The following is a 115,343-nucleotide window of genomic DNA, read 5'->3' on the forward strand; positions in this document are numbered from 1 at the left end:
CTGTGCTTTGGGGTCACGAGCAGGCATCGGCATGCCGGCCTCGCGCGCCAAAATCTCAACGGCTTCGATGAACGAGACATTCTCGGTCTCTTTCACAAAGCTGATCGCATCCCCTTTGGCGTGGCATCCGAAGCAGTAATAAAAGCCCTTTTGATCATCAACATGGAACGACGCGGTCTTTTCGTGGTGGAACGGGCAAGGCGCCCACATGTCACCTTTGCCCTGGTTCGATTTCCGCGCATCCCACATGACTTTGCGCCCAACGACCTGAGACAGGCTGAGCCGGGTGCGCAATTCATCCAGAAATCCAGGGGGCAGTGACATGGGTCAAACCTGACAGAAACGGAAACGCGCGCCAAGGGGATGACGCGCGGTTGTCCACAAAGAATTGACGTCGCTGTGGATTACTGCTGCAAACACAACTCCAACCAGGCCGCACCCAGATCTTTTTTGCGCACATCGCGCATCTTTTGTTCGTAGACCCAGGGCGTGATCAACGGAACAGCGGCATTGTAGCTCTCGGGCCATGTCGGCTCCGTATCAGAAACCGCCTGTGGCACGTCGCGTTCTTTGACTCTGTCCAGCCGTGCTTGCTGAACTGCGGCGACCACGTCAGCCTGATACTGGCAGCTTTGTTCCTTAGTCTCGGCGGCAGCCAGAGGGGTGGCCAGCACGGCGACAGCGATGGCAATACGCAACATTGGGATCTCCCGGAATCGTTTCTTGGCACAGCTTACCCGGGCAAGGCGTGGCCTTCCATCGTCCTTTTTACGAGACGGCAAAGGTTGGGCAATCCAGCATAGCGGGAATGCCCAACCTAAAGCTCAAAGCCCTTTGGCGCGGTAGCTGCTTGAGACCCGATCAATCGCCACGATATACGCTGCAGTTCGCAGATCCTCAACGTCGTCACGGCTATGCCAAACCTCGCGCATCGACTGGTATGCAATGCGCATGGTGTCATCCAGGCCAGAGCGGACCAGCTCAAGCTCATCAGCACCTTTTAGGTACTTCGACTTGAAGTTTGGTGACATTGTCCAGGCGTCGCCAAGGTAACGGTCCAACCGCTCCAATTCACTGACGATCAGTTCATGCCGGGCTTCTTCCTGACGGCGCTGCATGCGGCCAAACCGGATATGGCTAAGATTTTTGACCCATTCAAAGTACGACACGGTCACACCGCCGGCATTGGCATACATATCCGGAATGATAACCGTGCCTTTTTTCCGAAGCACTTCATCAGCACCCGCCGTCACCGGGCCGTTCGCTGCCTCAATGATCAGAGGTGCCTTTATGCGATCCGCGTTATCCAGGTTGATCACGCCCTCCAAAGCAGCCGGGATCAAGATGTCGCACTCTTCCTCCAACACCGCCGCTCCCTCGGCGGAATGCGTCGCATCCGGGTAGTCACTGACGCCACCATGTTTGACGATCCACTGCCGCACCGCTTCGACATCAATTCCTTCGGGATTATACAGCGCGCCATCCCATTCGATGATGCCAACGATGATCGCGCCGTCTTCTTCACTCAGGAATTTGGCGGCGTGATACCCCACGTTGCCAAGACCCTGAACAACAATGCGCTTGCCATCCAGCTTACCGGACAGGCCAGCCTTGGCGATATCTTCCGGGTGACGGAAGAACTCGCGCAGCGCATATTGGACTCCACGCCCGGTTGCCTCGACCCGCCCTGCGATGCCACCTGCATTCAATGGCTTGCCCGTTACGCAAGCACGCGCATTGATATCGGTCGTGTTCATCCGTGCGTATTGGTCTGCCATCCAGGCCATTTCACGCTCACCCGTACCCATGTCCGGGGCTGGGACGTTTTGCGACGGGTTGATCAGGTCACGCTTCGCGAGTTCATAGGCAAAGCGCCGGGTGATCTGCTCCAACTCGTGTTCTTCGTATTGACGGGGGTCAATGCAGAGCCCACCTTTCGACCCCCCGAACGGAGTTTCAACCAAAGCGCATTTATAAGTCATCAACGCAGCAAGCGCTTCAACTTCGTCCTGGTTCACGGCCATTGCATAGCGAATACCGCCCTTGACTGGCTCCATATGTTCAGAGTGGACAGATCGATAACCAGTGAACGTGTGGATCTCACCGCGCAGGCGGACACCAAAACGAACAGTGTAAGTGGCGTTGCAGACTCGGATTTTTTGTTCCAGCCCAGGCGGCAAATCCATCAGGGACGCCGCCCTGTTGAACATCAGATCAACACTTTCACGAAAGCTAGGTTCTTTAGTGCCGGTCATAAAATCCTCCGTGCCGGTAACTGACAAATGTCATGACGTTTTGTCGCACCACTGAACAAATGCTGCAATCTTCAAATGTACATTTTTTAATCATTTTATGAACGAGGTCTTACCAAAATCATCCCTGAGTCGTTTTTTACTCGCCGGACGGGCATTGTTCGCGGAGGCGAAACAAACCCAATACTCCACCAAGAACTACGGCCAATTTTCATTCAATAATAGCACCATAGTGGCGACACTGCCCAAATCTTGCCACGATCAAAGTCTAAATAGTTAAACTTGCCAAGAACTGGGATCAGTGCGCCTGACCGGTAGAGGGACAAGTTATGAAAAATTTCGTTTGTAAGTTAAAATTGACAAAAATAAAGCAAGCGGACAGGTGTCGGCACACTTCGGAATCCTTTGTGAAATCCGAAGAAGGTCTTATGACTATTCTGGTTCTAACCCTCATATTGATCATCTTTACCGTTGGCGGTTTTGCTGTCGATATTATGCGCTTCGACCACGAGCGCGCCAGACTTCAGTATTCTCTCGACCGTGCCGTTCTGGCAGCCGCCGACCTTGAGCAGGATCTTTGCCCCGCAGTTGTGATAAAAGATTATCTCGAGAAGGAGGGGCTGGCTGAGTATCTGGTTGGAGAGCCGATCGTTACTCCGGACCTCTGCGGCTCGCAGGCAGTGACCGTCCAAGGCTACCGTCGTGTTGAAGCAAGCGCCAAAATGGACGTGAAGATGCACTTCATGCAGTGGTGGGAAGTTGACTCGATCGCAACCTCGGTGGTCAGCGTCGCGGAAGAAGCTATTGGTAACGTTGAGATTTCAATGGTTCTCGACGTGTCCGGATCGATGAACAGCAACAACCGCCTGACCACACTCAAATTGGCAGCTCAGAATTTCGTGCAAGAGATGGTCGACAAAACCGAAGACGGCAAGCTGTCTATCTCGATCGTCCCCTACGCCACGCAAGTGTCTTTGCCAGACACGCTGATGGCCGAATTGCCCACGACAGGCACAAACCCTCATGCAAACTGCATAAACTTCGAGGACACTGAGTTTTCGACAAGCAGTTTTGATCGGAACTTGATCCGCGAACGGACGTTGCATTTCACCCATTGGGGCGACTATGACCGGCGCCCCGACAACACTCTTGTTTATAGTGAAATTTGTGAGAGTGATACGAACCGTGAGGTCATGGTTCACCAAAAAGACGCCAACATTCTAAAGCAGAAGATTGCTGATTTCCAAGCTGGCGGAAACACTTCTATCGACTTGGGTGTCAAGTGGGGGCTTACTCTGCTGGACGAAAGCTTTAGACCCGTCGTCGCCTCACTCGCTGCAAAAGGCGATGTACCTGCCGAGTTCGCGACACGTCCTTCCAACGTTGCAAGCGGCGACACCATGAAAGTCATGGTTCTTATGACAGATGGCGCCAACACCTCGCAGTATTGGGTAAATGATCCTCACCGTGCCGGTAAGTCCGGTATCTGGTGGAACGACGACGAAGGCGTGGATGGCGAGTATGTTTCATACGCCCAACTTGTAGATGGTGAAATCTACACTGGAAATAGTGCCCGGTACTACTGGCCCAATGTCGATATTTGGGAGTGGGATAGCGATCTCAACTTCTACTGGGCGCGCGAACAGCTTCAACCCGCCGGGTATGGCAGCACTTTTGTTGATGCAAGCACAATGACTGTTATCGAAGAGGCAGATGCTGAAGTATCGACCGACGGTTATGATCGAGGTTTCATTCAGTACCGCTGTCTTTCTTTTTCCGGCGGGATTTGCAGCGCATTCGACTATAGTACGTCCCGGCTTGTTAAATATGCTGACATGACGCCACCGGTTACGCCATCCGAGCACCTCACGTGGCCGAGCCTTTGGGAAAGCACCACGCGATACCAAATCTACGAAGATTTCCGCGACTATTATGGTTCGACCTTCGCATACAACTGGTACTACGATGCCGTATCCTCAAGCGGGCGCTCGACCAAAGACCCGCGCGTTACCGCCATGTGCGCCTACGCGAGGGACGTGAAGAAGGTCGTGATCTTTACGATTGCTCTGGAAGCACCGAGCGCTGGCAAGGCAATCCTTAAGACGTGCAAAAGTGATGATGGCGCCTACTATGAAGCGACCGTGGGCAACCTTCCGGATGTCTTTGCGTCGATCGGTTCAAGCATCCGCAACCTGAGGCTGACCCAATGATGAAGCGCTTGACCAAAAAGTTACGCCTGTTTCGTCGCGACGAAGAAGGCATGGCAACCATTGAATTCATAATGTGGTTCCCGATTTTCATGATGACCACCTACTCGGGCGTAGAGTTGGGCATTGTCGCCTATAACCATGCGAACCTGGAGCGCGCGCTTGATGAAACGATCCAGGATGTTCGGATGAACCACATCGCGAAGTATGACGCGAGTGACGGCGCGATTTGGACGCACACGCTCCTCAAGCAGATCATCTGCGACAAAGCTGGGGCGCTTCCGGATTGCAACGACAGTCTTGCCCTGGAAATGAAGTCGATCGACCCGCGGTCCAACAATCCTGTGCTGGACGCCAATCCATTTTGTGTCGACACCCCAGAAGACGTGCGGGGCAAAGACGACCAGGTGTTCACTCCTGGAAGCTCTAATGAGCTGATGATCATCCGAGCGTGCATTGAGATCTATCCGCTTTTCAATGGCACTACGCTTGGAAAACTGGCGGCCCGGGATCCCGATGGCCAGTACGAACTGCATGCAACAACGGTGTTTGTCCATGAACCGGCTTAAGCGCATACCTTTCACATCTTCTTCAGGGTTTTTCGGTCGATTTTTCCGAAAGCAAGACGGCGTTGTGAGCATTGAGGCCATTATGGTCTTTCCGTTGCTCTTCTGGTCCATGTGGACGTCGTACACGTATTTTGACGGCTATCGTCAGAGTGCGCGAAACCTGAAAGCGGCCTATGCCATCGCGGATATCCTTTCCCGCGAGAAAAACGAAGTGAATGCCCAGTACATAACCACGATGTATGATCTGCAAAAGTTCATGATTGCAGATCGGTCGGCGGTTTCAATGCGCGTTTCGTTTGTAAGGTGGGATCAGCCCGATGAACGTCACTATGTCTTGTGGTCGTGTGAGCGCGGAGAAAACTACGAAGAACTAACCGATGCGACCGTTCTGGACTACAAAGATCGTATTCCGGTTATGGCTGACAACGCGACCATGATCTTGGTGGAAACCACAGACCACTACACGCGTCCGTTCAAAATTGGTTTTGGCGACAACGAGTTTTCGATTGAAAAATTCATCTTCACCCAGCCGCGCGGATATCACCAAATCGCTGAGGCACCTGCGGGCTGCTAGCCCCCTGCCCGCTCGACCAGCATCGCAGTCAGCATTTCTGACATGAACTTGGCTTCTGAGGCGGCTGTAACACCGCCCACGCCAATGCGATGACCCATCCGCCACCACAAGCCCGGAGCCCACCTGTTTGGGCCCTTGGTTCGAGTGCGAACCAGAAATCCGTTTGACGGTTTGAAGGCAAAAACACCACGATCCACGGATTCAATATCCGCAACCTCGGCAATTACACACCCGGTGGCGGTGCGCAATTCCGAACGCGTCAGTTCGATGCGATCAAGCGTCGACTGCCACATACGATGCGCCAACCACAGCGTGGCGGCACCAACGCCTAAAAGAAAGACCTGCCAAACCAGTTCGGGCGGTGAGGCAAGTGCGACGTAAATCACCAAGGCACCAACAGTGGTCAGCATTCCGACCCCAGCCCATCGTCTGGGCGATGACGCCTGGACCGTCGCCAGCACTTCGTCTTGCATTGATGCCTCCTGTTTGCCTGGACTTCACCTAACTGCTTTTTTTCGTGAACAACAGGCCCCATAAACCCTGACAATTTTGCACAGGCATGGTGTGTCTCCGCAAATTGACCGTGATGACAAAAAGAATAAGTGCAGGTCAAACAAATAGGAGGCCGACATGTCCTTGCGACCCACATTGGAAACCCGACACGCTGTACCCACGATGGAGGGAGCTGGCGTAAAATTACATCGCGCATTTGGGTTTCAGGATCCGTCGGAACTTGATCCATTTCTGCTATTTGACGACTTCCGCAATGAACGGCCACAAGACTACCAAGCTGGTTTTCCCTGGCATCCACACCGGGGTATCGAGACGATTACCTATGTATTGTCCGGCACGGTCGAGCATTCAGATTCGCTGGGCAACAGCGGCACGCTGGGCGCAGGAGATGTGCAATGGATGACAGCCGGGTCGGGCATTCTGCATCAGGAAATGCCCCACGGAAACACCTCCGGCCAGATGCATGGTTTTCAGCTATGGGGCAACCTGCCCTCGGATCAGAAAATGACGGCGCCACGGTATCAGGATGTGCAAGGCAAGGACATCCCCGAGATCACGGACGACGATGGAACAACCGTGCGGGTGATAGTGGGAGAGTTCTGGGGGAAAACCGGGCCGGTCGATGGTATCGCCGCGGATCCTCAATACCTGGACATTCACATCCCGTCAGGCGTCAAAAGAACCTTTCGCGTCGATACCTATCGCCGCGCCTTCGCATATGTGTTCCAGGGTCAGGCCGCCTTTGCCGATGCCTCACAGCCCTCTGGGGTTTTGTTGGAAAAAGAAGTTGCCGGGCAAGAGGTCAACATCCGCGACATGTCAGGAGACAGAACGCTAGTCCGCTTTGGCACCGGGGATGAGATTACCGTTCAGGCCGGCCCGGAGGGTGCGCGCTTTTTGTTGATCTCTGGCGCTCCGATTGATGAGCCGGTCGCCTGGCACGGCCCAATCGTCATGAATACCCAAGCGGAACTGGAACAAGCGTTTCGGGAACTGCGCAATGGATCTTTCATTCGGCCAGCACACTGACCAAACAACGGCCTGATCCAAAATGAATCAGGCCGTCACCGACCGACGCACCATATCCCAATAGGCTTGCTCGACCTCGTCCAGCGACAATCGTCCACCGGATCGGTACCAGGTCATCACGCCGTTAAGCATGGCGATCACCGCCAAAGTGGCGATCTTGGTATCTGCAATCGAAAACAGCCCGGATTGCTGCCCTTGGTGCAGAATGCCTTCAAGCTCGTTTTCGTACTTCCGGCGCAAATCCTCGATCTCGGCAAAATTGTCCGGAGTTAGATTGCGAAGCTCCATGTAGGCGATAAAAACTTCGTCTGGGCGTTCAAGATGAAAACGTATGTGAAACCCGACAAAACGGCGCAACGCATCCTGTGCATCACCGCCCTGCCCCAATGCATCATAGGCCGTCAGCAACTCCCGCATGTGGTCCCGCATCAACCGATACAACAGGCTCTGTTTGTCGGGTGTATAATTGTACAGGGCACCTGCCTGCACACCGACGTCCTTCGCGATCTGGCGCATTGAGACCGCAGCATAGCCGTGACGCGCAAAAAGCCTGATAGCGGCTTCGCGAATTCGTGGGCCTGTTATGTCGGAATGTGAACCTTGGGTGCGTGCCATTCGGTGACCGTATCTGAACAGATGTTCAAATAGAACCCCGCTTGAACCAACCCTACAAAACGTGCATCACAGTTGGACGATGGACTTTGAAAGGGTTCACCATGAAATCCCTGCCTCTTCTCGCCTTACTGCTGGTCTGCGCCGGATGCGCCGACATACCCGAGCTTGACGGCAGCGAACCGAAATCTTTGAAATCTGCCGCCTATCCGCGCCTTATTCCGTTGCAGGAGATTATTGAAACCCCCGCTGACCCGGTCAGCGAAGCCGCTGAGGTTGAACAGGATTTGACAGCCCGCAGCGAAGCGTTGGCGAAAAAGGCCCAAGCGCTGCAAAATGCACAAATCAATTAAAGATCAGGGTTTAGAAGCCTCAACCGACCGGTGACGGATTGAACCCTTGCGCCGAACCCGCTAAGGCAGCGCTGAACGGACAACGCGTCCGAATTCAGAGAAATTCGAGCGGAAAGGAACCCACGGAATGACACAGGCGCTGCGGCTAGGAATTGCGGGCTTGGGAACGGTCGGCGTGGGTGTCGTCCGGATCGTCCGACGCCAAGCAGCGCTGCTGCACGCCCGCACGGGCCGCCCGATTGAGATTGTGGCCGTTTCCGCGCGGGACGCGAACAAAGATCGCGGTGTCAGCTTGTCCGAATATGCATGGGAAACCGACCCAGTTACTTTGGCAAACCGCGATGATATCGACGTGTTCGTCGAATTGATGGGGGGCGAAAACGGCCCCGCCAAAGCATCGGTCGAAGCAGCGTTGTCAAGCGGCAAGGATGTGGTAACCGCAAACAAGGCTTTGCTGGCGATCCACGGTCAGGATCTGGCGGAAAAGGCCGAAGCTTCAGGTCGCGTTATCCGGTTCGAAGCGGCGGTGGCCGGTGGTATCCCCGTGATCAAGGCGCTGACCGAAGGGTTGGCCGGAAACGACATCACCCGCGTCATGGGCGTTATGAACGGCACGTGCAATTACATTCTGACCCGGATGCAATCGCAGGAACTGGGCTATAACGCGCTGTTCGACGAATGCGCGCAGCTGGGGTATCTCGAAGCGGATCCCAACCTTGATGTGGGCGGTATTGACGCTGCGCATAAGCTGGCGCTTTTGTCGTCGATCGCCTTTGGCACAAAACCCAATTTTGACGGGATAGAGATCGAAGGCATCCAGCAGATCAGCTTGGATGATATCCATCAGGCGGCTGATATGGGTTATCGGATCAAGCTGTTGGGGGTTGCGCAGCGCACAGCGCGTGGCCTGGAACAACGGATGCAACCGTGTCTGGTGCCCAGCGACTCGCCCCTTGGGCAGCTTGAAGGCGGTACGAACATGGTCGTGATCGAAGGCGACGCGGTCGAGCAGGTGGTTCTGCGCGGCCCTGGCGCCGGCGAAGGCCCGACCGCAAGCGCTGTGATGGGTGATGTGTGTGATCTGGCACGTGGCTTGCAGATTCCAACATTCGGACGCCCTGCTGCGTCACTTGAAGAGGCCACCCCAGCACGTACCGGCCTACCGGCCCCTTACTACCTGCGCCTCGCGTTGCTGGACAAGCCCGGGGCGCTGGCCAAGGTTGCCGCGATTCTGGGCGATGCGGGCGTGTCGATTGACCGAATGCGCCAATACGCACATTCCGAAAGTACCGCCCCGGTATTGATTGTGACACACAAGACCACCCGGACCACGCTGGATCACGCGCTTGAAGGCCTGCACGCGACCGATGTGGTGTCGGGCGAACCCGTTGCACTTCGGATCGAACAGGTCTGACCCCTTGCAGCCTGCGCCATCTGCAGGCTATGCCAGACATAACGTCTTTGCTGACCAAAGGATTACATCGCATGACCGCTGCCAAAATTGATTTCAACGACCGCTTGCTGTCTCTGGGCCTTGCGCGGGTCGCAGAGCAGGCAGCGCTTGCCTCAGCCTCTCTGGTCGGGCGCGGTGACGAAAAAGCTGCGGATCAGGCCGCCGTGAACGCGATGCGTGAGCAGTTGAACCTGCTGGATATTGCGGGTGTCGTCGTCATCGGTGAAGGCGAACGGGACGAAGCGCCGATGCTGTATATTGGCGAAGAGGTTGGAACCGGAAACGGTCCTGGCGTCGATATCGCGTTGGATCCGCTTGAAGGCACCACTCTCACCGCAAAGGATATGCCCAACGCGCTCACCGTGATTGCCATGGGGCCGCGCGGTTCCATGCTGCACGCGCCCGATGTTTACATGGACAAACTGGCCGTCGGTCCGGGCTATCCGGACGGCGTTGTCAATCTGGACATGAGCCCGCGCGAGCGGGTCGAAGCACTGGCCAAAGCCAAAAACTGCGCGCCTGCAGACATCACGGTCTGCATTCTGGAACGCCCGCGCCACGAAGCGATGATCGCCGAAGTGCGCGAGACAGGCGCTGCTATCCGGTTGATCACGGACGGCGACGTTGCCGGTGTGATGCATTGCGCCGAAAGCGAAGAAACCGGAATCGATATGTATATGGGCCAGGGTGGCGCGCCCGAAGGCGTGTTGGCCGCGGCGGCTCTGAAATGTATGGGCGGGCAGATTTTTGGCCGTCTGCTGTTTCGCAACGATGACGAACGTGGCCGTGCAGCCAAGGCTGGCATCACCGATCTAAACCGCGTGTATACGCGGGATGAAATGGTGACCGCTGACGTGATCTTTGCCGCGACCGGCGTCACCGGTGGGTCACTGTTGCCACGTATCAAGCGCGAGCCCGGCTGGGTTGAAACCACAACGCTGCTTATGCGTTCTAAGACCGGATCGGTGCGCCGCATGTCTTACCGCACGCCAATGTGGTCACACACTGACGCATAGTGGCTTGCGCCACTGCCTTCGGCGAGAGTATTTGTAAAAAGATGAAAAGGCCGGGCCCGCAAGGTTCCGGCCTTATCGTATAAGGGGGTAGCGATGGGCTTTCTTGGAGTTGAACAGTCACTATCCGGTCGGCGCTGGATTGGGCCCACGCCCGAGGTTGAGCGGGCGACGGACATGCTGGCGCAACAGGCCGACCTTCCGCGTGCGGTCTGTCAGGTGCTTGCCCAGCGCGGGGTGCCGCCAATGGAAGCACAGAGCTTTCTGGAGCCCAAGCTGAAAGAACTCCTGCCTGACCCGCGCAATCTGAAAGACATGGAGATTGCGGCAGCCCGGTTTCTGCATGCTGCTCACCAAAAGCAAAGCATCGCAGTTTTTGCGGATTACGACGTGGACGGTGGCAGTTCCGCCGCCTTGTTATTGGTTTGGTTGCGCCAGATGGGCATGCAGGCGACCCTTTATGTGCCCGACCGGATCGACGAAGGCTATGGTCCGAATGTACCGGCTATGCAAGCGCTGGCAAAGTCGCATGACCTGATCATTTGCGTGGACTGCGGCACGCTAAGTCACGAGCCGATCGCCGCGGCCAAAGGCGCCGATGTCATCGTTCTGGATCACCATCTTGGGGGAGAAACCCTGCCCGACTGCGTGGCGGTAGTGAACCCTAACCGTCAGGATGAAAGCGGCGATCTGGGATATCTTTGCGCGGCAGGCGTGGTCTTCTTAATGCTTGTCGAAGCTGGCCGTCAGATGCGTGCGGCCGGGACCAAAGGCCCAGATTTGATCTCTCTGCTTGATCTTGTGGCGCTTGCGACTGTCGCGGATGTCGCGCCTTTGATCGATGCCAATCGAGCACTGGTGCGGCAGGGGCTGAAGGTGATGGCCGCGCGCAAACGACCGGGGCTGATGGCTCTGTCAGATTTGGCAAGAATGGATTCCGCCCCAAACAGTTATCACTTAGGCTTTCTTCTGGGGCCGAGGGTGAACGCCGGCGGACGAATTGGTCAGGCCGACCTTGGCGCACGGCTGCTAAGCACCGAGTCCATGAGCGAGGCTGAAGCCCTGGCCGAGCGTTTGGACGAATTGAACTCTGAACGCCGGGATATCGAAAACGCGGTGCGAGCCGCCGCGCTGGAACAAGCCGAAGATCGTGGGCTGGATGCGCCGCTTGTCTGGGCCGCCGGTGAAGGCTGGCATCCCGGCGTCGTTGGGATCGTTGCCTCACGCCTGAAAGAAACCGCAAACCGCCCCGCCATCGTCATCGGACTTGATGGGGATGAGGGCAAAGGCTCGGGTCGATCCGTCTCGGGTGTCGATCTCGGCGCGTCGATCCAAAGGTTGGCCGCCGAAGGGTTACTGGTGAAAGGCGGTGGCCACAAAATGGCGGCGGGTCTGACGGTAAAGCGTGACCAGTTGGAACCGGCCATGGAACGACTGAGCGTGCTGTTGGCCAAGCAAGGCGCCGGACAAGCGGGACCTGCGGATTTGAAGCTGGACGGTACCCTGACGCCCAATGCAGCGACGGTTGATTTGATCGGACAGATTGAAAAGGCTGGCCCTTTCGGAGCCAGCGCCCCGGCGCCCCGCTACGTTTTGCCTGATCTTCAGGTGCGATTTGCCAAGCGCGTGGGCGAGTCTCATTTGAAACTGTCCTTGTCTGACGGCATGAGCAGTGGGCTTGATGCGATAGCCTTTGGTGCGTTTGATGGGCCGATCGGACAACGGCTGTCAAATCACGGCGGTGCGCGGTTCCATTTTGCAGGTCGGCTCGAGATCAATTCATGGGGCGGTCGGCAAAATGTACAGCTCCGCCTCGAGGACGCGGCAGAGGCCAGTTAACCCTTGTTTCAGGCCTCGTGCCGCATGCCAAAAAACTTTCACATCCCTGCACTTTTCGGCTTGCGGGGGTCCGAGTGAAACCGTAAAAGGCCCTCCACAAGCCAGCGTGGCCCGTTCGTCTATCGGTTAGGACGCCAGGTTTTCAACCTGGAAAGAGGGGTTCGATTCCCCTACGGGCTACCAGCTTGTATTTTTATATATTTTCCAGCGTCTTATTGATGGTTGATCAACCGTCTTGCTGGTTTGCCAATGTGGCCCGTTCGTCTATCGGTTAGGACGCCAGGTTTTCAACCTGGAAAGAGGGGTTCGATTCCCCTACGGGCTACCATTCCACCCTAAATCCGAAGAACTCTTTAAATCAAACCGCTTACCAAACGTGTAACGCGCCTTGTTCAGGGATGCCCAGACACCCAAACCTGACGGGAAATGACGTTGAATTTGGCCAGCGAAAACCAGTGACATTTCATTTACTAAATTTTTAGTTTGACACGCAGGCAGAAAATCGCTGATGTTGTTCGTCATCCGGTCTGCGCCGGGTAACCATAATTTTTTGGGAGGAAACAGATGCGGAGACATCTACTTTCCGCAGTGGCGGCGGCTGCCGTCATTGCGGGGCATGGTCCTGTTTGGGCCGACGAAGCCGCAGCACAGCGCTGGATCGACGACGAATTCCAGCCATCGACACTGTCGAAAGACGAACAGATGGCGGAAATGCAATGGTTCATCGAAGCTGCTCAGCCTTACAATGGCATGGAAATCAACGTTCTGTCCGAAGGCATTCCAACCCATTCCTACGAATCCGAGGTTCTGACCAAAGCGTTCGAGGAAATCACGGGTATCAAGGTCAATCACCAGATCCTCGGTGAGGGCGAAGTGGTTCAAGCTGTTCAGACTCAGCTTCAGACAGGTCGGAACCTGTATGATGGCTATGTCAATGACAGCGACCTGATCGGCACGCACTCGCGTCTTCAACTGGCCTATCCGCTGACCGACATGATGGGCGGTGATTGGGCGGCGTCGACTTCGCCGACGCTGGATCTGGATGACTTCATGGGCATTCAGTTCACCACCGGTCCGGACGGCAAGCTGTATCAGCTGCCCGACCAGCAGTTCGCCAACCTCTACTGGTTCCGCAAGGACTGGTTCGATGATGAGGCCAACAAAGCCGCCTTCAAGGAAAAGTACGGCTATGATCTGGGTGTTCCAGTCAACTGGTCTGCTTACGAAGACATCGCCGATTTCTTCACCAACGACGTGAAAGAAGTCGACGGCACCACGATCTATGGCCACATGGATTACGGCAAGCGCGCGCCTGACCTGGGCTGGCGTATGACCGACGCCTGGCTGTCGATGGCTGGTGCTGGCGATGTGGGCGAACCCAATGGTATCCCGGTCGACGAATGGGGCATCCGTATGGAAGCTGGCACCTGTAACCCGGTCGGTGCTTCGGTGTCGCGCGGTGGTGCTGCTAACGGCCCGGCTGCGGTCTATGCGATCCGTAAGTGGGACGAATGGCTGCGGAACTACGCTCCTCCGGGTGCGGCGTCTTATGACTTCTACCAGTCTCTGCCTGCGCTGAGCCAGGGCAACGTAGCCCAGCAGATCTTCTGGTACACCGCCTTTACCGCCGACATGGTGAAGCCGAAGTCCGAAGGCAACAACACCGTGGATGACGAAGGCACGCCGCTGTGGCGGATGGCGCCCAGCCCGCACGGCCCTTATTGGGAAGAAGGCCAGAAGGTTGGCTATCAGGACGTGGGTTCCTGGACCTTCCTGAAATCGACCCCTGCGGATCGTGCTCAGGCGGCTTGGCTCTACGCTCAGTTCGTGACGTCCAAAACTGTCGATGTGAAGAAGTCCCATGTGGGTCTGACCTTCATCCGCGACAGCTCGGTCAATCACGAGTCGTTCACCGAGCGCGCACCCAAACTGGGTGGTCTGGTCGAGTTCTATCGCTCGCCTGACCGTGTTGCCTGGTCGCCGACCGGCATCAACGTGCCGGACTATCCGAAGCTGGCCCAGATCTGGTGGCAGCAGATCGGTGACGTGAACTCGGGCGCCTTCACCCCGCAAGAGGCGATGGACCGTCTGGCCGAAGAGATGGACATCACCATGGCCCGGATGCAGGCCGCGGATGAAAGTGCCGGTGTCTACGGTGGCTGCGGCCCCCGCCTGAACGAGCCGCAGGATGCGTCCTTCTGGCTGGAAAAAGCAGGCTCGCCCAAGGCCAAGCTGGAGAACGAAAAGCCGCAAGGCCAGACCGTCAACTATGACGAACTGGTGCAGCGCTGGCAGTCCCAGTAAGCCGCAAAAACAGGGGATGCCGTCTCAGGCATCCCCATCCAAGACTAAAACAGCGCTTGGCGCTGCGGGATCGGAACCCACAGACATGATCGAATTACAAGACGCGACCAAACGGGTCGGCAACGTCATCCATATCAAACCCACGTCCCTGACTTTGCACACCGGTCACTTCAACGTGCTGCTGGGGGCCACCGGCTCAGGCAAGACCTCTCTGATCAAAATGATGGCCGGGCTTGACCCGATCGCCTCGGGTAAGGTCCTGATGGATGGGCAGGACGTAACAAGGCTGAACACACAGAAACGCAAAATCAGCCTCGTGCACCAGTTCTTTGTGAATTACCCGCATATGAGTGTTTTCGACAACATCGCCTCGCCGCTTCGCGTGGCAGGCATGGCGCAAAGCGAAGTTGAAGGTCGAGTCGAAGAGGCCGCCGACCTGCTGCAACTGCGCCCGATGTTGCACCGCCGCCCGCATGAACTGTCGGGTGGCCAACAACAACGCACCGCGCTGGCGCGTGCGATTGCCAAGGAAAGCCGCGCAGTGTTCCTGGACGAACCGCTCGCGAACCTGGACTACAAACTGCGCGAGGAACTGCGCGAGCAATTGCCGGATCTGTTTGCCGGGCGCGGCGCTGTGGTAGTCTACGCTACCTCAGAACCCGAAGAGGCGCTGCTGTTGGGAGGCCATACCGCCCTGATGGAGGACGGCAACGTAACCCAGTTTGGCCCGACGGCTGATATCTACCGCAACCCAGAAAACATCGCTGCTGCACGGGTGTTCTCGGACCCGCCAATCAACGTGGCACAGATCACTGTCTCTGGTGAACAGGCGCAACTGGCCGGCGGCGGCGGTTGGTCTGTCAGCGATATCGCCGACGGCGATTACATGGTCGCTGTCCGCCCGCATCGGGTGACACCGTTCCGCACCTCGGATGCAGATGTGGAACTGACAGGCCGCGTAATCGTGACCGAGCTGTCGGGCTCGGATTCCAGCGCGCATTTCCAGCATGGCAATGACGCATGGGTTTCTTTGGCCGCTGGTGTGCACCCTTATGAGGTGGGCGAAGATCACAGTTTCTACATGAACCCGGCACATTGCCGGTATTTCGGCCAAGACGGCCAAAGGGTGGCCTGACATGGCTCAGATCAAGCTTTCAAACCTTCGCCACAGCTATATGCCTTCACCGAAAGGTCCCGAGGATTATGCGCTAAAGGAAATCGACGTGACTTGGCGTGATGGCGGTGCGTATGCGCTGCTGGGGCCCTCGGGCTGTGGGAAATCCACGCTGCTCAACATCATCTCGGGTCTGCTAACGCCGTCCGAGGGGCAGATTCTGTTCGATGATCGCGATGTAACCACCCTGCCCCCCGATCAGCGCAACATCGCGCAGGTTTTTCAGTTCCCCGTGATCTACGACACGATGACCGTGGGCGAAAATCTCGCGTTTCCTCTAAAAAACAGGGGCGTGGATTCGAGCACGATCAAACGCCGCGTTGACGAGATCGCCGAGATGCTGGACGTGACGGATATGCTGGGCACCAAGGCCTCGGGTCTGAGCCCAGACAACAAACAGAAAATCTCGATGGGTCGCGGACTGGTCCGTGACGATGTAAACGCGGTGATGTTCGACGAGCCTCTGACCGTGATCGACCCGCATCTGAAATGGAAGCTGCGGTCCAAGCTGAAAGAGCTGCACCAGCGCGTCAAAGCCACGATGATCTACGTGACCCACGACCAGACCGAGGCGCTAACCTTCGCAGATGAAGTGGTCGTGATGCAGGACGGTGAAGTTGTGCAGATCGGCACGCCCGTCGAACTGTTCGAACGGCCGCAGCACACATTTGTCGGCCACTTCATCGGCTCTCCTGGTATGAACGTCCTACCCTGCGAAGCCATAGGTGATCGCGCGGTTTTCGAGGGGCATGAGGTAGCGCTAGAGGGACCCACTAAAGGCGATGGAGGTCGCACAGATCTGGGTATCCGCCCTGAATATGTGGGCTTTGGTGATACCGGCATTCCGGCGCATGTCACCAAGGTCTCTGATATTGGCCGCCACTATGTGGTCAGCGCCATGGTCGGCAATATTGCCCTGAAGGCGGTAACCGAACACAGCGTCCCCGAGCCTGGATCACAAGTGTTCCTGCAATTCAAACCCGAACAATCGCGCGTGTACCGCGACGGCTGGATCGCGACCGAGGAGCGAGCCCAATGAGAACGGAAAATCAACGAGCCTGGTTGTTTGTCCTGCCGGTTTTGGCGCTGGTCGCGTTCAACGCACTGGTGCCGATGATGACGGTGGTCAACTATTCGGTGCAGGAAACCTTTGGCAACAACCAGTTCTTCTGGGAAGGGCTTGGCTGGTTTGAACAAATCCTGCGCTCTGATCGCTTCCAAGCCGCTTTGGGACGGCAGTTCCTGTTTACCTTCATGATCCTGATCATCGAGGTCCCTTTGGGCATCATCGTCGCCCTTTCCATGCCGCGCAAAGGCTTTTGGGTGCCGGTCTGTCTGGTTCTGATGGCCCTGCCGATGCTGATACCGTGGAATGTGGTGGGCTCGATGTGGAACATATTTACCCTGCCCAAGATCGGCCTGCTTGGATACTTCCTGAATGACGTTTTGGGCATCAACTATGACATGACCCAACAGCCTCTGTCGGCCTGGATTACGGTCATTGTGATGGATGTCTGGCATTGGACTTCATTGGTGGTGCTGCTGTGCTATGCGGGCCTCGTATCGATCCCGGACGCTTATTATCAGGCGGCCAAGATCGACGGTGCCAGCCCTTGGTCGGTGTTCCGCTATATCCAGCTGCCCAAGATGAAGACAGTTCTGACCATCGCAATCCTTTTGCGGTTCATGGACAGCTTCAACATCTATACCGAGCCGTTTGTTCTGACCGGCGGTGGCCCCGGAAACTCGACTACTTTGCTGTCGATCGACCTCGTGAAGATCGCGTTGGGACAGTTCGACCTTGGCCCTGCGGCGGCGATGAGTCTGATCTATTTCGCCATCACATTGCTTGTGTCGTGGCTCTTCTACACTCTGATGACAAAGGATGACGCAGAATGAAAAAGCGTTCCCTCATCCCGATCCTGTACATCGCGTTCCTGATGCTGCCGATCTATTGGCTGGTGGCGATGTCCTTCAAGACCACGAACGAGATTCTGTCGGGCTTTTCCCTGTTCCCTCAGACCTTTACGCTGGAGAATTACATCACAATCTTCACCGATCCGACTTGGTACTGGGGCTACATCAACTCGATCACCTATGTGACGCTGAACACGGTGCTTTCGGTCTGTGTCGCCCTTCCCGCGGCCTATGCCTTCTCGCGCTATCGGTTCCTGGGCGACAAACAGCTGTTCTTCTGGCTGCTGACCAACCGAATGGCCCCTGCCGCCGTGTTCGCGCTGCCGTTCTTTCAGCTTTATTCCTCCATCGGTCTGTTTGACACCTATCTGGCCGTGGCTCTGGCGCACACATTGTTCAACGTGCCGCTTGCCGTTTGGATCTTGGAGGGCTTCATGCGCGGCATTCCAAAGGAACTGGATGAAACCGCCTATGTCGACGGCTACTCTTTCCCGCGGTTTTTCGTGACGATCTTCCTGCCCAACATCAAGGCCGGGGTCGGCGTGGCGGCCTTTTTCTGCTTCATGTTCTCATGGGTGGAAATGCTGCTGGCGAAAACCCTGACGGCGGTCGAGGCCAAACCCATTGCTGCTGTGATGACCCGCACCGCCTCCAGCGCTGGGTATGAGTTGGGCTTACTGGCCGCCGCTGGCACGCTAACCATTATCCCCGGCGCCATCGTCATTTGGTTTGTCCGCAACTACATCGCGCGTGGTTTCGCGATGGGACGCGTGTGAGGTTCAATATGCGCAAACTTCTATTCACCCTCCCGCTACTCTTACCCTCCTCTGCTGTGGCGCAGGCCGCAGCCGGATGGGGCAGTGTTGGCCAGCAAGAAGAAAAGGGATTTTCCTGGACGGCCCCGCTGTGGCCTGATTTCTGGATGGCATGGACACCTGCGACACTGGCTGTGTTTGTTGGCATCTTCTCCGCCATCGCCGTGATTGGCATTCTGGAGGTCACCCGATTTCGGGACGGGATCGAACGCCGCGGAATCCTTGGCCTGACAACCACCTTAGGAGACAGGTTATTCATTACTCTGCTGGGCTCGGTCTACATCTTCCTGGCTTGGCTTGGGTTTGTGGGACAGCCGGTTTGGATACCGCTTTTCCTGTCAATCGGTTGGGGCGTTTTTGTTTTCCGGAAAGTTTAGGCTTTGCGTAACCGCGAAAGGATGCTTGTTTAGCGGGCATACTAAGTAAAATGGTGACACCGAAACCGATGCGTAAGAAAAAGACGACAAATCTGCTGACCGAGGTTGAACTTGAGTTCATGAACGAACTCTGGGCCCTCGGACAAGGCTCGGTTCGTGATGTCCTTGACCGCCTGCCGCCAGAGCGCAATCTGGCCTATACGTCAGGTGCCACAATCCTGCGCATTCTCGACGAAAAAGGCTTCGTCGAAAGTCGCAAGCACGGCAAAACGCTGATCTACAGGCCCCTTCTGGAAAAAGACAGGTATCAGGCACGATCGCTTCAAAACCTGTCCCGTACACTGTTCGATGACACGCCCGCCACGCTCGTGGCGCGACTGGTGGATGACGCGGGGCTGAGTGAAGATGATCTTGAGGAAATTCGAGCACTGGTAGAGAGGAGACTGCAAAATGACAGCGGTTAAACCGGTTCTCGACGCGTATCTTGAATTGAACATCGTGCTGGGGCTTTCGGCCGTGATATGGCTGGCGGCGCGCGCCCTTCTGGCCCGCACATCCCTGCGATACGGATTTGTGGCGCAGCTGCGAACGCTCAAAGCCTTGTGTATCTGTGTGTTGATCAGCCCGCTATTGGCCCTTGCTGTTTCCGCGCTTGCCGCGTTTGCATGGCCCGGCCACGCAGTTGGTTTGGGCGATATCGCGGTGTCAGCATATTTGCGGGGCGAAATCGCAATGCCCGCAACTCAGTTCGAGGCACTGCTCAACACCCGCGAACGATGGGTCGATCTCATCCTGTCCGGACATAATACAGCTGTGACTGTCACGCTGGCACTTCTGGCCGCTGTCGCCAGCCTGTTTGCTGCCCGCGCGATCCGCGACGCGCTGGCGATCCGAAATGCCGTCGCCAACAGTTTTCTTTGGCGTCGGTCCGCCAAGGTGGACATTCGCCTGTCAGATCGCATCACCATTCCCTTTGCGGTGCGCGGATTGCGCCGTCGCCATGTGGTACTGCCCAGCCACCTTCTGGACACCCCGCGCGAGTTGCGGTTCGCCTTGGCGCATGAGTTTCAGCATATCCGCGCCGGTGACGTTGAGTGGGAGCTAGGTTTCGAAATCCTGCGCCCGCTGCTGTTCTGGAATCCGGCGTACATGATGCTCAAATATCAGTTCGGTCGGTTGCGCGAATTGGCCTGCGACCAGTCAGTGGTCGCCCGCAAACGCATTGACGCCCGCGAATATACGACCTGCCTGCTGGATTATTGTGCCCGCACTGTCACGATGGGTCGTCCGCGCGTTTTGAATGTGGCTTTGGTCACCGGGGGCAAAGCCAAGCGCGTCCTACAGCAGCGTGTTATTGCCTTGACGGACGCCCCACCTGTCTCGGCCCCTTTACCGGCCTTGTTCCTGGGGCTGACGTTGACGTTCGCCACGCTTCTTGCGCTGAGTGCCGCGTCGCTGCAACAGACAGAGGATTGGAGCCATGATCGCCTGATGTTGTCGACAGTTGTGAATCTTGAACGGTTGGAGGCCCGCAATCAGGGCAATTGACATGTGGTCACCAGCCACGACGACCAAACAGAGACAGAATTCGCTTTTGGTCGGCAAACGGATCGATTTCCGTAGGCCGCTCCAATCGTGACACGACACGCGCGACCAAAACCCAGCTTATGGCGGCGAATATGACGCCTCCGAAAGCCTGCCCAAGAAGGACACCGGACGCGCCTGCCAGGTAAGATCCGATGGTCGCGAACACCCACGTTCCAATCGTGTGACGCCCCCAATTTATCCACGTGGAATAAACTGGATACCCAAGATTGTTAAAGCTGGCATTCGTGACAAAAATGACGCCGTTGAAAAAGGCGGCAAGCGCCAAAGGGCCACAGAACAGATAGATCAGAATCCGGGTTTCACCCTGCGCTGCGAACAGATCCGCGATTGGGCCGCGCAACAGGAACAGGATCGCGGCCATCCCAAGCACATAGATGGCTGTAAACTTGATCCCAGCAAAGAAAGCCTCGCGGACCCGGTCGAATTTTTCGGCCCCGAAATTTTGCCCGATGATTGGCCCTATTGCGCCCGACAGGGCAAAAATGACGGAAAACGCCACGGGCAGCAGGCGTCCGATGACGGCCATTCCAGCCACCGCATCCGTGCCATAGTGAGCGATCTCGCGTACCACGATGGCGTTTCCGATGGGCGTGGCCACGTTGGTCAGGACGGCCGGTATCGCAATCGCCCGGACAGGTCGCAGGTCTGTTGCGACCTGCTTGAGGGACGGACGAGCGAACCCGCGGTGGACCCGCAATGCAGGCCATAACGCCGCCGCCAACATACAAATCCGCGCAAGAACCGACGCGATGGCGGCACCATCCAGGCCTAGTCCAACAGCAAAGATCAAAATAGGGTCCAGCACAGCATTCACCACGCCACCGTAGATGGTCGCCATCATAGATCGGCGCGCGTCACCATGCGCCCGCAATACAGCCATGGACACCATCGCAAGCGACATCACCCACATGGTTGGCAAGATGATCGATACATACCGCGTGCCCAGTCTAAGCACCTCGCCTTCAGCGCCCAGAAGGGACAATAGGAAACTGATGTTCATCAAGACCAGAGCCGACGTGATCACCCCGACAATCAGCCCCAGAATAGCGACGCTCGAGGCATAGTGACCCGCCTGCCTTGACCTGCCAGCCCCAAGCTCGCGCGCGACAAGCGCCCCGGCGGAAATGGACAGGCCAATGTTGATGGCGTTGGTAAAGAACAACAGCGTTCCGGCGTAACCTACAGCCGCCGCCAGCGCGTCGTTCCCCAACATCGAGATAAAGACCATATCCACGAAGTCGACGGCGAAGATAGCCATCAGGCCAATACTGGTGGTCAGCGACATGCGCGTCACGTGGCGCATCAGGCTCCCACTTAGAAACACGGCCTCATGTTTTGACTCGTCTGCCATGGCCTGGGCCGCTCCTTCGCGCGCGCGCTGCATCTGTCAACGACAACCATCGCAGTATCCGAAGCACTCTGCGATTGGTTTTTTACGGGTTTTGAAGCGTTTGTTGCTGTTCGATCAAACAGCAGCAACGGATGTTACGCCGATCTGCGCCATTGCGATGCTGATCTCGTCGCTAAGAACGTCCCAAAGCTGCTGAAGCCCCGCTTCGCCTTCTGCCGCTATCGCGAATTGCATAATACGACCAAAGAACACAAAATCTGCGCCTTGGGCAATTGACTTCAGCGCATCTTCACCAGATCGCAGACCGCTGTCGTAAAAAACTGGAAAGTCATCGCCCACGGATTTTCGGATATCAGACAGGGCCGAAAACGGTGCCGGTGCGCTATCCAGCTGTCGCGAGCCGTGGCTGGAGACCTGGATTGCATCCACGCCTGCGGTTTTCAGGGCAACGGCGTCTTCGGCATCAAGAACACCTTTCACTACAAGATTTCCCGACCACTTATCTCGCAGCCGCGCCAATGTTTCCCAATCGGCCTTGGCGCGACTTTCGGTTCGGTCGAACGCGTAGCCGTTCATTAGAAAATTGGCCATTTGCGGCTTACCATGAAGCAACGTGCTCAGAGACCAGCGGGGGTGCAACGCGAAATCCAGGAACTGCTTTGGGCCCAACCGGAAAGGCATTCGAAATCCGTGGCGTAGTTCGCGCGGGCGGCGTCCAACTTCGGGGACATCCACCGTGAGTACAAGCGTCTCATACCCGGCAGCCTTGGCACGATCTACAAGCTTGAATGTACCCGCGCCATCGCCGCTGAAATACAGCTGGAACCACGCGTTGCCCTGCGCCGTTTCGATCATCTCTTCCATGGGGGTTGAGGCAACGGTCGACACGCCCAGCGGCACAGAATACCGCGCGGCAAGGCGCGCCAGCATCAGGTCTGCCCCTGGTGCCGAGAGATTGCACATACCCATAGGAGCAATGCCAAAAGGAAGCTTGGTGGCTTTCCCAAACACTGTGCTGACCAGTGACCTTTTGCTGACATCCCGAAGGATGCGTGGGCGTAGAGTTATGGCGTCCAGCGCAGCGCGATTACGCGCCGCGCCCATTTCTGCCCCGGCTGAGCCATCGATATAATCGAACACCATCCACGGCAAACGCCGCCGCGCCAGGCGGCGAGCGTCTTCTGCGCAGTGGATAGCGCTTGATGCCATTACGCCTGAACGGCCTTCATGAACCGGTCACGGATGACCACCGGATCCATAGTGATGACGGGCATCTTGGCGTTACCGCTTTCGCATTTGCTGACGATGATGGTCATCTGCTTGGCGTCCAGCGCGTCTTGCAGCACGCGACCCGTATCTTCGGCTGCGCATTCGATTACACGCTCGCACCCGGCGGCCTCGGCCATTTTGGTCAGCGAGGTTTTCTGTCCGGCATAGGTCGGCTGGTCGCCAGTCGAACCGTAAGAGCCATTGTCGATGATCAACAGAATGTAGTTGTCAGCCACGTTGTTGGCGATGGTAGGCAGCGTGCCGAGGTTGGTCAGGATCGAGCCATCGCCGTCGATGACAATAACCGGTTTCGGTTGTGACAGGGCAAGACCCAGACCGATGCTCGACGCCAATCCCATGGTGCCCAACATGTAAAAGTTGGTGGGTTGGTCGTCGATGGCGTGCAATTCCTGGCTGGGGATACCGATATTACAGACAACCAGTTGATCACGTAGGATCGGGGCTATTTCCTTCAGAATTTCAGAACGGATCATTGGTCGCCGTAGCCTCCCCAGAAATTGGCATCGGTCAGAATTGCGACCGGTTTGTTGCACATGAACGTATATTTCAGGATCGCGTCCAACTCCTCGACATCCGCCTTATGGTGGAAGTGGTAGGTCGGGATATTCATTTGCGCCAGCAGTGCCTTGGTGTGCACCGCCATCTCGACCTGACAGGCCACTGGTTCCCGCAGTTCACCGCGATAAGAGATCAGCATGGGCAGCGGCATACGGTAGTACTGGATCAATGTTGCCAGCGTGTTGATGGTCACGCCGATGGCAGTGTTTTGCATGATGATGGCCGGGCGCTTGCCGCCCATCCATGCACCGGCGCACAGGCCCATCCCCTCGTCTTCTTTGTTGGACGGGATGTGAAAAATATCATCATGCGCATCGATTTCTTCGATCACGCCAGCCAGCTGTTTGCACGGTACGGTGGTGACGAACGAGATATCATTCGCAACCAGATCGTCGGTGATCTTTTTGTCTATGTTCATTTCCGATCAGTCAGTCCTGTTTGGGGCGCCTGGGGCGCGATTGAGAGTTCAGATCCTGCGATGCACATGCACGGCGCAGGTTGCGTGGCGGACGACCCGCGACGCGGTCGAGCCCAGAAAATAGTCGCTGAGACCCGGCTTATGCGAGCCGATGACAATGCAATCAACACCATTGGTATCTGCATAATCGATGATCGTACGTGCGGTGTGACCTTTCACAATTTCCGAATTCACACCTTCGAGACCCTCGACCTTAGCCAGCAGTTGCCGGCGTGCGCGTTCAAAACCTTCGGCGACGGCAGACTTATCAAGATAGGCGCTGACCGATCCCTGTGGCATCTCGTAAACATGCAAGGCCATTATCTGGGCCCCGTCTTCAGACAGGGCACGGGCAACTTCCAGGGTGTGCTGAGAAATACCATGGTCCAGCGCCATCGGAACAAGAACTTTTTTGTACATGACTGCCTCCAATTCTGCAGGGATTACTCCCAGGGGTTCAGGATTACTTTCGGTGCGGCAACAGCACCTAATCGCAGATCGCGAAAAGCTTGCGCACCTTCTGACAACCCACGCATTTCAGTCCAATTCAGCGCCCCAAGTCGACCGTCAAAGATGGCCTGTGCGGTGTCGCGGAAGTCTTGGGACGTATAGGTATAGGTACCAATAAACGTAATCTCTTGCAGGGTCATTCGCCGAACGTCCAACCCGCCGGTGTCTTCGCCCAGACCGACATGTGCCATGACGCCGCCGGGTTTGGTGTGGGCCGAAGCCACTGCGCGGGTCGTGGCATATCCCACCGCGTCAAGCACCAGCGAAAACTCTCCCGTCGGGATTTCCACCACATTGAACGAACCCAGTGCGCGCAGATAGTCGCGGCGCAGCGCATTCGGCTCAGCAACGGTCACGTCATCGACATCCATTGCCCCAAGGGCCAGCGCGGCGGCCAGCCCTATCGCGCCGCCGCCGATCACCAGCGCGCGTCGATTGGTGGCGGGGTGCAGGGCTTCGATCGCCAACCGCACGGCATGCCAACTGACGGCCAATGGCTCGGCCAGTGCGGCTTTGGCCAGCGAAACATCTTCTGGTACCTCGATCAGATTGCTGTCCGGGATCGTAACGAACTGCGCAAAAGCGCCTTCTCTGGGTGGCATCGAGATAATCTGACGATTGGAACAGAGGTTTTCGCGTTTTGCTACGCAGGCAGGGCATGTGCCACAGGTTACCAACGGGTTCATCGTTACGCGCGTACCATCCCGAGGGCCACTGGAAACAATACCAGCTGCTTCGTGACCCAGGATCAGCGGCGCGGGTCGCCGTTCATCATGCCCAAGATAGGCGTGCATGTCCGATCCACAGATACCGGAAGCCTCGACGCGTACCAGGCATTCTCCGATACCGGGGACAGCATCAGGGACATCCGCAAACGACAAATGTTCGACACCGTTGTAGACCAGCGCTTTCATTTCGCGGTGAACCCTCCGTCGACCATTAGAACCTGACCCGTCACATAATCCGATGCTTTTGAACACAAAAACAAGATCGGGCCGTCGATATCTTCCATGCGCCCGTTTCGCTGGATGCACGTCTGTTTTGCGTTACGGGTGACGCGTTCGGGGTCATCAAACACGGCCTGCGTCAACTCGGTTGGAAAGAACCCCGGCCCAATCGCGTTGGCGGTGATCCCATGCGGCGACCATGCTTCGGCCATTGCCCGGGTCAATTGCCCAATGCCAGCCTTTGTCGCGCCATAGGCTATTCCGTTGGGAAAGGCGCGCGTTGTCTGCAATGAAGCAAAGTTGACAATCCGCCCCCACCCTCGGGTTTTCATCGCGGGCACCATAGCCCGGCTTAGAAAGAACGGAGCGCTGAGGTTAAGCGCCATCGTGGCATCCCATCCCTCATCCGTTACATCGTCTGCCGCTTCTCGGGTATTCACCCCCGCCGCGTGGACGATAATGTCCGGTGGTCCGAATTTGGCTGAAACCTCAGCGACGAGTGCATCCGTATTTGACCGATCAGCAACATCTCCCGTGACGGAAGAAGCGTTACCGCCAATTTCGGCGCACAGCTGTTCAAGCGCATCAACCCGACGCGCCACACCAACAACTTGCGCCCCAGCTGTCGCCAAAACCTTCGCCACGCGCCGCCCCAAACCCGAGCTTGCACCAGTTACGCAAGCGACCCGGCCCGTTAGATCAAATAACGTACGTGGGTCATCCATCGGCTGTCAGGTCAAACTGTTCGTCCGGGAAGTACTTGGCAAGACGCACATCAGCTGCCCTGGCGTGACCCTCCATCCCTTCAAGGCGCGAGATGCGCGCCGTGGCCACAGCAATAGATTTCGATCCTTCGCGCGTTGCGCGCTGCCAGGTAACGATTTTCATGTATTTGTGGACGCTCAGTCCACCTGTGTAGCTGGCCGCACCTGATGTCGGCAGTACATGGTTGGTGCCTGTGGCCTTGTCGCCGTAAGAAACGGTGGTTTCCTCACCCAGAAACAGCGATCCATAGCAGGTAAGTCGCCCAAGCCACCAATCCAGATCCTCGGCCTGAACCGTCAGGTGTTCGGGCGCGTACTCATCCGAACACGCCGCCATTTCTTCGCGATCCGAACAGACAATGACCTCGGCATAGTCGCGCCACGCCGCAAAGGCGTTTTCGCGGTTCAGTTCGGGCAAATCGTCGATCAAGGTCGGAACCAAGGACATGACTTTTTCAGCCAATCCCCGATCATCCGTCACCAGCCAGACTGGCGAGTTGTATCCATGTTCGGCCTGACTAACAAGATCCGTGGCCACTACGTGCGCATCTGACGAGGAATCCGCGAGGATCAAACTGTCGGTCGGACCCGCAATCATGTCGATCCCGACCGTGCCATAGAGGATGCGCTTGGCCTCGGCCACGAATTGGTTGCCCGGTCCGACAAGGATATTTGCGCGCGGCAGACCAAAGAGACCATAGGTCATCGCGGCAACACCCTGTACGCCGCCCATAGCCAGAATGCTGTCAGCCCCGCAAATATGCGCGGCATAGACAATCGCAGGCGCGACGCCTTCACCGGGACGTGGCGGAGAACAAGCCGTGATGTGGCGACATCCGGCCACCTTGGCCGTTGTCACCGTCATGATCGCACTTGCGATGTGGCTATAGCGACCACCCGGAACATAGCACCCTGCCGCGTCGACCGGGATGGCTTTTTGACCAGCCACAAAGCCCGGAACGATTTCCATCTCAACATCGGACACAGTCGCCTTCTGCGTCTCTGCAAACCGGCGCACATTGTCGTGGGCAAAGCGGATATCAGCTTTCAGCTTTTCCGGAACCAACGCGCAGGCGGCTTCGATTTCTTCGGCGGTCATCAGAACATTGCCGTCGAATTTGTCGAACTTCACCGCATATTCAAGGGCTTTGGCATCCCCCCCTGCTTCGATTTCAGCCAGGATGGTCTTGACCGTCTCATGCACCTCGGAAGCATGGGTTTGCGGGGTAAGAGTTGCCTTTTTAAGGTAGTCACGCGGCATATTCAGCAAGTCCTATTGATAGATTTCAGGAAGCAACGTTGTCGAAACCGCGGGAACATACGCGATCAATAGGACAACGAACAGCATGGTCAAAACAAAGGGTACGGCACGGGCGGCGATCTTCAAGATGGATTCGCCAGTGATCCCGGACACCACGAAAAGGTTCAATCCCAGTGGAGGCGTGATAAACCCAACACCCAAAGCGGTAATCATCATGATGCAGAACTGTATTTCGTTCATTCCGATATTGTCCGCCAAAGGCTTCAGGATCGGCGCAAGGATCACGATGTTTGGTGTCGTCTCCATCACACAGCCAGCGGCAATCAGGATACCGATCATCAGCAGGATCAAGACATAGGGATCATCCGTCAGCGCCGTGATCGAAGCGACGAACCCTTGGGGCACGCCCATAATCGCCAGCGCCTCGGCCAAGGGGGCTGAGAAGGCAATAATCGGCAGAATCACACCGTTCACCTTGGCCGAGCTGACCAACATCGAGGGGAAGTCGGCCAGTGTCAGCGTGCGCAGGATGAAACCCATGATAATCGTCACGACCACAGCGGTTGCACCCGCCTCGGTCGGGGTCAGGCGGCCCGAAAAGATGCCATAGAAGATGATGCCAGGAACGATAAAGGCATACCAGCCGGATTTGAGCGCTTTGCCCAGATTCGCCAACCACTCACCAAAGGTCATCACACCACCACCTTCGTAAAGGTAAATGCGGTTAACGATCAGGTTGGTGATCAGGATCGATATTAGAATGGCCAAGCCGGGAATGAGGGCCGCCAGGAACAATGTCGAAGCGGATATACCCAAAACCAGACCAATGATGATGTAGGCGATGGATGGCGGAATAAGAATGCCGGTACAGGCCCCCGCCGCCACCAAAGCACAGGCATATGGGCGCGGATAGCCGCTTTCGACCAGCCGATTGATGGTCATGCGACCCACAGCTGCGGCGCCAGCAGCGTCCGAGCCAGAAATCGCCGCGAACATGCCGCAAACCAAAACAGTCGCAGAGCCAAAGCCACCCTTGGTGAAGCAAGTCAGCGCCTCGGCCACATCAAGGAATTTTCGCGATAAGCCCGTTCGGACCAGCACGTCGCCGGTCAGGATGAACAGCGGGACGGCTGTTAGGGCAAAGGCGTCGATGCCGGTAAACAGGCTTTCGCCAACAAGACTTAGTGGCAGATCGCCCGACATGACCAGCATGACGATCGCGGCAGTACCTATTGCAGCCCAAACCGGAACCGCCATTGCGATCAGACCAACAAAGAGAATGACAGGCAGGTAAAAATCCCAGCCCAGTTCGACGGATTGATTGAGGGAACCCCAGAGCATTCTGTTTCTCCTCAGTCAAACAGCTTGTCGCCTTCGAAAACGGGGGTGCCGTCACGAAGGGATTTCAAGTCGCGTAGGAAGGATTGGATCAGTCGCCAGATCATCAGCGCAAAACCGGTGGGTACAGCCATCAGGAACCAGACCTTGGACACACGCAGCCCATCCGTCACCGATCCGAACTTGGCCGAGACATGCACAGCTTCGTAGGACCAATAAAGCGCGATGACGGCCACTATGAACATCACCAGATCACCGAAGATGTATAACAGCGCCTTGGGGCGGGGTCCGAGGTAGTGCATGATCACGTCAATACGGATGTGGGCGCGTTCTTTGACGGCTGCTGCCGCACCGATCCACGCAAGGTAGATAAAGGAGTAGCGGACTATTTCCTCACCCCAGATCGACGAAAACGCAAATATCTCTCGTCTCAGGACTTCGATGGCCATCGTGATGACGAGCATCACGTAAAACACCAGCAGCAGCCAGCGTTCGGCATTGCGATCTACGTTTTGAAGAATGGTCATCTTATCCCTCGGTGATAGAGCAGCCAGGCCGAAACCTTCTGTTTATGGGCCTTTGCGGCCTGGCTAACTGTGGAAAATGCGGACGCCTTACTAAGGCGTCCGCCAGTGAGGCGTTAGGCGTCGTGGACGTAGTACTTGCCCTGAGTTCCGGCCGCTTCGACCAGTTTCTCAAAGTTGTCCATCGACCCAGCCAGTTCCATTTTGAACGGGTCCCATTCAGAATTCTGGTACCCACCGGCATCCTGCCATTCGGCCAGCTGATCGCTGCTGAGTGAGTGGAATTCGACCCCAGCCTTGTTCAATTCGGCCATGGCATAAGCCCGCGCCGATGGAACTTTGGACAGGTTCTGGTGGCTGGTCATTTCCGCGCCCCACATGATGCCTTCCTGAACATCAGCAGGCATCGAGTTGAACCATTCAAGGTTACAGGAATAAACCTGACTGTCAGGCACCGCCTGCGTGAAGGTCACGTGGCTAAGTATGTCCTTGAAGCCGAACACATAGAGCGCACCCACTGACGGATCGAGCGCGTCAGCAACACCCTGCTTGATCGCAGAAGGCGTCTCGCCCCAGGCGACCGGCGTCGGGTTTGCACCAGCCATCCGGTAATACTGCTGCAGCATCTTGGAACCCGGCACACGGAATTTCACGCCGCTCATGTCTGAGGGGGTGATGATTGCGTTGCCGCCCTGACGAACCGCGACAACACGGGGGTCAATCACCACGTAGAACAACGCCTTGAACCCGGCTGCTTCGACCTTCGGGTGAACTTCGTTCTTCCAGGTGTCTGAATGAACCAGGTTGGTGAACCGCTGGTTCGATCCACACAGGTACGGCATGTTGATCAGGTCGACCGTCGACGCAAAAGGGGCAAAGTTCGAAAGCGAATGCTGCGCTGCCTGAATTGTGCCACCCTGCACTTTCTGCACCAGCGATCCGCCCGCACCCAACTGACCACCTGGGGCCAGCTTGACGTAGACCTTGCCATTCGTTGCGTTCTGGATGTTTTCTTTCAGATCCAGTTGCATGATCGGATAACTGCGCGATGCACCTAGCACGTAGGCCGTCGCAATGGTCATAACGTGATCAGCGGCCTTCTCTCTCTCGCTCTCTTCCTTGGCGGTTTGCGCTGCGGCTTCTGATGACCACAAAACGCCTCCAGCCCCAGCGACAAGCGCTGCGGTGAATGCCCCGCCGGCACTGAGTTTTAGGAAATTGCGGCGCTCTGTGGACGCAAGTTCTTTTCTGTCATTGTTCATGTATTGCCCTCCCTTAGGAAAATTCAGCGCTCGTCTGAACCGCCTTCTGCGGCTTTGCGATCCGCCTCCTTTTTCAGAATTGCGACAACGAACAAGATCGAGGCCGCGAACAGAACCAACATTTCCCCTACGTCTCCAAGAAACGCGCTGCTTGCAAAGGCACCCAGAGCCACATTCGCAAAATAAATGACAAATACGATTATGGATGCAGCAAGGAACACGTTCTGATCTCCCAGTAGAATCGGCTCTACCCTATTTGTAAGCGCTTACATTCTAATTGCAAGCGCTTACATTGCTGCTTTCATATGCCCCATGAAACAGCTAGACTTAAGTGAAAGCGAATTGTGAGTTCGGTAATGTCAAAACTTCGGTCGGCTCCGACCTTGGACGATGTGGCCAGAAAGGCCGGCGTTTCGACGGCGACGGTGTCGAGGTGCCTCAACGACCCCGAGCGCGTAGTCACTGCAACGCGCGAACGTGTGATGTCTGCCGTAACCACCTTAGGGTATACACCGAATTTTGCCGCGCGCGTGATGGCTGCGAAACGTTCCTTTACAATAGGCGCCATCATCCCAACCATGGAAAACGCGATTTTCGCCAGAGGTTTACAAGCCTTTCAGGAGGAAATTCACCGGCAAGGTTACACTCTGCTTGTCTCGAGTTCAGCCTACCGGCCCGAAAACGAAGAAGAACAAATTCGCACCCTTGTGGCACGCGGTGCTGATGGGCTTTTGTTGATCGGCCACGATCGTGCCCCGCGTATTTTCGATTTCCTTGAACAGCGCAAAATGCCCACCGTCGTGGCGTGGTCATTCATCCCGGAGAAGGACACGCCTTCGATCGGATTCAACAACAGACAGGCAATGAAAGCTTTGGCGGCCAAAGTGATAAAGCTTGGGCACACCCGGCTGGCGGCAATTTCAGGCATCAGACAGGGAAATGATCGGGCCCGGCTTAGAATCGAAGGCATAAAGGATGCCATGGAAATGAATAATCTGCCGCCCGATAGCCTGCCGATCATAGAGACATCGTATGAAATCGAAAACGGCGCCGAGGCATTTGCCAACCTTATGTCCCAAACAGAACGACCCACGGCGGTCTTGTGCGGCAACGACGTTCTGGCAGTCGGCGCGGTCCGGCAAGCGCAGGAAATGGGAATTCGGGTGCCAGATGACGTCTCTGTAACCGGGTTCGACGATATCGAACTTGCCCGGATCATCAATCCGCCATTGACCACCGTGCATGTTCCGCACCGCGAAATGGGTCGAAAGGCGGCACAGGCGTTGATCGAAATGATAGAGACAGGGTCGGCGGGGCAGTCCCTCGAACTGCCAACCGAAATCGTGAGCCGACAGTCGCTTGATCGAGCAAATTGAATCGGAGACCTAACGAGTAAAGTGCCGATTTTGGGACGCTAAAAAGCAACAATTTGGTCTGCGAACAGCGAAAAGCACTGGCCTCCCCCTTTTTTGACACCGCGACAATAGGCTTCCCCTAGCTTCGGCCTGACGGCGTTCACACCATGGCAAGCAAAGGCATTCTCGGCGGATCGTCGCGTATCGGTTGAATGCTGTTGGTCTGTTTTCCCGCAAGGAACTAGCCTTACCGGCGAAGACTCATTTCCTCGATAGGAAAAGGACCATTCATGATGAAGTGCCGCGCAAATCGGTGGTTTTCAGCATTAGCCCTGATGGCGTCTGTCGCCTTTCCCAGCGGTGCCCTATCGCAGAATGGAGGCTCGTTTTTCGAGCCATTTGACACGCTGTCTCAGGAGCGATGGCTTGTCTCCAACGGTTGGGCCAATGGAGATCACCAAAGCTGCCTGTGGCATAGAAACCGGGTGAAAACTGAAGACGGCAAGCTTTTGTTGTCCCTGACGGGTCATTCCAAACAGGATCGCGATTTCAGTTGCGGCGAGATACAATCAAAGGACCGTCTGGGATACGGCACGTTTGAGGCGCGGATGAAGGTTCCCTACGCGCGCGGTATGAACGCCAATATGTTCACGTTCATAGGGGCCCCGCAGGACCGGCCACATAACGAAATCGATTTTGAGTTCATTGCCCGAAACGAGCCAACGCTCCAGACAAACTTCCATTTCAAAGGCGATAGTGACAATGCCAAACTGCAATCCATGCCAGACGACGAGGTATTTCGAACTTATTCCTTCATTTGGGAACCTGGCCGGATACGCTGGTACATTGACGGTAAACTGCAGCGAGATCTAAGCGGTGACGCGTTGCCGAACGAGCCTCAAAAAATGTACATTAGCATATGGTCGACCGATACACTGGTCAGCTGGATGGGCGAATTTTCAGCGAATTCCGCGCCGCAGGTTCTGGAAGTCGACTGGGCGGCGTACACCAAACTGGGCGAAAGGTGCGCGTTTGAACAATCTGTGCTTTGCGAAGACGGGATCGATGTGCCTTGACCACCAATCGTGCACAATACAGGCAGTCGGAGGCGCGCTGGAAAAGCGCGTGTCATCCGTTAAATGCCGCCAAATATGGGGCCGCTTGTGTAGGTTCAGAACCGGAAAACCAAGCCAAACTAGGTCATTGCGCTTGCGCAAATCTTGATCGTTTCCCGTATGAGCACCTTAGCTTGGGTCCGTATCACTTGTTTTCGAGGGGCCACATGCGGCATTCTGGGAGGCAAGACAGCGCCTTTTGGTGCCCAAAGTCTCGCCCCGCGAAAGACTGTCGTATCGCAGACACGACATGCGGTGCGCTTGTATGTCTGATCGTCGGGCCCCTCGAAAAGGACAACCGAAGGGCTTTATTCGAATGAACGTGAAGCTGGCTTCGATCATCGATCCCGCACAAAACACGGCATATGTTGTGCCCGCTGTTGCGCTGTCGATGATCGTTTTCGCCTATTCGGTAAATTTCGGACCTCTTTCAATCCTCGCCTTTTATGGAGTCTGGCTTCTTCCCTTTGCGCTCGCTCCGCGCGTTTTGTTGGGGCGTCCCGGCGCGGTTGTTCTGCTTTTGCTATTACCGTTTTTCTTTCTTCTTTCCACGTTATGGAGCGATGTGCCGTCCGCCACGCTGCGCGCATCCATTCAATACGGGATCACCTTCTTCGCCGGTTTGGTCGCCGCGAGGATAACGTCGCCGGGCAACCTGGCGCTGGGGGGGACAATCGGATGTCTGCTTGTCCTGCTCTACTCCGCTGTGAACTGGGGGTATTCCTACGACTACATTGACGGTGATTTTGCATTTAACGGCGCGTTTTCCTCGAAGAACCAGTTGGGATACTTTGCGACCCTTGCGATCATCTTCTCTTTGTCTCTTGTCGGGGTCTTCAGAGCGCCTCGAATGCTGTTGCCGATGATCGCGGTCACGGCGGCAACTGGATTCGGCATGCTTTGGATGTCGGATTCCGCGACCTCTTTGTTGTCGGCTCTGGTGGCGTTTTCTTCCATGCTTTTTGTCGGGCTCGTGATGCTTCTCGCTCCTTGGCTGAGACGGGCCACGGTCGTTTTGGCGCTGGCCGGTATTGCCGCACTGGTATTGGCCGCGCAACATCTGGGGGCATTCGATGCTGTTCTTGCGGCATTTGGTAAGGACACGACCCTGACGGGCCGCACCTATCTTTGGAACCAAGCGTTCGAAATCGGCGCGAATCAACGAGTACTGGGGCTGGGGTACAACGCGTTCTGGGTTCCCGGACGCCCCGAGGCCGAGGCGCTGTGGGATACTTTTTATATTACCGCGCGGTCCGGATTTCATTTCCACAACGCGCTGATTGAAACATATGTGGGAACCGGTTTGGTCGGACTTGGGTTTGTAACAACAATCTGTGTGCTGTTGGTCGTCATGCCGCTCAGCGCTGTGTTCGGCCGGGGCAATGTCGGATCGCTGATGTTTTTCTCAGGCCTCGCAATCTTGTTCCTGGTTCGGTCGGTGGCTGAGGTTGATTTTGTGACACCACATACAGTCGGATCTTTTCTGGTCGCCTTCATTCTGTTGCGTTTGTTTGATCACAACCGAAACGTGCGGCACGCGGCATTCCTTTCCAGGCCAACGCGGTCAGCACAGCGTCCGTCGTTAAGCACTGCAACGGGTGTCTTCGAATGATGGTCCGGTCACATCAATGCCCTATCGGCATCCATTTGCCTCACGCCATCACGGAGTTCCGGATATGAATGAACCTGTGAAAGAAAGGCGCATTACCTGGACCAAAGACAATGCGCATCTGCTTGCCGGATACCGGGACGAGCCGCGCGTTGATATGGGCGCCATGATGAGGGCCGTAAGACGCCAAATCCCTTTAGCGTTGGCATGTGCCTTTGTCGGCATCACAATCGCTGTGCTCATGATTCTTGGATCTGTACCTCGCTATACAGCTGTCGAAACCATTTTGCTGGATGAAGAGCGCGGCGAATTGCTCAATGAGGTTTCTCCGCTGCCAAATGCTGTCCGTTCGGACACTGCTGTGCAGAGCGAAATCGAAATCATCAAATCCCGCGCGCTTGCCTTTCAGGTCGTCGATCTGTTGCAGCTTGATCAGGACGCCGATTTCCTGTCTCCGCCGCTTGGACTGACAGAGAAAGCCAACCGGTTGATCTCGTCGGTGACCCGTCCCTTGGCGCGTCTCTTGACGCCGGACCCTCCTGCAAACCCGGAGAACGAAGGGGACAGCGAGGGGAACACCAATACACAAGACACCCCTATTCCTAATTTCAACTTCGAGGTGACAGACCGTGACCGAGCCGTTCGGATATTGCGCGACCGGTTGTCTGTCTCACGGTCTGGCCGGAGCCTTGTGATCGAAATCGGGTTCTCAGACTTTGATCCCGCGCGCGCGGCCTCAATCGCGCGTGGTTACGGCCTAGCTTATGAAGGCTTTCAACTAGTGACGACAAACGAAGTTGCGGCCAAGGCCGAAGCCTGGCTGCGCGAACGCCTTGAGGTTTTGGAACAGAAGGCGATTGATGCGGCCTCGGCCCTGCAGGCATTCCGCACTGAAAACGATCTGGTGCAAGTGCGCGGTGATCTTCTGACGGAACAGCAGCAATCGGAACTGGCCAGTGAACTTGTCAACGCATCCGCCGCTGCAGCCGAGGCGGAAGCGTATCTGGAAAGCCTGGTCTCCTTGTCGGAACGCGCAGCGAATGATGCCGATTTCATCGCGGTTCCATTTGTCGAAGGCCTTGTTGACGGCGCAAGTGAAACAGTTCGACGGGAGTATCTGGATGCCAGTCAAAGCTATCGTCAGATTGTCGACCAATTCGGAGAGGAACACCCTCAGGCGCAACAACTGAACACCCGCATTCAAATTCTGGCCGATACCCTGAAGGTAGAGCTGGAACAGGCGACACAAACCGCCCGTGTGGCTCACAATATGGCTCTGGGTCGCGAGCAATCGCTGCGGTCGGATCTTGCTGCGTTGACGGGCACATCCGATGTGAACGTGGCCCTTCGCGGCAGGTTGCAGCAACTAGAAGCTATTTCGGAAACCTATGCACAGGTCTATCGCGACTATCTTGCCCGGCTGGAAGTCACGATGCAGCAGCAGAATTTCCCAATTGCATCGATCAAAATCATCTCTCCTGCGGAATTGCCCAAGGATCCATCCAGCCCTCGGAAAAAGGCGATGTTGTTCACCGGAGCCTTACTGGGCGGATTGTTGGGCGCATTGGCGGGTGCTGCGCGGGAGCTGAGCCCAAAACCTGCTCGGACCGTATCTGAACTGAGGCAAGGGGCCGGAGTGACCTGCCTTGGTATGCTGCCGGACCCAAAGACACTGGGAGACGCTGCAGCGGCTAACGCACATGCCCGTACAGTTGAGAGGCTGGCACAGGTTTGCGAAGCCAACAGTCAGTCAGGTTCTGGCTTGCTGATCGGTATGGCTCCTTTGACGCCTGATCTACAGAAAACACAGGACTTGCCGTTGGAACTGGCCAATCGACTGTCTCGCGCGGGCACTCGCAAAGTTTTGGTTGTTTACGAAGGCGTATCACAGGGCTTGTTGCCTGCGGCCACACCAAATGGTGTGGAAACCGCCAGCATGCAAAGCATCATGGACCACATGCTCGAAAATGCGGCAAGCGGTTCTGATGACACCGCACAAGACATTCTCACAAGCGATCTGCGCGCACAGTTCAGTTATGTGTTGGTGGCGTTGAACCCGCTGAGCCATGCGGACCAATCTGATCCCCACGCCTGGGCATACGACATGACCGTCTTGCGCATCCCATGGGGTAAAATCCTGCCAAGCTTTGTCTCGGACGCGCTGCTTGATCATCCCAAATTCAGCGATGCTTTGGCGACAACAATTCTAGAAGACGCAAACCTGACAAAGGCACGGCGATACATGAGCCCCGGCAGCTATGAGGAGGTCAAGATCAATGCTTAGAGACGTTCTACCTCAAACTCTGCAGGGCATCATATGCAGCTTTTCTGTTTCGCTTGCCGTTGTCGTTCTATTGTCAGGCAACGCAGCCGCCCAATCAACATCTGATACCGGGGCGATGAGCGCTGAGACTCTTGGACCGCAACAAACGCTGGAAATCCGTATCGGCAAGTGGGATCCGGTCGACGAAGTATTCTTGCCTTGGGACGCAGTGGCCGGAACCTACCTGATTAGTGCATCTGGCGCGGTCGCGCTGCCTCTTGTCGGCAGCGTGCAGGCCGCCGGAATGACACCTGATGAACTTGGCGCTGACTTGGCCGGGCGCATTCAGGACCGTATGGGTTTGCGCAGCGACTTACAGGTCATCGTAACAATTGCCGAATATGCACCGATTTACATACTCGGCGACGTCAAATCCCCGGGCGCGTATTCGCATGTACCAGGTATGACGGTGCTTCAGGCTCTCAGCCTTTCGGGCGGTATAGACGATGCGTCTTCAGCATTAGTGCGGGGCGAACGCAACGCGTTGAGCGCCCTCGGCAACTACCGGGTGATGGAGCTTGAGCTTATGCGCCGTCTGGCGAGGCTCGCGCGATTGGAAGCTGAGGAAGCCGGAACAGAGTTCGTAGCGCCACAAGAGCTAACGTCGTCCCCTTTGGGTGCCGAACTGATCGAGCAAGAGCGCAAGATCATGGCGTCCGAACAATCCGCCTTCGCATCCAACCTTGCACAAATCGAAGAATTGGAAGCCTTGCTTCTGGAGCGGATCACGCGGCTTCAACAACAAATCGAAGTGCGGCAAAGACAGCTGAGTTTACTGAGTGAAGAGCTGGATAACGCCTCCAGCCTTGTGGAGCGCGGTCTGTCTACGGTTACGCGGGAAAGCAATCTGCAGCGCGCGGTGACGGATCAACAAGTGCGGTTGCTCGAAGTTGAAACGGCCCAACTGAGCGCTGAGCAACGGCTCAGCGAAACGCGCCGCGACCGGTTGGACTTGACTAACCAGCGTGACCGGGAAAGGGTCCAGGGTATTCAAGACCAGCGTGCGGCCACCTCCGAACTTCGCGTGAAAATGGAGACCGAAGCGGCGCTTTTTGCCGAAGCCGAGCGCACGGGTAACGGTCTGGTCGAGCTTTCGATGCTCGCATCGTTGAGTATGAAGATCACCCGAGCCAGCACCGAGGGGCCCTCTACGTTTTTGGTCGAGCGCAACGATCAGATTCAGGGCGGAGATGTCTTAGAGGTTATCCTGTCCTCTCCGACTGCCAATGATGCGATCCCGGTGCGTCGACTGACAACTGAAGAATCTGAAAATCCACAGTCGAACTAGACCGCTGTGCCCGCCTCAGCCGAACCAAAGCTTGACCCGCCTCCGTCTTGAGGGGGCGGTCTTACGAAACGGGGCGGTCCAATACTTCAACCAGCCTGTCAATTTGACGTTCGGGGTTCATCTCGGGACGTTTGGAGTATTCAAGGGCAAGTTTGGACAGTTTGGAATAGATCTGTTCGTCACACCACAGGCCGCGCACTGCCGCTAACCAATCTCCAACTGGTGCGTCCGGTTCCAACAAAATACCACCAGGACCAACGGCTTCAGGCAACCCGCCAATTTTCGATGCCACAACCGGGATGCCACTAACCTGCGCCTCGGCCGCTATGCGACCAAACGCTTCTTCCCATTGGCTGGGTGCAAGAACGATACGGGCATTTTTGTAAACAGACCGCATATCATCGGTCGAGGCGCGCAAGGTGACATTCGAAAGCCTCGACAGGTTGTTCTGAAGATCGGCTTCCTGCTCGGGGCTCAGGCCCCAACCCCGCACAAAGACAAAGGGGATTTCGGGGCAAGCCTCGGCCACTTTCAGCGCGATATCGACACCCTTGTTCGGATGCGGGTTTATAAAGGTCACGTTCTCACCGGTCGAGCTAACTCGGTACTTCTCGGCTTCGATCATTGGATGAATGACATCGGCGGATATACCTTGTGTCTCTGCATACCGTTGCGCCGTAAAATGCGAATTGGCAATGAAGCCCGTGTTGGGCACTTGCTCCAGCGACCCTCCCAGATCCTCGGTTTCGACGTTGCGCAGATAGATGAAGGTACGCGTTGCATTTCGGTCAATTGACTGTGCCAATGGCACTGGGAGCCGCGATTGAAAAATCGCAACATCAGCTTCGAAATCGGTCACAACACGATGCACGACATCCTGTGCAAACCAGGCCCGAAACACGAGATACCCAAGACTTTCATCGCTGACATAGCCGCGCCTTGCTAATTTCAACAACAGCCTGCTGCGCAGACCTAACCACCCCTCTCCTGTCAGACCACTCAACACCCCAACAGTGTGACCGCGCGCGCTTAGGCGCTGTACCAACTCATGTGTACTGGCCTGAGCGCCGCCATACATTTGCGGTAAGTAGGGATGAGCACTTCCAAACAGTATGCGCATGTCGGGATCACCTCGAATTCGACAATTTGGAATTGAAACCGGCCGAGTTTTCGTGTCGCGCGTACTTACAGTACGTTGCGACCGCCCAGGCAACCTGCGCCCTGCGTATGCTAGAGCCAAACAGGGCCGTGTCTGAATCACCAACCGTTGGGTTCAACGGGCTAGGTTGGTTTTCAAGTGATCCTATCGCCATTGGTCGGCAGCACCGTTTCGTGTTTAACGTGAATCTTCAGTCAGCGAGTCAGTCTTTGAATTGCGTATCGGAGATTGTTGGGGAGGTGTTTATCTATTGCCTTCGATTCGGGCATGTGTGGCATCATCCGTCAAAAGTTAAGCGATGAAAATGTGTGGTTGTGCGGAAATCCGGCGAAAGTCCAAGCAACCATAGGCGGTGCTTTGCTTGAATCGCCACCGGCGTTTGCAATCGCAGCATTTGTCATATCCATCTAACCACAGTGTGTCAGAATACAGTAACGAGTGGCGTAAATTGTACACGGATCACTTTCGCCGGCACCAGTTGGTGTTTTACGGCGATTGTCTTTGCAACTTTAGGTGGCAGCGGTGCTTATACAAGGCGCCAGTTCTTAAGACATAGGGATGAAGTGGGATGAAACCGATCGAGACAGAAATGGCATCCGCCGAAGGCATTATGTCGCCCGTGTCGCGACCGCGTCATGTTGTATGGACTCATCAGGCCCCGCTGGAAGAGCCCGCGGGTGGATGGACAAAACGAACGCTCGACATCGCGATCGCCGTTACCATGCTTGTAATACTGTCACCGCTCATGGCGGGGCTAGCACTTTTGGTTTGTATTACGTCCCCGGGGCCAGTTCTGTATCGGCACCGCCGGGTTGGGTACCGAAGCCAGCCCTTTTCCTGTCTCAAGTTCAGAACTATGGCGGTGGATGGTGATGACCTTCTGCAAAGGCACCTTCAAAGCGATCCAATTGCCCGCATTGAGTGGGACAAAAACCAGAAACTGCGCGATGACCCACGCGTCACGCCAGTGGGGCACGTCCTGCGAAAACTCAGCCTTGATGAATTGCCGCAGCTTTACAACGTTCTACGCGGGGACATGAGCCTTGTTGGCCCCCGCCCCGTTCTGAGCGAGGAGTTGCGCCGCTACGGGCCATCAAGCCGCTACTACCTGCGCGCACGCCCAGGCATTACTGGTCTGTGGCAAGTAAATGGTCGGAACACCACATCCTACAAGCGCCGGGTGGCCTATGATCGCGCCTATGTGACCAAGGTCAGCACTGTTACAGACATCGCTATTCTTGCCCAGACTTTACCAGCCGCGATGCGTTCTGACGAGACATCGTAACAACATGCAAACGCCTTGCCACAGTCTGTGAACGTGCCCAACTCAATCACAGACGGGCTTGTAGGTGAGCGATAGGATCATGGCAAACATCGCAACGTCGGTACCGCACTCAGCGCAAACCAGGCCCGGCTCCCTGGTATCTGTCGTGATGTCAAACTTCAATGGGTCCGCCCACCTTGAAGCAGCGATAATCTCGGTTCTGAATCAATCTCATTCAGAGCTGGAACTGATTGTGGTTGATGACGCATCAGAAGACAGCAGTTTGGAGATCATCCAGCGACTTGCCGCATCAGACCCCCGCCTCAGATCAATCGCCCTGGACACAAATCGAGGCCCCGCGGGGGCGAGAAACGCCGGGCTGGAAGCCGCCAAGGGGCAATGGATAGCAATTGTCGATGCCGACGATCTGATCCACCCGAAGCGGATCGAGCGTATGTTGACTGCAGCCCAAGACATGGGGGCGGATGCAGTAGCAGATGATTTGCTATGTTTCGGATCCGCACGTACGGCGGGTAAAACCTTACTAGAGGCCAGCCACATCGAACAGCCGCAGCCTATTGCGGTGGCTGACTTAGTCCGCAGTGACTCGGCTATCGCTGGTTTTACTTCATTTGGATATCTGAAGCCATTGATCCGTGAGGGAAAAATGCGTTCCCTCAGATACGACGAAGATCTTCGTTTGGGCGAAGATTTCGACCTGTATTTCCGACTGTTGATCGCGGGCGCAAATTTCGTTTTACTGCCGGACCCGACCTACCTTTACCGGCGCCATTCGGGGTCAGTGTCCCATCGTCTTGCGGTGTCATCCTTGCAGCGCCTTTTACATGCGCACACAAAAATAGCCAAACTGGCCGCCAATATGGCTCCTAAAGACGCTGAGCTTATTGCCTTGCTCAACCAGCGCAGGGCGCGGCTTGAAAGAGCAATGATGTATCAGAGCCTTGTGAGCGATACTAAGTCTGCAAAGGTGTGGCATATTATTCGACGGCTTGGGCGTCGCCCGGCGCTGTTGCTTGATCTGACAAACAGCCTTATCGACCGTTGGCGCCCTGCTGGATTTGTCAGGCACAACCGATCGACCGGAAGCCCCAAAACCATCGTGCTGGCCTCTCCAGATCAGATTGATCTGATCGACGCACCTCCAACTGTAGTACGCGTCCCGGTCAATCCATCAGGCTGGGTGGCACGCCGCATCATGGCTAGCAAACTCGCAAAACTGGCCAGTACTGGACCCGTCGATGTTATTGCTGACGGCCCCGCTGGGCTGGATGGCTTGGGTTACCTACCAAACTGGCGCTCCACGCGCCTTGCGCTTAGCAAGAAAGATGTAGGCACGGCCAAAGTTCCTCGGCATGTGGTTTTGGACGTCACCTAGACTGATCTGCACGCCGACTATTCGACCGATAGCAGCAGTCGTGATCCCTTCTCGGGTGCTGCGTCCTCCGCCGTTTTACTAAGCTTCAGCTTATCGCGCAGGATCTGCAGTGCTACAGGCCAAGCGCGATCGCGCGCGCTGATCAGATAGCGTACCGCGGCCCACACCCCTTGCTCGCGCCGCAGATCAAGAGATATCCGGTGATCCCGTTTCCGCCGAGTGTCCCGCAGATGTTGCTGCATGGCGCGAGTCAGATCCGAAGATTGCGGCCTGCTGTCCAGATGCGCTTGAAGCGCGATATGCAGCTGCGCCAATTCGGACGCGCCATGACGTGCGCTTAGAGAATTCGAACGCACAACCGCCGCGTATCCCGGTCGGCGTGTCAATTGCATCCGCGCTCCGGCCAGCAGCATCCGCACGTAAAGATCGTAATCTTCGCCAAGCCGCAAAGAAAAATCATACCGCAATTTGTTCTGTTCTAAAAAATCTCGGGAAAGAACGGGTTTCAGAAACCCTAACTCACCGCGTGACATCCCGTGATTGCGAAGGTTGCCCCGTACAAACTCTGCTGCGCCTAGCGGTGCAAATTTCGGGTCAATAACTGACCAATCCTGTTCTGTCGCCTCCGACAAGTTTTCCGGTGTCACGAATGCGATATTGTCCGCGACCATTTCGCAGTTCTTGACAGACAACAGGTGCGCAAGCCGCCGGGGCAGAAATACATCATCAGAATCCAGCACAGCCACATAGTCTGACGTTGCAACATCTAGCGCTCTATTGCGCGCTGCTGCGGGCCCATGGTTGGTCTCTTGTAGGATAAGGTGAACACGCGAGTCGCGCTTGGCTTCGTCTGCAACGACGCCACATGTGGCGTCCCGCGATGCATCGTCGACAACAATAACCTCAGCCGTTTCCGGCTGGGCCAAAGCCGAACGGATCGCACGGGATACCGTATCCTGAGCATTAAATGCGGCGATAATGACGGTGACGCTGGCAGACATCAGACCTGGCTAAGCTTAAGTGACTTCGATGGGCTGTCTCCAAGCGGCGTAAAGCACAAAGTACCTTCATCCAAGTGAAACCAAACCAGTGACATCACTTCAGCGTGCAATCGCCTGAGATGCTACGGAATTGAGCCGTTTTTCATCAGGATGCCCTAGGAAACCGTGACTGAATTACGCATCCGACTTTGGGGACACTTGCGCGGACGGCACGGTTGGTGCGCGATCATCTGCCGCTTGGGTTTTGCGCTTTCTGTCAACCGCCAACAGCGCAACAACAAGGACGTAGACCAGTTGCAGCAAGACAGTGACCGCGATGACAAACAGAACCAGCTGAGCCGAGCTGAATCCAGCCGCATATCCAATCACTGCTGACACAAGAACAGACAGAAAAAGTCCTGCAACAAAAATCGGTAACTGCATCGTTTCCCCTATTGGCGGAGGCTCAATTTAACGCCCCATTCCCCCACCATTTGATGCAGAGTACAGCAAAAACACCCCAGACGACCACTCAATTCTAGGCCCTGTTGTGGCAAAAATGTAAACAATCAAGCGGGGGGTGCGAAACAGTTGCGCTAACGCTGCCTTCATAGCGTGGACAACCAGTCCCGTTCAGGTCGAAGCCACCTAAGCCTTTTCGCTGGCCTCGCCATAGACCGTGATATCTTGAACCCCAATCAAAGACGCGATAGTTCCGCAATGTAGCGCGCCACGCAGCAGGTTTGCATTGCGCCGCGCGGCACTTGGCGCAGTAATCAGCGCGAAAAAAACACAGTAAATCACCTTGGCAACCGCGAGTGGCAGAGCCCTCAGGCGCACGCTACCTCGGCCGTGCTGGCGCAACAGACTTCCATGTGTCTGCCCCATTCGGAACCGTCGCCGCATCAGCCACGACATGGTTGCTCGCGACGGCGTTACCGGCTCTTCAAGCTGAGCATGCGGGGCGAATGCAATCCGGGCGCCATGTTCAACAGCTTCTTTGAAGAACGCAGTATCTTCGCCCCCTGATACGCCCCGATCCAAATCGAAACGTCGGCCCGCCAGAGCATCGCTACCGAGATCCATAATGACGTTGCAGCTATGACCCGCAATTGGTCGGCCATCAGCCCCGAGTTCTGGTGTTGTGTCGTGAATGCGCAGCGCGCGCATCCAACGTGGTGCCTCTGGTCCATACCCTGCGCGAACTGGCCCGACCACAACGTCTGCATCGGCATCTGCTAGGCGCACAACAAGATCACTGAGCCAGTTCGGCGGAGCCAGCTCATCGTCATCGATGAACGCAAAGGCACGCAAACCTTGGAGTTCAGCCTCCTCCAGTGCAGCATTGCGTGCAATCGCGATATTTCCGGCAGGCGCAAATCGGTAGATCACTTGGTGACGTGAGGCCGCAGCGAATTCATCGACAATGCTGCGTGCGCTGGGTGACGCATCATTATCGACAACAATGATCGATAGTTTCGTGCCGTTTGGAAGGTTCTGATGTTCAAGCGTTGTTAACGTATCCATCAGGCTAGTACGTTGATACGTACAAACGCCAACAGCGATATGCTCCAAAGGGATCGCGGGTTTCTGAGTGTTGGAAATTGGAACGTCGCCGAACTGAACATCCGATGGGCGCAATAGCAGCTGCTTCCAGAAGCCAGCCGACCAACCCAGATGCATAACAATCGCAATCGGACCAGCACCCAGCGCCGAAATCTTACGCTTCGTAGCGGCGAGTGCCGCGCCCGAGATCAGACAGGCTGAGATCCAAATCACTGCAGGCAATGCAAAGACTGGGGCGATTGGGGCCAGAGCGGCCAGCCCTAATAGTGGAGCGATACCGATCATCACAGCCTGCCTCAGCCGCGGCATCTGACGGTGCTTCAACATCGTCCGCGCCCTGCCCCCGCCAAAATTGAAGTATTGACGGAACAATGCGGTGATGGTGCTCCGTGGAAAGTATTCAAGCCGCGTGTTTGACGTCAGCCAAATCCGATGCCCCGACTGCGTCAGGCGCCTATCCAATTCGGCATCCTCATTGTGCGAAAACCGCGGATCATACCCGCCGACTGACCTAAAAGCATCAAGACGCATAAGCGCGTGATGCCCATGATCGACGAACCGCCCGAAACCGCCGGTTCGATGCGCCGACCCGCCGTTTCCAAGACGAGCGTTCTGCGTCACGGCGATGGCGTGCTGTATCAGGGTCGCACCAACTGCGTGCATTGGGACGACGACGCTGGCCGCCTTGGTCCGGCCCGCCTCAGCCAGCAAGATATTAATGTAGTCGACCGGGTAGTTGGAGTGCGCGTCGAGGCGGACCAACCAGTCCATACCCTCACCATACCGGGCACAGGCCGCGTTCACTCCGGCACTCTGATATCGGGCGGGGTTGTCCAGCAGCCGTATGTCATAGTGTGGCAAGGCTGCGATTTTGTCCCTGACAATGTCTTGCGTCCCGTCCGTTGAGCCGCCATCAGCGATCACCAAACGCGTATGCGCTGCCTGTTCGCGTCTGCGTTTAAGAAAGACGGTCAGCCCATCTACAACACCCGCGATATGCTCAGCTTCGTTAAAGGTCGGAATGACAATCAGCACCGCATCTTGCGCTGTATTGATGCTTTCTGACGCTTTGAATGGCTGCTTTTCAGTGATTGCCGCAACAAGGTCGCACGCATCCTGCCGGGTAACCTGCCAAACGTCTGGTGGTACAGCGTGTTGCATTTGGTGCAAATGATCCACAATCTCAGGTGACACTTGCTCCATTGCCGAGATCACCGACGCGTCATCTGCTTTTTCCAGTATCAGACCAATGCCAAGTTCGCCCATAAGGTGCGCTGTTTCTGTTCCGGCGAGTGCGATGGGCGGCACGCCGTTCAGTCCACTTTCATACAGGCGGTTTGGCAAAAGCCAATCCGAATTGCCGCCGGAATCGTAGCGGTCGATCATCCAGGCAAGATCCACGTCCCGATAGATCACAGCAAGATCATTCGGGTAGGAGTATGGACCTTCGAACACCAAATCCGGGTTACCCTCAACGACATCATGGAAGTCGGGCAATTCATCAAGCGCGGGACGTCCGCGCAACACAATCCTATAGCGTCCCGGATTGGCTCTTGTGAGGGTATCCAGGCATCGCAGAGAAAAGCGACACCTTAGAATTCCGAACCAACCGATGCGAAGCACAGCTTGAACTGCACCCGTTGATCGACCGCTGGTTCCAGATGGGTCGTCGCTCTGCGCAACCACCTTATTTTCAACCAAGAGGATCGGAGCCGTGCTGCGCTGGACTGGAACAAAGTACTCTCGCTGAAAGGCCGGAGAAGAAACGACAATTTGATCCACCTTCCGGCACAGTCGGCGTTCAATCCAGCGCATTACCTGCGCCTTGATTGATTGGCCAACCATAAGGCGATGAATATCGAGGACCTCGTAGACCAATGAGACCGGCCGAGTTGATCGCAGAACCCGAAGCAACGGTACTGCAAGCGCCAGCATCTCAAGGTTCCTGCAGAGGATTGCATCCACAGGTGGCACGTTTCTGACAATCGCGTGCAGCCGAAGACGAAGTTTCAGAACCAAAAAGACGCGTTGCAACATCTTGCCATTATGGGTCTGGCCCAGCACCAAAGCACCTTCGGGCAAGGGCCCTGAGCGTCGTCGGAATCCGACAACACTGACGTCGGCACCGCCTGCTCTAAGCATATCGACCCGGCGCCAAATGGCGGCGTCATCCAGATCATGCGCCAGATACAAAACGTGCCGTTTCACGCCAGAGCAGTTGCCTTGCTCGAAGGTTACTTCAGTCCCGCTTGTATTGTCCGTGGGCATCGATCGAACATCTCATCGCAGATATGCTTACGCTTTTGTGCCGCAGCTGGGTTGACGTTGCGAGGCTTGTCTAAAACGCGCTCCCGAACCGGCAAAACCGAGCCGTCACCCGCTTTAGAATGAGCGAAAAATCGTCCATAAGATGAATCCGTCAGCAAGTCACAAATCAAATACGCATCAGTTCTGGATGCCCAAGTCTTGCATCATGTTTGTTACGTATAGAACGTTTTCCGCCATTGAGGGCACCCGTTTGGCGGGAAGTTGCTGAAAAAGATGCTGCGCGTGCAAAGGGCGGGCACACCTCCCCGCTCCATGCAATTCTTGCGACGTCAAATTGGCAGAAAGTCCTAAAGCATGGCTCAACGTGATCCTCGTGAGGTGGTGGAAACCGTCGCCCATGACACCTACGGCGGAACCGTCGTTCAAGGTGGCCTCTACGCCGCACTGAGCCAACTGGTGATGGTCGGGTGTCAGTTCGGGTCGGTTCTCATCCTGTCGCGACTGCTCAAGCCCGCTGATTTCGGTCTGATTGCTATGATCGGCCCGGTTATCGCATTTCTGACGCTGTTCAAGGAAATGGGTCTGCTACAGGCGGTCATCCAGAAACGGACTCTGACATATGGACAGCTAAACTCGTTGTTTTGGATCAATTTGGGCGTCAGCCTGACACTAACAGTCTTGCTGATCCTTCTGGCACCGCTGATTGCTGATTTCTACAAAGAACCCGAATTGATATGGCTGGTCAGAATCATGGCCCTGAACATGGTCGTCACAGCACTTGGGGCGCAGCACTTTGCTCTGCTCAATCGCAATATGGGCTTTGGTCGAATTGCGATCAACGCCAGCATTATCGCCGTGTTTTCTTTGGTTGTTTCGATCATTTGGGCGTTGGTCTCACCAACACCCTGGGCGCTGGTTGCCGGTACTCTGGCCGGTGGCGTTCTCGGCGCTCTGTTGGTGTGGGCTTGGGTCCCTTGGCACCCATCGCGCCCTAGCATCGCAGCTGGGACTGCCGATCTTTTGGGCTTTGGCGCCGGAGTGACGGGGTTCAAGCTGGCGAATTTCCTGTCACGCAACCTCGACAGTATCTTGATTGGGCGCGTCTGGGGTGGTTCGGCGCTTGGGTTCTATGATCGGGCGTACAAACTGATCCTGTTTCCGTTGAACCGTGTGGCTCAGCCCTTGTCTCAGGTTATGGTACCCGTTCTGTCACGGATGCAGGACGAACCGCACCGTTACACCCACGCGTTTTTTCGCGTCTTCGGGCTGATGCAGCTTGCCATCCTGCCCGGCGTCGCCGCGTTGACGGGAATGGCGGACACAGCCGTTCCGTTTTTGCTCGGCGCGCAATGGACGGAAAGCGCCCCGATCTTCGCAGCTTTGGGCATTGCCGCCTTGGCGCAACCGTTGGCAAACCCAACCGGGTGGCTATTTGTCAGTCAGGGGCGCACCACCGAAATGGCATGGTGGGGCTTTGCGTCTGCGACTGTCACCTGTGCAGCATTCGTCTGGGGGGTGCAATTCGGCGTCCGTGAGTTTGCGATGGCTTATGCCGCAGTCACGATGCTGAAACTGTTTCCCCTTTGGCTGCTTGTAACCCGCAAAGGACCAGTTGGTCGGGATAGCATCCTGCGGCGAATTCTGCCGGTATTCTGTGCCGGCCTCGTTTGTTACGTGATCATTTTGGTTACGCAAGCCTCATTGCCCAATCACGCGTTTGCAAAGCTCCTTGCCGGAACCACGATAAGCTATGCCGCGTTTGCAGTCTTTTTGACCTTCAGTGCCTATGGCCGCGACACCCTGGGCGAGGTGAAAGGGTTGGCAGTTAAAGCCTTGCAGCAAATGAAAAAACGCGCGGACAAGAGGCCCGCATGATGTATTCTATGAAACCCACTGCACCACGCTTTTGTGCCGGTTGCGCAGCCCGGATGCCGGAGGCTACGCGATGCAGACGCTGACGCGGATTAGCACCGAGATAGGTTGGCGTATGATGCCCAGCCGAATGATTGATCGCTTACAGCCCAAGCCCGACCCGCAGCTTGAAGATGTCTATCTGAGGCGCGGCCTTATCCTAATACACATACCTAAGAATGCCGGTACGTCTGTCGAAGACGCTTTGTTTGGGTACCGCGTGCGGCACAGGACGTGGAACGATGTAAAGTCGGAATGTCCAAGGGCATGGCAACAGCTACCCAAGATCGCGATCCTTAGGGACCCTGTGGACCGGTTTTTGTCTGCCTATGACTATCTGAAATCCGGTGGACGCAACGCACAAGACCGACAGTTCGGATCCAGAATGATCGGGACGCAACCGGTCGATGACTTCCTGAACCGGCTTTGGACACAAAAAGCCTTTCGCAAAACGACCATGAGGTTTTTCCATTTTCGACCTCAATCGGACTACATCTGTGACGGTGATACCGTGATGGTCGATGCGTTGATCCCATTTCACAAGATGGCCGAGGGGCTGACTAAGTTGACTGGCGTGCCCTCGGGGCTGCTATTGCATGCGAACAAGACCACCGGATCACGAACGCAAAAGTCCGACCTGTCACAATCTGGTGTCGACAAGATCCAACATCTTTACGCGTCGGATGTCGAACTACATTCGGATGCTTGCAAAACTTGGTGCGCAACCTTGCCAATCCAGCCTCTCGTAACCCGGCCAACAGACGGGGCAGATCATTGATGAATCAGCATACCGGCCTCGCCCGTCACCACAATTCAAAGCGCGCAGTATGCCTGCGCCCATTTGCAAGGGTATGAAAATGCGAATTCTATTTGCGGGTGGAAATGGCTGGTTGCCCGAAGCCAGCGGCGGCACCCAGAACAGCACCGATCATTTGATCCGCGAGAGCATTGCCCAAGGTCATGAATGCGCCGTGTATTGCGGCTTTTCTGGTCGTGGGTTCTTTGGGTTTCGGATGAGAGCCCAGCGCAAGATCACCGGTCGCCCGTTCAGTATCGACCACAGTCAGGGTTACGAGGTCATGCGCACCTGGGAACCCGTGGACCCGGCCCGAATTTCCGCAGCCGTCGATCGTTTCCGACCCGATGTCGTGGTCATCCAAACTCGACATTCAGCCCGCTTGGGTATGGAGTTTGCAGAACTCGGCCTGCCTGTTGTTCTATATCTGCGCAACGTTGAGTTTGACGAAAACGAAGGGGATGTAAGTATGATCCCTGGCGCAAGTTTCATCGCCAATTCAAACTTTACAGCGGGGGCCTACCACGACGCCTACAGGATCGATTGCGCGGTGATTACGCCAACCATCAATTTTGAAGAATATAGATGCGACACCACCAGAGAATTCGCGACGCTTATCAACATACATCCAAAAAAAGGGTATGAGGTTGCGCGCGAAATGGCGCGTGCCTGCCCGGATATTCCGTTCCTGTTTGTCGAGGCCTGGACACTTTGGGACGGTCTTTTCAAACAAATCATGGCCGAAATTGCCGAGCTGCCCAACGTCACGTTTATGAGCCGAACGTCAGATATGTCGAAGGTCTATGGGCGTACAAAGGTACTGCTGGCGCCAAGCCAGTGGGAAGAAGCCTGGGGCCGCGTTGCGTCCGAGGCCCATTGCAGTGGTATCCCCGTGATCGGTTCGAACCGAGGGGGGCTGAGTCAGGCCATCGGACCCGGCGGCATCGTTCTGCCCCATGATGCACCGACCGAGGAGTGGGTCGATGCGCTGCGCAAGCTGTGGTCGAACGAAGATGCCTACAACGATCTGTCAAAAACAGCATTGGACTACGCCAAACGCCCCGAACTCGATTTCAAACGCCAGCATGAGGCGTTCCTGTCGGTACTGAACAGGGCTGTTTCGCGACAAAGTGTCCGCTGCTCAGCCTGAATTGACAAATCCAACGAAATCGGAGCCGACCCGTGAACATCTGCTTTTGTGTCTCGAACTTTCCATCGGTGTCACAGACGTTTGTCACCTCACAGGCGATGTATGCCGTGGCACAGGGACATCAAGTGACGGTGGCCTGCAAAACGTTCGAAGCCGAGACGCCACTTTCGGATGAAGAAAAGGCGTTGCTGACCGACGTTCGAATTGTCGTTTGGCCCCCGACAAGACCAAGCCTGTTGCAGGCCATCCCAAGAAATTTGGCGGACCGAATGGCCGCGCGGATGGATCGATCTGCATGGCGGCGACAGATTGATGCAGACGTTGTCATTGCACATTTCGGGTATCGCGGCGCTGCGGTGGCACGCGCGCAAAAGGGCTGGAAACATCGCCCACCCTTGGTGACGGTTTTTCACGGCCGGGATGTGAGTGTCGAGCATCAGCGCGATAGGTTGGCGCGATACCGGGATCTCTTCACGCAGGGCGATCTCCATGTCACCGTCAACGAACAATTCGCAAAGCGTCTTGTTGAGTGCGGCGCCCCCGACACGCGCGTCGAAACCCGGCACCTTGGCATTCCAGTGTCTCGATACGCTTATACAGCACCCAAAGTCGACGCGACTTTGCGCCTGTTTAGCCTGTGCCGGTTGGTGGAGAAAAAGGGGTTGAAGACCGCAATCGACGCGCTGGTGTTGCTGCACCAACACCACCCCGAGATCGGCTGGCGTTACGACATTGGCGGCGACGGTCCGCTGACATCGGAACTGCAAGATCAGGTGACGCGTAACGGATTGCAAGATCGCGTTCGTTTTCTCGGTGCCCTGCCTCATCAAGATGCCCTGAAACGGATTACCAATGCGGATGTCTTGCTCGCCCCAAGCTGCACGGCAAAGGATGGTGACCAGGAAGGCATACCAGTTACCTTGATGGAGGCGATGGCGCTTGGAACCCCGGTATGCACAACGCGCCATTCCGGCATACCCGAACTGGTCACCCATCATGAGACCGGGCTACTGTCTGATGAACACAACGCAGAAGAGCTGTGTCAGAATATCCTGTTCCTTGCGCAAAACCCCCAAAACGTAGGGGCTTTGGCCACGGCCGCCCGCAAGAAAGTCGAGCATGACTACAACGAAGATTTGCAAAACGCCGAGTTTCTGGAGCGGTGTCGAACCCTGCAATCAGCGCCCCGAACCGAATTGGTAAGCCAGATTGCTGCGTCTTAGCTTTCAACCCTCTTCCGCCCGATGATCGAATAGGAGGCAATGATTTTGGCAATACCGGATTTCATCATAGGAGGAGCTCCGAAATGCGGCACAACCTCACTGCATCAAGTTTTGGATCAACACCCCGACGTCTGGATGGCCAAAAACGAGTTGTACTTCTTTGATGCCGACGATCCCATTGCACACGGTGATTTCCTGGGGATCGAGGGTGACGATCTGGTTGCACGTTCTCCCGGCGACCCGGCGCTGAAGGACTGGTATCAAAATCGCTTTTCTGATGCGCCCGATGGATGCCTTACGGGCGAGGATTCAACAACCTACCTGATGTCCGATGTCGCAGCGTTTCGCATCAAAGCAATGAACCCGGATGCAAAAGTAATTTTCATGCTGCGAGATCCGGTCCGGCGCGCTTTTTCGCAATACTGGCATCTTCTGCGCAGCGGACGCACTTGTGTGTCTTTTGAAAAAGCGCTCAGCAGCGAACCTTCAATCGTGTTGGGTTCAACCTATGCCCCCTCCCTACGGCAATTCCATGCGGCGCTTGGGAAGGACCGGGTGCATGTTGTCTTGTTCGAGGAATTCAAGGCCGATCAGCAGGCCGCGATGGATGGTGTTACCACATTTCTCGGGCTTTCACCGATGCCGGTCGCAAAGGTGGAAACCTGGCACAATCGAACAGAGTATCCGACCCGAACAAGTACGCTGCTTCGCCTGAATCGCGTGGGCAAGATTTTGGTGCGCTATCGCTACGCCCGCCATTTCGATGGCTTCGGTGGCGCCATGTCTGCCATCGGTCACAAAGCGTACCGTCGTTGGTATCATTTCGTCGAAAAGCGGGTTCTAACGCAGGATAGACCGCCGTCGGACATGCGGCCCAAAACGTGCGACTACCTGCGCCAGCATCTATCGGACCGAAATGCCGGGCTTTCAGATCTTTTGGGCAAAAGCCTGGGCGATTATTGGCCGGGATTCTCCCAATAGCCAACGACGGCCTTGGTTCGCACGCACCTTCCTGGCCACCTGGACCTTGCTCGCACCAGCAACAACATCACGCGGGGTGACAAACGTTTTTAGTAGGATACCGCCTATCGAAAATGGGGCGCAAATACAGGCTCCGATCTGTTAGCTTGGTCTCAGGTCAGCAGCAATCGCACTTACAGGTGGAAATATGGCTGTCGCACTGATTTGGCAGAACGGCGACTGCGACAAGAACGGGCCGGTTGATGCACCCATCCGCGTTAACGCGCGCATAAGCGACTTCACAGCGGTCCACATCGTGACGACGTTGATCGTCTTTCTCTTCGCGATCTTTCGAGGATTTGCCCGTGCCATGGTCTTTGTGGAACACAGAACAATCGATATTGACAGCGAGCGAAATAACTTTTTCCTCGCAAGGTCCCAACGTGAATTTGGTTTCGGACAAAGAAGCATTCCACCCAAGATCGCGCCCGCTTGCCGTTGTGAAACTGCTTAGTGAAAGTGCCACGTCTCGTGTTCGCCGGCTGTCATTGGAAAACGTAATCGAGATGACGCGCCGTTCAGAACACCTAGCTTCGATCAATACGTCTCCATCACAAATACAGCACTCGCAGCAGCTGTCGTAAACGCGCGGGCTGTCACAGCACTCACACCCGTAGTCGCATCCACACTGTTTTGGAGAATACTGCACGCCCGGCACCCCATAAAGTGCGGTGGAGTAGTAGGCCTGCAGCTGCGTGTACCCTTCGCGGAGACTGCAGAGGTAGTCGTCAATATCCATCATCCGCATGCTCTGCGTGCGATAGCAATATGCATAGAACACCTCGGGTTTTCGGGCATAGCTGCCACCGGGGGGTGTCATCGTTTTTTGCATGTTCTTGCCTCCTAAGCGCGGATAGAGGAACCTTCAGACAGCCAAAATGCGTGCCGTCACAGTTTCCGAAAGAATCCGTATGAATGCAGTGGTCTCGACGCGGACTGGAATCTTGCTCGGGATCTGAAAGGTCCAGATTTGTGATGCTGCCTGACCCGCTTCCAGCGTAATGGCTTCGTTGGTGACCTTAAGCGGCGCGAAACTCGCCAGCTCAGCCTCATAACTGAGCGACATGGCGCGCATCACATCGTCCAAGGTACGTTCCGTATCTTCAAGCTTCTTGAGCGTCGCCCGCTGTGCCCGGCAGTGTATCTCGTCAAGATCAAGTTGCACGGCTCCGATTGCCGGAATGGTGACAGGAACGTTGCCATGGTTTTGAAAGGCCATCAGCTTTTCGACCTTTGCACCTTTCTTTCCCACCACAAACACTTCGGGGGGTGAAACCTCAAAATCGACGACCTCGGTTACGATGACTTGGGCCTGATGGTCCGCGCCGTCTAAGGGAAATGACATCGTGTATATGCCGGGTGGCGTCGACGGTTTCAGGGCAACGGTCAAAGGTACAGCTTTTCTGGCGCCGGCTCGAATTTTGACGCGTGGCAAATCAACGGCCAAGGCCGGTTCAGATACCTTGGTTTTTGTACCCCTTCCCCCCTTTGCTGGCACCTGGGTCAACTTAAGATCGCGCAGTGCCTTTCGTTCAGCACCCGCGTTCTCAAGGTTCAGAGTGCCGCACAACGCACTCGGTTCGCCAATCAAAACAAGCGGCTCAACAAGTTTGACGTCTGAGGTTGTTTTCTTTGATGCCGTTGCCATGTCGCGCCTACTTGATATGGATTTTCACACCACCAGAACTGGGTTGCTTACCGGCTGTGGCATGCCCCGACGACGGTGCCGAACTTTGCGCCGGTAACTGGACCGAAGGACGGAAGGGCAACTCTTCGTAGATCTGCTTGCTTTCACCGCTATAGGTCACGCCGTAATACTCGACACCCATATAGGTCACGCCGATATGGTGGTGGTACGGTTGGCAGATGATGCCGGTGGGCAGCTTACCGTAGTTAACCGTGGTGCAGAAATCCAATGCCACCGGTTTCACATCGATCGACAGCGGCTTGATCTCGAGCGTCAGATCGCTTGAGCTTTCGGTGACTATCGGCTCAGAAATCTTGATGTCCTGAAGGCTTTCCGTTTTGATCGGATCCCCGCCCTCAAGCTTGGTCTCAGACTTGATCGGGTTCGCTCCACCATTGAGCGTAACACCGATATCATCGAGACCATTTACCGTGACATCCGCATCGGTATCTGAATCGATTGAAATAGGTCCGTTGTTGACGTTTACGGTGCTTCTGCCACCTCCGCCTTTGCCGCCGCCTGGCATCGTCACCTCCGAATGCAATCGGTGCAGTGCCTATGACATGCACCTCAATATGAATAAGTGTTTGGCACGTAAAACATGCAGATGGTGAGCTAAGAGTAGCATATTTGGCGTCCTTGATCACGTTTGATGATCAGCAGCACACGTGCTGGCGCGCCAAAAGAACCAATTTGTGTTATGGTACAGGCAGATCAGTGGTTAGGTGCGCAGCGCGTGCCGATAATCATCGCCAGAGGTGACAGACGCTGTGAGTGTTGAAATCGCATTGAATCCGCATGACGCTACCTGTGCAGGCCTGTCCGGTCGCCTGCTCTGTTTTCCGCATGCAGGCGGTGCGGGAGAGCGCTTTCAAGATTGGATAAGCGGTTTTGCGCCGGTTTTGGACGTCAGATCCATAACATTGCCAGGTCGAGGAGCGCTATTGAACCACATCCCTGTTGAATCGTGGTCGTCCCTCCTCGCTGCCGTCGTCACAAAAATACTGCCGCTCACGGATCGGCCCTATGCCCTGTTCGGGCACAGTTTCGGGGCACTTTTGGCCTATGAAACAGCCCGAGCGTTGGGGGCAAAGGGTCGCGTGCCCAATTTGCTTGTTGTCGCTGGGCGCGCGCCACAAATGGCCACCCATGAGGTCGCGATATCCGGCTTGCCGCGCGTCGCGTTTCTGAAAGAGCTGGAAGCGATTGATGGGACACCGGCCGACGTTCTCGCCAACGCTAACTTGATGGACCGGGTGTTGCCTGCTGTGCGCGCCGATTTCACCTTGCTGGAACGTTACGACGCGGATGACGCAGAAAACCATCCGCCGCTTGATTGCCCTATCCTCGCCGTAGGCTCTGATAACGACCCGCGGGTTCCATTTGATGCCGTTCTCGGCTGGCGCCATCGGACGCGCCTTCGGTTCGAGTGTCGTCTTTTTGCGGGCGATCACTTCTTTCCCTTTTCTAACCCGGGTTTCGCCGACTCATTGTTTGATTATGTTGATGGCTCTCTGAATGAACACTCAAAGGACTTCCATCGCGCCGGATGAAAACTCCATCGCGATCATCGGAATGCAGGGCCGCTTTCCCGGCGCTGCGACTGTCGAAGAGCTGTGGCAAAACCTTCTGGCCGGGCGCGAAGCCGTAACAACGCTGACAGCCGAACAAATGGAAGGAGCAAGTGTTCCCAAAGACATCCACGAACTGCCAAACTACGTCAACAAAGCCACTCTTCTCGAAGATGTCGACAAGTTCGACGCCGAGTTCTTTGGGTTCAGCCCCCGTGACGCCGAACTGACCGATCCTCAACACCGCCTGTTTCTGGAATGCGCCTGGCACAGTCTGGAAGATGCCGGGTACGTCCCCAACCGCTACAAGGGTGATATCGGCGTGTTTGGCGGGTGCGAATTGTCCGGATACCTCTATCTGATCAATCGCAATCTTGATCGTCTGGGATTTTTGGACGGCATGCAATTGATGATAACAAACGATAAAGACTACATGGCCACTCAGGTGGCTTATAAGCTGAACCTGACCGGTCCAGCTATAACCGTTCAGACGTCGTGTTCGACATCGCTGGTTGCTACGTGTCTTGCCTGCCAAAGCCTACTGGAAGAAAGCTGCGATATTGCCTTGGCCGGCGGAGTGACGGTGAAAGTTCCCCAGCGGCGTGGTTATCTGTTTGCAGCGGGTGGAATCTTGTCACCCGACGGGCAATGCCGTCCGTTCGATGCCGCCGCTCAGGGCACCATCGTCGGCAGCGGCGTCGGGCTTGTTGTTTTAAAACGCCTGGACAAGGCGATCCGCGACGGAGACCGCATACGGGCCGTGATCAGAGGTTTCGGGCACAATAACGATGGAGCAAACAAGGTCAGCTATGCAGCGCCAAGTGCAGAAGGACAGGCGCGCGCGATTGAGACTGCCTTTGAGATGGCAGGCATTGCACCGCGTTCTGTCGGATACATCGAGGCCCATGGAACAGCGACGATGCTCGGCGACCCCATTGAGGTTTCGGCCCTGACGCGTGTCTTTCGCAAATCAACGGATGACACGCAGTTCTGTTCAATTGGTTCGGTCAAAGCCAATCTGGGACATCTCAGCTGCGCCGCTGGGGTCACCGGTCTGATCAAGGCTGCACTGGTGACCGAAACCGGCAAAGTGCCACCCAACCCCCATTTCAGTGTTCCCGCCCCGGGGATCGATTTTCCGACAAGCCCGTTCTACGTGAATCGCGACGCTGCCACGATACAGGCAAAAGACGGGCCTCGGCGCGCGGGTGTCAGTTCATTTGGGGTGGGCGGAACAAATGCGCATGTCCTTCTGGAAGAACCGCCAAAGCAGACCAGCTCAGGACCAGGACGCAAGCGGCAGTTGGTTGTCATGTCCGCCCGAAGTGAGACAGCGCTGAATCGGCTGGCTTTGGCGCAGGCCCGCCAAATCATGACGGCAACTTCATCTGAACTCGCCGACATTGCCTATACCGCAAAAACCGGCCGGACCCGTTTCGTGCATCGGCGCTATGTGCGTGTTGACTCCGACAATCCGGCCGGCAGCGCGCTCGCGCTTCTGTCTCACAATACCGAAAAAGTGCGCACGTTTCAGTCCAACGGCGAAGACCGCCCCGTCGTGTTCATGTTTTCCGGCCAAGGCTCACAATATCCGGATATGGGCAGAGGTTTGTACCGGGCCGAACCCGTTTTTCGCCGCACATTCGACCGGTGTTGCCGCGCGTTCCGGGCAGCAACCGATCTGGATCTGAAACCTATTGTGTTTCCAACGAAAGAGGATCGAAAACGCGCAGCTGATAAGTTGAAGCAGACCCAGTTCACACAACCCGCTTTGTTTGCGGTCGAATATGCGCTCGCCCAGCTTTGGATGTCGTGGGGCGTTCGCCCACGCGCCATGATTGGTCACAGCATTGGCGAATACGTGGCGGCGACACTCGCAGGGGTCATGACCTTGAGGGATGCGGCGAAGCTTGTGGCGCGGCGCGGTGCTTTGATGGCGTCCTGCAAACCCGGCGCAATGCTGTCGATCCCGAAAGACGAGAGTTACGTACGGCCTTTGTTACCGGACGATATTGCGGTGGCGACCGTCAATGCGCCTAGCATGACAGTGGTGGCGGGTCCGACACCAGCTATAAAACGACTGGCCAAACGGCTTGAAAACCAGAAGATCACTCCGACGTTGCTGCGAACGTCTCATGCGTTCCATTCCGCCATGATGGATCCGATCCTTGATGTATTCATTGAGGCCTTCAAGGATGTACGTTTGCGGCCGCCAAGTGTCGACACCTACTCGAACCTCACTGGCAGCGTGCTGACGGCAACGGCCGCAACTGACCCCGCCTATTGGGCCATGCATATCAGAAGCACGGTTCGTTTTGCCAACTGTGTGCAAGGTGGTCTGGCGTTGCAAGATGCGATCTTCCTTGAGATCGGACCGGGCCGCTCGCTGACCAACCTTGCCGGACTTCAGCTTGTGGGCAACAACTCTGTTGCACTGTCGTCGATGGACAGCAAGGCGGGGTCTTCGGGAGAGGTCGATCTTGTGACGGACGCGCTCGGTCAGTTGTGGGCGCAAGGTGCGGATATTGACTGGCATACATATTACAGGGGCGAAGTTCGGCGAAAGGTGGCGCTGCCGCCCTACCCGTTCGAACGCGACAGTTACTGGGTCGGTGGCGGCGAAGACCCAAGCATGCAGGCTGCCGCCTCGCGCAAGGCCATGGTTGATTGGGCCTATGTGCCTGACTGGATTGAAACACCAATCGAGAACTTATCCACCTTTCCCGATGAAGCACGCGTGCTGATCTTCAGCGACAAACGCAGCGCTGCGAATAGCTTACAGAACTCAATACAAGAGCAAGGCGTAACAACCATCAAGGCCACGGCGGGGAAACGGTTCATGCAGCGAAAAGACGGATCTTTTGTTGTGAATCCCCATGACCCGGAACACATGAGACAACTGGCCGCCAAACTCAGTCTTGAGGCCAGCCCGATCACCCATGTCGTTTCCTTTTGGCCTCTGATGCTCAAAGATGCTGAAACCTGCATAAGCACAATGCAAAATGCGGCCATCGAACTTGCCAAAACGAATGGGATGGCGAAGTTTCAGATGATTTCGCTGACAGCGCAGGCACAATCAGCTCGGCCCGATGGAACATGTTCCATTGCAGCGTCAGCCACCCTCGCCTTGGCGAAGACATTGGGGCAGGAAGTTTCATCACTGCAGGTCACAACTGTGGATGTCGCTAAAGACGATCAATCTACGGCCGCCGCGGACCAGCTTGCGCGCTGGGTGCTGGACGAACTACAGGCGTCTGAATTCACGCCCAGCGTCGCGTATATTGGCGGCAAAAGACACGTTCTGAGCTGCACTGCGCAGCCGTTGGAGCCCGTTGATCCCTCGCCGCTTTTCAAAACAAACGGCGTCTATGTGATTACTGGAGGTCTCGGAAATATTGGATTGTCGATCGCACGGATGCTAGCCGAAAAGTATCAGGCGAAACTGGTTCTCATTTCTCGAAACGGCGCGCCACCCAAGGCCAATTGGGAGGCCTTGACCGCCGGGTCGGACGAATTTGACAAGACCGCGACCCTTGCACGCACGCTGATGAATTTGGACCGCAAGGGCCATGTACTTGCTCTGAAGGCTGACGCGACAGACCAACAGGCGCTTGAACAAGCCCTGTCCGATGGCCGGGAATCGTTTGGTGAAATTGATGGTGTTTTTCATATGGCGGGAAACGTGAAAGACGGGTTTGGAAAGCTGAAAAAGCTGAAATCCGACGATCTGACGCGCCAGCTTAATCCGAAGATCGGCGGTGCACAAACGCTGGCCAAGGCACTAAAAGGTCATACCCCGGATTTTGTTATTCTTGGATCGTCGCTTTCTGCGGTTCTTGGCGGAGTTAATCTGGGGTATTATGCGGCTGCCAATCAGATGCTCGACAGCTTTGCCGCGTCCCGGCCCACGGACGCCAGGTGGATCTCGGTCAATTGGGATCAATGGGCTTTTGCAGATCAGATCCACGGAGAAGATGCCATTTCGCCCGAAGATGGGGCCGAGGCGCTTTTGCGGCTGGCAGCGCTTGATGCCAACCAGATTGCCATTTCCACTACACCATTGAAGACGAGAGTAGCCGAATGGGTCGACTTCACCGCCGCGCCACACACGGCGAAAGCTTCAACAGGTGGCCATAACCGTCCGAACCTGACCAATCCCTTTGAGGCACCAAAGACCGACATGGAGACTATCCTCGCGGGGATTTGGGAAGAACTTCTTGGGTTAAGCCCCGTCGGTATCCACGATAAGTTCTTTGAATTGGGCGGCCATTCGCTGCTTGCCATTGAGATGACAATGCGGATCGAAGAGCGGTTTGGTTACACCCCAGAGGTCGGTCAGATTTTTGACGCGCCAACGATTGCAGGGCTAGCCCCGTTAATTGAGAAAAACATAGGGAAGGAACGGGAGCCACCCCAACCAGCCGAGGCCAATCATACTTCTGCGGCAACCGATCCGGACCTAAGCTTGGAGGGTGCTAAGAAAAGCTTTCAGGACATGTATGACGGTGTGACCAAACAACTGGATGGGTCCGCTTTCGGTGCCTTCGCACATTTTCTGAACTATGGCTACGTATCAAACGGTGCGCCAGAGGCATCAAAGGCAGAACTTGGCGCCAAGATGATGAACCGAAACTCGGTCAAACTGGCGCTGGAAGTGATCGGAACCTACCCTGTTGATGGCAAAACCCTATTGGATGTGGGATGCGGACGGGGTGGAACAGCCAGAACCTTGGCTGAGTTCTTCGAACCCGCCGCGGTCACCGGCGTGGATCTCTCAGGCGCGGCGATCGATTTTTGCCGAAAGACACACACTGACGGCAGGCTGACATTTCTGCAGGGCGACGCCGAGGACTTGCCTTTCAAGGATGCGCAGTTCGACGCTGTGACCAACATCGAAAGCTCTCATACCTACCCTGCCATACAGCGCTTCTACGCATCGGTCATGCGGGTTCTGAGACCGGGTGGTGCGTTTCTGTACACCGATCTCTTGCCGGTCGGAAAACTGCATCAATGCCTCGAACTACTGAAAGATCTGGGCTTTGTGATTGAAGATGAACGAGACATCACACCTAATGTGCTGCTGTCATGTGACGAAATCGCGGCGTCGCGCCTTGGTGCCTTTGGAGGCGATCAGGACATGAGCAACTTTCTGGCCGCCCCTGGATCGGCTGTCTATGAATCGATGAAGTCGGGTGAGTGGAGTTACCGTATCTGGCGATTGATGCGGCCAATTACGTGACGTCTATCTGACAAGAAATCAATTGGTTGCGCGCCTGACCTAATCCAACAATCACAAGGGCAGTCGAATAGCATACCCCTTCGCGGTAGAGGTCAGCATCAAGCGGTATCATAACCTTTACCGTTTGCTTTTGACCGGGCGCGAGGTTGATAAGCTCTGGGACGACATCGATCATCGCACCTTCAAGAGCCGTACCAGAGTCATCCAGAACCGGCGTCGTTGAAACACGGGGGCTGACACTGGTGGCTGTGCTGTTCTCAACATCAAAACTAGCGGACAGGGTTGTGCCCGCAGCACCAGACAGCGAAATCGATGCCGCCTGAGGATCTGGTGCCGGGTCGGTCAAATAGCCGTTCATTCCGCGTGTATTCAGGAAATGAAAAAGTTCATCAGTATATCGTTTGGACAAAACTTGCGCCGATGCCGCATATCGAATGGCAAGCTGAAGACCCTCCTGCGCGATCTCAGCACCGCGCGTTTCGGTGAATTCTTTGTAAAGGTCAGCCAACTCAGGCGCATATCCTTGTTCCGACAGCTTTTGATACTGTGTCCCAGCGTCGGTGTATTGCTGGGTGAAGGCCGTATAGATCGACTGTAGCTGACGGTAGCTTTCCTCCATCGCGGCCTGCAGGTCGGCTTGCCCATCTTTCCCCGAGCGGGCCGGCTGCAGGCTCGGATTGTCATTCTCAATTTTCGTTGGTTTCTTAGAAGACTCCGTTGGCGCGGGCTTAGGTTTGGGCGCGCTCCGCTTTGCCTTCCTCGTTGGTTTTTTTGCTGGTTGTTTTCTGGTAGTTTTGGCCATTTCAGCCCCTATCGTAGCCGTGCTGACCCGCCCAACTTACACCAAAGCAGTGGTTTGCACCAATTTGCCCTCGGTCTCGCGCCGAATTGCAGCCTGATGCCATGTGCTCAAAAGCGCGACGTAGCCCGCCAAATTTGTCGAGGTCAGCGTTGCTGCAGCGTGCGTTGGGCCACGGAGGCCACGTTCAACCGCAAGCGTGCCATAAAGCTCAATCACTCTCTGGATCAATGTTGGCGCGGCATAAGCAAGCGACAGATGCTCCGGCTCCCAGACCGTATTGAAGTATAGGACCGCGCCAAGCTCATCGGCAAACTCCAACAGATCAACCAGCTCCTGCCAGTTGACGGTCATAATGCAGGCCGAAATACCAATTGGTCGGTTGTTCTGGCGCGAATAGTCGGCCAGCCAGCGTGTGTTTGTCATCACAGTGTCAAAGTCGGCATTGCGACGGATCGAGCAATAAGTGTCGCGCCGAACACTGTCGAGCGAGATGCCGATATGCACGTTGCCGCGTTCCAAAACTGAACGGGCTTGATCCGGAAGGATTGACGCATTGGTCTGTATAGTGATTTCGCAATCCGGGTTCAGGGCGATGAGCCGTTCCCAGATCCGATAATACAGCCGCATGACGAAAGGCTCGCCGCCATAAAATGTCGTGCCCTCAAGATGGGGGATGAACTCTTCCAGTTCGTCGACAAAGGGCTGGCCATAAGCCTGCGGCAGCGCTGGGCGTCTTTCGCGGAACCGACGGATCCGCGAAGAAAGCTCTCCGTTGCACATGATGCATTCCAGATTGCAGGCATTATGCAACTCGAAAGACAGCGAAGTTGGATGATCCGGATTTGGCGTCCAGCGGTCGAAATGCTGTGCGACAACGGCTCCGAAATTTCCGGTTTCGATTTGCGACCCGCACCCGTTGCACGCGCCGCCAAGATCGTCCGCCGCGATGCGTTTGCACAGGGTTTGGCGCGCACGGCCCTCCCAAATCTCGCGGATTGATTGGGTCGGGTAACACCCTAGAGGTTCGCGATTGTAGCAGCAGCTTGATACGTTGCCGTCAGTGCCGAAATACAGGCTTGTTGACGGGCTGTAGCACAGCAGAGGCCGAGGTCCAGAGCGGCGCTGCTGGTTATAAAGATAGTTCTGGATCGGGTTCACGACGTCCCCCCGCAAAACTCTTTCTTGGTCATATCTTATCACAAATCTTGTTCGGTGAGTCTGAAATGAGCGAAAGCTCGCGGCGTCTGCATTTCTGCTTGGGCGTTACGCCCACCCCGTATGGCGACCTTTAGCCCTGACACAACCGTCCCAACGACAAGAACACCGGCATCCGATGTGTTTTTTTGGTATGTTTTCGTGAGAACTAGTTCGTATGCCACTCCTTGCCATTCGTTGGGTTCTATTTGCGCCGAATTTGAACTCCGATTTATGCTCTTTCGGCTTTTACAGATATGTCACGCCCAGATACTCCAACGCGCAGCAAATGTCGGAAAGCAACGAGTTCGCGTTGACATCTGTTCGCTCTAAAACAACAGCAGCAGAACTTTTTACCCTAGTTCAATACGCTCTTTGTCTGTTTGCGGAACAAGTGCCAGGCGTGTGACGTCAACCTCCGGGCCCCTGACGTAAGTTGTCAGGCAACCACGTGGCCAGTTCCGGGAACCAGATCAGCACGAATACCATCAAAACCATGATCAGGAACATCGGGATGGCAGCGCGCGCGATGTAACTCATTTCGTGGTTCGTCATACCTTGCATCACGAACAGGTTGAACCCGATCGGTGGCGTGATCTGCGCCATCTCGACGACAACCACGATGAAGATGCCAAACCATATCAGGTCAATCCCGGCGTCACGGATCATCGGCTCGACAACTGCCATGGTCAGCACAACCGAGGATATCCCGTCAAGAAAACAGCCCAGAATGATGTAGAAAACCAGAAGCACCATCAACAGTTCGAACCGGGTCAACTCCCAGCCAGCGATCAGATCCGCCAGCCCGCGTGGCAGACCGGTAAAGCCCATGGACAACGACAAGAACGCGGCCCCGGCCAAGATCAATGCAATCATGGCGCTGGTGCGTGTCGCTCCCATCAGGCTTTCGGTGAACGTTTTCCAGTTCAACGATCCTTGACCTGCCGCCAGTAACAACCCCCCGATCACACCAAAAGCAGCCGCTTCGGTTGCGGTGGCATAGCCCAGATACATCGATCCAATCACCACTGTGATCAGCAAAATCACCGGCAACAGGAAACGGGAATTCCTGACCTTTTCTGAAAAACTTAGTTTGCTTTCATCGTTCGGGTTCCAGTCTTTACCCACCTTCGAATAGATCGCGACATAGCCCATGAACATGGTGGCCAGCACAAGCCCCGGCAGAATGCCCGCAAAGAACAGTTTGGTGATCGATTCATTAATCGTCACACCATAAACGATTAGCGTCAGCGAAGGCGGGATCATAAGCCCCAAAGTCGCCGCTCCGGTCAGCGTCCCGATGATCATCTTCTCGGGGTAATTGCGCTTTCTCAGCTCTGGGATCGACATTTTCCCAACTGTGGTCAAAGTGGCAGCAGAGGACCCCGACACAGCGGCAAAGACCGTACAGCCCACGATATTGGTGTGCACCAACCCACCGGGCATAGGGGCCATCCAAGGGGACAGTCCTTTGAACATATCTTCGGATAATCGTGTTCGATACAGGATCTCACCCATCCAGATGAACATTGGCAGCGCTGTCAGCGTCCACGAGGAGGAGGCGGACCAAATGGTGGTGATCATCACGTCACCAACCGGTCGGGTGGTGAACAGCTCCATTCCGACCCACGCTACGCCCATCAGAGCAAGGCCAACCCATACGCCGGACCCAAGCAGCGTAAAAAGGACAAAAAGAAACAGGATGATGACAGATACGTTCTCCATATCCCTATTCTCCGTGGCTTTGATCGGCCAGATCACGGACGATGCGGTGATCGCCCCGGAACAGCACATGGATCAGATGATCTGTCAGGGCGATAGCGAGGATGATCGCCCCAATCAGCATGGCTGACTGCGGTATCCACAGCGCAGTTTTGTCCTGACCCTGACTGATATCGTTGAACTTCCAGCTCCAGTAGACAAAGCGATAGGCGTACCAGCAAAAGTACCACATCACTGCTGCGCCGATGGTAAAGCACCAGATTTCAAGGAGACGGCGCACCCCGTCCGGGACAGAGTTCAACAGGATTGACACCCGAATATGGCTGCCGCGATTCAACGCATTGGCGAAGGCAAGGAACGACGCCGCGGCCATCGCATATCCGGCATAATCCGGAGCGCCTGGAAATACTTCTCCGGTCCAGCGGGCAAGCATCTGAACGACGATGAGCAACAATATGGCAATCAGGCTGACCGCTGCCAGCACACCCGCCGCCAAATAGATGAAATCCAGTACGGACCGAAGCCCTCGCAATACCGCCATACCGTCCCCGCTGTGGTTCGTTTTGAGTGACAGCGGGCAGAGGGTTGGCCCCCGCCCGCCTTATGATGCTTACTGCGACGAGTTGAATGCATCGACGATGGCTTTGCCCTCGTCCCCTGCCGCTTCAAGCCATTCGTTTGTCATCGTCACGCCGATCTCTTTCAGCTCACCCACCATCTGGTCAGAAGCCGGACCAACAGTCATTCCGCCATCGCGCAGACCTTGCAGAGTAAACCCGGTGTATTCTTTGGCACGCCAGTTACCGGCGTATTCAGCCAGCGACGCACAAGCCTGAATGACGTTTTTATTGGCGTCAGACACGCCGGCCCAAACTTCCGAGTTAACCATGACGTAGTTTCGCGGCAACCACGCGTCTACTTCATAAAAATAACTCAGGCTTTCCCAAACCTTACGGTCATAACCGGTCGATCCGGATGACACCATGGACTCGGCAACGCCAGTCGCAAAAGCCTGACTGATTTCGGCAGCTTCGATGGTAACCGGCAGCATTCCCGTCAGTTCGGCCAGTCGGGATGTGGCGTTGTTGTACGAGCGGAATTTGATGCCTGCCATATCCGCGACCGAGTTTACCTCGTTCTTGAAATACAGGCCCTGTGGTGGCCACGGCACGGCGTAAAGCAGTGTCAGGTTCTGCTCGGCCAAAAGCTTTTCGATAGACGGCTTGGCAGCGTCCCAGAGTTTCGCGCTGTCGTCAAACGAAGTGGCGAGGAACGGAATAGAATCGAACCCAAACAGCGCATTTTCATTTTGGTGGCCGGAAAGAAGACGTTCGCCGATTGGCGCCTGCCCGGTTTGGATTGCGCGCTTGATGTCACCACCTTTGAACAGCGATCCCGAGGGGTGGGTGACGATTTCGATCTCACCGCCTGTCCCGGTAGTGACGCATTTGGCGAATTCCGCACCTGTCGCCGAATGGAAATTCGATGCCGAATAAGCCATCGGCATGTCCCATTTCTCGGCCAGTGCTGGTGCCACGGTGGCGGCGGTCAAAGCAGTCGCTGCCAGTAGGTTGGTTAGATGTTTCATCGTTTTCTCCCTATTGAGTACTAAAGTGTCGATGTTTTTCACCGGTCTGTCTTATGTTGTGAAACGCGAAGGCGCATAGACGCTCATATCCGTGTTCGGGGTTCTGCCCGCAATCATTTGCGCCAACAGGCGTCCAGTCTTTGGCCCGCCCGTCAGGCCAACATGATGATGTCCAAAGCCCATATAGGCCCCTTTGATACCAGGTACGTCGCCAATGATCGGGATCGAGTCAGCCGGAGCGGGTCTGTGCCCCATCCATTCCACTTCCTCCTTCCATGTCACGCCGGGAAACGCGGCCCGGGCATTTTTTCGCATCAGGTCAAACGGAGAGCGTGATGGCGCCGCATCTAGACCGCCGAATTCAACGATTCCTGCCAGCCGAATGCGTCCGTCCATTGGCGTCGCCACAAACTTGCCCGCGGCCACCATAACCGGGCTACGCGGCATGGCAGAAGGCTCTACCAATTCAATATGATAACCGCGTTCGCTTTCCAGAGGAACTGAAACTCCTAGTCGCTTGGCCAGTGGGCCAGACCAGACCCCCGCCGTGACGATCGCCGTGTCACACGCGATCGTTTCCCCACCGGCTCGCACGCCAGTGACTTGTCCGTTTTCACGAACGACGTCTTCGACATTGGCCCGCATGATCTTGCCACCGTTTGCTTCCACATGCGCGGCGAGATCTTTAACGTAGCGCCCCGGATCGGTGATGTGTCCGTGATCCGCCAGCTTTGCGGCGAAACCGATATCTTCGCTAAAGACAGGATCGTAGGCTTGAAAGGCCTTGCCCTCCAGCTCTTCCCAGTGGAAGCCATGCTTGCGCCGGATTTCCCATCCAAAGGCATCGCCTTCGAAATGGGCCCGGTTTTCATACAAGAACAGATAATCCGACGGAACGATCCACCTTTCGGCGATCGTGCCTTCGGCCAGCGCTTTGTGGTCGTTCAGGCTGTCTCCGATGATGGGCGTCAAGGCGGATGCGATGCGGTCAACGTCTGAAGCGTTGGCATGGCGCAGGTAGCGCATTAACCAAGGGACCAGCTTCGGCAAATACCCCCATTTCAGAAACAATGGCTGCGACGGGCTGAGGAGCATTTTCGGGGCTTTCTTCAAAAGACCCGGAACAGTCACCGGCACGATCGAACACGACGCCAACACCCCGCCATTCCCGTGCGAGGTACCCTCGCCCGGGCCTTCCTTGTCGATCAGGACTACATCATGGCCATCCCGCTGCAGCCAAACGGCAGCAGAAACACCGACAATTCCTGCGCCGATGATAGCGATTGTTTTGGATTCACTCATGCCGCCACCGCCTTGGCCACGGCATAGTGGTCAAGCTTTGTGACGTCTGGCTTGCCCCCCAACCCTGGCCCATCAGGGACAACGACATGACCATTTCTTACATCGAATGGTTCCTCCAGAATATCCTCTCTCAGAAAGTACGAAGCCTGATAGAACTCACAGCCCAGTGTGATTTCAGGCGTTGCGGCGATCATGTGAGTGCCGGCCAAATGCGCCAATCCAGCCTCGAACATATCGCCACCATAGGCGCTAAGACCATGCGCCGCGGCGATGCGGGCAACTGTTTGACCACGTGTCAGGCCTGCGGATTTCATTATCTTGACAGAGACACCGTCACAAATACCGTCTCGGGACGCGCGTTCCATGTCTTCCGGACCAAAGACGCTTTCGTCGGCCAACAGGGGCACGTCGATCGTCTGACGTAGATTTGCCATCAGGTCATAGTGATGAGCCCGTACAGGTTGCTCGATGAAATCGGGATGGAACTGCGCAACGTCCCGCACTTGTGCTGGTGCGTCTTCAATGGCAAGCCCTTGGTTATAGTCCACGCGGACAGAAAAATCAGGATAGTTTCGGGCCAGGCTTTCCAGGCGCATGATGTCAAAGGCATGATCTTTGAACCCAGTCTTTAGCTTGACGATCCGGACGCCATCGTCCCGCAACCGTGCCAACAGTTCGATGTCCTGAGTAAAATCAGGATTGGCGATCGAACAGCTTAGCGGGATGGTTCCACGGTACTTGCCACCCAGAAGCGACCAGACTGGCACCGCGCTGATCCTACCAGCTAAATCCAGCAATGCAGTTTCCAAAGCGGCTTTGGCCTCGGTGCAATGGGCCACCGCATAGGCGGCACGCGCCATGATCGCCGCCCGATCCCCGACTTTCGCACCGACGACAAGAGGCCGCAGATACCGGTCGAGTGCGGCATAGGTCGCTTCTGGCGTGCCTGTGAACACTGACCAGGGCGAGGCCTCGCCATATCCTTCACTGCCATCTTCCGACCTCAGGCGCAGGATCACGACCTCACAAACACCTTCGACAGACCCGATACCGTGATCTCGGCGGGACGTTACTGGAAGTTCCAGATGCCACAGGTCGTATCCGATTATTGTTTGTGTCAGATCGCCCATTCTTCCTCCCAGCGATAGAAAACAGCCTGCCTTGACGTCCATATCATTTCAAATACTATATTTTTGATACTTCATCAGAAAAAGTGATGGGATAAACAGTGTCTCTAAGGTTTCGGCAGCTGCAGGCCTTTCACGCGATCATGGAAACCGGAACCGTGACTGGTGCGGCGTCTGTGCTGGGCATCTCGCAGCCGGGCATCAGCAACCTGCTTGCACAGCTGGAACGCGAAGCCCGCCTGCCCTTGTTTGAGCGGAACAAGGGGCGTCTATTGCCGACCCCCGAGGCAGAACTATTGTACCGGGAAGTAGATACGGTCGTTCGGGGTCTCGATCATGTGGCACAAGCCGTGTCAGACTTGCAGAACAAACACCCCGGACAGTTGCAGGTCGCCTCACCACATCTTCTGTCCTTCGGTTTCATGCCGCGAGAGATTGCGCGCTTTGCCAAATCACGGCCGAACCTGTCCGTCAGTTTCCAATCTCAGTATTCCTCGAAAATTCAGGAATGGGTGACCTCTGGTCTGTTCGAGATCGGCATAATCGAAATGCCTGTTCTTCACGACACCCTGAACTATCAGGTTTTTCAATTCGAAACCCTTGCGACCTTTCCGGAAGACAGTCCCTTGGCCGCCTATGATATCCTGACCCCTGAAATACTTGAGGACGAGCCCTTTATCGTCATGGGTCCCGAACATCAGACCCACCTCAAAACACGCGACATCTTTACGACGGCAGGGCGCACGTGGCGGACACAGATACACACGCATCTGTCCGAAAACCTCCTGAGCTTTGTCAAGCAAGGCATGGGTGTCGCGATGATTGATCCATTTACCGTCGCGTTCGACGGCGAAAGCGGGTATCAAACCCGACCGTTCCGACCGGCCGTGATGCTGGATCTGGCGATAATCACGGCAAAAGGACGCCCGTTGTCCGCCATCGCTCAGGAATTTCTGGCACAGTTGGTCCCGTCAATCGAGTCTTATGCTACCCATTCCGAAACCGGCGCCGCCGCTTCGTGAAGCGGTTGAGAATGGATGTCGACCAGTGTCGGCCCGTCATGTTCCAGCGCCTGCTTCAGAACACCGCGTAAGTCTTCGGGGTCTTTCACCGTCCAGGATTTGACACCAAAGGCCGATGCAACTGCCGCATGATCGGTTCGATTGAAATCAACGTTGTAATAGCGCTGACCAAAGCCGGCATTCTGACCGGCCTTGATCCAGCCAAACACCGAATTTGAGAAGACGATCGAGGTGATTGGCATGTTGTGCCGCACCATCGTTTCAAACTCACCGCAGGCGAAGCCAAAGGATCCATCACCCATCACCGCCAACGTTTTGACCGAAGGCCGTCCGACATGCGCGCCCATCGCAGCCCCCAGCGAATAGCCCAGCGCGCCATGCGCGCGATTGGTGATGAAATGCCTCCCCGGCTTCTGCCAGCGATAATGCGCACTGAAGTAAGGGCACGGTGTCCCGGGATCAGCGACAACAATCGCATCGTCATCCAAAACTTCCATCAAATCCGCCATTACGCGTTCGGGCCGGATAGGTGTATCCCGACTGGCGGCGAGTGGGGCAAAAGCCGCCATCTTGGCCTTCCACGCCGCAGAGGCTTTGGCTGCTCCGCCCAAACCAGACAGATCCTTGCGCGCTTCCAAAACGCGCGCCAAAGCCTCCAACGCCAGTCGTGCATCGGCGCAGATCGCAACCTCTGTCTGATAATTCGCCCCGATCACCATCGGATCGCTATCGATATGAATGATTGTGGCGCCCCGCCCCGGGCTTCTCCAACGCTCGGTGGTAACAGATCCGGCGCGGCAGCCGATGAACAACACGACATCGGCGTGATCAACAACTTCGCGGGTTGCAGCCACGCCACCGTTTGATCCAACGACGCCCAAGGCCAGTGGATCGGTTTCGGCAATTGACCCCTGCCCCGACACCGTCGTGGCAACAGGCATGTCTATCAGGCTCGCAACACGGCGGAGTGCGTCCTCCGCACCGGACAGAACCGGCCCGCCACCGCATATCGCGACCGCAGATTTGGCCCGCACCAGGATATCAGCTGCCGCCTCGACAGCGTCTGGGTCAGGCCCTGCACGCTCGGCCGGGTAGCTGCGATGGCGCGCATCTGCCCAGATCTCGGCCTCGTCCACTGGGGCTTTCTGTGTGTCAAACGGCAAAGCCAAATGTGTCGCGCCGGGTGTTCCGGTTGTCATCGCCCGAAATGCAGCCCGCACCATCGCAGGCAGACGCGCGGCATCGTCCAATGACGCATTCCACTTTGCCAGCGGCTTGAATAGCGCGGCCTGGTCAAGTTCGGTCAAAGGGTATTTCCCGCGGCTGGTTGTCGCCACATCAGAGGTAATCGCAAGAATTGGCACCGAGCTTTCATTGGCTTCGATAACCCCCGGAAGGATATAAGTCGCCCCACCTCCTGACGGCCCTTCGCAAATGCCTGGCTTGCCGGTAACGCGGGCATATCCATCTGCCATATAGGCAGCATGGCGTTCATCCCGGGTCAGAATGTGTTGAATTCCATGATCCATCTGTGCCAGCGCATCATAGAACGGCAATGTCGTATCACCGCACAGACCAAACATATGTTCCACGCCGTGTGCTTCCAGCATGCGCACCAAAGCCTCAGCACCCGTCAGATAGTTGGTCCCCGTCATAGCTTGCGATTCCCTTTGCGATAATTGCACGCAGACCTGTATACAGTTTTGTATATTGATTTCAAGCTTGAGCTGTGGCACCTGTACTTTAACTGAAACAGGCGGGTTCTATGGCAGGTCCACGAGTTGATGATATCTATGATCAGGTAAAGGCGATGGCGGTTTCATTTCGTCTGCGACCAGGTGATCGCCTAAACGAAGTTGCCTTATCAAAAGAACTGGGCGTTAGCAGAACGCCGCTGCGTGAAGCGCTGAACCGATTGGTTGCGGAGCGACTGTTCGACTTTCGCCCCGGACAGGGTTTTTTCTGTCGCCCGTTGAATGCCCAAAGCGTTTTCGATCTATTCGAGCTGCGCGAAATCATCGAAACGGCCGCTGTTCGCGCAGCCTGCTTGAAAGCCACCGATGATCAACTGACGGACCTGAGAGATGAGCTTTATGCGACCGGTATCGACATCACAGGCCTGACGGTTCAAGAGGCAGTCCGCCGGGACGAGGCATTTCACTTTGGGATCGCCCGTTTGTCCGGCAATGCCGAGCTATTGCAGACCCTGACACGGATCAACGAACGCATCCGCTATATCCGCTGGATCTCGATGAGCCTTGATAGGGTCCAGCGTTCGAAGGACGAACATAAGCGGGTGATGCAGGCCCTTCTGGATCGCGATGCTGAAGAAGCCGCACGCGTCTTGGGTGCGCATATCACCAAGCGAATGGATCAAGTACAGGAGGCCGTGCGGTACGGTATCTCTAGCATCTACATGGAAGGGTCCGACGACATCTCGGGCCGTATCATCGAGGAAGCATAGGATATGATCGCAAAAGGTGGCAAATCGATCTATGGAGCGTCTGTTGGCATTCTTATGCTCGACGCCCAGTTTCCACGCATTCCCGGGGACATGGGCAATGCGCTGACATGGCCGTTTCCGGTGCTGTATCGTATCGTTCGAGATGCCTCGCCCGATTTGGTGGTCCGTCACCGGGCTGAAGGCATGCTGGACGCTTTCATCGAAGCGGCTCAGGATCTGGTCAAGGATGGCGTGGACGGGATCACCACCAATTGCGGCTTCCTGTCCGTGTTCCAGAACGAGCTGGCCGAGGCAGTGCCGGTGCCTGTTGCCACGTCATCGCTTATGCAGGTTGAGATGGTGAACCGCGTCCTACCAGCCGGAAAACGCGCCGGAATTCTTACCATTTCAGCCAGTGCGCTGACCAAGGATCATCTCCAAATCGCTCGGGTCCCCGATAACACACCAATTGGGTCAACCGAAGGCGGATACGAATTCACCCGTGCGATCCTAGGCAACGAATTCGCACTAGACGTGGACAAGGCGCGCGCTGACAATGTCGACGCTGCGCTGGCCCTGAAATCAGACAATCCAGACCTTGGCGCGATAGTTTTGGAATGCACAAATATGTGCCCCTATGCTGCAGATATTCAACACGCAACGGGGTTGCCGGTGTTTTCCATTGTGACATTCGTAACCTGGTTTCAGGCCGGACTTGTTCCGATCAAGTACTGAATCTCTTCGCCCTTGCCGATACTAAGCAATGTATTCCAGGAAGTTGGGTGAATTGAGTTTCAAAATACGATTTCGTGCCCGTTTTGAATGGCCATGAGTTGCTTCTAGAAGCCCACTGTTTTCCGACGGGAACACCCTCATCTGTTCAGGATTATTCGGAGTTTGGCATGCCCTGGGACTGTTTCTGAGCAGAACCGCAGCTCAGATTTCTTGTTGAAAAGTGGCAGACGACTTGATTCTGTCAATCAAGACTGCTTTGGTACGGCCTTAATTTTATATTTATTTATTAACTTCAATGCCGCCTTATCGTTCACGCCTCCAGCATGGGCAAAAACCCCAACATGGTTGGGACTCAGTCACTATGCTAGTCTGAGCGCGCAGTTATGGTAAACCGGAAGTCTCAAAAGGTTATTTTTTGAATGGTAGGGTCTAAAGACAACGAACTCAGATTGCGAATTGCCGTAATTGCCTTTGCCGATGTGGCCAACTACTCGCGTCGCATTCGCGAAGATTTGGAGGGGACTGTGCACGCGTGGACGACGCTTCGCCAACAAGTCATTTACCCTACCGTGGCAACCGCCTCCGGCCGCGTTATCAACGAAGCTGGAGACGCGGCGCTGATTGAATTCCCCAGTGTGCGCACCGCAATCAACTGGGCGCTTGATGTTCAACGCTCAATGCGGGGCAAACGCAAATCCCACGCTGGTATGCGGTTGCGTATAAGCATCAATGTCGACGATGTATTGGATGACGGTGAAACAATCCAGTCAGACGGGGTTGTTGTCACGTCACGAATTCACCAATTGGCGGCACCGGGTTCGGTTGTGGTTACGCAATCGGTGCGCGATATTATCCGAACCCAACCCGGCCTGACTTTCCGTGGGCTCGGCGCGCCTCAACTGAAGAACATCGACTTTCCTATTCGTGTCTACGCGGTGGAAGAACAGGCCGACAAACGCGGCTTGGTGCGCCCGCATGCGAATTGGTCAACGAGGCCGACTCTGGCTGTTCTCCCGTTTGAAGTGTCCGGCGATGATAACCAACGTTACTTTGGCGAAGGCATTACCGAGGATATAATTACCGGTGTGTCACGCAGCCGTGCCATGTTTGTTGTCGCTCGCAATTCTACCCTACAGTTTTCCAAAGGTGATAAAAACTCCAAAGAAATCGCATCGGCACTCGGAGTGAAATATCTACTCAACGGCTCAATTCGTCGACAGGGCGCGGTATTGCGCATCAACACCGAACTGGTTGACGTTGACCGCGACCGCGCCATTTGGCGCGAACGATTTGACGGCGTTTCCGAAGATATTTTTTCGTTCCAGGATCAAATCGTGTCCAGCATTGTCGCGACGCTGGAACCCAAGGTGCTCAACGCAGAAACGTCTAATCTGGGCACGCGCGCTACAGAAAACCTCGATGCGTATGACTGTGTACTTCGTGCATTGTCAGAGCTCTACCTGGCGAACGGCGAAAGCTATTTGCGTGCCCGAGATTATCTATCGCAGGCAGTGCAGCTTGACCCCGGATATGCCCAGGCGCATGCTTATCTAGCCTGGTGCCTTAACTTTATCATGGCAGAAGGTGCGTCCAAGAACATTGCCGACGATCGGAACCTAGCCATCCAATGCGCCCGCCAGGCGCTCAACCTTGATCCGGAGGATGCGCTTAATCTTGCGGTTCGTGCACACATACTTGGCCTCCATGAACAATCCCCAAAAGACGCGGTGGAATTGCTGGATGAGGCGCTGCAGTTGAACGAGAACTTGCCTGTTGCCTGGGGTCTCAGCGCTACAAATCTTGCGTATTTGGGAAATTGCGAAGAAGCGCGGGATCGATTGTTGAATGTCTGGCGGCTGACACCCTACGATCCCCTGAACTTTTTCTATCAGACGGCAGCAGGCCTAATTGAGTTTGTTGCCGGAGACTACGAACAGGCGATTACGCAGCTCAAGCGGGCCAATAGAAGAAAACCAAATTTTGTGGCTGGATTGCGCTTACTCGCCGCCTCGTTGGGAAACAACGGGAACCTGGTCGAAGCGCGAGAGGTCGCTCAGAAACTTATAGAACAGGATCCTGGTTTCTCGGTTCGGGATTTTGTGGCATGGTATCCCATACAAGCACCGGCCGCATTGGAGCAATTGGAACAAGGTTTGATAGCAGCCGGATTACCACCGGCCCATGTTCGAGAAGGCTGCTAATTGGTGCGGCTCAATACAAGCTATCGTTTCTAAGAAGGGGTTTAATTTAACAATTTATCGGCTGACATGCCGAAAAGCCGACAGAGGGGGTTATTGATCATGACATCTAGTGGTTCGCGTTCAGGTGCTGCAAACGGCCTTGGGGCCAGCCAAGGGCTGGGCCTGGGTTTGGGCTCGTCTCAAGGTCTGGGGCTTGGCCTTGGACTTGGTAACGGACTGGGTCTCGGCAATGGTCTAGGACTGGGCAATGGGCTTGGTCTCGGCAATGGTTTGGGGTTGGGCAACGGGCTTGGTTTAGGTAACGGGCTTGGCTTGGGTAATGGGCTTGGCTTGGGTAATGGGCTTGGCTTGGGACTGGGGAATGGCGAAGGGGCAATACCCGTCGGAGCAGATGGCGGCATAGGCTTTGTAAGAAGCTACTACGCCACGCCAATTGAGCTGGCATTGCTGCCCTGGTCGCTGAACTTCACGCCCGATAACGCGGGCGTCCCGCCCTTCCCGCTGGATTTCATGATTAGCCCCTATCAGGACGAGGGCAAGGCACCCGTTCTGGCCTGGACCACCGAGGACTGGGATCCTGCGCTACGGTTCTGGACGCTACCCTTTGATGACCACCTGAATGAATGGCTTCGCGCGGCGGACCGGTCTGAACCAGCCACACTTGCAGCGCTTGAATTCGCCGGGCAATGGGAAAAATGGCATCCTGACTTCTTCAATGATCAGGCTGGAGGCGGAGAGGGCCCTGGCGCTGAGACATGGGTAACAGGCGCTGATCTGGCCTGGCGTTACGTCTTGAATAGCGGCGATACGAATGCAGAGAAAAAAGCAAAGTCCGAAGCCGCTTTTGCAACCATTCAAGTCGAACTTGAAACGCTTAAATACTACATGGAGGATGATCGCGCGAGCTACCTCGTGGAATGCGATGTGCAGGCTGATGGTCTGCCCGCCTATCTGATACATTTCCTTGGCGCGAACTCTTTCGATCACCCCTATACCCTCAAACTGATCGATCTTGGACTGGCGGTCGGGAACGTCGCCTATATGTCCTACAAAGCTTACTATAAACGTGTGCGCCCATCTATATTGATGCCTGGCCTGACAGTTCCGTTTGGGCCGCCAGCGCATCCGGCATTCCCCAGCGGACACTCTTTCCTGGCATACTTCATCTCATTGCTTTTGCTTGAGATCCCGGGAATTGCATTCCGCTACGGTGTGCAGGTCGGCCCCAATCCGGGCAATGGGGATCTGCTTGGCAAGCCAGATCTTAGCTACATGATGCAAGCGGTAAATGACATTCACTCTCCGTTGCTTCAGATTGCGAACAGAATTGCGGTCAACCGCGAACGCATCGGCGTGCACTATCCCACTGACTCATCTGCCTCGCGCCACCTTGCGTCTAATATCTGGTCGGACATCATGGCGAATGACATCATCTGTCCGACGGTTCACACGATCCTATCGCACGCAAAAAGCGAGTGGCCAGCTGGTTGGGCCGATGCCGATGTTCAGGTCGTTCCAGCGCCTGGGCCCTAGCCGCGCCACAAACCTAGATTGTTGTCAGTGGCCACCAGATCGGTCAGCGCTCGGGGTGTCCCTGGCAAGTTGGGTGTGACGTCATCCGCCTCCACCTCAAGCGCGACCGGAAGTGCTTTCGCAGGGTCGGTGTTGGCATGATCATCTGCGCAACTGATTTCGAACAACAATACCGCGTTGTTTGTGGCCATCGCGTCTTGCACTTCTTGGTCCAAGTCGCCAGCGTCCGTTTGAGTTGATACTCCGGAAGCGATGTCTCCCAGTGGCAGCGAAAACACCCGATCTTCCCATTTCAAGCTACTCGGATTCTCATCCCAACCTGGTGTCGACGGATCGCCGCTCAGCTTGCCAATCCAAATCCTCAGCTCGACATTTTCGGCAGTCACACTGCCTCGATTGCCAAAAACCACAGCATTGGTCATCAACCACAACGGATCGACGCCCCAATCCAACGAAACCGGACGATAGCTGCCTGGCCCGTATTCAACCGGTCCAACAGAGGTGTCTTCCGTTTCGGGACGCCTATCGGCGACATAGATGTCCACCTCGGGTGGCACGCCTATGCCATTATGTGGTTTGGCAGGATCGGGCGGAAACATGCCCTGTGCTTCAAACGCCCAGCGCACAACCTTATTTGCCAACCCGCCGCGCCATTCCACAGGCTGAGTGCCGCCAAAGCGATAGTCGACGATTGGCAATGGCGACAGCGTTCCCACATCAGATTCTTGCATACCTGTTTGGAGGAATTCCGCCATCGAAGGCGATTGAGCAAATCCATCAATCGCCCGAACCAGCAGGTACAACGTCACGAACGAGGCGCGTTCACGCACCTTCTGGTCCGTCCCCTGCTCTGGGTTCCCCATTACATCGGTGTCGCCGCCCAAGGCGCGATACAGGCGAAACACCGTCGATGACAAGATTTGCTCTGTCAAATAAGACTTAAACCGAAATCCTACTGAAGGCTCCGTCTCTAGCACGGAACGATTTAAGGTCCCATACCATGCCCACCCCAACAGCGGTGTTCGATCATGGCGGCGTGTCGAAAACACAAAGGGATAAGTCACGCCGCGAAACGAACTTGCAACGCCGTCGCGTGTATCGGCGAGGCGCGAGATAGGATCGAAAGCGACCGCAGCCATGCCATCGCCCGGGCTGTGGCAAAAATCAAATTCCAGTTGCCCTATTCGAGCGGCCAGCAGGTAATGTGAGAACTCGTGGAGCATCCAACGTCCGCTTGACGCTATCCCAAGTGGTTCTGCCCATTTTCGGCGGCCATCAGGCTGTACCGGCCTGTCCCAACGGTTCAGGTTGGCCAACGCCAGGTTCATCTCGATTGCTGGTTTCTCTGCCCCAATTTCAGGCTGTTGCGGCGGATCATATTTGACTTGAGCGTTTATCGTACGACCACCGCCTCCGGGCCCGGGCGTAATGCCTGCTCGATAGAATATCCCAATATCCTTTTGTGCATGAATAACGAAACCGTCTGGAACAATGCCAAAGGCAGACAACATGCGAAAGAAATCAGCGGCGTTGCAGTAGGCGTTGAGTGCCGCAAATTCGTTGCTGCGAGGTGGGATGTCACCCAATTTGGCTGGCGGTATCGTTTTGACGGTTTCTCCGTTTGAAGCTGCCGGCCTGTCCTCGGGGACAAGTTTCGGACATAGGCGAATTTCAAACCCATCACCTTCCAGTTTAGCAGGCACTGGGCGATCAACGAAATACTCTACCAGCATTGCGTCATCACGCGGCGGGCGTCGCAGTGTCCAGTCGTACTGCGCCGGCGGATCACTTGCGTCATGCCAACCCGACGGTGTTTGTACAAAAACACTGGCATTGTGCACGGCATGCGTTACCAACTCGTGTTTTGTTGTGCCGCTAATGATCAACTTGAGATCGGGACCCGTTGTGTCGACGCCAGAGATTTCTGATTGCACCTGAAAACCCAAAGAGGTGCCTGCCCTGGGTTTGCTTGCCCGAGCCTTTGATCGCAATGAAAACAAAGGACCCTGCCGGATCAAGGATTCCTCTGACACGATGCGGGGCCAGATTTCTTCGACAACAACAGTCTCCGCGCTTGTCCCTGACGAGGATGCAATGTCCGCGTCGAACCGCCCCAGCTTTGCGGCGCTGGTGAAACCATGGACTACTCTCGAATAGATTTCGCGGTTGTCCTCTTTCAACAAAAAGAACTGTTCCGAAAAGCTTGTGTATCCCGGCAATGGCAGTTCTGCCGTCATTGTACGTATGGTTACTTTCAGACCGTCGGTGGAGTGCTCAACCGCCATCGGTATACGAAGACCCACATTGTAGGAAAAAACGTCGAGCCTGTTTTCGTTCTGCTGTCCTTCGGCGGCAGTGAGAATAATCGTGGCGGGAAGTTCGTGCGTTTTGGTGTCGCGAGATAAGTTCCATGACCCAATGAACTCTGGCTTTTGCCCATAGTTTTTTCCAACCGCTGGCCAAACAGGCAGCCATTGAATGTAGTTTTCCAGAAATAACGAAGGGCGTGACGGGAACAGCGCGCGTTCCCACGACTCTGGAAGATCCAACCCCTTGTCGACGTGATTATAATCTTCCAAAAATTTTTGCAGATGGCGCAAATAGTTGGCCGCCACTTTGCCAAGGAGTTCCGCCGTAACCTCGGACGCTCCTTCAATAACTGCCGAATATGGAACACCGATATGCGACGCACGTCGCGATGGGCGGCCAGTTTGCGGAAACTGTTTTTCAAACGTGAGCCAGCGCTTGTATTGGCCTTCGGGATATTTGTTGTAAGGGCCAGGTGGCCAAGCGGGATTTTCGACATCAGGATTTTTTGACAATATGGTTCTCCAGAAAATTGCAGGTATTAAAAGAACACATTGACCTCATTGTAGCTGAAATTCCTCTCGCTCGATAGAAGGCGAAGCTCTGGTCAATGTGTGACGAACCACAGCTATGGCGGAATGACAGCGTAATTGAGCCTCCGCATCGTGATTTAGGTCTCTTTAACATTCTGGAATTATTAAAAATTAGTACTCTCGCATGTGGAGCCCCGGATATCAGACCTGCTTTCCGAATTTACCCGCAGATTGCCGGTTGCCAGTCCCCAAAACGATCTCACCGAATCTCGACACTTAGACTTTCCGATCGATCTTGGCTTAAGGTGTCCGACTTGAGCGGCCCATGTTTGCGACGGTCACACCAACAAAAGTGAATTGCGACACTATTCCTGGTTAGAAAACACAGCTTAAGTGAGACGTGCATAAGTGGCAGCACTGTCAGATAAATCGCACCAGTTTCAGCCAGGCCAGCGGGGCTATCTATTGTCGCCTAAAGGCCGCAAAACCTGACCAATTCAGAACGTGTCAGCTTGAAGGTGGGGCTGGTTGTAAAGTATTTGAAAAGCGGTCGTTTGTTCATGGACGGAGGTTTGGAAAGTCCGCGCGGCCTCTGGCCAAGTGCTTCTGACAAGACCCCTTAACGCATCCCTTGATCGTGAACGCAATATAGTGCCCACCGCGCAACGACTCTTTCCAACTCCGCGCAAGTCGGCTTCTACCGACGACGTTTGGACATGAACTTAGTACGTTTTGGTCAGACGAACCTGTTTACGTAGTTTTCCAAGTATTCTTGCCGTCCCGAACGAGGCTCGGGCTTGATCGCTTCAATCAGAACACGAGAAGCAACTTCTTCTAGGCTGGACCCCAGCATGACCTGAGCTTCGGGACTTTGCCAACCTGAGTATCTATTCGCCAGCGCTGAATCGAGGCCACCGTCCTCAATCATTGCGGCGGCGGCCTTCAGGCCTCTGGCGCAAACATCCATTCCACCGACATGCGCCGCAACAAGATCTTCAGCATCTATCGATTGCCGACGGATTTTCGCATCAAAGTTTGTACCGCCCGTCGAAAACCCACCAGCTTTCAGGATGTAGTAATAGGCCAAAGCGACTTCGGGGGTGTTGTTCGGGAATTGATCCGTGTCCCAGCCCGACTGGTAGTCGTTTCGGTTCATATCGATAGAGCCCAGCATTCCCTCTGCTGCGGCTACGGCGATTTCGTGTTCAAAACTGTGGCCCGCAAGAATTGCGTGCCCCTGCTCGAGGTTCAGCTTCACCTCATCCTCGAGCCCGTATTTTCTTAGGAACCCGATACACGTCGCCGCATCATAGTCATACTGATGCTTTGATGGTTCCTGCGGTTTGGGTTCGACCAGAATGGCGCCTTTGAATCCAATCTTGTGCTTGTATTCCACCACCATATTCAGAAAGCGGCCCATGTGATCCAGTTCGGCTTTCAAATCGGTGTTCAGCAAAGTCTCGTATCCTTCACGCCCCCCCCACAGAACATAGTTTTCACCACCAAGCTTATGCGTGGCGTCAATACAGGATTTCACAGTGGCGGCGGCAAATGCGAAAACGTCGGGGTCTGGGTTGGTGCTGGCACCTGACATCCAGCGGCGATGGCTGAACATATTGGCGGTACCCCAGAGGAGTTTGGTTCCAACCGCCCGCATCTTTTCGCCGATATAGTCGGTGATTTCCTCGAGGGTTCTCAGGTTGTCCGCAAAGTTCCCTTGTTCGGGCCGGATGTCTGCGTCGTGCCAGCAAAAATATGGCTGCCCCAGAATGTCGAACATCTCAAAGGCAATGTCTGCCTTCATACGGGCCCGACCCATATCATCCTGCGGATGCCATGGACGTTCAAGGGTCGGGCCACCAAATGGATCGCCGCCTTCCCACGCAAAGGAGTGCCACCAGGCCACAGCAAACCGCAGGTGATCTTCCATACGTTTGCCCATGACAACCTCGTCCGGGTTGTAATGGCGGAAGGCCATAGGATTGCTGCTGTCAACGCCTTCATACCGGATCTTTTCGATCCCTTCAAAGAAACGGCTTGTCACACCTGCCCCCTATTCAGCTGTTTGTCCTGGCTGTTTGCCAAGAATGATCATCGACAACAGGTCGTCGTCGGTTACGTCGGCAATGTTCACTGTTCCGACCAGTTTTCCGTTCTTCATGACGGATGCGCGATCACACAGTTCCATCACCGCGTGAACGTCATGATCAATGAGGAAGATCCCTATTCCTTGCGCCTTTAGTTGGTGGATCAGGTCTGCCACCATCTGCGTCTCATGCGGACCCAAAGCCGCGGTGGGTTCGTCCATAATCAAAATACGGGCGTTGAAGTATACGGCACGTGCGATTGCGACGGATTGGCGTTGCCCACCAGACAACGCGGAGACCGGATCGTTGAACTTTTGAAAGTTCGGGTTCAATTGCGCCATGATCTTGCGGCACTCGGACTCCATCGCCGCGTCATTGACCAGTCCGAACGGCGTGGTCATTTCGCGCCCCAGGAAAAGGTTCGACGTTGCATCCAGATTGTCTGCCAGGGCGAGCGTCTGGTAGATCGTTTCGATGTTGTTGGCCCGTGCATCTCTGGGGTTGTTGATCTCAACCGTTTTGCCATCGATCAGGGTCTCGCCGTGATCCATCTGATAGGCCCCGGACAAGGCCTTGATCAAAGTGGATTTCCCGGCTCCGTTATGCCCGAGCAAGCCTACGACCTCACCTGGGTAGAGGTCGACCGATACGCCGTCTACGGCTTTGATTCCACCGAAAGATACCGAGATATCGCGCATTTCGACCAGTGGCGGTGCGCCTGAGCCGCGACCAGATGCCGAAGGCGTTTGCTGCGTTTCCTGAGCTTGCATCACTTTGCCCCCAATCGTTTGCGGTAGACGATATCTATATAGACAGCGAGCACCAGAACGCTGCCAACGACGATGTTCTGAAACGGTGCATCAACGCCAACCATCGCCATCCCGGACTGAAGTGCTTGCATGATTAAGGCGCCAAGGATCGCGCCATAAATGGTCCCGATGCCGCCAGACAGTGCAGTACCGCCTATGACGGCTGCGGCAATCACCCTCAACTCGTCCAGAGTGCCTATGTCATTGGAATGGTTGGCCAGCCGAGCCGATGCAACCACAGCCGAAACAGCACAGAGGAATCCCATCAACGCAAATATCTTGACCGTTAGCATTCGCGTATTGATTCCCGAAAGCTCAGCCGCGTCCGGGTTGCCGCCGGTCGCAAAGATATAGCGACCGAAACGGGTTTTGCGAGCCACTATGGTCAGAGTGACCGCAACGATAATTAGTATGAGAACGGAAATCGGTATGCCATATCCTACAACCAGCCCCTCTGGCATCGTTTCTCCACGGGCCTCAAACATACGTTGCAGCCTACGTGTCGGAATGGCGTAGCTGTTTACGATGTAGACATACCCAAGGATCGCAATCGCAATGATCCCGGCCAGAGTGGTTTCGGCCCAAACAGGTTTCACAGGGAAGCCATGCGCAGCCTTGGCGCGCCTCCCGCTCCACAAAACCCAGATTGCGATTGCGGCTGCAAACAGACCGAACATCCAGCTTGTCGTTGAACCCAAAGTTCCGTTGGTTCCTCCGAACATCAGGAACGTGCTATCCAATGGGCCAATTGTCTGCCCGCTGGTCAAATACCAGGCCACGTTCCGCCAGACCAGAAATCCGCCTAGGGTCACAATGAAAGCGGGTATCGTTAGATAGCCTACCATCCATCCGTGAAAAGCCCCGATCAAGGTGCCGACGAACAACCCGACCACGATCGTGATGGCCCATGTCGCGGGATTGTTAAGCCCCATTCCCAGCATACTGGGTAGCAACTCGGTTTGTGTCATCGCCATCACGGCTGATGTGGTCGCCAGCAACGCACCAACCGACAGGTCGATGTGGCGCGTGACGATGATAAAGACCATTCCGCAGGCCATGATGGCTACTGAAACCGTCTGGATCGAAAGGTTAAACAGGTTGCGAGGGGTCAGAAAGCGCCCGTCGGTAACGATATTGAACCCTATGCACAAGATGACAAACGCGCCGATCATTCCCAAAAGCCGCATGTCCAGTTCCAGTTGTTGGAACAGGTTTGGCTTTGCTTTTTCAGGTATCGGCTGAGACGAAGTTTCGGTCATTTCCGATCTTTCATATTCAGCAATGGTCCCTGGCCCTGAATGCGGGCCAGGGACTGACAAGTTTAGCTACACGGGGCCGGGCCGTTTGCTACGCCCTGGCATAGGTCCTCTAGCGGGATCCAACCGGCATCGACAACAACGGACAGGTTGTCCTTGGTGATCGGAACCGGCGCCAGGAAGACCGAGTTCATCTCGGTGCCACCTGGTGATGTCCAGCGTACCGCCTCTTCGACCTCAGCAGGGCTTGTTCCACCGCTGAGAGCGACCGCGATTTCACCAGCCGCTTTGCCGAGCTCGCGCGCATCTTTCCAAACCGAAACGGTTTGCGTACCCAGCGCCACTCTGTTCAGGGCCGCATGGTCCCCATCCTGACCAGAAACGGGGATACCCTCCATACCCTGCGCAGTCAGAGCTGCAACGACACCACCGGCAGTTCCGTCATTCGAAGCAACGACCGCGTCCACGTTGTTTTCATTCGCGGTCAGGATCTGCTCCATGTTCCGTTGCGCATTCGCCGGGAGCCAGCCGTCGGTATATGCCTCGCCCACAATCACGATGTCACCACTGTCTACTGCGGCGCCAATAATCTCTTGCTGACCACCGCGCAGAAAGTCGGCGTTCGGGTCAGTCGGAGACCCCTTGATCATCACGTAGTTACCCTTGGGCATCGCGCCAAAAACCGCCCGCGCCTGCATCCGTCCGACTTCAACGTTGTCGAAAGTCAGATAAAAAGCGCGTTCATCTTCGATAAGACGGTCATAGGCGATGACCGGAATGCCTTCGTCGGCGGCCGCCTGCACGGCCGGACCGATCGCTTGCGCATCTTGCGCAAGAATAATCAGTGCGTCCACGCCTTGCGCGATCAGACTTTCAATGTCGGAAAGCTGTTTTGCCGAAGACGATTGTGCGTCCGCTGAAAGGTATTCGGCGCCACCGGCTTCAAGCGCAGACTTGATGGCCGCTTCGTCCGTTTTCCAGCGTTCTTCCTGAAAGTTTGACCAGCTTACGCCAACCACTGGTTCTGCAAACGCCGCAGATGCCAGCAATGTAAACGCAGCCGAGAAGCTGAGAATTCGTTTCATGATTTCCTCCCATTTGCTGAGCCATCGCGTCTCGATTCGTGGCCCTCACCTTTATTGAGTAGCATATTTATTTCAGTCGGTAAAATATTTACTCTATTCGAAATACAGAAATCCAAATAGATTGAAGCCATGACAAGATTCGTGAGGACAAGATGCTGAAAAGCAAAGATTCTCCCAATTCTCTGGATCAAAGAAACGCGACCCGCCTTCGGGTCCTTGAGCATATCAGAACGCGCGGATCGATCTCGCGGACTGATATCGCCTCGGCGTTGGAGACCAGCCCGGCAACAGTCACGGCCGCAACCGCCGATCTGATTGCTGCCGGTCTGATCAAAGAGATTGAAGGCGAAACGTCCTCCAAATCCGCGAAACGCGGCAGACCGAGGGTCCTGCTGCAGTTGGATGGGCGATCCCATCTGGTGGCGGGCCTGAAAGTGGCGCGTCATGTCATCTCGGTCCTGCTAGTCGATTTCGAAGGCAATGAGGTCACGTCGCATATACACAAGCTGCAAGAGGTCCAGATGACGCCGGTTGGATTTATGGCAACCGTTCGACTGGCTCTGGAGGAGGCCTGCAGGAAGATCGACGGGTCAATCGAACAATTGGCAGGTGTCTCAATCGGAATTGCAGGCCTGGTCGATGCCAACCGGAACTTCGTGCATTGGTCATCCTCGATCACCGAGCGAAACGTCGATTTCAACCGTCTGTTTGCAGAAGGCCTGCCCTGCCCTACTTTTGTTGAAAACGACGCCAATCTTGTCGCAAAGGCCGAGCAGTTGTTTGGGCAAGGCAAAGGCCTGAAGAACTTTCTGGTACTAACAATCGAACACGGCGTTGGGCTTGGCATTGTGCTGGATGGCAAGCTCTATCGTGGAGAGCGCGGCTGCGGCGCTGAGTTTGGGCATGCCAAGGTTCAGCTTGATGGTGCCTTGTGCCAGTGCGGCCAACGTGGCTGTCTTGAGGCCTATGTCGGGGACTACGCCTTGTTGCGCGAAATGACGGTCACGGGCCACAGCTCAGAGATGGCTAACGTCTCAGACATCCATGTTCAGGCCAATGCAGGCGATCAGCGCGCAACCTCGGTTCTGGCACGCGCAGGTCAGATGTTCGGTCTCGGAGTGTCCAACCTGATTAATCTATTTGACCCCGAATGCATCATTTTATCCGGCGCTCAGATGAGCATGGAACACCTCTGTTCCGACGACGTCATGAACCGCATCAAAAATGGTGTCGTAAATGTTGATACCCCCTTGCCTGAGATTAAGATTCATCACTGGGGCGATCTGATGTGGTCCAAAGGCGCGGCGGCGTATGGGATTGAACAGGTCTCAATTCTCAAGGTCAAGGAGCTTGCGGCGAATGCGTCCTAAGTTTGCTGTCTTTCTAACCCTCGCCACAGTCGCCAACGCAGAGACCGAAATCCCCCGGTTCGAACGCGTTGAAGTTCCGGCACATATCTACGATGGCGGTTGGGAGCATTTCGTTGGTGGCGGCGTGGCTGTTTTTGATTGTGACGGAGACACTTTACCCGAACTGTTTGTCGCGGGCGGATCAAATCAATCCCGATTGTTCAAGAACACTTCGCAAGAGAAGCTCTCTTTTCGCGCCGAAACTCCTGATCAACTGTCCCTGACCGGCGTGACAGGCGCCTACCCCTTGGACGTTGATAGTGATGGATTCATGGATCTGATTGTCTTGCGCGTGGGCGATGACGTTCTGCTACGAGGCGCGCCGAATTGCGAGTTTGCTCCTTTTGACGCGTTAGGTTTTCAATCCGACGACTATTGGAGCACGGGTTTTTCCGCGACCTGGGAACAAGGACACAACCTCCCGACCCTCGCCTTTGGAACTTATGTGGATCGGCACGATCCTGATGGCCCATTTGAAACCTGTGGACCAACGCTGCTGTATCGGCCGAGTAAAGACAATTACGGACAGCCGCAGCACCTAGAACCCGGTTACTGTTCGCTTTCCATTCTGTTTTCAGACTGGGCTCGTACAGGGCGCGCAGACCTACGTGTCAGCAACGACCGGCACTACTATGTGCGCGGCGGTCAAGAGCAGCTTTGGGCCATGGAGACTCAGCCGCGTTTGTACTCAAGTGATGATGGCTGGCTGCCCTATTCGATCTGGGGAATGGGGATCGCATCTCGGGATCTGACCGGCGACGGATTTCCCGAAGTCTACCTGACGTCGATGGGAGATCAGAAGCTTCAAGTTTTTGATCGCGAGGCCTCCGGCCCGACCTGGCGCGATGCCACCTATGAAAAAGGAACGACTGCGCACAGGCCGCATGTGGGGGGCGATGGCCGCCCATCGACAGGTTGGCATGCACAGTTTGGGGATGTGAATAACGATGGTCTGGACGACATTTTTGTCGCCAAAGGAAACGTCGAGCAAATGCCCGATGCCGCGCTGGACGACCCCAACAATATGCTTTTGCAACAGGCAGATGGCCAGTTTACTGAATCCTCGACCCAATCCGGCACTGCGTCGATGGCCAAGTCCCGCGGGGCGGCATTGACTGACCTGAACAACGACGGCCTGTTGGATCTGGTGGTGGTGAACCGCGGTGCTGGTATGGAAGTCTACCAGAACCAGTCCGCACCCGGAAAATGGCTATTGGTGGATGTAAGCCAGAACCGCACCAACCGCTGGGCCATCGGCGGCTTTATCGAGGTGAAAACCAACTTTGGGTCGCAAACGCGTGAAATCACACTTGGCGGAGGACATGCTGGCGGGAGTATCGGTCTGCATCACTTTGGCCTCGGCGATGCGAACCAGATCGACATCCGAGTGATCTGGCCCGACGGCGAGACGAGCGATTGGCAACGCGTCAGCTCCGGCCAGACGGCCAGATTGACGCGCTGATCAATTCTCGACCGGTAGCCCGCTCGGGACGCTTTCGGGAACACCCAGACGCAATGCCGGATCTTCGAGGCTGGCGAGAAAGCTCAGTATCGCGTTGATTTCAGCATCTGTTAGGCTTGATGGAGCCAATCCATTGGCATCGCCTATTGCCTCAACACTATTCATATCAAGCATTGCGCTTTGATCTTCCGCTCCGGGGAATTCGGGCAACATGGCTTTGTCCACCAAGTAAGTCTGCAAGGACGCCGCCGGGTTTAAGTGGTGCCGCAGCACGTCCTCGAGCGCGGCATAGGCCCCAGAATGTCCGTAGGGCGCGGTCAGTGTCACATTTCTCAATGACGGTGTACGGAAAGCATAGGCATCCCCCTGATCACCCGTTACACGCATTCGTCCTTCGTCGCGTGTATGATTCTCAAACCTCGCCGCTTTTCCAGGGCCGATCTGCGGCATCGCAATGGCGTGGAATGCATGATCGGTTTGAAACCAGCCAGAGTGGCAGGTGCTGCAGCCCGCCTCGCCGTAAAAAAGCTGCATCCCTGCCTGCGCCTGTTCCGATAACGTGTCTTCCCCGCGCATCGCACGGTCGAACGGGCTGTTATCCGCGCGCCACTCAAAGGCGATAAAGTCGGCAACAACGTTTGCGATGGCCGTGAAGGTGACCTCATCCCCAGGCATAACTTCTTCGAAAAGCCGCTTGTATTCCGGAATCGCCGCCACGCGTGCGGCTATCAAATCCCACGCGCCACCGTCCTGAGTCAGAAGCCCAAGACGTACAGCTTTGCTGACCTCGTTTTCCGAGTAATGCCCGGCCATCTCATCAGGCGATAAGACCGGGAACATCGCCTGCGCGGCCAAGGCAGATTGGAACCCCGGTCTCATATGCGTGCCCAAAGGCGTACGGATGCCGTTGGGCTGGTGTGGATCGGCTTCCAGACGCCCATCATGGAAAAAGGTCGTGAACTCAGCGGCGCCAAGGTTCCACAGCCCGGGCGAGTTGCGGGGAATGCGCTGTTCAGGCGGGTTGTTCGGGTCGATCCCGCGATCAGGCCCAAGCCCCACACCACCTTCGCCAATGCCAAGCGAAAGGCCATCCGAGGTGCCGAGATCGGGATGATGGCAGGTTGCACAGCTGATGTTTTTGTTGCCCGACAGGATCGGGTCATAGAACAATAGTTGACCAAGCTGGGCATTTGCAAAGTCGGGCTCGGCAAACTCTGGTCTGGGTCCGAGGTCTTGCGCGTTGGCGCCTGTGGAGATCAGGCAAGCGCCCAGCGCCATAGCAACTACGCAATGCTTCATGCTCGCATCCCTGAAATTTCTAAGTCTAGTGTCTGGCGATAGGGGTTGCCTGGCGAGTAGATGGTTGGCGGAAACGAAGCAACGTTGATCGCGTTGGGATAGCCTGAGGGTTCGATACAGATCCCGCCCTCCCGATTGAAAGGTGCAGACAGATGCGCCACAGAATACACCTGCGTGCCGGGCTGGTCAGAATACACGCTGAGCTTGAGGCCACTGCCTGCCTCGACCTCGGCAATTGGGTTCTGCGGTGACCTTTGGGGATCAAAAACAAAGAAATGATCTATGGCCCGTGAGGCGCTGCCGATCGGTTTCGAAAGGGTGAAGTCCAACCCAACGTCATGCACTTGCCGAAGCTGTCCCGTGGGTATTCCGTGCTCATCGATGTCGAGCAGTCGATCTGACGCCAACTGCAGACAGGTATCTTCGATGCCACTGGCGCTGCCCAGTGAGTAGTAGTTGTGCTGCGCAACGCTAATAGGCGTCGGTCGATCTGGTCTCGCGGAAATCGCATAAGTGAGACGAGGGTAGTTCAGGGACACCCTGACTTCGAACTGCACTTCACCCGGGAACCCATTGTCACCGTCTGGCGATACGAAGCCCAGCACAGCCTCGTTTTCTGCGGCTTGGCTAAGTGTCCAATTTTGCCGAGACAGACCTGTTGCCCCACCATGAAGCGTATTCGCCCCTTCGTTCGCGCTTAACGGATACCGGATTCCGTCGAGCTGCATGTCTGCACCACCTATCCGATTGGCAACCCGCCCGACAATCGCACCCAGATAATAGGGGTCCGTCAGGTAATCCTGCGGGTCTTCATAGCCCAGGATCAAAGGCGTGTCGTTGATCCACCACCCCTGAGTAATCGCCCCGTAACTCAGCAAAGACACGGACATCGTGTGGTCATTCAGCAATACACGATCAATATGCACTGGTGTTCCCTGACCTGCCTTCATCGCGCCGCGAGCGGCGCGAGCGCTTTGTAGGATTGGCTGTAGAGCTGATACTTGCTTTCGTAAGCGTCGAACAGATCCGCACGCGGGTCAATAACGTCCGAGGTTTGAGGGGGCACCATGACATCGCCAGGGTTAGCACCGCTGACCGCGCAGGCAGCCAGACGGGCGGCACCAATGGCGGCCCCGAACTCACTGCCATCGGGCAGCGCAAGCGGCACCTTCAGTACGGTCGCAAGCGTTTCCAGCCAGAACCGAGAGCGCACGCCGCCGCCCACAGCCAGCAAGCGGTCGGGTTCCGTACCGGTGCTTTTCAACGCCTCCAGACAGTCTCGCATCGCAAAGGCAACTCCATCCATGACAGATTGCGTCAGATCGACAGGCCCTGCCGACACATCAATACCCAGAAATGCACCCCGGATATCGCTGTTGTTGTGGGGCGTCCTCTCTCCGGACAGGTAGGGCAGAAAGGTAATGGCTGAGGGTCCGGTCAGTGTTTCCGGTAACGCCGCCGCCAGTGATCCAACCGATTGACCAAGATTTCGTGACAACCAGTTCATGCTGTTTGTGGCCGACAATATGACTCCCATTTGGATCCACCGCTCGGGAACCGCGTGACAAAAGCAATGAACAGCGGTTTCAGGGTCCGGCGCGTACGAGTTTTTTGCAACAAGCAGAACACCGGATGTGCCCAGCGAGACAAATCCCGACCCCTCATCAATACTGCCAATTCCGCAGGCCGCAGCGGCGTTATCACCAGCGCCCCCTGCGACTACAACTGGCCCGGACAGGCCCCATTCCTGCAGCAACCCGGTTCTAAGCTCACCTCCGGGTGCGCTGCCTTCCACTAACCGGGGCATCTGATCGACGCTCATGTGGCTTAGATCAAGGGCGGTTTCCGACCACGCCCGTTGTCCGACATCCAGCCAAGAGGTCCCGGCACTATCGGACATCTCGCTGATGTAGTCTCCGGTTAGCCAGAAACGCAGATAATCTTTCGGCAGCAACACTTTTGTGGTCTTGGCGAACACACCAGGTTCGTGGTTCCGCACCCATTCCAGTTTGGGGGCGGTGAACCCGGGAAAAACGATGTTGCCGGTAATGGTGCGCATCTCGGGCTTTTGGTCCAGAGCGGCCGCTTCTTCGGCGGATCTGGTGTCGTTCCACAGGATACATGGTCGCAGCACTTTGCCTTCAGCGTCCAGCAGAGTTGCACCGTGCATATGACCGCTTAGGCCGATGCCTCGAACCGCGGACAACGCGCTGGCATCCACAGCACGCAATGACGCGATCACCTGTTTGCAGGCTTCAATCCAATCCTCGGGCGCTTGTTCGGACCAGCCGGGTTTTGGCGTTGAGGTCTCGATACCTGCTTCAGCCTCAGCAACAACTTTCCACTCGTCGTTCACCAAAATCCCGCGAAGACCTGATGTCCCCAAATCCAGACCTAGATACACTCAAAACTCCTTCTTTCACCGCGCATTTCGGGCCGCGCGCGACCCTGTTGTTTTAGCCCATCGCACCCAGCGCTGACGGGCCAACTGGTTACCCTAGCCGAGCTTTACCCACGCCGCGTTTCGTGCCGAGCTTTGTACACAAGCCGCGACAAACTTCACGCCATTTAAGCCATCCTGAACAGTTGGATACATAACCGCAGTATCGGATGATTTCCCTGTTCTGAAGGCCTGAATCGCTTCTGCAGCTTCGCTGTAGATATTCGCAAACCCTTCCAGATACCCCTCCGGATGGCCGGGCGGCACGCGGCTTAGTCGGTTGGCAGCTTCACCTGCACCGGGCCCATTGCGGGTGATCAGGCGCTTGGATTCACCGTAGGGCGAAAACCACAAATAGTTCGGATCTTCCTGCGCCCATTCCAAGCCACCCTTTTCCCCATAAACACGCAGACGCAGGGCGTTTTCATTTCCCGGTGCGACCTGTGAGGACCATAGCATCCCGCGTGCACCGCCATCAAACCGCAGCAAGACATGGGCGTTGTCATCAACTTTGCGACCAGGAACGAAGGCCTGCAAATCCGCGGCGAGGCTTTCGGCCTGCAGCCCGGTGACGAAACAGGCAAGGTTGTAGGCATGAGTTCCGATATCTCCTGTCGAGCCACCCGCACCCGAGCGTTCGGGATCGGTTCGCCACTCTGCCTGCTTGAAATCCTGCTGTTCTGTCAGCCAGTCCTGCGGATACTCAACCTGAACCACGCGGATTTTCCCGATCTCACCATTGGCTATCATCTCACGCGCTTGCCGAACCATGGGATAACCCGTGTAGTTATGGGTCAGGATGAACAAAGCGTCCGCGCTTTCGGCCGCTTTGACCAGTTTCTTTGCATCGCTCAACGTCGATGTCAGCGGCTTGTCGCAAATGACATGGATACCGCGTTTCAGAAATTCGCGCGCTGCTGTGTAATGCACGTGATTGGGGGTAACGATTGAGACCGCCTCGATTCCGGATTTTAGCCGCGCCTCGCGTATCGCCATCTGCTTGAAGTCGTCATAGACCCGCGCAATCCCCAGTGCCTCTCCGCTCTCGCGGGACTTTTCAGGTGTCGAGGACAAGGCCCCAGCGACCAGTTCAAACTTGTCGTCCAGCCGCGCCGCGATGCGATGCACGCCCCCGATGAAGGCGTCATTTCCACCGCCGACCATACCTAGGCGAATACGTCCCGAACTATCTTCACTGCGTCCCGTAACCATCAGTCAATCCCCAGCATTTTTCGGTTGGCTGCTTCGTCGGTGCCACCGTCCGCAAAGTCATCAAAGGCCCTTTCCGTCACGCGAATGATGTGGTCCGACACGAATTGAGCGCCCTCGCGCGCGCCATCCTCTGGATGCTTCAGACAGCATTCCCACTCAACCACAGCCCAGCCGTCGAAATTGTTGGCCGCCATTTTCGAGAAGACTGCCCCGAAATCCACCTGACCATCCCCAAGTGACCGGAACCGCCCAGCCCGATCCACCCAGCTTTGGTATCCAGAGTACACGCCCTGTCGACCGGTTGGATTGAACTCGGCATCTTTAACATGGAACATTCGAATCCGATCCTTGTAGATGTCGATATTGTCCAGATAATCGAGGCATTGCAGCACGTAGTGTGACGGATCGTATAGCATGCAGGCACGCGCGTGGTTACCGGTCCGTTCAAGGAACATCTCATAGGTCACACCATCATGCAGATCCTCGCCCGGATGGATCTCGTAACAGACATCCACACCGCAATCTTCCGCGTGATCCAGAATGGGCCTCCAGCGACGCGCAAGCTCATCAAAGGCCGTTTCGATCAGACCAGCGGGGCGTTGCGGCCATGGGTAAACATATGGCCAGGCCAGCGCTCCTGAGAAGGTCGCATGCGCCGAAATCCCCATATTCCGTGACGCCGACAGGGCTTTTTTGACCTGATCGACAGCCCATTCCTGCCTGGCCTTGGGGTTTCCCCGCACGCTTTCGGCCGCAAACCCGTCGAATGCCGTGTCATAGGCCGGATGTACGGCTACCAACTGCCCCTGCAGGTGCGTCGACAGCTCGGTTACCTCAACACCATTTTCCAAGGCTTTGCCTTTGAATTCATCGCAGTAGTCGACACTGGATGCAGCGGTTTCAAGATCGAATAGCCGGCCATCCCAGCTGGGCACCTGAACGCCCTTATATCCGCAATCGGCAACCCATCGCGTAATGGCATCCCACGAGTTGAACGGAGCGTCGTCCCCGGCGAACTGCGCCAAAAACAATGCTGGGCCCTTGATCGTCTTCATAATTTTTCCTCCCCATAACCTAAGCCGCTATGGCGGCAAATTTTCCTTAAGGTAGATGTCGATGCGAATGCGCTCCTGCGCCCTGTTGAACGGAACCTTGTCGGTTGTCGCGCGCAGCAGACGCACGGCAGAGCGGACGATATGCCCTGAATCCTGTGAAATCAGCGCGTCGAACGTGCCACGGCACAGCGCCTCGCGGCTCAGCGGTGTCAACTCGTGGGCGATGATCGCCATATCCTTGCCGACCTTGCTTTCCGACAGAAACTGGACCAGCCCCGCGTTGCCTGCGGCTGAAGAATAGATTCCAACCAGATCAGGATAGGTCTCAAAAATCTCGGGCATCATCTTGTAAATCAGATCCGGGTCATCCCGACCTTCCACGGATGCAACGACTTCGAGATGCGGAAAATCTTCAGCAACCACCAGATCAAAGCCCTGACGCCGCTCCAAATGGTCACGCGCCAAGCGTGAACCGGTCAGAACCAGAACCTTCCCAGGCCGATGCACAAACCGCCCCATCAACTGAGCCGCAGTACGCCCGGCAGATACGTTGTCAATTCCAACGAAATGATCCCGGTCCGAGCTGGGAAGGTCAGAGACCAGCGCCACAACCGGCACACCCTTGTCCCTAACCCGTTTTACCGCGTCTCTAACTGATGGTGTTTCCGGGCCAAAAACGGCCACGCCATCGACATCTCGCCCATCGACCCCATCCAGGATTTCAACAATATCTTGCGGGTCAAACGGAGCGACCCTTTTGATCGTCATCCGCGTCCGCTCAATGAACTGGTCCCGCGATTGCTCGCCGATCTGAGTGCTGAGCGCCTCGACAAATTCGTTATCCGCGTCCGGTAAAACGAAGAGGAAATTATAGACACGATTGCGCGCAAGGTTCGCGGCGGCGGTGTCGCGGACATAGCCCAGCTCATCGATGGCCTTGTGCACTTTCTGGACCGTCACCGCCCTAACACCAGGCCGTCTGTTCAACACACGATCAACCGTAGCCAAGCTTACGCCGGCTACCCGCGCGATGTCGTTCACCGTTGGTTTCTTCACCAATTCTAACTTTTGTTTTTGGTCTTCCACTGTTCTGCTATTCCTCAATCTCCTGCGCCAACCCTTCGAATAGCAATGCGACGACTTCGGCGCCGGGATCATTGTGCCCAATCAGGTTTTCCTCGGGAACATAAGCTGCGCGACCTGCCTTCGCACGATGAATATTAGCTGTTCGGTCAGCGCCTTGCCGTGCGGCTTTCGCAGCTTGGGGTAAGCCTGCCGGTAGCGCTTCTAGCGCAGGTTCAAGTGCGTCGATCATGGTCCGATCGCCCAGTTTTGCACCGCCCACCTGACGGACCCTGTTCAAGCCTTCGGCCAAGGATTTAGCCACCGACGCGCCGCTTGCGCAGGCATCCCCCGCCGCGTTGAAGAAGATCGCCAGGATCACACCAGACGAGCCGCCCATCGTCTGGCTCAACTCATTGCCCAGGGCTGGAAATAGCTGCGTCAGATCGGCAAGAGGCATCCGGTCCAGACTGGCCTGCAAAGCCCGGGCCGCGGTAGCCAACGTACTGCCCGTATCACCGTCCCCCGACTTGGCATCCAGCGCATTCAGGTCTTGTTCTGCGCCAATCAACAGTGCGGACAATCGGGTGATCGTGTCCCTGGTGGCCGGGTTATTCGACGGGATCGGATCGATCGGCGTCAAACCATCCGGCAAAGGCGCGATCTTTACCGGAGCAATGGAATTGACGCCCGGCCACGCGACAAGATCGACCGGGCCTTTAAGGGCCGCCAACTCATCAGAACCTACGGGCAAGACCGACACGGAAAACCCATGCATGTCCAGCGAAGTCATCATCGGCGCGGGCCCGATGATATGGCGCGCAATACCGGTTTCAGAAAGCGCATGCGTCAGAACCGCCATTTCCAGTGGCGTTGTCGAGCCGAGGTTATTCACCAACGCCACGCAATCGCCCGCTCCTACCCGCTGTTTAAGTTTGTCAACGACCGTAGACATGGCCGTAACAGCATCTGAAAAATCCACTTGCTGCACACCGGGTTCGCCGTGGATGCCCAGTCCCAATTCCGCTTTTCCCGGAGCTATCCTGTCTTCTTTCGGTGATCCCGGAACGGTGCACGTATCCAAGCTCATGCCAATGCTGACGACTTTTTCGATGACCGTCTTTGCCGCATTGGTCACAGTGCCAAGATTCGCCCCACCCTCAGCCAACGCACCTGCAATCTTGTGAACAAACAACGTGCCCGCCACGCCACGGGGTTGCGGAAGGTCAGGCAGGGCAATGTCGTCATCTACCACAACCATTTCCACCTGCCGACCCAGCGCGCGGGCGCGTTCTGCGGCGAGCCCAAAGTTCAGCCGGTCCCCGGTATAATTCTTGACGATCAGCAAACAGCCCGCTTCACCCGTCACCGCCAGAATTCCGGCCAACACGGCCTCGACCGACGGAGAGGCAAAGACCTCGCCGCACACCGCGGCGGTCAGCATTCCAGCGCCGACAAACCCGGCATGCGCAGGTTCGTGGCCGGATCCACCTCCGGACACCAATGCGACCTTGGACTTGTCCCAATCCGATCGGTAGACCACCTTGATATGAGGATACCCGTCCAACCGTGTGAGTGTGCCACCCGAGGAGGACAAAAGGCCGTCAATCGCATCTGTCACAAGGGTTTCTTTGGTGTTGAGGAACTGGGCCATGCTTTTGCTCCTTAAGTCACACGCGCGCCGGACGCGTCGAAATACAACGGGTTGTTGGGTCTGATTTTTATTGTCTTTCCGGCGGGGTAATCCTGATGAACATCAATTAGAGTCACGATCGGGTACCCGTGCAGATCAAGATGCAACCTTGTCTGGTCGCCCAGATGTTCGGCGCGGATCACACGGGCCTCGATGCCTTCGCCTTCAACGATGTTCTCGGGGCGCAGACCGATCTGCGGAGCCTTGTGATCGCCGCCAAACAGCTCGGAAGGCAGGATGTTGATCCGCGGCAGGCCGAGACGGCTGGCGACATACACACTGCCTGGATTTTCGTAGATGTCGCGGGGAGTGCCATATTGGACAAGCTTGCCGTCTTCCAAAACACCAATATGCGTCGCCATGGTCATCGCCTCGACCTGATCATGCGTCACGTATAAAAGCGTGGAACCCAAATCCGCCTGAATTCTCTTCAATTCAACCCGCAAATCCGCCCGCAGCTTTGCGTCCAAAGAGCTGAGCGGTTCGTCCATAAGGAAAATCTGAGGATCCCGAACCAGCGCCCGCCCGATTGAAACACGTTGCATCTCTCCGCCCGACAGTTCGGTTGCCTTGTTGTCCAGCTTGTGCGGGATCTGAAGGATTTCAGCGACCTCACCCACTTTGCGTGTGATCTCGTCTTCAGGTGTCTTTAGGATCGGGGATCGCAGCGGAAAGGACAGGTTTTCGCGCACCGTCATATGTGGGTAAAGCGAGTATTGCTGAAACACCATGGCCACATCGCGCTGGGCAGGCGTTTCAAACCCGACATCGCGACCGTCAATACGAACCGATCCCGAATCCAGCTTCTCCAGCCCCGAGATCAACCGTAATGTCGTTGTTTTCCCCGCCCCAGTTGGCCCCAGCAACACCACAAAGGCCCCGTCAGGGATGATCATCGAGATATTGTCGACCGCCTTCAGAATGCCAAAGGATTTTGAGATTTGATCCAATACGACTTCAGCCATTGGTCAGCACCTCATTGTTCAGGACAGATCGCAAAGCTCGGCCTGTGGGCTGTTCGAACAATGTCACCATCGCGGACCGGAACTCCAACCCGACCGTTTCGCCGGGGCTGACGGTATCGCGAGCGTCAATACGAGCCTTCAGCTCTCCGTTTGGGCTTTGAAGCGTCACGATCTGGGTGGTTCCCAGATATTCTGCGGCCAGTACCTTGGCGCGGTAGCTGCTGTTGTCGGACAGAAACACATGCTCGGGGCGGACACCGAACACCAGCTCGCCCTCGGCGGCCTCAAGCGACTGCGGCACTGCCTCATCATGACCGTTCAAACGCACCATGTCCGATCCGGGTTCGACCTTGCCTTGAAACGGCAAAAAGTTCATTGACGGCGACCCGATGAAATCCGCAACAAACATGGTTGCGGGCTTGTCATAGATTTCCTGCGGGGTTCCGAATTGTTCGATCACCGCATTGTTCATCACGACGATCTTGTCGCCCATTTGCATGGCTTCTAACTGATCATGCGTGACGTAAACTGTTGTGGCCCCCATACGGTCATGCAGCCCGCGCAGTTCTTCGGCCATATGTTCGCGAAACTCGGCATCCAACGCACCCAGCGGTTCATCCATCATGAAAGCCTTGGGTTCACGCACGATTGCCCGTCCCAATGCAACACGCTGCCGGTCACCGCCTGACAGCCCGCCCACCGGGAGGTCCAGAATATCATGTATACCCAGAATTCCGGCGACTTCGTTCACCTTGGCTTTTACCGCGGCGCGCGGCATCCCCTGAGAGATCAGCGGATAGCTAATGTTCTTGCGCACGTTCATATGCGGATAAAGCGCAAACATTTGAAAGACAAAGGCAATATCACGCTCGGACGGGGGTCTTTGGCTGATCTCTTCTCCGTCCAGATAGATCTCGCCCGAGGTCGGAAGCTCAAGCCCTGCGATCATCCGCAAGGTCGTGGTTTTCCCACATCCCGAAGGCCCCAGGAGCATGAAGAACTCACCATCTTCGATCGTGAACGAGCTTTCGCGGACTGCCGTGAAATCGCCGAACATCTTCTTGACGTTTTTGACTACGATCTGGGCCATTTCTACTCCGGAAAATGGCTGACGACGATGAACATAACCGTTCCGATCAGCGTGACGATGAATGAGTATGTGAAGGCCCAAAGAACAAAGGGTTGCATCAACATGAAGACCCCAAGCGCGATCAGGATGGTTGCGACCATCTCCCATGGGCCACGGCGGAATCGCATCAGACCTGACAGAAAATCACTCATTTGCGTACCGCTCCAAAGGTAATCCCGCGCAGCAGGTGCTTGCGCATCAGGATAGTGAAAACCATTACGGGAATTAGGAAGATCGTCGCCCCGGCCGCAACTGCCGGCCAATCCAACCCCCCAACTCCGATGATGGTGGGGATGAAAGGCGGTGCGGTCTGAGCGGTAGCCGAAGTCAGCAGCACAGCAAACGCGTATTCATTCCATGCGAAGATAAGGCAAAAGATCGCCGTCGATGCGATGCCCGTCGCGGCCTGTGGCAAGACCACTTTGTAGAATGCCTGAAACCTTGTATAGCCGTCGATCAGCGCCGCCTCTTCGTATTCGCGCGGGATTTCATCGATGAAGCCTTTCAGCAGCCAGACCGCGAGTGAGATATTCACGCCCGTGTACAGCAGGATCATCCCCAGATGCGTATCGCTAAGCCCCAGGTTCCTGAACATCAGGAATATGGGAATGGCCACGGCCACCGGCGGCATCATCCGCGTGCTGAGGATAAAGAACAGCAGATCATCCTTAAGCGGAACCTTGAACCGGCTGAATGCATAAGCCGCCAGTGTGCCCAGGAAGATGCTCAGGAAGGTTGATCCAAACCCAATGATTACGGAGTTCATAAAGCGCTCGCCAAACTTGGACGGCCCGACGATCACCATGTCATATTGCCTGACGATCTCATCCGCCCAGTTCTGTGGTGGGTTCGCGTCTAGAAACTCCTGCGTTTGCCGGGTTCGGGTGGTGAATAGGTTTACGTATCCCTCCAGCGTCGGGTCGAACACGACTTTGGGGGGATAACTGATGGCATCGGCCGGGGATTTGAACCCGGTCAGCAAGATCCAGACCAACGGAATCATGGTTATCAGCGCATAGGTGATGACCAACGTCCCTGCGACCCACTTGGACCGTTTTGAAGGTTCGGTTACCGAAAAGCTGCTCATCGTTGTTTCACCTTGTTCAAGGCTTTCACGTATATGGACGCCAGGCCAAACACCGTTACAAACAGGATGATTGCGTAGGCCGAGGCATAGCCAGTGCGCCATTTCTCAAACGCTTCGCGCTTCAGATTGATTGACGTCAGCTCGGTCGTTGAACCTGGCCCGCCACCTGTCAGCTGGACCACAAGATCGAACATCTTGAAGTTCTCGATCCCGCGGAATAGGACCGCTAGCATCAGGAACGGCAGCACCATCGGGATGGTTATCGTAAAGAACTGCCGCAGCTTGCTGGCCCGGTCGACCTCTGCGGCCTCATAGATGTAATCGGGAATACTGCGCAGCCCGGCCAGACAGATCAGCATCACAAACGGCGTCCACATCCAGGTGTCCACGATCACAATCGCCCAAGGTGCCAACTGGACCGATCCCAGCATCTCAAAGCTGGATGGATCCTTGCCGGAGAACCAGGACACGATGTAGTTGAACAGACCTATCTGTGGCTGATACAGGAACTTCCAGAAATTCCCGACCACCGCAGGAGACAGCATCATCGGCAACACGATGATCGTCGTCCAAAGGTCATTACCCTTGAACTTCTTGTTCAGCAGCCAGGCCAGCGTAAACCCGATCAGCACCTGAAAGAAGATCGTCCAGAACAGAAAATGGGCCGTCGCCTGCATGTTCAGCCACGTGTCGGAATCCGTCAGAATGCGTTCATAATTCCGGAACCCGACATCTTTGACCTCACGCCCGATCCGGTTGGCTTTGAAATTGGTAAAGCTCAGTTGGATGGTCCAGATCAGTGGAAAGATATTGATCGCCAGCAGCAAAAAGATCGTGGGGGAGATAAAGATCCAAGCGATCGCCCGATCTGACAATCCCCGAATTTTTCGCGCAACTCGAACGGGCGTTGCCTTCGCAACGCGATCTACGGTCCTGTCAGACATCTCTTTGCCAGTTCTTGTCGGTTTCGGACTCTGAGAGAAATGCAGGAGCGGGTCTGATCCCGCTCCTGTCCGGTTTCCGGATTACAACTTGCCTTCGTCTTCGAAGGTCTCGGTCCAATCCTCGATCAAAAGATCCAGCGCTTCCTGTGCCGTGCCCTGATCGGCAACAACGTAATCATGAATACGCTTTTGCATCGCCAGCAACAGCTCGGCATAAGCCGGCTCTTGCCAGAAATCCTGAACATCATTCATGGCCAAAAGGAAATCGCCGGCAAACGGGGCGCTATCAACAAACCCCGGATCCTGCAGCACCGAGTTGTGTGCGGAATATCCACCCAGTTCCCACCACTTGGCTTGAACCGCAGGCTGCGCGAACCACTTGATGTATTCCAGGGCCGCATCCTGCTTGTCAGAATAGCTGACAACGGAAATACCCTGCCCGCCCAATGTCGAGCCAGCCTGATTTTGCGGTGGATTCACAAAGAAGTCGATCTTGTCACCGCCCGTACTTGGATCTGCGTAAAGACCCGGGAAGAACGCAAACCAGTTCATAGCCATGGCGACCTGACCGGACTTAAAGGCGTCCAGGCTCTCACCCATGTATGAATTGGTGTATCCCGGAGGCGTCGCGGTCTTGTAGAACTCTTTGTAGAATTCCAGTGCTTCGACGGCCTCGGGCGAATTTACTGCCCCCTCCATATCATAGGACCCCGGAGTGTTTTCATATTTGAACCCCCATGGGTAAAGCGCACCGGTCACACCCATTGTGATGCCTTCCGAGCCACGCTCGGTGAAGATCGCAGCACCGTAAACGGTCTTGCCGTCAATCTCGCGTCCCTGGAAAAACTGTGCGATCTGCAGCAGTTCTTTCTGGGATTCCGGTTCGCGCAGATCTTGCCCGGTGGCTTCTTTGTAAGCAGCCTGAATCTCAGGATCTTCAAACCAGTCTTTGCGATAAAACCATCCGTTGGCATCACCCATCGCTGGCAGCGCATAATAGTTCGGCGTGCCTTTGGGCCAAGTCGAATAGGCGTAGACGGTGGCTGGGGCAAAATCATCCATACTGATGCTTTCAGCATCAAAAAATTCGTTCAGCTGGACATAATGGCCGTTTTCCGCGCCACCCCCGATCCACTGGCTGTCGCCAATCAGCAGATCACAAAGCTTACCGCCCGAGTTCAATTCGTTCAGCATCCGGTCCGCAAAGTTCGGCCAAGGCACGAACTCAAAATTCATCGTATGGCCGGATTCGGCTTCGAATTCCTTGGACAGTTCGACAAGCGCATTGGCCGGGTCCCAAGCTGCCCAGCATAATGTCAAATCTTCAGCATTTGCCTTGGTAGAAAGAGTAGTAGCGGCAAGGACTATTGCGCTGGCCGAGGCCAGTTTTGAGTAAGTCATCCATTCCTCCCTTTTTTGCGCCGTCAATCGAGGATGTGCGAATCGCGGCATGTTTCCAAGGCTATTTGAGGTACGCACCTCAAGTCCAGATATTTTTGAGGTTCGTACCTCATCGCGCCGCCATCGACCGTCTGATGTATTGCTAATTATTTGTTTTTATTTGCTTTCTAAAAGAACCAGAATCTGCACGCCGGCCCATAGCAATATCTGTGATTTGAAATCCCGAACAAAGCGCAGCTATGTTCCTCATGTTCGCGGCAACCGCCAACGACACCCAAATTAACTCTGGTATTGCTCAAGCGAACGCCGCACCATTCTGAGCAAACGGCAATTGAACTATTGCGTAAGGCGCGATTTCATGACCACTCTTTCGATCTCCCGGTTGAACAGATTTCCAGTCAAGGGACTGAGCGCAGAGCCAATGACTTCAGTCGCCCTGCGCCCAGCCGAGGGCATCCCCGGCGACCGCCTTTTCGGCTTTGCACGGTACAATTCGGGCTTCGATCCAAGCGACCCACAACCCTTGCCCAAGGACCGGTTTGTGGTTCTGTTGAAAGAGGCCGAGTTGGCGAGCCTGCAGACACGGTTCTCCGCTGACAGCCAAATCCTTGAAGTCTCGCGCAACAGTGAGTTTTTCAGGTTCAATATGCGGACATCACAAGGGCGCAAGGACGCGGCCGCTTTCCTGCATAGGGAACTCGCCCTGGCTGATCCTGAACCGCCTGTATTTGTGTCGTCCGAACCGCACCGGTTCACCGATGTTTCCGTCGTCTCCCCTGTCATGATGAATGCAATATCCGTGCTGAACCTCGCTTCGGTTCAGGCGCTGAGCCGCCATCTGGGTGAAAATGTCCACCCCGCTAGGTTTCGCGCCAATATCGAAATAGATGGCCTGCCACCTTTCGCTGAGTTGGATGCCATAGGATCCACATTGGTATTTGGGGACGTTGAACTACGACTTCTGCAGCGCACCAAAAGATGCGCCGCGACCGAAGTTAACCCGGAAACGGCCGAGCGCGACCTCAAACTCCCTTACCTATTGCGGAAACACTTGGGTCATACGGATATGGGCGTTTACGTTGAGGTCGCTAAACCTGGTGAATTGCGTTTGGGACAGTCAGGTCACTTGTTGGCTTGATCGCAAAGACCCCAAATCCTGGAACATGGGGTCGCATAAGTCGACGTTTTCGACCTGGCAGCCCACTTTGATCCACCCCCGAACCACTCTGACCTAAATACCCGTGAAATGGATTGGGGTCAGGATTCATTGGTTTCGGTTCGCCAGCATAACTCGGCATCGGAAAAAGAGCGGTACTCAAAGTGTCAACGAAGCAACCCAAGAGCAGGAGGCTCTGGCAAAACGACGGGTCATGTGTGCAGCTGCTGCCAGGGTCCCGCGACCACGTCAGGTCGCATGGCTTCGTCCATCTTCGCATAAACGATGGCAGAGCGTTCCGGACATTAAACATACTGAATGAACACAGCCTGGGATGCCCTGCGATCCGGGTGAAGCGGAAGCTGAAGTCAACCGAGGTCATCAATGCCCTCACAGATCTGTTCATCTTGCGAGACGCACCGTCCTACAAACGAATGATCTCTGGACTGGTTTTGAAGTCCCTGAATGGCGACCGACTATTCATGAACCAAGGCTACGAAAGCCACCTGCGCGCCTCAAGCCAAGTTCTTCTGGCAAAACCAGTTCATCATCTACAAACGAAGATTCTGCAGGTCGGCGCGAACCAAGATGCTGGCGGTTGCTCTAACTAATCCTCGAATTCATTCCTTGGTGCCTATAGTTTTTCTTGCCGCCTAGAGGGGATGTGTCGCGCAGAGGCTTTCTCTTCCGGGATCCTTAAACCTCCCACTTGCAGCAGAAGATCCACTACCGCGTCGATCCCTTTCCTGTAGCGAAGCGACGTGAATAGATGGGGTCGTCCGTTGCGCATTCTTAGCGCGTCTCGGTCCATAACTTCTAACGAAGCGCCAACATGTGGTGCCAGGTCGGTTTTGTTGATAACCAGAATATCTGATTTGGTAATAGCCGGGCCACCCTTGCGGGGGATCTCCTCTCCTGCCGCAACATCAATCACATACAGCGTCACATCTGCCAATTCAGGGCTGAAAGTGGCCGATAGGTTGTCACCACCGCTTTCGATCAAAACAACATCCAGATCAGGATGGCGCGCTTGCATCTCGGCCACGGCTGCCAAATTGATCGACGCATCCTCGCGGATCGCGGTGTGCGGGCAGCCTCCAGTTTCAACACCGATAATCCGGTCCTGAGGCAGGATCTGCATCCGCATCAACGCTTCGGCGTCTTCTTGGGTATAGATGTCGTTGGTGATGACACCGACCGAACACGCATCGCGCAGGACTTCGGACATGGCTGCGGTCAGAGTGGTTTTTCCTGCTCCAACCGGGCCACCGATGCCCACGCGAAGGGGACCGTTCATATTGCTCATGTTCGGAATATCCTTGAGTATTGTGTTTCGTGTTTCATGGACGCGACGTCTGCCAAGAACGCCGTTGAGCTAACGTCATCCAAGCCACCCTGTTGCGCCCCGTCGGCGATGTGAGCACACAGCGGCGTCAGATTTCGGATCAATCTTTGGGCATCAGTCTGACCCAAAGGCACAAGGCGCGTTGCACATGCGACAAGGTTGCTTGCGAATGCTTGCAGAAACATCTTTGTCATCAACAAAACGGGAAGGTTCTTCAATCGTGCAGCATGGCCAACAGAGACCGGGTAAGTGAACTGCTTAAGGTCCAACTCCCAAGTGTCTCCTGTGACAGTCGCGAACGCCTGTCCGAGCAACTGCGTTTCCTTCAACCTTTCCGATGACGCGCAAAAGGCGCGTGAGGTTGCATCGATGCCGACCAATTCATCGATATCCTGCGCGTTGTAGGCCGCCACAGCGAACAAAGCGTCATTCAGCCCTGAGCCGTGTTGCAGCACATCCGAAATCCAGGCCTCGGTGTCCTGCGGGCTTGTGACCGTTCCCTCTTCTATCGCTGCCGCCAGCCCATGCGAATACGCAAACGCCCCCACGGGATAGGACGGAGATAACCATTGGCACAACGTCAGGATATCGGCATCAGTGTGCATGCCCATGCGTCCTGCCGTGCCCATAGGCCCCGCCTTCGGGGGTGAACGGTTCGTGTACTTCTCGAATTGAGGCACCAATTTTCAGAAGCATGTCTCTGATAACGTGATCGACTTGGATCAACAGCCGATCATTCTCGATCTGGCAAGGCGTGTGGCGATTGCCAATATGCCACGCGATGCGTGTCAGGTCAGGGGCTGTTACCTGCAGAAGCGCTTCGGGTGCAGCCTGTATTTCCACCTCGCGACCGTCATCAAGAACCAAAACGCCGCCGTGGTTCAAAGAGGTCGTTTGCGCCAGGTCGATAAGTATTTGTTCACCGCTCTCGCAGGTCAGAACCTTGCGGCGCAAAAAACGGTCATCATAGGTCAGCGACAGGCAATCTGCTGGCTTGCTGTGCGTATGTTCCAAGTACTGGCGCGCGGTACAGAGAATGACGGTCATGCGATCGACCTCACTGTAGCAGGATTGGTTAGCACCAGATTAAGTCGGCAAACACGCGATGAACGATTCGATCGCGCCTCAGATCCCTTTTTTTCAGCTCTTCGTCGCTGAGCGATTACAGGAAGTCGGCTTGCAGAACACGCGATTGAGCTTCGGTCACGCTGCTCAGATCTGGGTAGATTGACGTAATCAGACTGGGCAGCGAAAAGCGTGTGCGTGTTGTAGAATGTGCCAGTTGGACCTTCGTAAACGTTGATCCTCCCATGGGCTCTAATTTTTGTCATTTCTGCCTCGCTGAGTAGTGCGTGTTTGCTAATGGTTCGGTTGCTTGCGCAGCAACGCAGCAAAATCTTGGTCAAAACATAAAGTATCGCTGCGCCATCGGCAGAACCTCGGCCGGTTGGCAGGTCAGCAATTCACCATCTGCGCGGACCTCGTAGGTTTCTGGGTCAACCTCGATATTGGGCGTTGCATCGTTCAGCAGCAGGTCACGCTTGCCGATGTTGCGGGTGTTCTGCACGGCCACAGTTTGTTTAGCTAGCCCTAGTGTATCTCCGATCCCGTCTGCTTGGGCGGCCGCAGAGACGAATGTTATCGCCGAATTTTCGACCGAGCGGCCGTAGGCGCCAAACATCGGTCGGCTATAAACCGGCTGTGGTGTGGGGATTGAGGCATTGGGGTCCCCCATCTGCGCGCAGGCAATGGTGCCGCCCAGCAGAACCATCTCGGGCTTCACACCAAAGAAAGCAGGGTTCCAAAGGACCAAATCGGCACGTTTGCCTTCTTCTATGCTGCCGATTTGATGGCTGAGACCATGTGCGATGGCCGGGTTGATCGTGTATTTGGAGATATAGCGCCGGACGCGTAGGTTGTCGTTCTGGCCGGTTTCCTCAGCTAGGCGACCCCGCTGTTTCTTCATCTTGTCGGCGGTTTGCCACGTCCGGATCAGGACCTCGCCGACGCGACCCATCGCCTGACTGTCCGAGGCGATGATGCTGAACGCACCCATGTCATGCAGGATGTCTTCGGCCGCGATGGTCTCGCGCCGAATGCGACTTTCAGCAAAGGCCACGTCTTCGGGGATGGATTTGTCGAGATGATGGCAGACCATCAGCATATCCAGATGCTCTTCCAACGTGTTCACTGTGAAAGGCCGTGTCGGGTTGGTGGACGAGGGTAGAACGTGGTTTTCGCCGCAGATCTTGATGATGTCAGGGGCGTGTCCTCCGCCCGCGCCTTCGGTGTGGAAGGCGTGGATCGTACGGCCCTTCATGGCGGCAACGGTGTTTTCCACGAACCCGGACTCGTTCAAAGTGTCAGTGTGAATCATCACCTGCACGTCCATCGCATCCGCCACGGATAGGCAGCAATCGATGGCAGCGGGTGTCGTTCCCCAGTCTTCGTGCAGTTTCAGGGCGCAGGCCCCGGCTTTGACCTGTTCCTCTAACGCAGCAGGCAGGGAAGCATTGCCTTTGCCTGCAAAAGCCAGGTTCATCGGAAAGGCATCAGCCGCCTGCAACATTCGCCCGATATGCCAAGGGCCAGGGGTGCAGGTTGTCGCCAATGTTCCATGGGCCGGGCCGGTGCCACCGCCAAGCATGGTGGTTAGGCCGGAATGCAGCGCGTCCTCAATCTGTTGAGGGCAGATGAAGTGAATATGACTGTCGAAGCCACCGGCGGTCAGGATACGCCCTTCGCCCGCGATGATTTCGGTGCCTGGCCCAATGATGATGTCTACACCCGGCTGCGTATCGGGATTTCCGGCCTTACCGATTTTAGCGATGCGCCCGTCTTTCAGACCCACATCCGCCTTGTAGATGCCTGAGTGATCTACAATTACCGCGTTGGTGATGACCGTATCCACTGCCCCGTCGGCGCGTGTGACCTGAGACTGACCCATTCCGTCGCGGATCACCTTTCCGCCGCCGAACTTGACCTCTTCGCCATAGAGCAATGCATTATCGCCGGTTCCGCCGGTTGCGGCGCCCCCCACACGCTCGGCCGTCAGGTCACGTTCAACTTCGATCACCAGATCAGTATCCGCGAGTCGCAGCTTGTCTCCGATGGTGGGGCCGAACATGGCGGCATAATCCGCGCGTTTGATTTGCGTCGGCATCAGAGCGACCCCATGACCTTTTGATTGAACCCAAAGACTTTTCGTGCCCCGCCGATGGGGATCAGTGAAACTTCGCGGGCTTGACCGGGTTCGAACCGAACCGCAGTGCCAGGCGCGATGTCTAACCGCAGGCCATGCGCTTCTTTGCGATCAAAATCGAGCGCAGGATTGGTCTCGGCAAAATGATAGTGCGAGCCAACCTGGACGGGGCGATCTCCGGTGTTTGCGACCATCAATGTAATCGCCGTCAAACCGGAATTCAGTGTGATTTCACCTTCGGCCGGGAAAAGCTCGCCGGGGATCATTTCGGCAGCATCCATAACAGCGTGATCGCAACAACGGCAAGCAAGGCCAGACCGACGCCCAACGTGGCATAGTCTGCGCCATGGGCGTGAAGATGAGTATCCGTATGGGCCATGGCCGGACCGGACAAAACAAGAGCGGGGAACAGCATGCGGTGCATGGGATTTTCCTCTATGTTTAGCGAATGGGGTTGTGGACGGTGACCAGCTTGGTCCCATCCCGAAAAGTGGCTTCGACCTGAACCTCGTGAATCATCTCGGGCACGCCTTCCATGCAGTGGCTACGGGTGATGACCTGGGCCCCGGCCTGCATCAGGTCAGCAACCGAACGCCCGTCACGCGCACCTTCGACCACCGCGTCAGTTATCAGCGCTATAGCCTCGGGGTGGTTCAGCTTGACGCCGCGCACCAAACGCTTTCGGGCGACTTCGGCGGCCATCGCCACCATCAGTTTGTCTTTTTCTCGGGGTGTCAGGTTCATGTCAGAGCATCCAGCATCTTGGGAGGGTGTCGTTGTTCAGTCTTCGCAAAACCGGCATCAACGCGCGGCGAAGCGCGAAGCTGGTTTTCGCCAGCATTCGGACTACCAGCATATCGTTTTGGATCAGGCTCGCCCCTGCAGTTTCTGGCAACAGATGTCGAACGGGGGCCAACTGGCCCTCGGCCGTAGCCGAGGCAAAGACTACCAGCGCCATCGCGCCTGCACCGTTAGCAATATGCGGTCTGCAAAGATGCGCCTGCAGATCACCGGAGAACCGCATAGCGTCCAGGAAAGCAGGCGCTCCATCGCGCAATATCTCGATCCGGTCACGAAGACGGATGTCGGTCAATGTCTCTCCCATGGCCGCGCGGCCAAAAACCAATGGCTCGACCAATAGCATGGTCGCATCCGGATCCATCTCGATCTGCAGTCGACGGTCCAACGCGCTGCCGTTGAACAGAATGGTCTCTTGAGGCAGCCAGTTCAATCGCGCACCCGAGCTGACAGTCAGGTGGTTGGATATCTGTGCGTATGGCCCCGGCTGCGCTTTGTAGGCGCGCTCGCAAGCCTGCGTTGTCAGGGTCAGCGTAGTGCCCTCAGCAGCGTTGGCGGTGGAGCGGAATGAGTCACCGCCAGTTACGCCTCCGGCTGTGTTAAGCAGAACTGCATCAAGCCCCTGTGCCGATGCGCGGGGAAACAGGCACTTAGAAGACCCCGACTGGAGAAGCGTGTCCAAAACCGAGTTTTCGCCCAGTTTTTTTGTGCTCAGGTTGACGACACCCTTCGCACGCGGCGGGTTCGCACCTTGCTGAGGCAATATGGAGGCAAATTGAGTAATGGGGCACCCGCGGAACCTAATTCGTGCCACTTGTTTCTCCGCTGGCGCCCCGGAACGCTATTGCGCAGGACATAATGTAGGCAAAAACCAACTCGTGCGATCAATTTTTAACCACGAGCCTGCGCGGTAGATTAAAAATTAAGCAGATACTGCCGTTTTCCCGAAATGCAGCTCAGGCTGGTTGCTTACTTTGCTGCGATGCAGAAACCGTATGGGTGCCCACAGGGGGGAAAACTCCCGGGGTGTGTGACGGCTGCGCGAATTGGACATCGGACACAACCGCCACACGGAACGCAACAACAGTTGCGGGGATCAGGTAGAAGAAGACAGCACAGTTGTGCAAGTCCTCTTGCTGTGAACCCGCCAGGAGGATTACATGAAATCTCTCAAATCCACGCTCGCCGGATCGGTTGTATTTGCGACCATGGCCACCATCGCGCTATCGGCCGAAGACACGATCAAGGTTGGAGTGCTGCATTCGCTGTCAGGCACGATGGCAATCTCGGAAACCACGCTGAAAGACACCATGATGATGCTGATCGACCAGCAAAACGCCAAGGGTGGCATGTTGGGCAAGCAGCTTGAGGCCGTTGTGGTCGATCCTGCCTCGGACTGGCCCCTCTTTGCAGAGAAAGCGCGTGAGCTGCTGACCGTACATGAGGTGGATGTGATCTTCGGCAATTGGACCTCTGTCAGCCGCAAATCAGTTCTGCCGGTGATCGAAGAACTGAACGGCCTACTGTTCTATCCGGTTCAGTACGAGGGCGAAGAGTCTTCGAAAAACGTTTTCTACACTGGGGCCGCACCGAACCAGCAAGCCATCCCGGCCACCGACTATTTTCTGGACGAACTGGGAGTAGAGAAATTCGCACTGCTGGGAACCGACTACGTCTATCCCCGCACCACCAACAACATCCTTGAAAGCTATCTGAAGCAAAAGGGTATTTCGGATGAGGACATATTCGTCAATTACACGCCCTTCGGCCATTCCGATTGGTCCAAGATCGTGTCTGACGTCGTCGCACTCGGCGCCGACGGCAAGAAGGTTGGCGTGATCTCGACCATCAACGGCGATGCAAATATCGGCTTTTACAAAGAACTAGCAGCGGCCGGTGTGTCGGCGGATGACATCCCCGTCGTGGCTTTCTCGGTCGGTGAGGAAGAGCTGTCGGGCCTCGACACCACGAACCTTGTCGGCCATCTGGCGGCCTGGAACTACTTCCAGTCGGCGGACACCGATGCCAATGCTGAATTCATCGAAACTTGGAAAGCCGCCATGGGCGATGAGCGCGTGACCAATGACCCGATGGAAGCACACTATATTGGCTTCAACATGTGGGTGAACGCCGCGACCACGGCCGGCTCGACCGATGTCGACGCAGTACGCACCGCCATGTACGGGCAAGAATTCCCGAACCTAACGGGCGGGACCGCCGTGATGCTGCCGAACCACCACCTGGCCAAGCCGGTATTGATCGGTGAGATTCAGGAAGACGGCCAGTTCGACATCATCAGCGAAACGGACGTTGTTCCAGGCGACGCCTGGACCGACTTCCTGCCGGAATCGGCGGTTCTGGTATCGGATTGGAAAGATCTGGGTTGTGGGATGTACAACACCGAGACCGAGACCTGCGTTCAGACCCTGTCGAACTACTAAACGATCCTGCAAGGCGGGCGCGATCGCCCGCCTTGCCTCAAGATACTCGGGTTTCACCACATGTTACGACTTTTCCTTGCGGGCCTCGCAATCCTGTGCGCCTGCCTGACCGCCAACGCTCAAGAGGGTGGTCTGCAGCCGATCCTGCAAGAGCATCAGGAAACCATCGCCAAAAGCTCGCGCAAGACCATCAAGCCCGCCATTGACGCAATCGCGGCCAGCGGGTTGCCGCAGGCACAAGTGATGCTCGAGACTTGGGGCGCCAAGGATATGTGGATGCGTAAGTCCGACGGGCTGTTCTTTTCTGCTGAACAGGCCGAGGGGCAGTCCTATGTGCTAACTGATTTCGACACGGGCAAGGTCGTCGGTACCATTAAGAAATCCGATATAAAACAATTGAAACCCAACAGCGGCGTACGTGCTATGATCGGGACTGCTCTGGTACAGTTCCAACTGACCGACCCGGATCGAAAGAAGCGCCTGGCCGCTCTGCAATCCATTCAACGTGACCCCGAAAGCGCTCTGCTCGAACCTCTGCGCGCCTCGATCGAAGACGAAGCCGATGCGGATTTGAGGGCGCGGAAGCAGCGGCTCGAACGGCTGCTGACTATTGGGTATGACACAGACACGGCGGCCCGCGTGGCTGCAATTGAAGACATGTCGGACGATTTGAGCGTCGACGTTCGCGCAGCGTTGAACCCGTTGGTCGTTACCTCACGAAAGGCTGCTGCGGACCTTCCGTTGAATGTTAATGTCGCCGTCATTCTGGAACCCGGATCAGACTCATTGTCGCGGGACGAAGCGTATGACCTGTTGGTCGCCAGCGATCTGGCAGCGCCGCCTGTGTCTCCGGACAACATCCGCACAGCTTTGGCTGGGTATATCGACGGTGGCCGCGTGGGTGGCGTCCCGGTCGCGCAACTGAACACTACCACCGCGCGCGCGCGGGCGTACGTCACTCTGGCCGAAGCCGGAATCGTCCCTGCTTTGGTAACTGAGGCCGATATCGACGCGGCACTTGATGCGCATGTGTTCTTTGAAACCTATACCGAAGCCTCTCCAGAAGTGACCGCCGCCGCCGAAAAGGCGCTGGAACGGATCGAACTTAAGGTTGGTCTGAATCAGTCGCTCGACCTGATGCTGGATGCGATCTCGCTGGCGTCGATCTACTTCCTGGCCGCCATTGGCTTGGCTATCACTTTCGGCGTGATGGGTGTGATCAACATGGCCCATGGCGAATTCATCATGATGGGTGCCTATACTGGCTACGTCGTTCAGCAATTCATCCCCGATCATACGCTCTCTATCATTGTCGCCATCCCCATGGCCTTTGCCGTGACATTTGCCATGGGGGTCGCAATGGAGCGATTGGTGATCCGCTGGCTCTATGCCCGCCCGCTGGAAACGCTGTTGGCCACCTTCGGCATCTCAATTGCCCTGCAGCAGCTTGGCAAGAATATCTTTGGCACGCAGGCTCGACCACTGACTGCGCCCGGTTGGCTGGACGGGGCATGGGTGTTGAACGATGTAGTCTCGATTAGCTATATCCGCATCGCGATCTTCGTTCTGGCGCTGATCTTTCTGGGTCTGTTCCTCTACATTATGAAACGTACGCGGCTTGGGCTTGAGATGCGCGCTGTGACGCAAAACCCGCGTATGGCCGCGTCGATCGGGATCAATCCGGGCCGGGTGAACATGCTGACTTTCGGGCTGGGCTCGGGCATCGCCGGGATTGCCGGCGTTGCGATTGGCCTGTTCGCTAAAGTGACCTCGGATTTGGGCAGCGATTACATCGTCCAAAGCTTCATGACCGTGGTCGTTGGCGGTGTCGGCAACATCTGGGGGGCACTGGCAGGCGCCGGGATGATCGGCTTCCTGCAGAAAGGGATCGAGTGGATGAACCCGTCGAACACCCTCGCGGCGCAAACCTACATGATCGTTTTCATCATCATTTTCATCCAGTTCCGGCCGAGGGGCATCGTCGCCCTGAAAGGCCGCGCAGCGGGGGATTGAGATATGGAAGGTAGTTTTGTTGCCAAGAACCCATCGGTGCTGGTCTTTTTGGCCATCCTGTCACTGTTCACTTTGGGTGTGACCGTCCTGTCGGAAGGGTTCGGGATCGGCGTGATCTCGACCAGTTTCGTCAAGACGCTAGGCAAGACCCTGTGCCTGTGTCTGATCGCAGTGGCGATGGATTTGGTCTGGGGTTTCACCGGCATCCTCTCACTGGGCCACTTCGCGTTCTTCGGGTTAGGCGGCTATATGATCGGTATGTGGCTGATGTATGAGCGCACACGCCTCATCGTCGTCGAGTCCCTATCGCAAACCGAAATCCCGCCCACCCCAACCGAGATCGCAGATGCCATCGGCAACCAGATTTTCGGTGTCGTTGGATCATCTGAATTCCCGCTGATCTGGGCGTTCTCAGACAGCCTGTTTTTGCAACTGGCTCTGGTGGTGCTGGTTCCAGGTCTGTTGGCGCTGGTTTTTGGTTGGTTGGCGTTCCGTAGCCGGGTCACCGGCGTATACCTGTCGATCCTAACCCAAGCGATGACGCTGGCTCTGGCGTTGTATCTGTTCCAGAATGACAGCGGATTGCGCGGAAACAACGGGCTGTCGGGCTTGCAGAACTTGCCCGGCGTCACCGCTTCGCAGGACGTGGTGTCGATCTGGTTCCTCTGGGCGTCTGCGCTGGCGCTCGGTCTTGGATACATGCTGGCCGCATGGGTTGTCTCTGGCAAGTTCGGTTCAGTTATGCGCGGTATCCGCGACAACGAAGCCCGTGTGCGCTTCCTTGGCTATTCAGTCGAAGCCTATAAACTCGCCGTTTTTACCCTAACCGCGTGCATCGCAGCCATCGCGGGTGCGCTATATTACCCGCAGGCAGGCATCATCAACCCCGAAGAAATGGCCCCGATCGCCTCGATCTATTTGGCTGTTTGGGTTGCCATTGGCGGACGCCGCCGTCTGTATGGCGCGGTCATCGGCGCGGCGTTTGTCAGCTTGCTAAGCACGTGGTTCACCGGTGGTCAGGCTCCGAATATCCCTTTGGGCGTTTACACGATCAAATGGGTCGATTGGTGGCAGGTTCTGCTGGGAGTGTCCTTCGTTCTGGTCACGCTGTTCGCCCCGCAAGGTATCGGTGGGCTGTTCGATCTGCTGGCCAATCGTCGCCCGTTGGATCGTCATGGCGCTAACCTTGGCCCGGATGACGGGGCTCTTCGCGAAAAGGAGGCCACCGAGTGAGCACTTTGTTAGAAGTCAGCGGCGTCTCGGTCACCTTTGACGGGTTTCGCGCCATCAACAACCTGTCGTTCCAGATCGGCAATGCCGAACTGCGCGCCGTGATCGGACCAAACGGTGCAGGCAAAACAACGTTCATGGATATTGTCACTGGCAAAACCCGACCCGACGAGGGCCGGGTCATCTGGGGCGAAAAATCCGTATCCCTGCTGAGTATGAGCGAGGCCAAGATCGCGCAGATGGGGATCGGGCGGAAGTTCCAGAAACCCACGGTGTTCGAGGATCAGACCGTTCAGGAAAACCTGCTGATGGCCTTGAAGAACAAGCGTGGGTGTTTTGGCGTTTTGTTTTATCGCCCCTCGCCTACGGATTTGGGCGGGGTCGAACAGCTGGCTTTTGAGATCGGCCTAAAAGACGAACTGCCCCGCAAGTCAGGCGAGCTGAGCCACGGACAAAAGCAATG

At 55.8% G+C, this 115,343-nt stretch carries 100 protein-coding genes, 2 tRNA genes and 1 pseudogene (2 of these 103 only partly in view); 45 read left to right on the forward strand and 58 right to left on the reverse strand.

Features of this window, described 5'->3' with window-relative positions; translation table 11 throughout:
* The 3 genes from dnaG to ACR0BU_RS01405 all read right to left on the reverse strand — a co-directional run.
* A protein-coding gene (gene dnaG / locus ACR0BU_RS01395; RefSeq protein WP_480735126.1) for a DNA primase crosses the window boundary here: on the reverse strand, positions 1 to 324 show its beginning. The gene continues 1,626 nt to the left of window position 1, outside the view; the window shows 324 of its 1,950 coding nt (coding positions 1–324); it begins with the start codon at positions 322 to 324; its stop codon lies off the left edge, out of view.
* 80 nt (positions 325 to 404) lie between these two features.
* On the reverse strand, positions 405 to 701 hold the full coding sequence (locus ACR0BU_RS01400) for a hypothetical protein (RefSeq protein WP_298932705.1): 297 nt from the start codon (positions 699 to 701) through the stop codon (positions 405 to 407).
* A gap of 123 nt (positions 702 to 824) precedes the next feature.
* The gene (locus tag ACR0BU_RS01405) at positions 825 to 2,255 is read right to left on the reverse strand and encodes a Glu/Leu/Phe/Val family dehydrogenase (protein ID WP_299078152.1); all 1,431 of its coding nucleotides are present in this window, start codon (positions 2,253 to 2,255) and stop codon (positions 825 to 827) included.
* 326 nt (positions 2,256 to 2,581) lie between these two features.
* Here ACR0BU_RS01405 and ACR0BU_RS01410 point away from each other — a divergent pair, with 326 nt between their 5' ends.
* The 3 genes from ACR0BU_RS01410 to ACR0BU_RS01420 all read left to right on the forward strand — a co-directional run bounded on the left by ACR0BU_RS01410 (position 2,582) and on the right by ACR0BU_RS01420 (position 5,602).
* Positions 2,582 to 4,462, forward strand: a complete 1,881-nt coding sequence (locus ACR0BU_RS01410) for a pilus assembly protein TadG-related protein (RefSeq protein ID WP_480735125.1) — start codon at positions 2,582 to 2,584, stop codon at positions 4,460 to 4,462.
* The gene (locus ACR0BU_RS01415; RefSeq protein WP_298932711.1) at positions 4,459 to 5,028 is read left to right on the forward strand and encodes a TadE/TadG family type IV pilus assembly protein; all 570 of its coding nucleotides are present in this window, start codon (positions 4,459 to 4,461) and stop codon (positions 5,026 to 5,028) included. Before ACR0BU_RS01410 ends, ACR0BU_RS01415 begins: the two co-directional genes overlap by 4 nt.
* 64 nt (positions 5,029 to 5,092) lie before the next feature.
* Entirely contained in the window at positions 5,093 to 5,602 is a 510-nt protein-coding gene (locus ACR0BU_RS01420) for a hypothetical protein (RefSeq protein WP_480735124.1), read from the forward strand.
* On the opposite strand, the gene ACR0BU_RS01425 is transcribed toward ACR0BU_RS01420, so the two are convergent.
* A complete protein-coding gene (locus ACR0BU_RS01425; protein ID WP_299078144.1) occupies positions 5,599 to 6,075 on the reverse strand; it encodes a hypothetical protein in 477 nt (158 codons plus the stop codon). The genes ACR0BU_RS01420 and ACR0BU_RS01425 overlap by 4 nt on opposite strands.
* Positions 6,076 to 6,232: 157 nt before the next feature.
* Between ACR0BU_RS01425 and ACR0BU_RS01430 the strand changes: the two genes are divergently transcribed.
* Positions 6,233 to 7,144: a pirin family protein gene (locus tag ACR0BU_RS01430; protein WP_480735122.1), complete on the forward strand. Its 912-nt coding sequence runs from the start codon at positions 6,233 to 6,235 to the stop codon at positions 7,142 to 7,144.
* A gap of 27 nt (positions 7,145 to 7,171) precedes the next feature.
* Here ACR0BU_RS01430 and ACR0BU_RS01435 read toward each other — a convergent pair whose 3' ends face one another.
* A complete protein-coding gene (locus ACR0BU_RS01435; protein WP_298932718.1) occupies positions 7,172 to 7,759 on the reverse strand; it encodes a TetR/AcrR family transcriptional regulator in 588 nt (195 codons plus the stop codon).
* Positions 7,760 to 7,860: 101 nt separating this feature from the next.
* Between ACR0BU_RS01435 and ACR0BU_RS01440 the strand changes: the two genes are divergently transcribed.
* The 14 genes from ACR0BU_RS01440 to ACR0BU_RS01505 all read left to right on the forward strand — a co-directional run bounded on the left by ACR0BU_RS01440 (position 7,861) and on the right by ACR0BU_RS01505 (position 20,549).
* Positions 7,861 to 8,109 (forward strand): hypothetical protein, encoded by a 249-nt coding sequence (locus ACR0BU_RS01440; RefSeq protein WP_298932719.1) that lies wholly within the window; start codon positions 7,861 to 7,863, stop codon positions 8,107 to 8,109.
* Between the two features lie 127 nt (positions 8,110 to 8,236).
* Entirely contained in the window at positions 8,237 to 9,523 is a 1,287-nt protein-coding gene (locus ACR0BU_RS01445) for a homoserine dehydrogenase (protein WP_299078138.1), read from the forward strand.
* A gap of 71 nt (positions 9,524 to 9,594) precedes the next feature.
* The gene (gene glpX / locus ACR0BU_RS01450) at positions 9,595 to 10,578 is read left to right on the forward strand and encodes a class II fructose-bisphosphatase (protein ID WP_299078135.1); all 984 of its coding nucleotides are present in this window, start codon (positions 9,595 to 9,597) and stop codon (positions 10,576 to 10,578) included.
* A 93-nt stretch (positions 10,579 to 10,671) separates the two neighbouring features.
* Entirely contained in the window at positions 10,672 to 12,414 is a 1,743-nt protein-coding gene (gene recJ, locus ACR0BU_RS01455; RefSeq protein ID WP_480735120.1) for a single-stranded-DNA-specific exonuclease RecJ, read from the forward strand.
* Positions 12,415 to 12,522: 108 nt separating this feature from the next.
* Positions 12,523 to 12,597, forward strand: a tRNA-Glu gene (locus ACR0BU_RS01460).
* 70 nt (positions 12,598 to 12,667) lie between these two features.
* A tRNA-Glu gene (locus tag ACR0BU_RS01465) sits at positions 12,668 to 12,742 on the forward strand.
* Between the two features lie 236 nt (positions 12,743 to 12,978).
* A complete protein-coding gene (locus ACR0BU_RS01470) occupies positions 12,979 to 14,718 on the forward strand; it encodes an ABC transporter substrate-binding protein (RefSeq protein WP_298932728.1) in 1,740 nt (579 codons plus the stop codon).
* 85 nt (positions 14,719 to 14,803) lie between these two features.
* Positions 14,804 to 15,853 (forward strand): ABC transporter ATP-binding protein, encoded by a 1,050-nt coding sequence (locus tag ACR0BU_RS01475; protein WP_480735118.1) that lies wholly within the window; start codon positions 14,804 to 14,806, stop codon positions 15,851 to 15,853.
* Between the two features lies 1 nt (position 15,854).
* Entirely contained in the window at positions 15,855 to 16,931 is a 1,077-nt protein-coding gene (locus ACR0BU_RS01480; RefSeq protein ID WP_480735117.1) for an ABC transporter ATP-binding protein, read from the forward strand.
* Complete coding sequence (locus tag ACR0BU_RS01485) at positions 16,928 to 17,791, forward strand: carbohydrate ABC transporter permease (protein WP_480735115.1); 864 nt, start codon at positions 16,928 to 16,930, stop codon at positions 17,789 to 17,791. Before ACR0BU_RS01480 ends, ACR0BU_RS01485 begins: the two co-directional genes overlap by 4 nt.
* Positions 17,788 to 18,585 carry a carbohydrate ABC transporter permease gene (locus tag ACR0BU_RS01490; protein ID WP_170346512.1) on the forward strand — a complete coding sequence of 266 codons (798 nt, stop codon included), beginning with the start codon at positions 17,788 to 17,790 and terminating at the stop codon, positions 18,583 to 18,585. The genes ACR0BU_RS01485 and ACR0BU_RS01490 overlap by 4 nt, the downstream gene beginning before the upstream one ends.
* Before the next feature lie 8 nt (positions 18,586 to 18,593).
* On the forward strand, positions 18,594 to 19,001 hold the full coding sequence (locus ACR0BU_RS01495; protein ID WP_298932741.1) for a DUF2160 domain-containing protein: 408 nt from the start codon (positions 18,594 to 18,596) through the stop codon (positions 18,999 to 19,001).
* A gap of 68 nt (positions 19,002 to 19,069) precedes the next feature.
* A complete protein-coding gene (locus ACR0BU_RS01500; RefSeq protein WP_298932743.1) occupies positions 19,070 to 19,465 on the forward strand; it encodes a BlaI/MecI/CopY family transcriptional regulator in 396 nt (131 codons plus the stop codon).
* The gene (locus ACR0BU_RS01505) at positions 19,452 to 20,549 is read left to right on the forward strand and encodes a M56 family metallopeptidase (RefSeq protein ID WP_300067523.1); all 1,098 of its coding nucleotides are present in this window, start codon (positions 19,452 to 19,454) and stop codon (positions 20,547 to 20,549) included. The genes ACR0BU_RS01500 and ACR0BU_RS01505 overlap by 14 nt, the downstream gene beginning before the upstream one ends.
* Before the next feature lie 7 nt (positions 20,550 to 20,556).
* Here the strand turns inward: ACR0BU_RS01505 and ACR0BU_RS01510 are convergent, their stop codons facing one another.
* The 12 genes from ACR0BU_RS01510 to ACR0BU_RS01565 all read right to left on the reverse strand — a co-directional run bounded on the left by ACR0BU_RS01510 (position 20,557) and on the right by ACR0BU_RS01565 (position 31,092).
* Positions 20,557 to 21,960 carry an MATE family efflux transporter gene (locus ACR0BU_RS01510; protein ID WP_298932748.1) on the reverse strand — a complete coding sequence of 468 codons (1,404 nt, stop codon included), beginning with the start codon at positions 21,958 to 21,960 and terminating at the stop codon, positions 20,557 to 20,559.
* Positions 21,961 to 22,074: 114 nt separating this feature from the next.
* Positions 22,075 to 23,169 carry an alpha-hydroxy acid oxidase gene (locus ACR0BU_RS01515; RefSeq protein WP_480735113.1) on the reverse strand — a complete coding sequence of 365 codons (1,095 nt, stop codon included), beginning with the start codon at positions 23,167 to 23,169 and terminating at the stop codon, positions 22,075 to 22,077.
* A complete protein-coding gene (gene comE / locus ACR0BU_RS01520; RefSeq protein WP_298932752.1) occupies positions 23,169 to 23,723 on the reverse strand; it encodes a sulfopyruvate decarboxylase subunit beta in 555 nt (184 codons plus the stop codon). Before comE ends, ACR0BU_RS01515 begins: the two co-directional genes overlap by 1 nt.
* Positions 23,720 to 24,226 (reverse strand): sulfopyruvate decarboxylase subunit alpha, encoded by a 507-nt coding sequence (gene comD / locus ACR0BU_RS01525; RefSeq protein ID WP_298932754.1) that lies wholly within the window; start codon positions 24,224 to 24,226, stop codon positions 23,720 to 23,722. The genes comE and comD overlap by 4 nt, the downstream gene beginning before the upstream one ends.
* Before the next feature lie 48 nt (positions 24,227 to 24,274).
* Complete coding sequence (locus ACR0BU_RS01530) at positions 24,275 to 24,685, reverse strand: universal stress protein (RefSeq protein ID WP_298932756.1); 411 nt, start codon at positions 24,683 to 24,685, stop codon at positions 24,275 to 24,277.
* Between the two features lie 23 nt (positions 24,686 to 24,708).
* On the reverse strand, positions 24,709 to 25,689 hold the full coding sequence (locus ACR0BU_RS01535; protein WP_480735111.1) for an alcohol dehydrogenase catalytic domain-containing protein: 981 nt from the start codon (positions 25,687 to 25,689) through the stop codon (positions 24,709 to 24,711).
* Positions 25,686 to 26,447, reverse strand: coding sequence for an SDR family NAD(P)-dependent oxidoreductase (locus ACR0BU_RS01540; RefSeq protein ID WP_480735110.1), 762 nt, complete (start codon positions 26,445 to 26,447; stop codon positions 25,686 to 25,688). The genes ACR0BU_RS01535 and ACR0BU_RS01540 overlap by 4 nt, the downstream gene beginning before the upstream one ends.
* Positions 26,440 to 27,747 carry a histidinol dehydrogenase gene (hisD, locus tag ACR0BU_RS01545; protein WP_298932761.1) on the reverse strand — a complete coding sequence of 436 codons (1,308 nt, stop codon included), beginning with the start codon at positions 27,745 to 27,747 and terminating at the stop codon, positions 26,440 to 26,442. The genes ACR0BU_RS01540 and hisD overlap by 8 nt, the downstream gene beginning before the upstream one ends.
* Positions 27,748 to 27,759: 12 nt before the next feature.
* The gene (locus ACR0BU_RS01550; RefSeq protein WP_298932763.1) at positions 27,760 to 29,088 is read right to left on the reverse strand and encodes a TRAP transporter large permease; all 1,329 of its coding nucleotides are present in this window, start codon (positions 29,086 to 29,088) and stop codon (positions 27,760 to 27,762) included.
* An 11-nt stretch (positions 29,089 to 29,099) separates the two neighbouring features.
* The gene (locus tag ACR0BU_RS01555) at positions 29,100 to 29,612 is read right to left on the reverse strand and encodes a TRAP transporter small permease (protein WP_298932765.1); all 513 of its coding nucleotides are present in this window, start codon (positions 29,610 to 29,612) and stop codon (positions 29,100 to 29,102) included.
* Positions 29,613 to 29,725: 113 nt separating this feature from the next.
* Positions 29,726 to 30,871, reverse strand: coding sequence for a TRAP transporter substrate-binding protein (locus ACR0BU_RS01560; RefSeq protein WP_298932767.1), 1,146 nt, complete (start codon positions 30,869 to 30,871; stop codon positions 29,726 to 29,728).
* Between the two features lie 23 nt (positions 30,872 to 30,894).
* The gene (locus ACR0BU_RS01565) at positions 30,895 to 31,092 is read right to left on the reverse strand and encodes a hypothetical protein (RefSeq protein ID WP_298932769.1); all 198 of its coding nucleotides are present in this window, start codon (positions 31,090 to 31,092) and stop codon (positions 30,895 to 30,897) included.
* A 135-nt stretch (positions 31,093 to 31,227) separates the two neighbouring features.
* Between ACR0BU_RS01565 and ACR0BU_RS01570 the strand changes: the two genes are divergently transcribed.
* The 5 genes from ACR0BU_RS01570 (at position 31,228) to ACR0BU_RS01590 (ending at position 38,561) form a co-directional block, all read left to right on the forward strand.
* Complete coding sequence (locus ACR0BU_RS01570) at positions 31,228 to 32,247, forward strand: LacI family DNA-binding transcriptional regulator (protein WP_480735109.1); 1,020 nt, start codon at positions 31,228 to 31,230, stop codon at positions 32,245 to 32,247.
* Positions 32,248 to 32,516: 269 nt separating this feature from the next.
* On the forward strand, positions 32,517 to 33,302 hold the full coding sequence (locus ACR0BU_RS01575) for a family 16 glycosylhydrolase (protein WP_480735107.1): 786 nt from the start codon (positions 32,517 to 32,519) through the stop codon (positions 33,300 to 33,302).
* A gap of 355 nt (positions 33,303 to 33,657) precedes the next feature.
* Positions 33,658 to 34,953: an O-antigen ligase family protein gene (locus ACR0BU_RS01580; RefSeq protein ID WP_480735105.1), complete on the forward strand. Its 1,296-nt coding sequence runs from the start codon at positions 33,658 to 33,660 to the stop codon at positions 34,951 to 34,953.
* A gap of 64 nt (positions 34,954 to 35,017) precedes the next feature.
* A complete protein-coding gene (locus ACR0BU_RS01585; RefSeq protein ID WP_480735104.1) occupies positions 35,018 to 37,234 on the forward strand; it encodes a GumC family protein in 2,217 nt (738 codons plus the stop codon).
* Positions 37,227 to 38,561, forward strand: coding sequence for a polysaccharide biosynthesis/export family protein (locus ACR0BU_RS01590; RefSeq protein WP_480735103.1), 1,335 nt, complete (start codon positions 37,227 to 37,229; stop codon positions 38,559 to 38,561). Before ACR0BU_RS01585 ends, ACR0BU_RS01590 begins: the two co-directional genes overlap by 8 nt.
* A gap of 61 nt (positions 38,562 to 38,622) precedes the next feature.
* Here ACR0BU_RS01590 and ACR0BU_RS01595 read toward each other — a convergent pair whose 3' ends face one another.
* On the reverse strand, positions 38,623 to 39,681 hold the full coding sequence (locus ACR0BU_RS01595; RefSeq protein WP_480735101.1) for a glycosyltransferase: 1,059 nt from the start codon (positions 39,679 to 39,681) through the stop codon (positions 38,623 to 38,625).
* A gap of 607 nt (positions 39,682 to 40,288) precedes the next feature.
* On the opposite strand from ACR0BU_RS01595, the gene ACR0BU_RS01600 reads away from it, so the two are divergent.
* Both ACR0BU_RS01600 and ACR0BU_RS01605 read left to right on the forward strand, forming a co-directional pair.
* On the forward strand, positions 40,289 to 41,005 hold the full coding sequence (locus ACR0BU_RS01600; RefSeq protein ID WP_298932783.1) for a sugar transferase: 717 nt from the start codon (positions 40,289 to 40,291) through the stop codon (positions 41,003 to 41,005).
* A 79-nt stretch (positions 41,006 to 41,084) separates the two neighbouring features.
* Positions 41,085 to 42,380, forward strand: a complete 1,296-nt coding sequence (locus tag ACR0BU_RS01605) for a glycosyltransferase family 2 protein (protein ID WP_480735100.1) — start codon at positions 41,085 to 41,087, stop codon at positions 42,378 to 42,380.
* Positions 42,381 to 42,397: 17 nt separating this feature from the next.
* Here the strand turns inward: ACR0BU_RS01605 and ACR0BU_RS01610 are convergent, their stop codons facing one another.
* The 3 genes from ACR0BU_RS01610 to ACR0BU_RS01620 all read right to left on the reverse strand — a co-directional run bounded on the left by ACR0BU_RS01610 (position 42,398) and on the right by ACR0BU_RS01620 (position 47,194).
* Complete coding sequence (locus ACR0BU_RS01610; protein WP_480735099.1) at positions 42,398 to 43,381, reverse strand: glycosyltransferase family 2 protein; 984 nt, start codon at positions 43,379 to 43,381, stop codon at positions 42,398 to 42,400.
* 174 nt (positions 43,382 to 43,555) lie between these two features.
* The gene (locus ACR0BU_RS01615) at positions 43,556 to 43,804 is read right to left on the reverse strand and encodes a hypothetical protein (protein WP_300067553.1); all 249 of its coding nucleotides are present in this window, start codon (positions 43,802 to 43,804) and stop codon (positions 43,556 to 43,558) included.
* Between the two features lie 204 nt (positions 43,805 to 44,008).
* A complete protein-coding gene (locus ACR0BU_RS01620; protein ID WP_480735097.1) occupies positions 44,009 to 47,194 on the reverse strand; it encodes a glycosyltransferase in 3,186 nt (1,061 codons plus the stop codon).
* A gap of 354 nt (positions 47,195 to 47,548) precedes the next feature.
* On the opposite strand from ACR0BU_RS01620, the gene ACR0BU_RS01625 reads away from it, so the two are divergent.
* The 5 genes from ACR0BU_RS01625 (at position 47,549) to ACR0BU_RS01645 (ending at position 53,255) form a co-directional block, all read left to right on the forward strand.
* Entirely contained in the window at positions 47,549 to 49,069 is a 1,521-nt protein-coding gene (locus tag ACR0BU_RS01625; protein ID WP_480735095.1) for a lipopolysaccharide biosynthesis protein, read from the forward strand.
* A 70-nt stretch (positions 49,070 to 49,139) separates the two neighbouring features.
* Positions 49,140 to 49,883 (forward strand): sulfotransferase family 2 domain-containing protein, encoded by a 744-nt coding sequence (locus ACR0BU_RS01630; RefSeq protein WP_299885233.1) that lies wholly within the window; start codon positions 49,140 to 49,142, stop codon positions 49,881 to 49,883.
* A 79-nt stretch (positions 49,884 to 49,962) separates the two neighbouring features.
* Complete coding sequence (locus ACR0BU_RS01635; RefSeq protein ID WP_480735094.1) at positions 49,963 to 51,051, forward strand: glycosyltransferase; 1,089 nt, start codon at positions 49,963 to 49,965, stop codon at positions 51,049 to 51,051.
* 32 nt (positions 51,052 to 51,083) lie between these two features.
* Complete coding sequence (locus ACR0BU_RS01640) at positions 51,084 to 52,274, forward strand: glycosyltransferase (protein ID WP_480735092.1); 1,191 nt, start codon at positions 51,084 to 51,086, stop codon at positions 52,272 to 52,274.
* Positions 52,275 to 52,313: 39 nt separating this feature from the next.
* Entirely contained in the window at positions 52,314 to 53,255 is a 942-nt protein-coding gene (locus ACR0BU_RS01645; RefSeq protein ID WP_480735090.1) for a sulfotransferase family protein, read from the forward strand.
* 157 nt (positions 53,256 to 53,412) lie between these two features.
* Here ACR0BU_RS01645 and ACR0BU_RS01650 read toward each other — a convergent pair whose 3' ends face one another.
* Genes ACR0BU_RS01650 through ACR0BU_RS01660 form a run of 3 tightly spaced genes read right to left on the reverse strand, consistent with a single transcriptional unit; the run spans position 53,413 to position 55,507 of the window.
* Positions 53,413 to 54,126, reverse strand: a complete 714-nt coding sequence (locus ACR0BU_RS01650) for a hypothetical protein (protein WP_299078060.1) — start codon at positions 54,124 to 54,126, stop codon at positions 53,413 to 53,415.
* Between the two features lie 33 nt (positions 54,127 to 54,159).
* A complete protein-coding gene (locus ACR0BU_RS01655; protein ID WP_299078057.1) occupies positions 54,160 to 54,942 on the reverse strand; it encodes a hypothetical protein in 783 nt (260 codons plus the stop codon).
* A gap of 7 nt (positions 54,943 to 54,949) precedes the next feature.
* Entirely contained in the window at positions 54,950 to 55,507 is a 558-nt protein-coding gene (locus ACR0BU_RS01660) for a hypothetical protein (RefSeq protein WP_298932809.1), read from the reverse strand.
* Between the two features lie 244 nt (positions 55,508 to 55,751).
* Here ACR0BU_RS01660 and ACR0BU_RS01665 point away from each other — a divergent pair, with 244 nt between their 5' ends.
* Positions 55,752 to 56,534 (forward strand): thioesterase II family protein, encoded by a 783-nt coding sequence (locus tag ACR0BU_RS01665; protein WP_480735087.1) that lies wholly within the window; start codon positions 55,752 to 55,754, stop codon positions 56,532 to 56,534.
* Positions 56,500 to 61,791, forward strand: coding sequence for an SDR family NAD(P)-dependent oxidoreductase (locus ACR0BU_RS01670; protein ID WP_480735086.1), 5,292 nt, complete (start codon positions 56,500 to 56,502; stop codon positions 61,789 to 61,791). Before ACR0BU_RS01665 ends, ACR0BU_RS01670 begins: the two co-directional genes overlap by 35 nt.
* On the opposite strand, the gene ACR0BU_RS01675 is transcribed toward ACR0BU_RS01670, so the two are convergent.
* The 7 genes from ACR0BU_RS01675 to ACR0BU_RS01705 all read right to left on the reverse strand — a co-directional run bounded on the left by ACR0BU_RS01675 (position 61,784) and on the right by ACR0BU_RS01705 (position 69,529).
* A complete protein-coding gene (locus tag ACR0BU_RS01675) occupies positions 61,784 to 62,410 on the reverse strand; it encodes a hypothetical protein (RefSeq protein WP_298932815.1) in 627 nt (208 codons plus the stop codon). The two genes, ACR0BU_RS01670 and ACR0BU_RS01675, sit on opposite strands and share 8 nt — an antisense overlap.
* Positions 62,411 to 62,629: 219 nt before the next feature.
* On the reverse strand, positions 62,630 to 63,751 hold the full coding sequence (locus ACR0BU_RS01680; protein WP_480735084.1) for a radical SAM protein: 1,122 nt from the start codon (positions 63,749 to 63,751) through the stop codon (positions 62,630 to 62,632).
* Between the two features lie 447 nt (positions 63,752 to 64,198).
* Positions 64,199 to 65,512: a TRAP transporter large permease gene (locus tag ACR0BU_RS01685; RefSeq protein ID WP_298932818.1), complete on the reverse strand. Its 1,314-nt coding sequence runs from the start codon at positions 65,510 to 65,512 to the stop codon at positions 64,199 to 64,201.
* A 4-nt stretch (positions 65,513 to 65,516) separates the two neighbouring features.
* A complete protein-coding gene (locus ACR0BU_RS01690; RefSeq protein ID WP_480735082.1) occupies positions 65,517 to 66,050 on the reverse strand; it encodes a TRAP transporter small permease in 534 nt (177 codons plus the stop codon).
* Positions 66,051 to 66,119: 69 nt separating this feature from the next.
* Complete coding sequence (locus ACR0BU_RS01695; protein ID WP_299078043.1) at positions 66,120 to 67,097, reverse strand: TRAP transporter substrate-binding protein; 978 nt, start codon at positions 67,095 to 67,097, stop codon at positions 66,120 to 66,122.
* Positions 67,098 to 67,148: 51 nt separating this feature from the next.
* The gene (locus tag ACR0BU_RS01700; protein WP_480735080.1) at positions 67,149 to 68,399 is read right to left on the reverse strand and encodes an NAD(P)/FAD-dependent oxidoreductase; all 1,251 of its coding nucleotides are present in this window, start codon (positions 68,397 to 68,399) and stop codon (positions 67,149 to 67,151) included.
* Positions 68,396 to 69,529 carry an enolase C-terminal domain-like protein gene (locus tag ACR0BU_RS01705; RefSeq protein ID WP_299078037.1) on the reverse strand — a complete coding sequence of 378 codons (1,134 nt, stop codon included), beginning with the start codon at positions 69,527 to 69,529 and terminating at the stop codon, positions 68,396 to 68,398. The genes ACR0BU_RS01700 and ACR0BU_RS01705 overlap by 4 nt, the downstream gene beginning before the upstream one ends.
* A gap of 98 nt (positions 69,530 to 69,627) precedes the next feature.
* On the opposite strand from ACR0BU_RS01705, the gene ACR0BU_RS01710 reads away from it, so the two are divergent.
* Positions 69,628 to 70,548 (forward strand): LysR family transcriptional regulator, encoded by a 921-nt coding sequence (locus ACR0BU_RS01710; protein ID WP_298932828.1) that lies wholly within the window; start codon positions 69,628 to 69,630, stop codon positions 70,546 to 70,548.
* Here the strand turns inward: ACR0BU_RS01710 and ACR0BU_RS01715 are convergent.
* Entirely contained in the window at positions 70,509 to 72,203 is a 1,695-nt protein-coding gene (locus tag ACR0BU_RS01715; RefSeq protein ID WP_480735078.1) for a thiamine pyrophosphate-binding protein, read from the reverse strand. The two genes, ACR0BU_RS01710 and ACR0BU_RS01715, sit on opposite strands and share 40 nt — an antisense overlap.
* Before the next feature lie 110 nt (positions 72,204 to 72,313).
* Between ACR0BU_RS01715 and ACR0BU_RS01720 the strand changes: the two genes are divergently transcribed.
* The 4 genes from ACR0BU_RS01720 (at position 72,314) to ACR0BU_RS01735 (ending at position 77,460) form a co-directional block, all read left to right on the forward strand.
* Entirely contained in the window at positions 72,314 to 73,012 is a 699-nt protein-coding gene (locus tag ACR0BU_RS01720) for a GntR family transcriptional regulator (RefSeq protein WP_480735077.1), read from the forward strand.
* Positions 73,013 to 73,015: 3 nt separating this feature from the next.
* Positions 73,016 to 73,726 (forward strand): aspartate/glutamate racemase family protein, encoded by a 711-nt coding sequence (locus ACR0BU_RS01725; RefSeq protein WP_480735075.1) that lies wholly within the window; start codon positions 73,016 to 73,018, stop codon positions 73,724 to 73,726.
* Between the two features lie 419 nt (positions 73,727 to 74,145).
* Positions 74,146 to 75,927, forward strand: coding sequence for an adenylate cyclase (locus ACR0BU_RS01730; protein WP_299078025.1), 1,782 nt, complete (start codon positions 74,146 to 74,148; stop codon positions 75,925 to 75,927).
* Between the two features lie 99 nt (positions 75,928 to 76,026).
* Positions 76,027 to 77,460, forward strand: coding sequence for a phosphatase PAP2 family protein (locus ACR0BU_RS01735; protein WP_480735073.1), 1,434 nt, complete (start codon positions 76,027 to 76,029; stop codon positions 77,458 to 77,460).
* Here the strand turns inward: ACR0BU_RS01735 and ACR0BU_RS01740 are convergent.
* The 5 genes from ACR0BU_RS01740 to xylF form a co-directional block, all read right to left on the reverse strand.
* On the reverse strand, positions 77,457 to 80,282 hold the full coding sequence (locus ACR0BU_RS01740) for a hypothetical protein (RefSeq protein ID WP_480735071.1): 2,826 nt from the start codon (positions 80,280 to 80,282) through the stop codon (positions 77,457 to 77,459). The two genes, ACR0BU_RS01735 and ACR0BU_RS01740, sit on opposite strands and share 4 nt — an antisense overlap.
* A 754-nt stretch (positions 80,283 to 81,036) precedes the next feature.
* A complete protein-coding gene (gene xylA, locus ACR0BU_RS01745; RefSeq protein ID WP_298932842.1) occupies positions 81,037 to 82,344 on the reverse strand; it encodes a xylose isomerase in 1,308 nt (435 codons plus the stop codon).
* 9 nt (positions 82,345 to 82,353) lie between these two features.
* Positions 82,354 to 83,157 (reverse strand): ATP-binding cassette domain-containing protein, encoded by an 804-nt coding sequence (locus ACR0BU_RS01750; protein ID WP_480735070.1) that lies wholly within the window; start codon positions 83,155 to 83,157, stop codon positions 82,354 to 82,356.
* Positions 83,157 to 84,455: a sugar ABC transporter permease gene (locus ACR0BU_RS01755; RefSeq protein WP_299885303.1), complete on the reverse strand. Its 1,299-nt coding sequence runs from the start codon at positions 84,453 to 84,455 to the stop codon at positions 83,157 to 83,159. Before ACR0BU_RS01755 ends, ACR0BU_RS01750 begins: the two co-directional genes overlap by 1 nt.
* Positions 84,456 to 84,517: 62 nt before the next feature.
* On the reverse strand, positions 84,518 to 85,537 hold the full coding sequence (gene xylF, locus ACR0BU_RS01760; RefSeq protein ID WP_480735068.1) for a D-xylose ABC transporter substrate-binding protein: 1,020 nt from the start codon (positions 85,535 to 85,537) through the stop codon (positions 84,518 to 84,520).
* A 152-nt stretch (positions 85,538 to 85,689) separates the two neighbouring features.
* Here xylF and ACR0BU_RS01765 point away from each other — a divergent pair, with 152 nt between their 5' ends.
* Together ACR0BU_RS01765 and ACR0BU_RS01770 are read left to right on the forward strand one after the other, a co-directional pair.
* Positions 85,690 to 86,907, forward strand: coding sequence for an ROK family transcriptional regulator (locus tag ACR0BU_RS01765; protein ID WP_480735066.1), 1,218 nt, complete (start codon positions 85,690 to 85,692; stop codon positions 86,905 to 86,907).
* Positions 86,897 to 88,408, forward strand: coding sequence for a CRTAC1 family protein (locus ACR0BU_RS01770; protein ID WP_480735064.1), 1,512 nt, complete (start codon positions 86,897 to 86,899; stop codon positions 88,406 to 88,408). The genes ACR0BU_RS01765 and ACR0BU_RS01770 overlap by 11 nt, the downstream gene beginning before the upstream one ends.
* On the opposite strand, the gene ACR0BU_RS01775 is transcribed toward ACR0BU_RS01770, so the two are convergent.
* The 13 genes from ACR0BU_RS01775 to ACR0BU_RS01835 all read right to left on the reverse strand — a co-directional run bounded on the left by ACR0BU_RS01775 (position 88,409) and on the right by ACR0BU_RS01835 (position 102,695).
* On the reverse strand, positions 88,409 to 89,707 hold the full coding sequence (locus tag ACR0BU_RS01775) for a cytochrome-c peroxidase (protein ID WP_298932854.1): 1,299 nt from the start codon (positions 89,705 to 89,707) through the stop codon (positions 88,409 to 88,411).
* Positions 89,704 to 90,633: an aldose epimerase family protein gene (locus tag ACR0BU_RS01780; protein WP_480735062.1), complete on the reverse strand. Its 930-nt coding sequence runs from the start codon at positions 90,631 to 90,633 to the stop codon at positions 89,704 to 89,706. Before ACR0BU_RS01780 ends, ACR0BU_RS01775 begins: the two co-directional genes overlap by 4 nt.
* A gap of 20 nt (positions 90,634 to 90,653) precedes the next feature.
* Positions 90,654 to 92,111 carry a xylulokinase gene (xylB, locus tag ACR0BU_RS01785; RefSeq protein ID WP_480735060.1) on the reverse strand — a complete coding sequence of 486 codons (1,458 nt, stop codon included), beginning with the start codon at positions 92,109 to 92,111 and terminating at the stop codon, positions 90,654 to 90,656.
* A 93-nt stretch (positions 92,112 to 92,204) separates the two neighbouring features.
* Complete coding sequence (locus tag ACR0BU_RS01790; protein WP_299077999.1) at positions 92,205 to 93,359, reverse strand: Gfo/Idh/MocA family protein; 1,155 nt, start codon at positions 93,357 to 93,359, stop codon at positions 92,205 to 92,207.
* Entirely contained in the window at positions 93,359 to 94,414 is a 1,056-nt protein-coding gene (locus tag ACR0BU_RS01795) for a sugar phosphate isomerase/epimerase family protein (protein ID WP_480735059.1), read from the reverse strand. Before ACR0BU_RS01795 ends, ACR0BU_RS01790 begins: the two co-directional genes overlap by 1 nt.
* 27 nt (positions 94,415 to 94,441) lie before the next feature.
* Entirely contained in the window at positions 94,442 to 95,470 is a 1,029-nt protein-coding gene (locus ACR0BU_RS01800; RefSeq protein WP_480735058.1) for a LacI family DNA-binding transcriptional regulator, read from the reverse strand.
* Between the two features lie 37 nt (positions 95,471 to 95,507).
* A complete protein-coding gene (locus tag ACR0BU_RS01805; RefSeq protein WP_480735056.1) occupies positions 95,508 to 97,130 on the reverse strand; it encodes a dihydroxyacetone kinase subunit DhaK in 1,623 nt (540 codons plus the stop codon).
* A gap of 11 nt (positions 97,131 to 97,141) precedes the next feature.
* Positions 97,142 to 98,134, reverse strand: a complete 993-nt coding sequence (locus tag ACR0BU_RS01810) for an ABC transporter ATP-binding protein (protein WP_480735054.1) — start codon at positions 98,132 to 98,134, stop codon at positions 97,142 to 97,144.
* On the reverse strand, positions 98,127 to 99,224 hold the full coding sequence (locus tag ACR0BU_RS01815) for an ABC transporter ATP-binding protein (protein ID WP_480735053.1): 1,098 nt from the start codon (positions 99,222 to 99,224) through the stop codon (positions 98,127 to 98,129). The genes ACR0BU_RS01810 and ACR0BU_RS01815 overlap by 8 nt, the downstream gene beginning before the upstream one ends.
* Positions 99,225 to 99,226: 2 nt before the next feature.
* Entirely contained in the window at positions 99,227 to 99,415 is a 189-nt protein-coding gene (locus ACR0BU_RS01820; protein ID WP_298932870.1) for a hypothetical protein, read from the reverse strand.
* Entirely contained in the window at positions 99,412 to 100,350 is a 939-nt protein-coding gene (locus ACR0BU_RS01825) for a carbohydrate ABC transporter permease (protein WP_299077968.1), read from the reverse strand. The genes ACR0BU_RS01820 and ACR0BU_RS01825 overlap by 4 nt, the downstream gene beginning before the upstream one ends.
* A complete protein-coding gene (locus tag ACR0BU_RS01830) occupies positions 100,347 to 101,294 on the reverse strand; it encodes a carbohydrate ABC transporter permease (RefSeq protein WP_298932874.1) in 948 nt (315 codons plus the stop codon). Before ACR0BU_RS01830 ends, ACR0BU_RS01825 begins: the two co-directional genes overlap by 4 nt.
* An 81-nt stretch (positions 101,295 to 101,375) precedes the next feature.
* On the reverse strand, positions 101,376 to 102,695 hold the full coding sequence (locus tag ACR0BU_RS01835) for an ABC transporter substrate-binding protein (protein WP_300067637.1): 1,320 nt from the start codon (positions 102,693 to 102,695) through the stop codon (positions 101,376 to 101,378).
* 421 nt (positions 102,696 to 103,116) lie between these two features.
* On the opposite strand from ACR0BU_RS01835, the gene ACR0BU_RS01840 reads away from it, so the two are divergent.
* Positions 103,117 to 103,833, forward strand: a complete 717-nt coding sequence (locus ACR0BU_RS01840; RefSeq protein WP_480735050.1) for an MOSC domain-containing protein — start codon at positions 103,117 to 103,119, stop codon at positions 103,831 to 103,833.
* 164 nt (positions 103,834 to 103,997) lie between these two features.
* A pseudogene (locus ACR0BU_RS01845) lies at positions 103,998 to 104,297 on the forward strand (IS3 family transposase); the annotation flags it as partial.
* Between the two features lie 188 nt (positions 104,298 to 104,485).
* On the opposite strand, the gene ureG reads toward ACR0BU_RS01845, so the two are convergent.
* From ureG to ACR0BU_RS01885, 8 genes are all read right to left on the reverse strand, one after another.
* Positions 104,486 to 105,157 carry an urease accessory protein UreG gene (ureG, locus tag ACR0BU_RS01850; RefSeq protein ID WP_480735049.1) on the reverse strand — a complete coding sequence of 224 codons (672 nt, stop codon included), beginning with the start codon at positions 105,155 to 105,157 and terminating at the stop codon, positions 104,486 to 104,488.
* Positions 105,154 to 105,801, reverse strand: coding sequence for an urease accessory protein UreF (locus tag ACR0BU_RS01855; protein WP_480735048.1), 648 nt, complete (start codon positions 105,799 to 105,801; stop codon positions 105,154 to 105,156). Before ACR0BU_RS01855 ends, ureG begins: the two co-directional genes overlap by 4 nt.
* A complete protein-coding gene (gene ureE, locus ACR0BU_RS01860; protein WP_480735047.1) occupies positions 105,791 to 106,243 on the reverse strand; it encodes an urease accessory protein UreE in 453 nt (150 codons plus the stop codon). Before ureE ends, ACR0BU_RS01855 begins: the two co-directional genes overlap by 11 nt.
* A 355-nt stretch (positions 106,244 to 106,598) precedes the next feature.
* Positions 106,599 to 108,359, reverse strand: coding sequence for an urease subunit alpha (ureC, locus tag ACR0BU_RS01865; protein ID WP_480735046.1), 1,761 nt, complete (start codon positions 108,357 to 108,359; stop codon positions 106,599 to 106,601).
* Positions 108,359 to 108,664 carry an urease subunit beta gene (locus ACR0BU_RS01870; protein WP_480735800.1) on the reverse strand — a complete coding sequence of 102 codons (306 nt, stop codon included), beginning with the start codon at positions 108,662 to 108,664 and terminating at the stop codon, positions 108,359 to 108,361. The genes ureC and ACR0BU_RS01870 overlap by 1 nt, the downstream gene beginning before the upstream one ends.
* Positions 108,661 to 108,822, reverse strand: a complete 162-nt coding sequence (locus ACR0BU_RS01875; RefSeq protein WP_480735044.1) for a hypothetical protein — start codon at positions 108,820 to 108,822, stop codon at positions 108,661 to 108,663. The genes ACR0BU_RS01870 and ACR0BU_RS01875 overlap by 4 nt, the downstream gene beginning before the upstream one ends.
* 17 nt (positions 108,823 to 108,839) lie before the next feature.
* Positions 108,840 to 109,142: an urease subunit gamma gene (locus ACR0BU_RS01880; protein WP_298932890.1), complete on the reverse strand. Its 303-nt coding sequence runs from the start codon at positions 109,140 to 109,142 to the stop codon at positions 108,840 to 108,842.
* A 1-nt stretch (position 109,143) separates the two neighbouring features.
* Positions 109,144 to 110,010, reverse strand: coding sequence for an urease accessory protein UreD (locus tag ACR0BU_RS01885; RefSeq protein WP_480735042.1), 867 nt, complete (start codon positions 110,008 to 110,010; stop codon positions 109,144 to 109,146).
* 346 nt (positions 110,011 to 110,356) lie between these two features.
* On the opposite strand from ACR0BU_RS01885, the gene urtA reads away from it, so the two are divergent.
* The 4 genes in view from urtA to urtD are tightly spaced (at most 60 nt apart) and all read left to right on the forward strand, a layout consistent with a single transcriptional unit that may run on beyond the window.
* Positions 110,357 to 111,637 (forward strand): urea ABC transporter substrate-binding protein, encoded by a 1,281-nt coding sequence (gene urtA / locus ACR0BU_RS01890; RefSeq protein WP_480735040.1) that lies wholly within the window; start codon positions 110,357 to 110,359, stop codon positions 111,635 to 111,637.
* A 60-nt stretch (positions 111,638 to 111,697) separates the two neighbouring features.
* Positions 111,698 to 113,650: an urea ABC transporter permease subunit UrtB gene (gene urtB / locus ACR0BU_RS01895; RefSeq protein ID WP_480735039.1), complete on the forward strand. Its 1,953-nt coding sequence runs from the start codon at positions 111,698 to 111,700 to the stop codon at positions 113,648 to 113,650.
* Positions 113,651 to 113,653: 3 nt separating this feature from the next.
* On the forward strand, positions 113,654 to 114,883 hold the full coding sequence (gene urtC / locus ACR0BU_RS01900; protein ID WP_480735037.1) for an urea ABC transporter permease subunit UrtC: 1,230 nt from the start codon (positions 113,654 to 113,656) through the stop codon (positions 114,881 to 114,883).
* Positions 114,880 to 115,343, forward strand: partial view of an urea ABC transporter ATP-binding protein UrtD gene (gene urtD, locus ACR0BU_RS01905; RefSeq protein WP_480735036.1) — the 5' portion only. It continues 277 nt past the right edge of the window; only the first 464 of its 741 coding nucleotides appear in the window; the start codon lies at positions 114,880 to 114,882; its stop codon lies off the right edge, out of view. Before urtC ends, urtD begins: the two co-directional genes overlap by 4 nt.

Source organism: Ruegeria sp. CK2, assembly GCF_056536585.1.

What these genes read in the sequence shown, in the direction of transcription:
- ACR0BU_RS01400 (WP_298932705.1), bottom strand. Translation starts at nt 701, where the DNA reads ATGTTGCGTATTGCCATCGCTGTCGCCGTGCTGGCCACCCCTCTGGCT.
- ACR0BU_RS01405 (WP_299078152.1), bottom strand. Translation starts at nt 2,255, where the DNA reads ATGACCGGCACTAAAGAACCTAGCTTTCGTGAAAGTGTTGATCTGATG.
- ACR0BU_RS01410 (WP_480735125.1), top strand. Translation starts at nt 2,582, where the DNA reads ATGAAAAATTTCGTTTGTAAGTTAAAATTGACAAAAATAAAGCAAGCG.
- ACR0BU_RS01415 (WP_298932711.1), top strand. Translation starts at nt 4,459, where the DNA reads ATGATGAAGCGCTTGACCAAAAAGTTACGCCTGTTTCGTCGCGACGAA.
- ACR0BU_RS01425 (WP_299078144.1), bottom strand. Translation starts at nt 6,075, where the DNA reads ATGCAAGACGAAGTGCTGGCGACGGTCCAGGCGTCATCGCCCAGACGA.
- ACR0BU_RS01430 (WP_480735122.1), top strand. Translation starts at nt 6,233, where the DNA reads ATGTCCTTGCGACCCACATTGGAAACCCGACACGCTGTACCCACGATG.
- ACR0BU_RS01435 (WP_298932718.1), bottom strand. Translation starts at nt 7,759, where the DNA reads ATGGCACGCACCCAAGGTTCACATTCCGACATAACAGGCCCACGAATT.
- ACR0BU_RS01440 (WP_298932719.1), top strand. Translation starts at nt 7,861, where the DNA reads ATGAAATCCCTGCCTCTTCTCGCCTTACTGCTGGTCTGCGCCGGATGC.
- ACR0BU_RS01445 (WP_299078138.1), top strand. Translation starts at nt 8,237, where the DNA reads ATGACACAGGCGCTGCGGCTAGGAATTGCGGGCTTGGGAACGGTCGGC.
- glpX (WP_299078135.1), top strand. Translation starts at nt 9,595, where the DNA reads ATGACCGCTGCCAAAATTGATTTCAACGACCGCTTGCTGTCTCTGGGC.
- recJ (WP_480735120.1), top strand. Translation starts at nt 10,672, where the DNA reads ATGGGCTTTCTTGGAGTTGAACAGTCACTATCCGGTCGGCGCTGGATT.
- ACR0BU_RS01470 (WP_298932728.1), top strand. Translation starts at nt 12,979, where the DNA reads ATGCGGAGACATCTACTTTCCGCAGTGGCGGCGGCTGCCGTCATTGCG.
- ACR0BU_RS01475 (WP_480735118.1), top strand. Translation starts at nt 14,804, where the DNA reads ATGATCGAATTACAAGACGCGACCAAACGGGTCGGCAACGTCATCCAT.
- ACR0BU_RS01480 (WP_480735117.1), top strand. Translation starts at nt 15,855, where the DNA reads ATGGCTCAGATCAAGCTTTCAAACCTTCGCCACAGCTATATGCCTTCA.
- ACR0BU_RS01485 (WP_480735115.1), top strand. Translation starts at nt 16,928, where the DNA reads ATGAGAACGGAAAATCAACGAGCCTGGTTGTTTGTCCTGCCGGTTTTG.
- ACR0BU_RS01490 (WP_170346512.1), top strand. Translation starts at nt 17,788, where the DNA reads ATGAAAAAGCGTTCCCTCATCCCGATCCTGTACATCGCGTTCCTGATG.
- ACR0BU_RS01495 (WP_298932741.1), top strand. Translation starts at nt 18,594, where the DNA reads ATGCGCAAACTTCTATTCACCCTCCCGCTACTCTTACCCTCCTCTGCT.
- ACR0BU_RS01500 (WP_298932743.1), top strand. Translation starts at nt 19,070, where the DNA reads ATGCGTAAGAAAAAGACGACAAATCTGCTGACCGAGGTTGAACTTGAG.
- ACR0BU_RS01505 (WP_300067523.1), top strand. Translation starts at nt 19,452, where the DNA reads ATGACAGCGGTTAAACCGGTTCTCGACGCGTATCTTGAATTGAACATC.
- ACR0BU_RS01510 (WP_298932748.1), bottom strand. Translation starts at nt 21,960, where the DNA reads ATGGCAGACGAGTCAAAACATGAGGCCGTGTTTCTAAGTGGGAGCCTG.
- ACR0BU_RS01515 (WP_480735113.1), bottom strand. Translation starts at nt 23,169, where the DNA reads ATGGCATCAAGCGCTATCCACTGCGCAGAAGACGCTCGCCGCCTGGCG.
- comE (WP_298932752.1), bottom strand. Translation starts at nt 23,723, where the DNA reads ATGATCCGTTCTGAAATTCTGAAGGAAATAGCCCCGATCCTACGTGAT.
- comD (WP_298932754.1), bottom strand. Translation starts at nt 24,226, where the DNA reads ATGAACATAGACAAAAAGATCACCGACGATCTGGTTGCGAATGATATC.
- ACR0BU_RS01530 (WP_298932756.1), bottom strand. Translation starts at nt 24,685, where the DNA reads ATGTACAAAAAAGTTCTTGTTCCGATGGCGCTGGACCATGGTATTTCT.
- ACR0BU_RS01535 (WP_480735111.1), bottom strand. Translation starts at nt 25,689, where the DNA reads ATGAAAGCGCTGGTCTACAACGGTGTCGAACATTTGTCGTTTGCGGAT.
- ACR0BU_RS01540 (WP_480735110.1), bottom strand. Translation starts at nt 26,447, where the DNA reads ATGGATGACCCACGTACGTTATTTGATCTAACGGGCCGGGTCGCTTGC.
- hisD (WP_298932761.1), bottom strand. Translation starts at nt 27,747, where the DNA reads ATGCCGCGTGACTACCTTAAAAAGGCAACTCTTACCCCGCAAACCCAT.
- ACR0BU_RS01550 (WP_298932763.1), bottom strand. Translation starts at nt 29,088, where the DNA reads ATGCTCTGGGGTTCCCTCAATCAATCCGTCGAACTGGGCTGGGATTTT.
- ACR0BU_RS01555 (WP_298932765.1), bottom strand. Translation starts at nt 29,612, where the DNA reads ATGACCATTCTTCAAAACGTAGATCGCAATGCCGAACGCTGGCTGCTG.
- ACR0BU_RS01560 (WP_298932767.1), bottom strand. Translation starts at nt 30,871, where the DNA reads ATGAACAATGACAGAAAAGAACTTGCGTCCACAGAGCGCCGCAATTTC.
- ACR0BU_RS01570 (WP_480735109.1), top strand. Translation starts at nt 31,228, where the DNA reads ATGTCAAAACTTCGGTCGGCTCCGACCTTGGACGATGTGGCCAGAAAG.
- ACR0BU_RS01575 (WP_480735107.1), top strand. Translation starts at nt 32,517, where the DNA reads ATGATGAAGTGCCGCGCAAATCGGTGGTTTTCAGCATTAGCCCTGATG.
- ACR0BU_RS01580 (WP_480735105.1), top strand. Translation starts at nt 33,658, where the DNA reads ATGAACGTGAAGCTGGCTTCGATCATCGATCCCGCACAAAACACGGCA.
- ACR0BU_RS01585 (WP_480735104.1), top strand. Translation starts at nt 35,018, where the DNA reads ATGAATGAACCTGTGAAAGAAAGGCGCATTACCTGGACCAAAGACAAT.
- ACR0BU_RS01590 (WP_480735103.1), top strand. Translation starts at nt 37,227, where the DNA reads ATGCTTAGAGACGTTCTACCTCAAACTCTGCAGGGCATCATATGCAGC.
- ACR0BU_RS01595 (WP_480735101.1), bottom strand. Translation starts at nt 39,681, where the DNA reads ATGCGCATACTGTTTGGAAGTGCTCATCCCTACTTACCGCAAATGTAT.
- ACR0BU_RS01600 (WP_298932783.1), top strand. Translation starts at nt 40,289, where the DNA reads ATGAAACCGATCGAGACAGAAATGGCATCCGCCGAAGGCATTATGTCG.
- ACR0BU_RS01605 (WP_480735100.1), top strand. Translation starts at nt 41,085, where the DNA reads ATGGCAAACATCGCAACGTCGGTACCGCACTCAGCGCAAACCAGGCCC.
- ACR0BU_RS01610 (WP_480735099.1), bottom strand. Translation starts at nt 43,381, where the DNA reads ATGTCTGCCAGCGTCACCGTCATTATCGCCGCATTTAATGCTCAGGAT.
- ACR0BU_RS01615 (WP_300067553.1), bottom strand. Translation starts at nt 43,804, where the DNA reads ATGCAGTTACCGATTTTTGTTGCAGGACTTTTTCTGTCTGTTCTTGTG.
- ACR0BU_RS01620 (WP_480735097.1), bottom strand. Translation starts at nt 47,194, where the DNA reads ATGCCCACGGACAATACAAGCGGGACTGAAGTAACCTTCGAGCAAGGC.
- ACR0BU_RS01625 (WP_480735095.1), top strand. Translation starts at nt 47,549, where the DNA reads ATGGCTCAACGTGATCCTCGTGAGGTGGTGGAAACCGTCGCCCATGAC.
- ACR0BU_RS01630 (WP_299885233.1), top strand. Translation starts at nt 49,140, where the DNA reads ATGCAGACGCTGACGCGGATTAGCACCGAGATAGGTTGGCGTATGATG.
- ACR0BU_RS01635 (WP_480735094.1), top strand. Translation starts at nt 49,963, where the DNA reads ATGCGAATTCTATTTGCGGGTGGAAATGGCTGGTTGCCCGAAGCCAGC.
- ACR0BU_RS01645 (WP_480735090.1), top strand. Translation starts at nt 52,314, where the DNA reads ATGATTTTGGCAATACCGGATTTCATCATAGGAGGAGCTCCGAAATGC.
- ACR0BU_RS01650 (WP_299078060.1), bottom strand. Translation starts at nt 54,126, where the DNA reads ATGCAAAAAACGATGACACCCCCCGGTGGCAGCTATGCCCGAAAACCC.
- ACR0BU_RS01655 (WP_299078057.1), bottom strand. Translation starts at nt 54,942, where the DNA reads ATGGCAACGGCATCAAAGAAAACAACCTCAGACGTCAAACTTGTTGAG.
- ACR0BU_RS01660 (WP_298932809.1), bottom strand. Translation starts at nt 55,507, where the DNA reads ATGCCAGGCGGCGGCAAAGGCGGAGGTGGCAGAAGCACCGTAAACGTC.
- ACR0BU_RS01670 (WP_480735086.1), top strand. Translation starts at nt 56,500, where the DNA reads ATGAACACTCAAAGGACTTCCATCGCGCCGGATGAAAACTCCATCGCG.
- ACR0BU_RS01675 (WP_298932815.1), bottom strand. Translation starts at nt 62,410, where the DNA reads ATGGAGGAAAGCTACCGTCAGCTACAGTCGATCTATACGGCCTTCACC.
- ACR0BU_RS01685 (WP_298932818.1), bottom strand. Translation starts at nt 65,512, where the DNA reads ATGGAGAACGTATCTGTCATCATCCTGTTTCTTTTTGTCCTTTTTACG.
- ACR0BU_RS01690 (WP_480735082.1), bottom strand. Translation starts at nt 66,050, where the DNA reads ATGGCGGTATTGCGAGGGCTTCGGTCCGTACTGGATTTCATCTATTTG.
- ACR0BU_RS01695 (WP_299078043.1), bottom strand. Translation starts at nt 67,097, where the DNA reads ATGAAACATCTAACCAACCTACTGGCAGCGACTGCTTTGACCGCCGCC.
- ACR0BU_RS01700 (WP_480735080.1), bottom strand. Translation starts at nt 68,399, where the DNA reads ATGAGTGAATCCAAAACAATCGCTATCATCGGCGCAGGAATTGTCGGT.
- ACR0BU_RS01705 (WP_299078037.1), bottom strand. Translation starts at nt 69,529, where the DNA reads ATGGGCGATCTGACACAAACAATAATCGGATACGACCTGTGGCATCTG.
- ACR0BU_RS01715 (WP_480735078.1), bottom strand. Translation starts at nt 72,203, where the DNA reads ATGACGGGGACCAACTATCTGACGGGTGCTGAGGCTTTGGTGCGCATG.
- ACR0BU_RS01720 (WP_480735077.1), top strand. Translation starts at nt 72,314, where the DNA reads ATGGCAGGTCCACGAGTTGATGATATCTATGATCAGGTAAAGGCGATG.
- ACR0BU_RS01725 (WP_480735075.1), top strand. Translation starts at nt 73,016, where the DNA reads ATGATCGCAAAAGGTGGCAAATCGATCTATGGAGCGTCTGTTGGCATT.
- ACR0BU_RS01730 (WP_299078025.1), top strand. Translation starts at nt 74,146, where the DNA reads ATGGTAGGGTCTAAAGACAACGAACTCAGATTGCGAATTGCCGTAATT.
- ACR0BU_RS01735 (WP_480735073.1), top strand. Translation starts at nt 76,027, where the DNA reads ATGACATCTAGTGGTTCGCGTTCAGGTGCTGCAAACGGCCTTGGGGCC.
- ACR0BU_RS01750 (WP_480735070.1), bottom strand. Translation starts at nt 83,157, where the DNA reads ATGCAAGCTCAGGAAACGCAGCAAACGCCTTCGGCATCTGGTCGCGGC.
- ACR0BU_RS01755 (WP_299885303.1), bottom strand. Translation starts at nt 84,455, where the DNA reads ATGACCGAAACTTCGTCTCAGCCGATACCTGAAAAAGCAAAGCCAAAC.
- xylF (WP_480735068.1), bottom strand. Translation starts at nt 85,537, where the DNA reads ATGAAACGAATTCTCAGCTTCTCGGCTGCGTTTACATTGCTGGCATCT.
- ACR0BU_RS01765 (WP_480735066.1), top strand. Translation starts at nt 85,690, where the DNA reads ATGCTGAAAAGCAAAGATTCTCCCAATTCTCTGGATCAAAGAAACGCG.
- ACR0BU_RS01770 (WP_480735064.1), top strand. Translation starts at nt 86,897, where the DNA reads ATGCGTCCTAAGTTTGCTGTCTTTCTAACCCTCGCCACAGTCGCCAAC.
- ACR0BU_RS01775 (WP_298932854.1), bottom strand. Translation starts at nt 89,707, where the DNA reads ATGAAGCATTGCGTAGTTGCTATGGCGCTGGGCGCTTGCCTGATCTCC.
- ACR0BU_RS01790 (WP_299077999.1), bottom strand. Translation starts at nt 93,359, where the DNA reads ATGGTTACGGGACGCAGTGAAGATAGTTCGGGACGTATTCGCCTAGGT.
- ACR0BU_RS01795 (WP_480735059.1), bottom strand. Translation starts at nt 94,414, where the DNA reads ATGAAGACGATCAAGGGCCCAGCATTGTTTTTGGCGCAGTTCGCCGGG.
- ACR0BU_RS01805 (WP_480735056.1), bottom strand. Translation starts at nt 97,130, where the DNA reads ATGGCCCAGTTCCTCAACACCAAAGAAACCCTTGTGACAGATGCGATT.
- ACR0BU_RS01810 (WP_480735054.1), bottom strand. Translation starts at nt 98,134, where the DNA reads ATGGCTGAAGTCGTATTGGATCAAATCTCAAAATCCTTTGGCATTCTG.
- ACR0BU_RS01815 (WP_480735053.1), bottom strand. Translation starts at nt 99,224, where the DNA reads ATGGCCCAGATCGTAGTCAAAAACGTCAAGAAGATGTTCGGCGATTTC.
- ACR0BU_RS01820 (WP_298932870.1), bottom strand. Translation starts at nt 99,415, where the DNA reads ATGAGTGATTTTCTGTCAGGTCTGATGCGATTCCGCCGTGGCCCATGG.
- ACR0BU_RS01825 (WP_299077968.1), bottom strand. Translation starts at nt 100,350, where the DNA reads ATGAGCAGCTTTTCGGTAACCGAACCTTCAAAACGGTCCAAGTGGGTC.
- ACR0BU_RS01830 (WP_298932874.1), bottom strand. Translation starts at nt 101,294, where the DNA reads ATGTCTGACAGGACCGTAGATCGCGTTGCGAAGGCAACGCCCGTTCGA.
- ACR0BU_RS01835 (WP_300067637.1), bottom strand. Translation starts at nt 102,695, where the DNA reads ATGACTTACTCAAAACTGGCCTCGGCCAGCGCAATAGTCCTTGCCGCT.
- ACR0BU_RS01840 (WP_480735050.1), top strand. Translation starts at nt 103,117, where the DNA reads ATGACTTCAGTCGCCCTGCGCCCAGCCGAGGGCATCCCCGGCGACCGC.
- ureG (WP_480735049.1), bottom strand. Translation starts at nt 105,157, where the DNA reads ATGAGCAATATGAACGGTCCCCTTCGCGTGGGCATCGGTGGCCCGGTT.
- ACR0BU_RS01855 (WP_480735048.1), bottom strand. Translation starts at nt 105,801, where the DNA reads ATGCACACTGATGCCGATATCCTGACGTTGTGCCAATGGTTATCTCCG.
- ureE (WP_480735047.1), bottom strand. Translation starts at nt 106,243, where the DNA reads ATGACCGTCATTCTCTGTACCGCGCGCCAGTACTTGGAACATACGCAC.
- ureC (WP_480735046.1), bottom strand. Translation starts at nt 108,359, where the DNA reads ATGCCGACGCAAATCAAACGCGCGGATTATGCCGCCATGTTCGGCCCC.
- ACR0BU_RS01870 (WP_480735800.1), bottom strand. Translation starts at nt 108,664, where the DNA reads ATGATCCCCGGCGAGCTTTTCCCGGCCGAAGGTGAAATCACACTGAAT.
- ACR0BU_RS01875 (WP_480735044.1), bottom strand. Translation starts at nt 108,822, where the DNA reads ATGCACCGCATGCTGTTCCCCGCTCTTGTTTTGTCCGGTCCGGCCATG.
- ACR0BU_RS01880 (WP_298932890.1), bottom strand. Translation starts at nt 109,142, where the DNA reads ATGAACCTGACACCCCGAGAAAAAGACAAACTGATGGTGGCGATGGCC.
- urtA (WP_480735040.1), top strand. Translation starts at nt 110,357, where the DNA reads ATGAAATCTCTCAAATCCACGCTCGCCGGATCGGTTGTATTTGCGACC.
- urtB (WP_480735039.1), top strand. Translation starts at nt 111,698, where the DNA reads ATGTTACGACTTTTCCTTGCGGGCCTCGCAATCCTGTGCGCCTGCCTG.
- urtC (WP_480735037.1), top strand. Translation starts at nt 113,654, where the DNA reads ATGGAAGGTAGTTTTGTTGCCAAGAACCCATCGGTGCTGGTCTTTTTG.